We start from the raw sequence: 115,343 nt of genomic DNA, 5'->3' as shown, positions 1-115,343 counted from the left end.
ACTAGGTGTTTGGCTTAATACTTTTTTAAACACGCGTGTTAAATGACCTTGGTCGTTATATCCCACTTCTAAAGCCACTTCTTGAATTGATAAATTTGATGATGCTAATAACTCCTTCGCACCTTCTACGCGTAATTGTTGCCAATACTCAATAGGGCTTTGGTTCGTTGCCGCTCTAAAACGGCGGGTAAAAGTACGGTAGCTCAAGCTAAATTGGGCAGCGACTTCTTGCAGGTTTAACTCGGTGGCTAAATTTGTTTTTAGCCAAAACTGAATTTGCGCAATTAGCTCGTCGGGGTGACGGTCAACTGCACCTTCTAAGTAGCGTTGATCTTCGTAGGGTTTACGTATTTCGTGCGAAAAGTTTCGCTCTACATGTTGAGCGGCGGCTTTTCCATAGTACTGACTAATAATATGTACGATCACATCTGCAAGGGCATTAAGGCTTGCTACGGTGTACATGCGTTCTGACTGGGTTATAAAAAAGTCGGGTTTTAAACGCACTAACGGGTAGTCGTGGCTAAATTGATTGGCGTAGTGCCAATGGGTGGTAGCAGGGTGCCCATCAAGTAAGCCAGCCTCAGCTAGTAAGCAGTTGCCAGTGCCTACACCAATTATATGGCTGCCTGCGCTAAAGCTCTCGCTTAGCCAATCAACTACGTCTTGATTTGTACGCACTACAGGGCGCGGGTTTCGCCAAATTCCGGGCACTATTATTAAATCACTATAGGGCGCATTAGTTGTTATGCAATCAGGAATTATTGCGAGGCCAGCGCGAGTAGCTATAGATTCAGTACTTTTAGCCACTAAATTTATAGCAAGCGGTCTAAAACTTTGCTTATCAATATGGCCTTTAGCAAAGGCCTCGCCGGCTCTTAACATCTCAATAGGCAGCGTTAAACTAGTCACTAATAAATGCGGATATACCGCTATAGCAATGTTTAGTGGTGGATTAGTGTTTTTTTCAGTCATATAAATGCTCCGACCAGTGCCTTTTGGCCTTTTGTGCTGAATATTTGGCTATTAAAGCACAATGCATAGTGCATAATCCATTTAAACTGCCTCTTCTTCTAATAACACGTTTTTAAAGGTAAATTATGACTGCATTACCCGTTATAGTAGGCATGGGTGGCATTAACGCCGCTGGCCGTACTTCTTTTCATCAAGGTTATCGCCGTATCGTGTTAGATAGTTTAAATGCTCAAGATCGCAGTGAAACATTCTTAGGCCTCGCCACACTGATGAATCTAGTAAGCGTTGTAAACGGCCAATTACAAGATGCACAAGGTAATAATGTTGAGCAAAGCGACATAGAAGCACGCTTTGGTGAGCAAATTATTGCTGGTACGCTTATTCGTAAAATTGAAAAAGAACACTTTGATGCCGATGCCACACCGTGGCAGCAAAAAATGACGCTAAACGCATCAAGCGATAACGCAATTGTGTTTGAAACGCGCGCTCGCGACTTACCTACACCTGTTCCAGCTAGCTGGCAAGTTGAAGAACTTGAAGGCAAAAAAGTAAAAGTAACTATTGCAGCCGACTTAGATGTTAAGCATGACTCAACACGTGATAACCCGATTAAATCTGCAGGGCAATTTCCGACTGGGTTTGATCCGTCTGTTATGTATAACAGCCGCTATCAGCCTCGTGGTCTGCAAGCTACTATTTTTGCAGCTACCGATGCTATTAAATCAACAGGGCTTGATTGGCAGCATATTATGAATAGCGTAGAGCCAGATAAAATTGGTACCTATTCAGCATCGGTAATTGGCCAAATGGACGACAAAGGCCTAGGCGGTTTAGTAAAGGCGCGCCAACAAGGCGACCGTGTTAGTACTAAGCAGTTAGCACTGGGTTTAAATACAATGTCGACCGACTTTATTAACGCGTATGTTACGGGCAATGTAGGGACTACGTTTTCGACCTCGGGGGCCTGTGCTACGTTTTTATACAACTTACGTGCAGCGGTTAACGACATACAGGCAGGGCGTACACGCGTTGCGGTTGTCGCAAGTGTTGAGTGTGCTATTACACCAGAAGTGATTGAAGGCTTTGGTAACATGAGCGCACTTGCTAATGTAGAAGGTTTGCGCCGTTTAGATAACTTATCAAGTGATGAAGAACCAGATTATCGCAAAAGTAGCCGCCCATTTGGCGACAACTGCGGCTTTACATTAGGTGAAGGCGCACAAGTTGCTATTTTAATGGACGATGCTTTAGCCCTTGAACTAGGCGCCGACATTATGGGCTGCGTACCGGATGTATTTGTAAATGCAGATGGCATAAAAAAATCAATCACGTCACCTGGTCCTGGTAACTATATTACCATGGCTAAATCGGCTGCTTTAGCAACGAGCCTTTTAGGCAAAAAAGCCTTGCAAGAACGTAGCTTTATTTTAGCGCATGGCTCAAGTACACCGTTAAACCGCGTAACAGAGTCGTTGATATATCACAAAGTGGCACAAACGTTCGCTATTGATAATTGGAAAGTGACAGCGCCAAAAGCCTATGTTGGTCATACTATAGCTCCTGCAAGTGGCGATCAATTAGCGATAGCTTTAGGTGTATTTAGCCATAATATTATGCCGGGTATTACCACAATTGATAAAGTGGCTGATGATGTTTACACCGATCATCTTGATATTCGTAATAGCCATTACGAATGCGCCGATATGGATATTGCTTTTATAAATTCAAAAGGCTTTGGCGGTAACAATGCAACAGCTACCGTACTTTCACCAAAAGTAACAATGCAAATGCTCGCTAAGCGCCATGGCGATGAAGTTATGAGTAGTTACGCGCAGAAAAACGTGGCAATTAAAGCCGCGCAACAAACGTATCAAGCTCAAGCTGATTTAGGCCAATATGAGCTTATTTACCGCTTTGGCGACGGACTTATTGACGACAACGACATTGTAATAGACGAGCAAAGTATTCAGTTACCTGGCTTTGAAAAAGCAATTACGTTTAGCACAACAAATTCCTATCAAGATATGTTTTAAGCACACATACTTGTTAGCAAGGCGCTTTTTAAGCGCCTTTTTTAATGCCTCAAATATATTTATCTATTAAGTTTTTTCTAAGTGAAGCTCATTAAATGAACTAATTTTTTGTATTTACACTTGCTTTTATGTTGATCGTTTGTTTCTATTATATAAACACTATCTAGGATGGATAAAACTGATGAAAAAACTCATATTAGCGCTTTCTTTAACTTGTACTTTTACTCAACTCTCTGTTTTTGCAGATGACTTTGTTCCTGCAGAAGTGATTAATAAAAACTACGATCAGCTCACTAATACTTCTTCGCGCGCTTCGAGGTTAGAGGGGATTAATTTGAGCAGTTACGTGGTTGATAAAAGCGGGCAGGTTAGTGATATAGAAATTGTAGCTACGGTTGGGCAAAAAAAGTACCAAAGAGAAGTAATGGATTACGTGTCTAAGCTCAACTACAAAAGTGCAAAATTAAATGGTGAGACTATCCCTGTAGCAAAAACCATTACTGTAAGTTCGCAAAATTTGCATATTAATTTTTCAAACGATAAAGCGTCTCGCGGCTTTTTTAATGATTATGAGCAAGCTAGTAAATTAATCGACGAAAAGAAATACGATGAAGCTAAAAGCCGTATCGATGAATTAGAAAATGAACATACAAAAAATACGGTTGAGATTGTTTTGCTTGCATGGCTTAAAAGCCAGCACAGTTATTTTGTGCAAGATTGGAAGAGCTTTGATCAGCATATCTACGAAGCGTTTTTATTTAGAGATAATCTACCGGATCAAATTCAAAAACGTGTGATTAAAAACGCTTTACAGTGGTTTATATCAAAACAAGATTATGTACGTGCTTATGATGCAATAGATGCACTAGGCAATATTGAATCCATAACCTTTACAGAGCAAAACAAGGAACAGTTGTTAACTCAAGTGAACGATATTTATAAAAACTCGGGAGATATTAAGCAACAATTTAGTTTAGCTTCAGAACAAGCTGTAATGCCTATGATGTCGAAGTCTGAAGTTAAATTAGAATCAGAATTACCACTGAGCAAAGTGCAACTTAGATGCGAAAACAAAGTCGTTGACTATGACACTAATACAATTGATAAAATTGTTATTTCGAAAAATGATTTGCGTTGTGGATTATTAATAAAAAGCGCTCAAGCACAAACAATTACACTTAAGCAAAGCGGTGAAAGCTTTTTATAAAAATTGTAACTCCCCACATATAAATTATGGGGGAGTTATTGCATTAATAAGTTTTGGCTATTCAAATAATGCATTGGAATTTTGCTGCAATACTTATTAAAAAACCGTTACTTAAACTTTTTTACATACCTAAGCGTTATAAAATTAATAATGGCAAGTAAAATGGCTATTTCGTAACGGCTGTAGGCTACGGCTATACCAATTAAGCCCATATTCCAAATACTGGCTGCGGTTGCTGTGCCGGAGGTTGATTTGTTATTTTTCAAAATTGCGCCACCGCCAATAAAACCAATACCAGTAATGATGCCTTGCAACATTTTTGATTGAGCTTCTGCGCCATCTAAAACCGACATAGCAATTAATGCATACCCACACGATGCAACAGCAACAAGAGGAAAGGTACGAAGGCCTGCGCCATCATTACTACGCTCTCTGTCGTAAGCCATGGGTAGTGCAAGTAGGTATGCAATACCTAAGTGTATTAAGTTATCGATGATTTCATTCCACTGTAAATCAATTTCCATTATTGAGCCTGTGCTGGTTAACTTTGTTAATAATAAGCAAACAGCAAGCCATGGCATAAATGACTATTAATCAATGAGTTATTGTTAATGCCTGTATTTAACAAGAATTATTGAGGAAACTTTTACATGTTTTTATTACTATTTTACGCAATAGTTAATTTGATCTGAGTTTTAAAGCCCCGTATTCTTTTATCCAGACTAAAAGACACCTATATGAATCTCTTGCCTTTAAATAAAACATTAAGCACACCCACTAAGCTTGAAAAAACAGCCTTACTATTTTGCGTTGGGTTATCTGTTATTGCTTTTTTATTTCCTGAATTACTCACAGAGCACTTACAACCCGCTATTAATAAAATTTTAGGTTATTTAGGGTCGCCATTTTTTATATTGGTAAACTTGTTACTTTTTTCTGTGATAGCTATTGCTATAAGCCCATTAGGGCAACGAAAAATAGGAGGAACGCAAGCACTTGTTGAGTTTAGTACCTTTGGTTGGCTTTCTATGTTGTTTGCAGCAGGAATGGGCTCAGGACTTATATTTTGGGGAGTAGCAGAGCCTGCACTACACACAGTTAACTCGCCTTTAAAGCAAAGCTTGTATCCCAACCACCAAACAAGTGGTTTGGCACTTACACTAGTTAATTGGGGCGCGCATGCATGGGCGCTCTATGCAGTATTTGGCTTGGTATTAGGTGGGCTTACTCGCAATAGTGGTACAGCGGGCGATATTAGTGCTCCTGTGATCAGTGCAACTAAAGGCGTTATTAATCGGGCTTGGCAGTTACAGTTGAGCTTTAGCATTAAATTAATTGCCATACTTGCAATATTTTTTGGTGTCGTGGGCACAATTGCTAATTCAACTTTATTACTGCGTAAAGGGCTCGAGCTTGAGCTAGGGGTTGAGTCTGCTTTATTTTCGGGGTTTATTATTATTTTTTTAATTGCGCTGCTTTATACTATTTCTGCAAAGTTGGGGCTTAAAAAAGGAATTCAAACTCTTAGTAAATTTAATGTGTTTTTAGCATTTGCACTTATAGCATGGCTATTAATTTTTGTGCCTATACAGCCAATTATAGATATAGCAATAGGCGGTACATGGGATTACATTCAGCTCATAACCACAGGTACATGGCAGTTTGAAAGCGTACTTAATGACCCAGCATGGGCAACAGGTTGGACATACAATTACTATTTTTGGTGGTTAGCTTGGGGTCCGTTTGTTGGTGTGTTTTTGGCAAAAATTAGCCAAGGACGGCCGGTTTGGCAATACATATTAGGTGTCGTATTTGTACCAACCTTTGTGACTATTATATGGTTTAGTGTGTTTTCGGGCTCTGCAATTGCGTGGGATCAAACTCACAATGCAGGCATTTTAGAGGCTATTAAAGCCGATTATACGCAAGGGCTGTTTGTATTTTTCGAGCAATTAGGCTGGCAAGGCGGTCTATTAATTTGGTCAAGTTTATTGCTTCTACTCATTTTTGTAGCCACATCAGCAGACTCTGCTGTTTTGGTTATTCGCCAATTAAGTGGTGCAAGTAAAGCTCAAACATGGAGCTTGTATGCTTGGTCGTTTGCACTAGGTTTATGCGCTTTTGTTTTGTTAGTACAAAACAATGAACCATTAAACAGAAGCGTTGCTATTATTGGAGCGCTTCCTTTTTTAATTATATTTATATTGCAATTAATTGGTTTTATTAAAGAGTTCATACGTGAATTTAAGCACTAAGGCTTACATTTTTTTACAATGCTATTTTTAAATTGTATATAATTTAGGTAATTATATTGGTGGGGTTAATAATGCGTACTTTATTGATTATTCTATTTTCAAATGTATTAATTGGTTGCGCTGCTGCGGGTATAATTTTAGATGGGGCAGCGCGCTCTCAACCTGGCCCAGTAAATGCGGGGCCTGTTGTAAAAGATAAAGAGGGGCTTAGCTTTACTAAACTCGGTGTTGAAGCCGATATGGCTATAGTTGAATTTATTAAAGGTAAGGGCAATAACAATACGGTACAAGTATGCAGGCAAGTGAGTAAAGTATTGAAAGAGTGTGTAGAGTTAGAAAAGTCATCCCTACACACTAATGAGCCTATGCAGTTAAAAACTGATGATGAAATAATAAGTGTTGGTCAATAAAGCTGCTTATAAAAAAGTAGCTATGATCGTAGCCTGCTTGCATTTCAAGTGTAAGCGGGTAGCCTTTTTTATCAGCAATAGCGACTAAGTTTTCTGGCTTAAGTTGCTCTTGTAAAAAGCCATCAGCATCACCTTGACTCACTAACATAGGTAAGTAATGAGCTTGCTCTGCGTTTTTCATCAACTCGCAGCTATCATATTGTGCCCAAAGCGCCTTATCATTTCCTAAATAGCCAGAAAATGCTTTTACACCCCAAGGGCATTCAATTGGATTTACAATAGGGCTAAAAGCCGAGGCACTTACAAACGAAGTCGGGTTTTTAAGTGCAACCATTAATGCACCGTGCCCGCCCATAGAGTGACCACTAATTGCTTTTGTGCTTGTTATCGGAAAATGTTGTTCAATAAGTGCTGGTAACTCACTAACAACATAATCGTACATATTAAAATGAGTGTTGTAAGGAGCTTGCGTGGCATTTACGTAAAAGCCTGCGCCTTGTGCAAAGTCGTAGCTGTCTTCATTGGGGACGTTTTCGCCGCGCGGGCTAGTGTCAGGCGCTACAATAGCAATACCCAGCTCAGCTGCTTTTTTAAATGCGCCGGCTTTTTGCATAAAATTTTCGTCTGTACAGGTTAAACCTGATAGCCAATAAAGTACCGGTACTTTGTTTGTCTCACTTGCGCCAGGTGGTAAAAATACGGCAAAGCGCATAGTGCTATGTGTACTTTGCGAGCTGTGATTATATTGTTTATGCCAACCGCCAGACACTTTTACACTTGAGATATTTTCTAACATACTTAATCCTTAAAAGCCGTAAACTTAAAAGTATTACGGCTTATTAATAAGCTATTTTACGAATGCAGTTTATTAGTAATGAATGACTGTACGAATACTTTTGCCTTCGTGCATTAAGTCAAACGCTTCATTAATATCTTCAAGGCCCATTGTATGAGTAATAAAGTCGCTAAGAGCAAATTCACCCGCCATGTAACGCTCAACAATTTCAGGAAGTTGTGAACGGCCCTTAACACCACCAAATGCGCTACCACGCCATACACGGCCAGTTACCAGTTGAAACGGACGGGTTGATATTTCTTGGCCAGCACCCGCCACACCAATAATTACCGATTCTCCCCAACCTTTATGGCAACACTCAAGTGCTGAGCGCATAACGTCAACATTACCGATACATTCAAACGAGTAGTCAACGCCGCCGTCTGTCATTTCAACAATAACCTCTTGAATTGGCTTGTCGAAATCTTTTGGGTTAATTAAATCAGTTGCACCTAGTTTTGTAGCTAAATCGAATTTAGTGGTGTTTATATCAACACCAATAATACGACCAGCACCGGCCATTTTTGCGCCAATAATCGCAGACAAACCAATACCGCCTAAGCCGAATATAGCAACAGTGTCGCCAGGCTTTACTTTAGCAGTGTTGGTAACTGCGCCCATGCCTGTTGTTACACCACAGCCTAGTAAGCAAATCTCTTCTAGTGATGCTTCTTTATTTACTTTAGCGAGTGAGATTTCTGGCAATACAGTGTACTCAGAGAACGTTGATGTACCCATGTAGTGATAAATTGGTTGGCCGTCTTTAAAAAATCGTGTAGTGCCGTCTGGCATTAGGCCTTTACCTTGTGTTTCGCGCACGGCTGAACACAGGTTAGTTTTACCTGAAGTACACATTTTACATACGCCACATTCTGCAGTGTATAAAGGAATAACATGATCCCCAACTTCAACACTCGTTACGCCTTCGCCAACAGCATAGACAACACCAGCGCCTTCGTGACCTAAAATAGCAGGAAATATGCCTTCAGGATCTTGGCCTGATAATGTAAATGCATCGGTATGACACACACCTGTAGCGGTAATTTTTACCATGACTTCACCTTTTTTAGGCATCATCACATCAACTTCTTCAACACTAAGTGGTTGATTAGGACCCCAAGCAATGGCAGCTTTTGATTTAATAAATTCAGACATGTGTTTTATTTCCTTTAACTGGCTATTAAAAAATAATTGTAGACCCAATTTGCTTGGGTGATGTGCTTATTGTATTTGTTTCTCAAATAATGATAATCTCAATTTTATTAAAACACTTTTACAGTATGGTAATAATGGCGCGTTGGAATGGAATAGATGAGTTTATAGCTGTTGGGGAGGAGGGCAGCTTTACTGCGGCTGCAAAAACGCTTGGACTTTCGGTTGCGCATATTAGCCGCCATGTTACAGCGCTTGAGCAACGTTTAAATACCCAGCTTTTAACCCGTACTACTCGTAAAGTGGTTTTAACTAAAGAAGGCGAAGTGTATTTACATCAAATAAAGCACTTACAACATGCTATGGATGAGGCAACTCAAGGTCTTGCCACGCACCAAACTACACCAAAGGGTAAAATTAAGCTCACAGCCCCTGTTATGTATGGGGAAACGTTCATTATGCCTATAGTGCATAACTTTATGAAGGATCATCCCGAGGTCGAAGTTGTTGCCACATTAAGTAATGAGCAAGAAAATTTATTAGAGGGCGGATTTGATTTAGCCATAAGGTTAGGGCATTTAAAAGATTCGAGCTTAAAAGCGCGTAGGTTAAGTGCGCGGCGTTTTATTATGTGCGCGGCACCACAGTATTTAACGCGATTTGGTGAGCCGCATACTTTAGGCGAGCTAAACAGCCATGAATGTTTAATTGGGAATAGTAGCTACTGGCGCGTAAACGAAAATGGGCGCGATAAACACATTAAAATAGCGGGGCGGCTACAGTGTAATAGTGGTTGGGCGCTGGTGGATGGCGCAAAAAAGGGGCTCGGTATTGTACAGCTCCCAGACTACTACATTGAAAACGAAATTAACTCGGGGCAATTGGTGCCTATTTTAACACCCTATCAACCACAGCAAGAAGGGGTATGGGGCGTGTATCCGCCAAGGCAGTTTGTGGCTACTAATGTACGGGTATTGCTCGATTATTTAGTCAACGGGCTTAAAGCTTAACCGCGAGTTAATGGTTAAATACATATTGCTGTAAATATAGCCAAGTATCAGATTTTTAAATTATTTCTTACATTTTACACCATACCCAAAGGCACTTTTTTCGTGCTACTATTGCTCAATACTTTTACGATAAGTGTTAAAAATAATATGTTTCAACCGGTTAGCTTATTTATAGGGCTTAGATATAGTCGCTCCTCTAAAGGAAATGCGTTTATATCGTTTATTTCATTTTTTTCTATTGCCGGTATCGCTATTGGTTTAATGGCATTATTTACGGTAAGCAGTGTAATGAACGGGTTTGAAAATAGCCTAAAAACTAATATGCTTGGACTTATTCCGCATGTTGAAGTTAGCGCAGGTAAACACACTGCCACCCAAATGAACACCCTAAAAACCGACCTCGAACAATCTCCTTATGTTGATCATGTAAGCTTATATCGCCACGGTGAAGCTATTTTGCAAACGAATAAAGACTTGCACGGCGTTTTATTACAAGGCCTTTATAACGATAGTGGTTCTTTGTATAAAATTACCGATAAAATAGTGCAAGGCGATTGGAAAACTGTATTAAACAAAAATTACAACATTGCTATAAGTCGTTATTTGAGTCGTAAATTAGGCGTTAGCGTGGGTGATAAGCTTCGCGTTATTATGCCTAATGCTTCAACGTATACACCTCTTGGGCGAGTACCCAGCCAGCGTTTATTTAAAGTTGCCGCAATATATGAAACCGGATCTGAGATAGATATGGCACTTGCGTTTACGAGTGGCGCTTCACTACAGCGGGTGTTAAAGCTGGATAAAAACACTGCACCAAATTTAAGTGTTTCATTGCACGAACCTTTTGAACTAGATGAATTTATTGAAGCAAGCCAACGTATTTTACAAGATCATAATTATAGTGATTGGCGCAGCACCCAAGGTACTCTATTTGCAGCCGTTGCTATGGAAAAGCGCATTATGTCTATGTTGCTTGCCCTCATTGTATTGGTGGCTGTATTTAATATTGTATCGGCATTAACCATGATGGTAAGCGAAAAACAAGGTGAAGTAGCCATACTACAAACGTTAGGTTTAGCACCTTCGCAAGTGCAAAAAGTGTTTATGGTGCAAGGCTTATATAATGGCGTAATTGGTACCGCAATAGGCGCATTTTTAGGTGTAATATTTAGTTTATATATAAATGAGCTACTTGCATTAGTGGGCTTAAACTTATTGGCGGGTATAGAGCTTCCGGTAAAATTTGATATTTTGAGTTTAGTAATAATAGCGTTTGCCAGTATTGCTATGAGCTTTTTAGCTACCTTATATCCTGCGCGTAAAGCCGCAAAAGTAAAACCAGCAGAGGTATTACGTTATGAATGATTTAGTAATTAGTTGTGAAAATTTAAGTAAGGTTTATCAAGATGGCAGCAACCAAGTTGAAGTATTAAAAGGCGTTGATTTAGCGCTGCAGCAAGGCGAAATGCTCGCTATAGTGGGGAGTTCTGGCTCTGGTAAAAGTACGCTTTTACACATACTTGGCACATTAGATACCGCAAGCTCAGGTAGCGCTAAAATTAAAAACCAAGAAGTTGCAAAGCTTTCGCGAACAGAGCAAGCCGCATTTAGAAACAAAAATTTGGGCTTTATCTATCAATTTCATCACTTACTAATGGAGTTTAGCGCAGTCGAAAACGTGGCTATGCCATTACTAATTAAAGGCTTGAGTGCAAAAGAAGCCAAAGCTCAAGCGCTCGACATGCTCGAAAAAGTAGGCCTTGCACATCGCAGCTCGCATAAACCGTCTGCGCTTTCTGGTGGAGAGCGCCAACGCGTGGCTATTGCCCGTGCACTGGTTACAAAACCTGCGCTTGTGCTTGCTGATGAACCAACCGGTAATTTAGATAAACAAAATGCGATTAAAATTTACGATTTAATTAATGAGCTTAACCAAAGCTTAAACACCAGTTTTGTGGTAGTTACACACGATTTAGAACTTGCCGATAAGCTAGGCAAAATAGCTTATTTAGACGATGGAAAACTAGCTATTAAAGAGTCGCAGCATGTTGCTTAGTGCATTTTTAAGTAAACGTTTTAGAGCCTATTCAGGCCACAAAGATGAAAAAAACGGCTTTGTTAGTTTTATCGCTAAAGCGTCGACTATTGGTATTTTATTAGGTGTCGCGGTTTTAATTGTGGCGCTGTCGGTAATTAATGGTTTTGAGCAGCAACTAGTACATAGATTGCTAAGTGTTGTGCCACAGGTTGAATATGTAGCACCAAGTAGACCCATCGCGAATTGGTCGCAAAAAGTTGAGGATTTACAAACACAACCGCATGTATCAGGGGCTGCGCCATTTATTGCAGTGAATGGGATGGCGCAATATAAAAGCCAGCTAAAAGCGATAGAAATTCGAGGTGTTGAGCCATCGCTCGAGAGTAATGTATCGGCGGTAAATCAGTTTACCAGTGGTAAGTTAGTGAGCCAGTTAGGCCTTGACGATGTAATTTTAGGTAAGCAAATAGTAAAACAGTTAGATGCAAAAGTAGGCGACAACATTACGTTACTTATTCCGCAAATAGGCCAAAAAGGTCAGTCATTATTAGCGCCTAAACGCGTAACACTTAACCTTGCAGGTGTTATAGAAATGGGCGGCCCCATTGATAGTACAGCTGCGTTTATACATCTTAATAAAGCGCAGCAAACATTGGGTTACGATGAAACTCAAGTAACAGGGCTGCGGTTAAGTGTTGATGATGTGTTTTCGGCGCACCAAATAGCGCTAAAAGTGGGCCAAACTATTGACGACTACGTGTATGTTTCCAGTTGGTTTAGAACCCAAGGCAGCCTTTATCAAGATATTCAAATGGTACGTACCATTGTTTATATTGTGGTGTTTTTAATTATAGCGGTAGCCAGTTTTAATATTGTGTCCTCCTTGGTAATGGAAGTACGCGAAAAACAAGGCAATATCGCAATTTTAAAAACCATGGGCGCGAAAGACAGTACTATTTTAGCCACCTTTGTAATGCAAGGCTTAATGCAAGCATTTGTAGGCGTGGCACTAGGAACACTAATTGGTGTGGTATTAGCGCTTAATATAAGTGAACTTTTTACGTGGATAAGCCAATTATTTGGAGCTAATCCACTTGAGGGCGTTTATTTTATAGAGTTTTTACCAAGTAAATTAGTACTTGAAGACATTGGTATTACAGTGATTGTTACGTTTGTGCTTGCGATACTTGCCACTATTTATCCTGCATGGCAAGCAACGCGCGTAGATCCTGCCAAGGTGCTTGGTAACTAGGTATAAGAAGCTCAGATAAAAATTAATAGGGTGGTATTAGTAAACCTGTTAAACTAGGTGCTTATTTAAAATTAAGCAATAACTGCTTGGTTGCTATACCTCACTTTGGGATTTACTTTGACTAATAACGATATTTTACGCCGCATTCGCTACACTTTTAACTTAACTGATACTGCTATGGTCAATGTTTTTGCATCAGCAGAGCATACGGTCACCAAAGAGCAAGTAATTGCATGGTTAACTAAAGAAGGTGAAGAGGCTTTTACCCCAATAAGTGATACTGAGTTTGCTAGCTTTTTAAATGGGTTTATTAATACCCAACGTGGCAAACGCGAAGGTGAGCAACCAGAGCCTGAGAAAAAGCTAAACAACAATATTATCTTTATGAAGCTACGTATTGCTTTAAATATGAAAGCAGAAGATGTTATAGCAACACTTGCACTTGTTGATTTTGATCTAAGTAAACATGAGTTAAGCGCGTTTTCTCGAAAAGTAGATAACAAACATTACCGTGTTTGTAACGATCAAATATTACGCTTGTTTTTAACCGGCGTACAAAAGCAGCACCGTCCAGAAGAGTCTGCTGAGTAACTGGTTTTAGCTAATTAGCTTTTAGTTAATGGGTTTTTTGCGAGCGCAATGCAGTATAAAGCCCATTAATTGTTATATTTTTAAACAAACCCACACCTAACATTCCCTTTTGAAAATATAAAAACTCGCTTGGCACTGTTCTAATTTTAAATCTGCGAATTTAAATTCATCTTTAATAAATAAAAATCAAACTTCCAATCAAAAATAATTCACGTAGCTCGCGTTAAATATCTCAATTTTTCATGCTAAGGTAATAGTTAATTATATTAAATTAAGACCTTAATGCATGAATTATAAACTTGATCACGTTTACTTTAACATCTGATAAATACTTTTATTATTAACACGGAAGAATAATTATGAATTATATCCATAGCACAATCGCACAATTAAAAAATAGTAGTCCTGCACAATGCGAGTTTTATCAAGCCGTTGAAGAAGTACTTGAATCACTCGAACCTATCTTAGAAAACTCAGAAAAATACAAAAAAAATGCCATTATACAACGCTTAGTTGAGCCCGAACGCCAAATTATGTTTAGAGTTCCCTGGGTTGATGACGAAGGCAATATTCAGGTAAATAAAGGCTACAGAATTGAGTTCAACTCTGCACTTGGCCCCTATAAAGGTGGCTTACGTTTTCACCCAAGTGTAAATGCCAGCATAATTAAATTTTTAGGGTTTGAGCAAATATTTAAAAATGCTTTAACAGGTTTACCAATCGGTGGTGGTAAAGGCGGGGCAAACTTTGATCCAAAAGGGCGCTCAGATGCTGAAATAATGCGTTTTTGCCAATCATTTATGAGCGAGCTCTATCGCCATATTGGCCCTACAACCGACGTACCCGCTGGAGACATTGGGGTAGGGGCAAGAGAAATAGGTTACTTGTTTGGTCAATATAAGCGTTTGACTGGGCGCTATGAAGGTGTTCTAACAGGTAAAAGCTTATTGTGGGGTGGATCGCTTGTACGAAAAGAAGCCACGGGATACGGCGCTGTTTATTTTGCTGACTACATGCTGCAAGCGCGCGGCGATAGCCTACAAGGTAAGCGCTGCTTGGTCTCGGGCGCAGGTAATGTTGCTATTTATGCAATGGAAAAGCTTTATCAAATGGGGGCAACACCAGTAAGTTGCAGCGACTCTCGTGGCACTGTGTATCATGAATCGGGTATAGATTTAAATCTTATTAAATGTTTGAAAGAGCAATCGCGTGATTGCTTGAGCGCATATAAACAAACTCACCCCGATGCTATTTATATTCCTGTAAATGACTACCCTAAAGATGGGCACGCTGTTTGGCGCTTTAATGCTGCCGCTGCTTTTCCGTGCGCCACACAAAATGAATTAACACAGGCAGACGCTAACGCATTATTATCCTGCGGTTGTTTATTAGTAAGTGAAGGCGCAAACATGCCTTCAACAAAAGAGGCTATAGATTGCTTTATTGCTGCAAAAATTGCGTATGGACCAGGTAAAGCGGCCAATGCCGGCGGCGTTGCGACAAGCCAATTAGAAATGGCACAAAATGCGAGTATGCAAAGTTGGACCTTTGAAGAAGTTGACGAAAAGCTAAAACAAATTATGAAAAATATATTTGTTACCGCTAACGATACCGCTACAGAATTTGGTGAGCCTGGAAACCTTTTATTAGGCGCTAACATTGCAGGCTTTAGGCGCGTTGCAGATGCAATGATTGAGCAGGGCGTCGTTTAATATTAAAGCTGAAAAATAAGGCTTTAATATAATGTGATTTTAAAACTAGCCATAAAATTGAGTATATTATGGTTAGTTTTAAATATTAACGCTATTAGTGAACTATAACCCTATAAAGCTGGGCTATAACAGCGTAGGATCAAGTTACTTTCGAATGAAAATTAGGTTTGCACTTTAGGTGCATTAAGACAAAAAATTATGCAACTAACTGCAAAACCATCACTTCCTAATGCGTTACTTATTTCTATTAGTACACCACAATTTAAAGGTGACGAAGCAACAGAGTCGCTTGCAGAGCTTGCTCGTTTGGTAACTACGTTAGGCTTTAAAGTAGTAGGTACACAATCGCAAAAGCAAAGTTCTACCCAAAAAGTTAATGTACTGGGCTCAGGAAAACTAGCTGAAATAGCACACCTTACCGGCAATAAAGGGATGGTTGAAAACGAGCAAGAAGATGATTTACTTGATGAAGACCCTTTAACCGAAATATCCTCAGAAATTCCATCAGACGAACTTGATTTTGCATGTGCTGATGTAGTGGTATTTGACTGTGATTTAACGCCTTCTCAACTACGTAATGTTGAGAACCAGCTGGGTGTAGAAGTATTTGATCGCACCGGTATTATCATTGAAATATTTAGCCGTCATGCGCGTACTAAAACAGCAAAATTACAAGTTGAAATTGCTCGCCTTAATTATGTAGCGCCACGACTGCGTGAAACATCAACAGGTGATAAAGAACGCCAAATGGGTAAAGGTGCGGGTGAAACCACACTTGAGCTAAATCGCCGTAAGGTGCGCGATCAATTAGCTGAATTAAAGCGTGAGCTTGTTAGTGTTCAAGATGTAATGATGGACAGACGTACGCAGCGCTCTGAGCTATTCTCAGTGGCTTTAATTGGTTATACCAATGCGGGCAAGTCATCAATGATGCGCGCAATTACAGGTAGTGATGTAGAAGGCGAAAACAAACTCTTTGCAACGCTAGATACGACTGTTCGCGCGCTGTATCCGATTACGCAGCCACGTATATTGGTTTCAGATACGGTTGGTTTTATTAAAAAATTACCTCATGATTTGGTTGCTTCATTTCATTCAACGCTCGCTGAGGCACATGATGCATCGTTATTGTTGTATGTTGTAGATGCTTCAGATCCTTCTTTTCGTTCACAACTTGAAGTAGTACATAAAGTACTGGCAGAAGTTGGGGTGGAAGGCAGCAAAAAATTATTAGTACTGAATAAGTCAGACCAATTAAGTACTGAGCTGCAGCAGTCGCTAATGGATGAATTTCCTGATGCGATGATGACCTCTACGCGTAATCCAGATGATATTAGTAAATTGCACAAATACATTATTGGCATTGCTCAAGAGGACATGATTGAAGAAGAGATTGTTATACCGTACACAGCCAAAGGTATCGTGGGCGAAATCCGATCGAGTATGAGTGTTGTTAAAGAAGAATATGAATACAGCCACATTAAATTAACAGTGCGCTCGAGTGCGATTGATTTAGAACGTTTAAAAAAGAGAATGTTAGATTTATAATAAATTTAGTATACAAAAAGCACAGCCAATTGGCTGTGCTTTTTAATCGTTACTTGAGGTAGATTTATTATTCAGAGTTCAGATTTTTTGTAGAGAAAAATTAGGAGAAGGCTTTGTCGCTTAGCTCTTCTTGCATTTGCTCACGCATTTTAAATTTTTGCAGTTTACCTGTTACTGTCATTGGATAGTTTTCTACAAAACGGATATGTCGTGGCATTTTAAAGTAGGCTAGTTTGTCTTTTAAAAACTCACGAATTGCTTGCTCATCAAGTACAGCATCTTCTTTTGGTTGGATCCAAGCGCATACTTCTTCGCCATACCTTTCATCTGTTATACCAAATATGGCAGCATCTTGAATGCCCGGGTAGGTGTAAAGTACTTCTTCTATTTCTCGAGGGTAAATGTTTTCGCCGCCGCGAATAATCATATCTTTTATACGCCCAACAATCGTGACAAACCCTTCTGTATCCATGACACCTAAATCGCCAGAGTGTAGCCAACCACTTTCATCTATTGTGGCTTTTGTTTTAGCATCGTCATTCCAATAGCAGCGCATTATGCCTGCACCTTTACTACACACTTCGCCAGGTTGACCAATTTTTTGAATGTTACCCAGCTCGTCAATTATTTTAACCTCGGTATGGGCAAGTGCGCGGCCAACCGTTGTTACTTGCCGCTCTATTGAAGAGTCTGTTTCGGTAATATTGTTTATGGGGCTGCACTCCGTTTGCCCGTAAGCAATCAGTACTTGATGCATGTTCATTTGTGTTTGTACTTTGCGCATTACTTGCTCTGGGCATGTAGAGCCTGCCATTACACCCGTGCGTAAAGTACTTAAGTCATAATCGTTAAAATTACTTAGCTCAAGCTCACTAATAAACATAGTAGGTACACCGTGCAGCGCTGTACATCCTTCTTGTTGAACTACATCGAGTGTGGTTTTTGCATCAAACGAATCGCCTGGATAAATGGCTGCTGCACCTTTACTAACACACAATAAGCTACCCAATACCATTGCAAAGCAATGATATAACGGGATAGGGATGCATAACTTGTCATCGCTCGTAAAGTGCATAGATTCGGCGACGAATAGCGCATTATTTAAAATATTTTTATGAGTGAGCGTTGCGCCTTTTGGGTTGCCTGTTGTGCCTGATGTAAATTGTATATTGATGTCTTGCTCAGCATTTAAGTTTGCACCTATTGCTTTTAATTCAAGCTCATGTGCCGATGTTGGCAAGTTAATAACATCATTAAAAGAGTACATACCAGGAGATGCTTCATCGCCAATGCGGATTATATTTTTAAGAGTGGGCAGTGCTTTTAAATTAAGTGTGTCTTTATCGCAAGTTGCAAGTTCTGGAGCCAAACCATTGAGCATTTCTAAATAATCACTGCCTTTGAAGTTTGATGCTGTGATTAGAGTAGAGCATTCAACACTATTTAAAGCGTATTGTAATTCGTTAGGGCGATATGCAGGGTTAATACACACCATTATTGCGCCAATTTTGGCTGTTGCAAATTGGGTTAAGCACCATTCAATATTATTAGGAGACCAAATACCAACGCGCTCTCCTGGTTTTACACCAAGGGCCAGTAAGCCCATAGCAAGTTGATTAACTTCTTTTTGAAATTCTTTATACGTTAAGCGAATACCCTGGTGATGAACTACAACAGCTAACGCCTCTGGGTTTTTGTCGACAATAAAGTCAAAGTACTCCCCGATAGTCGAATTTGTTAAAGGTGTGCTTTGTATACCTTTAAAATAGCTTTGCGATAACGGTAAGTGATTTATTTGTTCTACTTCTTTTACCGCAATAGTGTGTGTGTGCATTGCTCTCTCCATGAAAATGTGTGTGAGTTATGTAAACTACAAAGTTAAAATAAACACATATTGTCGACAAAGAGAAGTGCAGTTAGACTAATGTATTATTAGATTAATAAAAGCTAATACTACTATTTAGACACAAAAAAACGCGTCTTACACTGTAAGTACGCGTTTTTAAACGAGTAATGAGTTTACATTTCGTCGCTGCGGTATGTTTTTTTCATTATGTAAACGTAAGCGTTTACAAATGCATTTTCTTGGTACTTTTTAAGACCTGTTTCTTCAAAATCAATAGGAATAGGATTACGCTTTACCTGTTCTTTAATTTCAGTTGTGGTAAATAAACGTACGTCTAAATTGTCGATTAATTGAATCGCAGTTTCCATTTTGAATCCCTTTGCGCTGCCAGCAAATTTACCTTTAGGCTGACGCTCACGGATTGCAACAGAATCAATTTGGTAATCTTGCATTAGTTTTGCAAAATCGAATTGAAATTTACGCATTACTTCAGTGTCGTTACCGTTACCTAAGGTAAAGCGTGTTTGGCGCACATCGCGAATATCAAATACGTCATTATCTTTACTTAAAATACAAAGTAGTACATCACTACCGGTAATTTCTACACCACATGTTCTCATGTCTATTCTCTAAAATAACTTAATTACGCAGTATTATACGCAACACACATTAAAATGCGAGTGTAGGTATAGTTGTAGGTGCGTAATTAGTGCGTTGATGCTTTTATATTTTAATGAAATGATTTTTTTTGCTCTAAAAGTTACATTTTGTGCTCAAAACGGGTGGATTTCACCCCTTAAAACTTGTAATTAAATGCGCAGCACGCGACAATATATCTTTGTAGTTGAATAGACTCTGCATCTACATTTATTAGTCAATGCTTATTCGTAAAAGCGTTGTCGAGTCATTCTCATTTAATTTATTAAAAATACACGTGATACATTGTAGGTGTCACCACTGTAGCAAGGATTTATAATGCCAGTTATTACTCTTCCAGACGGAAGTCAACGTAGTTTTGAAAACCCTGTAAGCACGCTTGATGTTGCAAACGATATTGGCCCTGGTTTAGCTAAAGCGACCATTGCGGGTCGTGTTAATGGCGACCGTGTTGATGCATGTGATTTAATTAGTGAAGACTCTCGTCTTGAGATCATTACCGCTAAAGACGATGACGGCCTTGAAATCATTCGTCACTCTTGTGCTCACTTAATTGGTCATGCAGTTAAGCAACTTTTCCCAGACGCAAAAATGGCAATTGGTCCTACCATTGATAACGGTTTTTACTACGATATCGATATGGAACATTCATTATCACAAGATGATCTTGAAGCAATTGAAAAGCGTATGTTGCAACTTGCAAAAACCAACTACGACGTAGTGAAAAAAACAGTAAGCTGGCAAGAAGCACGCGATACATTTGAAGCGCGTGGCGAAACATACAAAATAGAAATTCTGGACGAAAACATCGCTAAAGATGACCGCCCAGGATTATATCATCACGAAGAATATGTAGACATGTGTCGTGGACCTCACGTTCCTAACATGAAATTTTGCCAAAACTTCAAAATAATGAAAGTTGCGGGTGCATATTGGCGTGGTGATTCAGAAAACAAAATGCTACAACGCATTTACGGCACAGCGTGGGGCGATAAAAAGCAACTTAAAGCGTATTTAAAACGCCTTGAAGAAGCTGAAAAACGCGATCACCGCCGTATTGGTAAAGCGCTTGATTTATGGCATTGGCAAGAAGAAGCGCCAGGCATGGTATTTTGGCACAACGATGGTTGGAGCATTTACCGCGAGCTTGAAGAATTTGTACGTGAAAAGTTACGCGAATATGAGTACGAAGAAGTAAAAGGTCCAATGATGATGGACCGTTCACTTTGGGAAAAATCAGGTCACTGGGAAAAATATTCAGAAGCAATGTTTACCACTGAGTCTGAAAAGCGTGAATACGCGATTAAACCAATGAACTGCCCAGGACATGTGCAGATCTTTAACCAGGGTTTAAAATCGTACCGTGATTTACCACTTCGTATGGCTGAATTTGGTTGTTGTCATCGTAATGAGCCATCAGGTGCACTACACGGTTTAATGCGTGTACGTGGCTTTACACAAGATGATGCTCACATTTTCTGTACCGAAGAGCAGATAATGGACGAAGTTTCAGCGTGTATTAAGATGGTTTATGATACATATGAAACATTCGGATTTGAGAAGATTGTAGTTAAGCTATCTACTCGCCCAGAACAACGCATTGGTGAAGACCATATGTGGGATAAAGCAGAGCTTGCTTTAGCTGAAGCACTTAAGCTAAACGATATTGAATTTGATTATCTTCCGGGTGAAGGCGCGTTTTATGGTCCAAAGATTGAATTTACTTTATACGATTGTTTAGACAGAGCGTGGCAGTGTGGTACAGTGCAATTAGACTTTGCATTACCGGGTCGTTTAGGCGCTACTTATGTAGCAGAAAATAACGAACGTCGTACACCTGTAATGATACATCGTGCTATTTTAGGTTCTATTGAACGCTTTATTGGCATTTTAACTGAAGAGTACGCTGGTTTATTCCCGACGTGGCTTGCGCCAAAGCAAGTGGTAATTATGAATATTACCGATAAACAGGCTCCTTATGTTAAAGAAGTAGTACAAAAATTAAATAAACTTGGAATTAGAGCCGCTGCTGACTTGAGAAATGAGAAGATTGGCTTTAAAATCCGTGAGCATACACTGAAGCGTATTCCATACTTGCTTGTTGTTGGCGATAAAGAAGTTGAACAACAAGAAGTAGCAGTGCGTACTCGCACAGGTGAAGACCTAGGCAAATTTAATGTCGATGATTTTGTAGCTAAAATTAGCGAAGAAATTAAAAATCGACAGTAAAAATCGAGCGTGTAAGGCATTAACAAACAGCCAATTACACGCTTATATTATTGATATTCTTGGAGGAACGTACTATTAGAGGCGGCAAGAAAGGGCAACAAACAGCTCAAAAAAATCGTATTAACGAAGAAATTACAGCGCAAGAAGTTCGTTTAATTGACATTGAAGGCGAACAAGCTGGAATTCAGTCATTACAAGACGCGCAAACTATGGCCGATGCAGCGGGTGTTGATCTTGTTGAGATCAGTCCAAACGCTGAGCCGCCTGTTTGTAGAATCATGGATTACGGTAAGTTCATCTTTGAAAAAAGCAAAGAACTAAAAGAGCAGAAGAAGAAGCAAAAGCAAATCCAGATAAAAGAAATCAAATTCCGTCCTGGTACGGATGAAGGTGATTATCAGGTTAAGCTTCGCAACTTACGTAAGTTCTTAGAAGCTGGCGATAAAGCTAAGATTACTATCCGCTTCCGTGGTCGTGAAATGGCTCACCAAGAAATTGGTATAGAATTATTAAACCGTATCAAAGCCGATTTAGAAGAACTTGCAGTAGTCGAGTCTTTCCCAAATCGTGTTGAAGGTCGCCAAATGGTTATGATGATGGCGCCTGTTGCTAAAAAATAATTTTTAAGCGATAATACGCACCGAAATTAGCTCAGGTCTGCAAGTAATATGCGAATATTCACCTGAGTTAACCGGTATTAAAGTAAGATTGCGGCATTTATGCTGGGTCTTCACCGGAACATGGCAGTAAGTTAGGCCTAAAAGTGGAGCTATAGAAATATATCTCACGCCTGCTTACTAATTTAAAAGCAATACAATTTGGAGTTATTGCAATGGCTTATAAGCTAAAAAGTCACAGTGGCGCTGCTAAGCGTTTCAAAAAGACTGCTTCTGGCGGTTTCAAGCGTAAACAAGCGCATCTTCGTCATATTCTGACTAAGAAAACTTCTAAGCGTAAGTTACACCTACGTCCTAAGATGATGGTTCATAAAAATGACCATGGTCTAGTTTCACGTATGTTACCGTTCGCTTAATAGGGGTTTTTAGAAATGGCAAGAGTTAAACGCGGCGTTGTCGCACGTGCACGTCACAAAAAAGTTTTAAAACAAGCAAAAGGTTACTACGGAGCACGTTCACGTGTTTACCGCGTAGCTTTCCAGGCTGTTACTAAAGCGGGTCAATACGCTTACCGTGACCGTCGTGCGAAGAAACGTACTTTCCGTCAATTATGGATTGCACGTATCAATGCTGCTTCACGTCAAAATGGTCTGTCTTACAGCCGTTTTATCAATGGTCTTAAAAAGACATCTGTAGAAATCGATCGTAAGATCCTTGCAGATATCGCTGTTTATGATCAAGTTGCATTCGCAGCGCTTGTAGAAAAAGCAAAAGAAGGCCTAGCCGCTTAAGCTTTTTCATATAAGTATTAAAAAAGGAGCCTATGGCTCCTTTTTTTGTGCCTGTAATTTAATAACTTACACTTTTTTATAGCTGAGCTAAATCGGCTTTTTCAAATTAATACCCATCTGCTTATATTAGCTCTATTTATCGATAAAAAGATACGTTAGAGCAGGGCGAAATTCACTATTTAGTTGTTCTTGGCAATTGCTCCATCATTACTCACTCTCCTGGATCCATGCAGACGTATATCAGACATTTTTGGCGCTGTTAGCGTCAGATGTAATCCTTTAAATTGATTAAGTATTTTTACGAGTTGGTATAAATAGTAATGTAATGAATTACTGTACATTAATAACGTTATATAGCCTTAAAAGACAGGTGTGAATGAGTGACATGTAATTGGCTGCATTTTTTTGTTGAATCACCGCAGTTTCCTCATTATAAAAAATTTAGTTGATATAATTTATATAATTAAGGCGTTTGTTAGAGAATTTTATGTTTGCAAGTTTACTAGTTTTATCTGCAAGTGTGGCGTATGACGCACACTTACCTCCATTAATTAAGTGGCAGGGGAAAAGCGTAGAGCTTTTACAAAAACAAGGGCCGTTAACTACTGATTTTGAGTTGTCAGCAGGTGAAGCGTCGCCAGATTATGCAAATACAATGGCATTTGTAGATAGATTAGTTGCTGCAAACCCTACTCAGTTTCAATCTCAAACCATTGGCTATAGTAATAGCAAGCGTGCAATAAAAATGTTGATTGCCAGTGAACAAGGTTTTTTTGAAGCAAGGCAAATGGCTAATAGCACTAAGCCAACTATTTTTATTCAGGCAGGAATACATTCTGGTGAAATAGACGGTAAAGATGCCATGTTTATGTTACTCAGAGATATAGCGACGGGTAAGCGCCGTGACATTTTAAAAAAGGTAAATATATTATTTATTCCTATATTAAATGTAGATGGACACGAACGTAGTAGTGCATTCAATCGCATCAATCAACGGGGCCCTACAAAAATGGGCTTTAGAACAAATGCTAATAACCTTAATTTAAATCGCGATTTTACTAAATTAGATACCCCAGAAGTTAGAAGTGTTTTAAAGGTTATTAACGACTACAACCCAAATTTATACATTGATGTACACGTAACCGACGGCGCAGATTACCAATACGATGTGACTTATGGCTACAATCCGGTATTTTCAAGCGAGTCGCCTGCGGTATCTGATGCACTAAACCAGTTTTTTAAGCCTCTGATTGACGATACGCTAGCTAAGCAAGGGCACATGCCAGGGCCACTTGTTTTTGTTATGGACAAGCGCGACTTTAAAAAAGGATTAGCGGGATGGGTTGCTACGCCGCGCTTTTCAAATGGTTGGGGTGATTTAAAGTCATTACCGACTATTTTAGTTGAAAATCATTCATTGAAGCCTTACAAGCAACGTGTATTAGGAACTTACGTATTTTTAGATGGTGCTATTACTGCGCTATCAAAGCACAGTCATGAATTAGCTAATGCAGTAAAAAAAGAACAGGAATTTGTTCCTAAACAGTTAATAGTAAAGCGTGGCTATTCCAAGCAAGCTGATACGATTGCGCAGTTTAAAGGTATTGAGTATTCATCAAGTATGAATGCGCTCTCAGGCCAAAATGAAGTGAAGTATTTGGGTAAAGTACATACATATACCGACTTACCTATTTATTGGCAAAAAGATGTACAACATACAGTTGAAGTACCTAAAGCTTTTTTTATTCCGCCCGTATATCGCAATATTATTAAGAAACTAAAGTTACATGGTGTCTCTATTAATAAGCTTGAAGGGGCAAACACACAGCCTTTAAAAGTAGCAAAGGTGGCAGACTACACGTTTGATAAAGCGCCATTTGAAGGCCGTTTTAGAGTGTCAGCAAGTTTTGATTATGTCCCTGCAATAAATGTAGATTTAGATGGTTGGTATCAAGTCAATACTCAACAAAAAGCAGGTGAGCTTGCCGTGCATTTATTGCATCCTGAAGCACCAGATTCGTTTTTTGCATGGGGGGAATTTAATACTATTTTTCAGCGTACTGAGTACATGGAAAACTATGCACTAATTCCGTTTGCACGCCAAATGCTAAAAGACAATCCAAAGCTAGCGCTTAAGTTTGATGAAAAGCTTAAAGATAAATCGTTCGCAAGCGACGCTGATGCGAGATTAAACTGGTTATATGAGCAAAGTCCATTTTATGATCAAGCGTACTTAAAGTACCCAATATTGATGTCATTTGAAGAAGAAGTTGTTATACCGGATCAAAAAAGTAAAGAAATCTAATATGCAAATTATAACCATACCCGTCACTGCATTTGCACAAAATAGTCGTATTATTTGGTGTAGTGAAACTAAACAAGCCGTAGTCATAGACCCAGGTGGCGACCCTGATAAAATAGTAGCTGCCCTTAATGAGCATAAACTAGAATTAAGTGCTATTTGGTTAACGCACGGGCATTTAGATCATGTGGGTGGGGCTGATATTTTACGTAATCAATTTAACGTACAAATTATTGGCCCACAAAAAGATGAGTACTTCTGGTTTGAAAACTTACCTATGCAAGCACAAATGTTCGGGTTTAAACCCATTGAGCCTTTTTATCCGGATATTTGGCTAAACTATAACGACACCGTGAGCGTAGGTAAACTTAGCTTTTTAGTGAAGCATTGCCCAGGGCATACACCTGGTCATATTGTGTTTTATCAACAAGACAATGAATGTGTTATTGTAGGTGATGTTATTTTTAAAGGCTCAGTAGGGCGAACTGATTTCCCTAAGGGGAACAGCGAACAACTTATAGAGTCGATTAAGACGCATATTCTAACCTTACCTGATAATACTAAAATATTGGCAGGGCATGGGAGCGACACTACGGTTGGATTTGAAAAACAAACAAATCCTTTTGTGAGTGGTAAGTTTGGTTAAGTTACTTATTTGAAGTTTGGCAAACTGCATAAAAATTAAAAATAAGCAGACTGAGTTTTAAAATGGTTGTATAATTTAACCAGTTTATTTGATAAATAAGAAATAAAATGTCTCTAAATCACGTAGATCGCCAAATATTGGCACTTTTACAACAAGATGCTAGTTTATCAACCGCAGAAATTGCTGATAAAGTAGGCTTGTCTCAATCTCCATGCTGGCGTCGAATTGCCAAGCTAGAGCAAGATGGTTATATAAAAAGCAAAGTGGCTCTTTTAGATGAGAAAAAACTTGGCTTTGATATGCTTGTATATGCACATGTGCGTTTATCAAATCACGGTAAAAAGAACCTTGCTGAATTTGAAAAACTTATAATGAGTTATGATCAAGTAACAGAGTGTTACACCATGGCTGGAACAATGGACTTTATGCTACGCATAATTTCACAAGGCATAGAAGGTTATGAGCACTTTGTACGCGATAATTTACTAAGCTTAGAATATGTACAAGAAGTACATTCTAATGTAACAATGACATGTGTAAAACGTAGTACTTCCCTCCCTTTATAAAAGCACTTCTTTTAAAAGCTAAACCTCTTTTAGTTTAGTTTAACCACATAATGACAATTGTTAACTGAGCGCTAATTTGGTAGAATTTAGCGCTTTTTTTGATACCCATTACACCATTTGAGGAACTCAATGTTTAACTTACTCAGTAGGGCGCCTAGCTCTGCTAAAAACGATATTCTATCTGGATTAACTGTGGCGCTAGCCTTAGTTCCAGAAGCTGTTGCGTTTGCCTTTGTTGCAAATGTAGAACCTTTAGTTGGTCTATATGCCGCGTTTATCGTTGGTTTAATTACGGCTATATTTGGTGGCCGCCCTGGTATGATTTCAGGTGCAACCGGTGCACTAGCTGTTGTTATGGTAAGTTTAGTGCTTGATCATGGTGTTGAGTATTTATTTGCGACCGTATTGCTCATGGGCATACTGCAGATACTCGCGGGTGTATTTAAACTCGGTAAGTTTATCCGCATGGTTCCTCATCCGGTAATGCTTGGTTTTGTAAACGGCTTAGCTATTGTTATTTTTCTCGCTCAGTTAGGACAATTTAAAGTGCCTGATGGTATGGGCGGACAAGAATGGATGACGGGTAACCCGTTATATATTATGCTTGGTTTAGTGGCTTTAACGATGGCTATTATTCAGTTTTTACCTAAACTAACAACGGCTGTACCCTCTACATTAGTCGCTATTATTACAGTGACCGCTTTAGTTATTGGTTTGGACTTAGAAGCGCATACCGTAGTTGATTTCTTAAAAGGAATGACAGGCGACGAAGCTGCAACAATTGCAGGCGGTTTACCTCAATTTCATATTCCTATGGTACCGTTTACTTTCGAAACGCTACAAATTATTTTTCCTTATGCACTTATTTTAGCGGCTATTGGTTTAATTGAATCATTATTAACGCTTAGCTTAATTGACGAGATTACAGAAACTCGTGGTCATAGTAATAAAGAGTGTATAGGCCAAGGCGCTGCAAATATTACTTGTGGTATGTTTGGTGCGATGGGTGGTTGTGCAATGATTGGTCAATCAATGATCAACATTAACTCAGGTGGTCGTTCTCGCTTATCGGGTATAAGTGCTGCATTGATGTTGCTTGCGTTCATCATATTCGCTTCAAGCTTAATTGAGATGATCCCACTAGCTGCACTTGTTGGTGTTATGTTTATGGTTGTATTAGGTACGTTTGAATGGGCCAGCTTTAAAATGATGAAGCGTGTGCCTCTATCAGACGCGTTCGTAATAGTACTTGTATCGGGTGTGACGGTTATTACCGATTTAGCGATTGCAGTATGTGTAGGTGTTATTGTATCTGCATTAGTATTTGCTTGGCAGCATGCTAAGCACATATACACAACTAACTATATTGATGAAGAAGGCGCTAAAGTATATGAGTTACATGGCCCGCTTTTCTTTGGTTCAGTTAAAAACTTTGCAGAGTTATTTGATGTTAAAAATGACCCTAAAAATGTAATTGTTGAATTTAAGCATAGCCGCGTATCTGATCACAGTGCAATAGAAGCAATTGACACACTTGCTGATAAGTACACAAAAGCAGGTAAACAACTTCACTTACGTCACTTAAGTAAAGACTGTACGCAGTTGTTGCATAAAGCACGTGATTTGGTTGAAGTGAATGTGATTGAAGATCCAACATACAAAGTAGCATCAGACAAACTAGCTTAATTTACACAAAGCTATTTATATTTAAAAAGCGAAAGGTGAATCACCTTTCGCTTTTTTAGTGTATCTACTATTTGTTTGCGGTAAGACTATTAAAAAGCAAGGTAGGCTGTAGTGCTATGCAAACTCATAAATCTATATAATAAGACTATCTAATTTTATTAAAATTAGCCCTACATAGGTAAAAATAACAAAGAATAACAAGCGCCTATTTTATGGAATTAGTCTTTAACTATACGGAGTAAACATCTATTTTGAACTGGCAATCTTTAGTCGATAACAGACAACGCTTTTTTTGGCTTTTGCAAATTGCAGGCTGGATTGGTTATGCGTTAGTAAATTATATTGGCTCTAAAGTATTTGAAATGCGTGATATATACGTATTTGTTATTTTATTGAATGCTTACGCTGGTTGTTTGATGACAGTGCCGCTTAGGTATATTTACCGTAAAATTTGGAATGCCTCGCCTTGGGTATTAATGATTGTAGTATTTGGTGCCTCTTATATAACGGGCACTCTATGGGCTGTCGTTCAAAAATTTAATCTATGGGAGATATACCGCCATGGTTATAGACCAGAGGAGTGGTTTTATTACCTGCAGCAAGGCTTAGATTCTGTATATATTATTTTATGTTGGAGTGGTTTGTACTTTGGCGTTAAATATTATCAGTTATTACAAAGTGAGCGACAAAAAGCGTTAAAGGCCACAACTATGGCACACGAAGCGCAATTAAAAATGCTTAGGTATCAGCTTAATCCCCATTTTTTATTCAATACACTTAACGCTATTTCTACTTTAATTTTGGTTAAAGAAAACAAAGATGCTAACTTAATGGTAGCAAGGCTAAGTGACTTTCTACGTTATACATTAAATACCGATCCAATAAAGAAAGTACCGCTAGAGCAAGAGTTACATGCGCTCATGCTTTACTTAGAAATAGAACGTGTACGTTTTGATGAGCGATTAAAGGTAAATGTAGATATAAGCGAGCAAGCTAAAGAGGCTTTAGTACCGAGCTTAATTTTGCAACCTATTATAGAAAACGCGATTAAATATGCTATTGCCCATCTAACAGAAGGTGGAGTAATTGATATAAAAGCACAGGTATTTGCGAATGAGTTATTACTAGAAGTGGGCGACAACGGCCCAGGTACTGACATACTCGATGGCCAATTAGTTAACGCTCAAGGCGTAGGTGTCGCTAATACCAAAGATAGATTAAAAACGTTGTATGAAAATAATTATTCGTTTGTATTATCACATAATACGCCAAGTGGATTAAAAGTTAATCTGCGAGTACCTTTTGAGAAGGCTGTGAAAAATGACTAAAATAAAAACACTCATTGTTGATGATGAACCGTTAGCACGAAAAGGTTTAGCGGTAAGGCTCGAAGAATACTCTGATATTGAAGTAATTAAATTGTGTAGTTCAGGCGCTGATGCAATTGAAATGTGTCAAAGCGAGAAAATTGATTTGGTTTTTTTAGATATTCAAATGCCAGGTATGAATGGCTTTGAAGTAGCAAGAGCCCTTAGCGAAAGCTCAAAAGCATTACCAGCGATTGTATTTGTAACGGCCTTTGATCAGTTTGCTGTAAAAGCGTTTGAAATTCATGCTCTCGATTACATTTTAAAACCCGTTGATGATAACAGACTAAAACAGGCGGTAGAAAAAGTGCATACCTACTTAAAAACGCAGCAAGACAACGCCCATAAGAAAAAACTAGCGAGTTTTGTAGCCGGTATTACTGGTAACAATTGCGAAGAAATACTTAAAAAATTAGCCACTGGCGATATGCTAACAGACAGACGTTACCCAGAATCGCTTGCTGTAAAAGAGCAGGGTGAAATTATACGGGTACCTGTAGCGACTATCCAATGGGTTGATGCAGCAGGTGACTATATGTGTTTACACTGTGAAGACGGACAAACGCATATTCTACGTAAAACAATGAAAGAGCTTGAGCAAGAGCTCGACCCTCAGTTATTTGTGCGTGTGCACCGCAGCGCAATAGTAAATACAAAACAAATTAGTAAACTGGTTACACAAGTAAGTGGTGAGTATTTATTAGTACTTGAAAATGGCCAAGAATTAAAAGTGAGCCGTAGCTACCGAGATAAGGTTAAAGCGGCGTTAGCAAGTTAAGGCTAACGCTTTTATTACAGACACAAAAAATGCGAGCTAAGCTCGCATTTTTTATATTCGGCGTTTAATTACGCAACAGTTACAATTTTCATTGTGTTAGTTGCGCCCACAGTTTCCATTGAGTCACCGTGAGTAATAATTACTGTATCGCCAGACTGTAAAGACCCTTGAGAAACTAAAGTATCAAGCGCGGCTTTTACCATACCGTCTTTTTCAGTTTTTGTAGAATCAAAAAATACTGGGTAAACACCACGATAAAGTGCTGTTTGACCTAATGTACTCGCATGACGTGAAAGCGAGTAGATTGGTAAGCCTGAGCTGATACGCGACATTAATTTAGCCGTACTACCAGATTCAGTAAGTGTGATAATTGCTTTAACAGAATCTAAGTGATTAGCTGCATACATAGCAGAAAGCGCAATTGATTCAGCATTGTTAGAAAAGCGACTATCTAAACGGTGTTTAGAAACGTGCGTTTCTTTTTGCGATTCAGCACCTAAACAAACGCGTGCCATAGTCGCAACTGTTTCTTCAGGATAATCACCTGCAGCTGTTTCAGCTGAAAGCATTACAGCATCTGTTCCATCAAGAACAGCATTTGCAACATCCATAACTTCTGCACGTGTAGGCATAGGGTTATCGATCATCGATTCCATCATTTGCGTTGCGGTTACTACAGTACGGTTTAATGAACGAGCACGACGAATAATTAGTTTTTGCTTGCCCATAAGAGCAGCATCACCAATTTCAACACCTAAATCACCACGAGCAACCATTACAGCGTCAGACGCTAAAATGATGTCATCAACAGCTTCTTGGGTTTCAACGGCTTCAGCACGTTCAATTTTAGCAAGTAACTGTGCTTTTGAACCAGCAGCTTCAGCAAGTGAGCGTACGTAGCGCATATCGTCGCCACTACGTGGGAATGATACGGCAATGTAATCTACGTCAATTTCAGCGGCAGTTATTAAATCTTCTTTGTCTTTTTCAGTAAATGCTGGAGCAGTTAAGCCACCACCTAAACGGTTAATACCTTTATTGTTAGATAAAACACCGCCAACAGTGACTGTACAATGCACTAAATGCCCAGCTACTTCATCAACACTTAATTGAATAAGGCCGTCATTTAGAAGTAGTAAATCGTTAGGGCTTACATCGTTAGGTAATTCTTTATAATCAATACCTACAGAGTTTATGTCGCCTTCGCCTTTTTCCATTTTTGCATCAAGGGTAAATTTTGCACCCACAGCAAGCGTTACTTTACCTTCTTTAAAAGTAGAAACGCGGATTTTAGGGCCTTGAAGGTCAGCAAGGATAGCAATATGCTTGCCTAATCTTTTTGCAATATCGCGTACAGCTTGTGCACGGTCTTTATGATCTTGGGCAACACCATGTGAGAAGTTTAAACGTACTACATTAGCCCCAGCGATAATAATTTTTTCTAAGTTGTTATCTCTATCGGTAGCAGGTCCAAGGGTAGCGACTATTTTCGTGCGTCTTAGCATCAATTTCTCCTGTTTGCTTGGTGAAAGCATGTTGACGTTATTTTGTTGACTTAAAATATCTATATTAGAATAAAATATTTTAGTTATGTGCAAACTTCAAAGGTTTGCCACTATTTTATACAAAACTATTGTGTCATCATTATGACACCGGTGTCAGAATGCGTCAATGATCTTAATTTCAATTAGCTTTGCTTTTAGTCACCCCGAGACCATTGATGTTTGATATAATTACGTAGCTTATTTATCTGTAATAAAAAAGCATGTTGTATTGACTCATAATTAGTATTTTATGACTGTATGAGTATAATGCACGCGGTATTATTTAATTTATACACTGAATTTTCTAACCAAATAGTTGTTACCGAGGAGGACACTAGATGCAAGTTGCATTAGTAGGGTTAGGCGTTATGGGAAAAAATCTTGCCCTAAACTTGATTGAAAAAGGGATAACGCTAGTCGCTTATGACAAAAACCCACATGCGGGTGAAGAGTTACTAAGTTGTGCTAAATCTCAAGGCATGGCTGATAGGCTTCATATTGTCTCTGATTTAAGAGACATGGTAAGGCGTTTAGAGGCACCTCGTTCTATTTTATTACTTGTTCCTGCTGGTGAGTTAGTTGATACAGTTTGTAATGAACTTGTAGAGGCCGGCGTTAACTGTGACGATATGATTGTCGATTGCGGTAATAGTAATTATAAAGACGGTATAACGCGTAAACTTAAATACCAAAATAAATTTGAATTTGCCACTATGGGAATTTCTGGCGGTGCAGAAGGCGCTCGCCATGGTCCTGCAATGATGGCAAGTGGTTCTGAGGGTGGTTGGGAACGTATTGAGCCATGGTTTGAAAAAGTAGCTGCTAGCTATAATGGCGACTCGTGTTTTGCACGTGTTGGTCAATCAGCAAGTGGTCATTTTGTAAAAATGGTTCACAACGGTATTGAATACGCACTTATGCAACTTATTGCAGAAGTGTACCAATTACTTCGTTTAGGCACTAATCGTTCTCCAAAAGAAGTGGCTGAGATATTTAATGACTGGTCAGAAGGTCAATTAAATAGCTACTTACTGTCTATTTCTAGCCACATATTGTCACTTGAAAATCATAATAATGTACCGCTTGCGGACTTAATTGATAATAAAGTTGGCGCTAAAGGTACTGGTCTTTGGACTGCGCAAAATGCACTAGAACTTGGTATTGCAGTTCCTTCACTTGTTGCTGCTGTACAAGCTCGTCATTTAACTAATGCATGTAATACAACGGCTGCACAAGAGATGACGTATGCATCTAAATCAACTAACAATGTTGAAATTGATTTAGAAGAGCTAAAAGAAGCGTTCTTACTTGCAAGCTTACTAGCGTATCGCCAAGGTTTAGCGTTAATTAAAGGTGCATCACGTACTCATCAGTGGAAAGTTGATTTATCTAAAACGCTTCAAACGTGGCGTGCTGGTTGTATTATTCGTGCTGACTACCTTGATAGCGTTGCACAAGGTGTTGAATTTATTGATACCCTTGAGAAAGAGTCTAACTCTTTGCGCAAAATTACCGGCCAAGCAATAATGACTGGTTTAGCATTCCCTGTATTGGGTGCTACACAAACGTATTTAGCAACATTAACCACACCGAGTAATGGGCATTTAGTTCAAGCCCAGCGTGATTACTTTGGTGAGCACGGCGTTAAAACCCATAGCGGTGAAACATGCCATTTAACTGACCTAGTAGATATCGACGCTAAAGTTAGGTAATAAACAGTTGTTTAAAACGATAAAGGCACGCTATTTAGCGTGCCTTTTGTATTTTAGGCGCTGTGAGATTTAACGGCTTAATTCACCACGTAAATTGTCTTGCATTAAATGACGAATCGTCTCTACTTCTAGCTTTTGGCTAAATAAATAATGTAATTTAGTTAAACACGCTTCAAGGGTCATATCGTATCCACTAATAACACCAATATTTAACAGTGCATTACCCGTTGCATAGCCGCCCATATTTACATGGCCTTTTAAGCACTGGGTTAAATTAACAATAACGACGCCACGTTTACTTGCCTCTTCAAGTATTGATAAAAAGTTAGGATCTTGCGGTGCATTACCTACACCAAAACTAAGCAACACCAGGGCTTTAATATTGCCGTTAACTAAGCTTTTAACCACTTCTTGACTAATACCAGGGTATAAATAAAGCACACCAATGGGTTGAGGTGTAATAGGGGTAACTTGCAGCTCATTTTCAACATAAGGACTAAGTTGGCCTTTAATAAGTTGAATACTAATACCCGATAACGCTAAGGGGTCAAGATTAGGCGACGCAAATGCATTAAATCCATCGGCGTGGGCTTTAGTTGCTCTGTTACCTCTAAACAGTTGGTTATTAAAAAATAGACTTACTTCTGCAATTGGATAATTTGCCGCTAAATACATTGCATTCAGAAGGTTTACTTGACCATCTGAGCGTAATTGAGAAAGCGGAATTTGTGAGCCAGTTACAATTACAGGTTTAGTTAGATTTTCGAACATAAACGATAGTGCTGAGGCTGTATACGCCATTGTATCGGTGCCATGAAGCACAACAAAACCATCATAATCTTGGTATTTGTTTTTAATGTCATCAGCAATAAGTTGCCAATGCTCAGGAGACATATCTGAAGAATCTATAAGAGGGCAGTATTCGTGAATATCAAACAAAGGCATTTCATCACGGTTAAACTCTGCGTTGTTTACTACGGTTTCTGTTAAAAAACCTTCAGCAGGAATATAACCTCGACTCGATTTTTTCATACCTATAGTACCGCCAGTATAAGCGATATAAATGCGTTTACGTTTCATAAAAAAAGCCCAGTAAAAAAACTGGGCTTAGTATAACGTTAAGTAACTTTAAATACAGCTGATTAGGTAAAGCTATGCACTTTTATTGTGCAACGTTACACACTAAACAGCGTGCATATACACCTTGTGGATCGTTGTAATCTTTAAGGTTTTCAACTTCAGTACTTAATTGGTTAATAACGCTTTGCAAGTTAGCTTGCGTTGCTAACACAGATGTTTTTTGTGTTTGTAAACCAAGCATCGATTTAATAGACGCGTTACCAAAAATGTTTTGAATCATTTTTTCTTGCGAGCTTAAATCTTGTTTAATGGTTTTAACTTCATAGTGATTAAGTTTTGCAAGTGCTGCGGCTGCTTTTATAGCATCTTGTTTATCACCAAGTTTGTCTACTAAACCCAGTTCAAGTGCTTGAGATGCAATCCATACGCGGCCTTGGGCAATTTTATCAACTTGCTCAGGCGTCATATTACGGGCATCAGCGACAACATTTAAAAAGCGACCGTATGCTTCTTCAACGCTCATCTGAATTACTTGACCCATTTTTTCGTTTAGGGGACGAGTGATAGAAAAACCAGCCATTTCGGTTGTTGCAACGCCATCTGAATAAACACCAATTTTAGATAAGGTTTTTTCAAATGTCATAAACGTACCAAATACACCAATTGAACCTGTAATAGTACTCGGTGCTGCCCAGATTTCGTTTGCAGCAGAGGCAATCCAATAACCACCTGATGCAGCTACAGAGCTCATAGAGGCAATAACAGGCTTACCAGCAGCTTTAAGCGCTAATACTTCTGCACGAATAACTTCAGAGGCAAACATACTACCGCCACCTGAATCAATGCGCAGTACAACCGCTTTAACTTTGTCATCAAGGCGTGCTTTACGAAGTAGGGCTGCTGTAGAGTCGCCACCAATTTCGCCAGCTTTACGTTCACCATCCACAATTGTACCTTTAGCAACTACAACGGCGACTTTTTCGGTAATAGGGTTATCAAATTCAATCGGTGGTTTAACCAAGCTTAAGTATTCACGAAATGAAACTTGCTTAAATGTTTTGCCATCTTCTTGTGCGCCAACTAAATCAATTAATTGTTTGCGAACTTGTTGATTTGTTTTTAAAGAATCAACCCACTGGTGGTCAAGTGCATATTTACCTGCATCGCCATCTGCAGCTTTCATTTTTTCAAGATATACGTCCATTGTCTCGTCGAAATTTGACTCATCAAATGGGCGAACCGCAGCAACATCTTGTTTGTATTCGCTCCAAAGAGCGCCTAACCAAACACGGTTAGCTTCTTTGGCTGCTTCAGACATGTCGTTACGAATGAAAGGTTCTACTGCTGACTTAAATGTACCAACACGGAAAATATGCTGCGTTACTTCAAGCTTTTCAAGTGCATCTTTAAAGTAAAGCGGATACATGCCGTAACCTTCAATACCTACGCTACCGTATGGGTGCATAGCTATTTCATCAGCATGTGATGCAATATAGTATTGTGCTTGGGTATAGTAATAACCCGATGCAATCACTTTTTTGCCAGCTTGTTTAAATGCATCAATAGCATTGGTAATTTGCTTAAGTTTGTTTAAATGCGCTTTAGGCATTTCTTGTAAATCAAGCAGCATCACCGTAATGCGATCGTCTTTAGTCGCTTCGTTTATTACTTCAACAATATCGTCGAGTAATATTTCGCTTGGCGCTTCAGAACCAGAAGTTGCATCACTAATTGCAGCTTCGACCGGATCTATGTATGTTTTTTCTTCAACAATAGGGCCATTTAGGTTAAGCCTAAGCACAGAGCCATTTTCAACTATTATTTTATCGTCGTCACTTGAGAGTGACACTAAGAAAACAATTACCAGTAATAAAAACAGAATGTTGAGTATTAAACGACGAGAAAAGTTAATCCCAGCCCAAATACCTTTAAATACCTTTGCTATCAAAATAGCTCCTTAATTTGGTACAGTTAATACATTAGTTCCATCTTAGCCTAGAATAAAAATAAATTTAACTGCTAAATCGTAACGAAGTGTTTATGAGGTGCTATTAATACATGTTTTTATGGCTTTTTTTAATTAAATGAAGGCACATATTGCTTATTACTTGCCATTAAAGCAGAATTAGCTAATGTATACAGGTTAGACCAGTTAACGGGGCACAAGATGTTAGAACAACAATTACAACTAAAACACACACAATTACGTAACCGCTTAGTGATGGGCTCAATGCATACAGGCCTTGAAGAGGGATGGCATAACCGCAAACGCTTACGTGCATTTTATGAAGCACGTGCAAAAGGCGGTACCGCAATGTTAATTACGGGCGGATACAGCCCTAATTTACGTGGCAAATTAACACCTATTTCATCTTCATTTAATAGTTATTACGATGTATTTAAGCACCGCGCTTACACAGATGCTGTGCATAAACACGGCGGAAAAATTTGTTTGCAATTATTACACGCTGGACGTTATGCGTACCATCCATTCAATCAAGCACCAAGTGCAATAAAAGCACCTATTAATCCTTATAAACCTAAAGCGATGTCGCTTGGCTCGATTAAGAAAACAATTAAAGACTTTGCGCACTCTGCCTATATGGCTGAAAAAGCTGGCTACGATGGCGTTGAAGTTATGGGTTCTGAAGGGTATTTGATTAATGAGTTTATGGCGCCGCACACCAATAAACGTGAAGATGAATTTGGTGGCAGCCTAGAAAATAGAATGCGACTTGCGCTTGAAATAGTTAAAGCTGTAAGAGCAAAAGTATCTGAGCAATTCTTAATCATTTTTAGATTGTCGGTTATTGATTTAATCCCAAACGGTTCAACACCAGAGGAAGTTGTCATACAAGCTACCGAGCTTGAAAAAGCGGGTGTTGATATATTTAACACAGGTATTGGTTGGCACGAAGCGCGTGTACCGACTATTGCGAGTATGGTGCCGCCAGGTGCATTTAAAGAAGCATCAAAACGTTTAAAAGACGTGGTGAGCGTGCCAGTTATTGCTGTTAACCGAATTAATACTCCAGAAATTGCTAACGATATTTTAAATGCAGGCGAGGCTGATTTAATTTCGATGGCAAGGCCGCTACTTGCCGATCCAGAGTTTTTTAATAAATACGCAAATAATCAATCTAAGCAAATTAATATTTGTATAGGGTGTAACCAAGGTTGTCTAGATCACGTATTTAAAAATAAACGTGCTACGTGTTTAGTTAATCCACAAGCTGCATTTGAGCTAGATTACCCGTTAGAGCAAGCAACCAAAGCTAAAAACGTATTAGTAGTCGGTGCAGGTCCCGCTGGTTTATCGGCAAGTTGTTACTTGGCTCAAAAAGGGCATAACGTCACGTTAATTGATCAAAAACCGCAAATGGGTGGCCAATTTAATTTAGCTATGCAAATACCAGGTAAAGAAGACTTTAACCATACTCTTACTTACTTCACTAATGAGCTTGAGCGATTAAAAGTAACTGTAGAGCTTGGTAAAGCTTATGACGATTCAATGCTTAAAAACTATGATGACATTGTATTTGCAACTGGCGTTAGGCCGCGTGAAGCCTCTATTAAGTGTAGCGATGATAAGCGTGTATTTGCTTATGACGAAGTTATACGCGGTGAAGTAGAGCTAGGTAAATCAATTGCTATTTTAGGTGCCGGTGGTATAGGTTTTGATATGGTTGCGTTTTTAAGCGAACATAAATCGCAAACTATTAGCGAGTTTAAAACGCAATGGGGGATTGAGTGTCAAGCCCAACCTCATAAAGACGAACGTCAATTGTATATGTTAAAACGCAGTGCGGGTCGTTTTGGTAGCGAGCTTGGTAAAACAACGGGTTGGATACATCGCCAAGTTGCTAAGCAGCATGGCGTTAAGCAAATTGCTGATTGCCAATACCAAAGCTTTGATAAAAGCGGACTAACTATTAATGTTGCTGGTGAAACTCAAGTACTGCCAGTAGACACGGTTATTGCCTGTATTGGCCAGGTTTCTAATAACGAAGTGCTAGAAAATTACACAGATAACGCAAAGGTACATGTTATAGGCGGAGCTAAACTAGCTGCAGCTATTGATGCTAAACGCGCTATTTTTGAAGCACTTCAGGTCGCTAGAAGTATTTAACCTTTGTAAATAAATTGAAATAGTTTATCAATTCATGCGGTCTTTGCTGTTTATAGTCTATAACTTAATAAACAGTGAACACACAGGATACGCATGAATAAACTAACCAATCTTTATGATGCAATATTGGGTAAACTATCATTTTTAGATGGTTTACCTGCATTGCTATTTCGCTTGATTTTAGCCCCTGTTATGATCATTGCAGGTTATAACAAACTTGCTATAAGCGGTGAGACAGAAGGTTTCTTTGATAACTTTTTAGCATCTCCAGATGTAGTTCAATGGTTTGGTAATAATGAATGGGGTTTAGGATTACCGTTTCCTGACTTACTAGCTTTTTTAGCTGGCTGGAGTGAATTTTTAGGAGGTTGGTTTTTATTACTTGGCCTTTTAACTCGCTTGGTCAGTATCCCACTTATGTTCACAATGGTTGTCGCTGCAACCTCAGTGCATTGGCATAATGGTTGGTTTGCAATAGCACCAACTAATCCAGAAACAAGTGCTGCGCAAGTGCTCGATTGGTTATCAATTCCGGGCGCTAAAGAAAGCCTTGAAAACTCACTAGAAGTACAAGACCGAATAGGTAAAATTCGTGGCTTAGTTGAAGAACACGGTTTTCCTGATTATCTATACGAAAAGGGCAAGCCGTCTATTTTAAACAACGGTATAGAATTTTCGGCAATTTATTTTGCTATGCTTCTTAGCTTGTTTTTTATGGGCGGTGGGCGTTTTGTTAGTATAGATTACTGGTTAAGGCGAAATATTGTAAAAGAATAACGTATTTAATCTACTTTACTAACGGCCGCATAGCTTAACCCTTTGCGGCCGTTTTGCATTTTAATTTCTCGGTATTTATTTTTTAAGGGTTTAAATGTTACTCTAGCGTTTTGAATTTTGAGGAATCGTTATGAACGCTATCGAGCTTTTACTTACCCGCCAATCAGACTCTAAACTAACAGAGCCGGGCCCTACGCCTGAGCAGCTCGACATAATTAAGCAAGCAGCATTACGTGTTCCTGATCATGGCTGTATAGCACCGTGGCAGTTCATTGTTGCTCAAGGTGATGCACGCAATAAACTGGGTGAAATTTACCATCAAAGTGCAGTGGCAGAGCAACAAGAAGAAAAAGTAATTAACCGTGCTAAAGAGCTTCCCCTTCGTGCGCCTATGATTGTAATAGCAATTGCTAAATATCAAGAACACCCAAAAGTTCCTCGAATAGAACAAGTACAAAGCGCAGGCTGTAGTGTATTAGCGATGCAACAAGCTGCATTTGCCCAAGGGTTAGGCGGTGTTTGGCGCACAGGCTACTTTGCACAAAGTAGCGCGGTTAAAAAAGCGCTTAACTTACATGAGCAAGATGAAATAGTAGGGTATTTATATATAGGTACACCCGAAGTCGATTGTAAAAAGTCGCCTCGCCATAAGCCAGAAAACTATTTTAGTAATTTGTGAAATAGTATGAACTTTGCGCAACTTACATAGTCATAATTCATTAAGGTTACAAAGAGTATTATTTAAAAGTTAATGACTTGGCTGTAAGAAGCGCTTGGAAGCACTAAATTTACTAAATCTTCTTCAGTTTGTTTTTTAATCGGTTGTTTTTTGATACATTATGGAAAGTCTTAATTAAAATAACGATAAAGAAGACGAAAACTATGGGAAATTTATTTTTACGTGAAAAAGAGAATTGGCTAGCATGGTCAATTTGGGGAATCATTGGTGCTTTTGTAACACTGTATGTTGCAATGAGCACAAATGCATCACACTTTATAGCCGGTTCAGCGATGGGTATGCTTGTGTTGTTAACATGGTGGATGCACCAGTCCAAACGTTTCGACTTTGGGCGTGCATTTAAAGTATGCTGCTACGTTTTATCGCTTAGTGTGCTACCTGCTTTTATGTTTGTTGTAGTACCAAGTGATGATTTAAATCGATTCGATTTAATTTTTCAAGGCGTTACCTTTACCGCACTGAGTATATTGGCTTGTTTAATCTGCTCTTGGATTGCACGTAGACCTAAACAATATTATTAATGTGTTTAACTTTAGTCCATTAACTACACTTTTATTAAAGTGAAGAGCTTAACAAAAGAACAAAGTGGGTCTATTTTATCCAATATGTTAATATTTTATATTAATTTCTATTTAGCTCTTTACAAGTTATGTATTTAGCCATATTATTCGCGCCGTGCGGAGAGATGGCAGAGTGGTCGAATGCACCGGTCTTGAAAACCGGCATGGGTTTATAGCCCATCTAGGGTTCAAATCCCTATCTCTCCACCATTATTTAAAAAAAACCGCCTTATGGGCGGTTTTTTGCTTTGTGGAGTTTCTAAATGACTAAAGCAACAAACCTACCAACCTCGCAGAAATTAATAAAACATCTTTTATTATGGACGGTATTTGGTTACTGCTATCAAAGTGCTATTAGCTTATTAGTAAAAATGGCTATAGACGCTCAACCAGAGTATCCATTAATTACCGGTTTAATTTATGGTGTTGGTTTTAATGTTTTAGCTGCCCATCTTATTACCAAATACGATAAGCATTGGCCAGTTATTGGCTCTGTTTTTATTGGTTGTATAGGGCTGCTTGTAGTGCCATTTTTACTGTTTGGCGAATCAGGATTACTAACAATGCCTCTACTTGTTGGAATTTTATTCAGTTTGCCGCTTTGTAGTTATATTGTTGGCCTAATTAAGCTAAAACTCAGCAAAAACTAGCCCCAAACGCGGTTTATTTTGTGATAGCATAGTCGCGTCTTTTAACTAACAAAACGTGAAAAACACATTATGTCAGATAATTTTACTACAGATGCTGAAAAAGCAAGTTACGGTATTGGCTTACAAATGGGTGAGCAACTTAAGTCTAATCCTTTTGAAGGCTTAAACCTAAATTCAGTATTTGAAGGCATGAAAGATGCGTACGCTGGTAGCGCATTTCAAGTTGAGATCCCTGAGATCCAAGCTGCATTTGAAAAAATAAACGAAGAGATTCAAGCTCGTCGTGAAGAAGAGTCTAAAGTACTTTCTGCAGAAGGTATTTCATTCTTAGAAGAAAACGCAAAACGTCCTGAAATCACAGTAACTGAGTCTGGTCTTCAATACGAAGTACTAGCAACTGGCGAAGGCGAAAAGCCAACAGCTGAGTCTACAGTACGTGTTGATTACCACGGTACACTTATTAACGGTACTGTGTTTGATAGCTCATACGAGCGCGGTCAACCAGCTGAATTTCCAGTTGGTGGCGTGATCAAAGGCTGGACTGAAGCATTACAAATGATGCCTGTAGGTACTAAATGGCGTATCTACGTTCCTCATGAGCTTGCTTATGGTGAACGTGGCGCAGGTGCTGCAATCGCACCTTTCTCAACGCTTGTATTTGATGTTGAGCTACACGAAATCATTTCTTAAATTAAATAAATTTTAATTTGGGAATTTAAAAAGCCGTATTCAATTTGAATACGGCTTTTTTGTGTTTGTAATTTAAGAGTTTTATACCAATTAGCTTAATTAAGTGATCTATTTTTCGCTAAGAAAATTGTGTCGGTAACAAGGCAAAAATTTCGTTGTTTAGTTGTTACCACTAATTGCTCTTGCATTGCTCTACCTCCTGCATCCATGCAGTCGTATATCAGAAATTCTTAACGCAGTTAGCGTCAGGTTTAATCCTTCAAATCGATTAAGTATTACTTCGTGTTGATATTATATATTCTAAAAATAAAAAAACCGCATTAATAAAATGCGGTTTGTAAATATAAACTAAAAACTATTTTTAATTATTAAAAATAACCACGAACACCAAAGCGGAAGTTTCTGCCAGGTAGTGGGGCTTTATCTTTAATAAATGAGCTATGCACAAAGCCTAACTCATCAGTAATGTTATCCACGTTTATATAAAGCTGTGCATCTACACTGCCTAAACCTAATTGGTAATTAGCTTGTGCATCAAATAACGTATAGCCGTCCGTTTTTGTTTCAAATGCAGTTACATCGTTTTGATCAAAGTAATGAGTACCCGTCAGTGTTAGTTGTAAGTCACCTAAATCGTACTGTAACTCAGAGCCTAATTTATTGGCAGGGATACGCGGTAAGTTGCCTTCGTCGTCTTTTAGTTTTGCACGAGTTGAGTCACCAAATACTTTAACCATAGCGCTTGGGGTTACTTGGTAATGTGCGTCAAACTCAATTCCATAAAGCTCTGCGTCTTTACTTGTAAACTGATAAACCGCAACAGCATCGTCATGTGCACCAATAGCTGATTCTAAACCATCTTCTTCATCGTAAACTAACCCCGTATTTTCTTGGAAATAAAAGTTTTTAATATCGTTATAGAAAAAGTTAACGGTGTAGCCAAAATCACCGCTAAAACGTCTAAAGCTTAAATCTAGGTTTGTTGAGGTTTCTTGCTTGATATTCTCTGGCTCAAAATGCGCTTCATTATCTTCAATGTTGTAACCAAGACCTAGCTCATAAGTGCCAGTTGCAATGTGTAAACCGTTTGATAAAAGCTCTGCCGAAAGTGGTGCTCGTTCTGAGTGAGAAATACTTGTCGCAATACTATGACCCGGCTTGTACTGCCAAATGGCACCGGCAGAGGCGCTTAAATTGGTAAAGCTTTTATTGTATCCAATAGTTTCTTCGTCGCTATGATCTATTTCTACTTCATCGTGGCTATGTTCGTGTGCCGTGATTTGGCTTTCAATTTTGTAATCTTCTACACGTGCACCAAGCTCTATTGTCACGTCGCCAAATTCACGCTCTTCTAGTAAATATAATGCGTTAGTTGTAGTTACACTCGCGGGTGTAAATGCTTCTTCACCAATTGCATCGTAGTCAGAATCGCTGTAGTGATAGCCCATCATTCCGTGCCAATTAGCAAACTTATGCTCTACATTTAAACGTGCTTCAGTCGTTTTATTTTTAAAAGTAGTACCAATTTCGCCATCTTCAATTTCGCTGTGTGAATAATCTGTATAGCCAACACGTAGGTTGATGGTTTCAATCCAGTTATTATGAAGAGCGTAACTTACAAGCCCTTGCCAGCGGTCTTGCTCTAAATGTGCGTAAACTGGCTCTTCAGCAGCTTCATCTTCATGTTCTGCATGCTCTTCTTCAGTTTCACCTTCGTGATCGTGATGATGCTCATGCCCAGGAATACCGTAATCAGTCTCAATGTTACCGTAAGAAAAACCAATCGTTAAGTGATCGCCAACATAGCTGGTACCAAAGTTGAGTGTTTCGCTATCAATAAAAGTATTTTCTACCGAGCTTTCGGTTTCAACATCGCCATCATCGTCGGCAATAGTAAAGGTCGGTGTTTGGTAATCATCGCCGCTGCGCTTAGTACCATCAAAATGAAAGTTAAAGCCTTCATTACCTGTTTCAAGTTTTGCTGCTACGGTGTTTGAATTTGACACCGTATCGTGGCTGTATTCAGCAGCGCCTGTAAGCTCGTCGATATTGCTAGTAGGAATACGGTTATCAACCACGTTTACAACGCCACCAATTGCACCAGAGCCATAAAGTAGGGTACTTGGACCGCGCAACACTTCAATTTGCTCTGCCGCTAGGCTGTCGCTTGATGTCGCGTGGTCTGGGCCAATACGCGACGCATCGCTGGCATCTAATCCATTTTGTGTAATTTTAACGCGAGGGCCATCTAAACCACGAATAATTGGGCTTGATGATACAGGGCCAAAGTAACTTGCATTTACGCCTGGTAAACCTTTAAGAGTTTCGCCAAGTGTTGGTTTAGATTTATTTCTTAATTCATCACCTGAGAGCACGCTTACTGGCGATATCATTTCTAGGCTGTTCTTATGAAGTGCAGAGGCATAAACAACCACTGTTTCAACCGATGTTGGTTTAAGTGACACAGACAGATTATTTGAAGATTCGGTAACAGCAATACGAGAGTCTATGTAGTTGTCTTTACTAATATGTAATTGGCTGTTTGCATCTATATCGATAGCAAACTCGCCTAAATCATTACTTTTAACGCTTTGGTTTTTGCCATGCACATGGATAGAGGCATTTTTAATTGGTTGATTTTTATCATCCATTACTTTACCAGTAACGGTTGCAGCCAAAGCTGATTGAGAACATAAAACAGAAAAAATAGCAGAGGAGATTAATGTTAACTTTGTCATGGATATATTGGTTCGTGGTTATTATGTTGTGATATAATATAACACCGCAAAATTAACGAATCAACAATGTTATAGTATAACTTTGTATTTTGCGTTCAAACCACTAAAAGTGCCGATAAACTGTTTGCTCTACTATAGAAGTTAATCTGGCATTAACTCTACTTTACTGTAACAAATCTACTCGTAGTACCCTCAAAGAATATCTGCTAATGATTATGGAGAGTAGTGTTTAAAGTATTGAATTTTATGTTTTTTATCTATAATTTATATTTTTTAATAGCTCCCTCTATTATATAACGCTTCTAAAACCCACTATATTGTTAACAGTTAATTGTTTTATATCGTCGTGTGTGTAATTATCTTGTGTAGTTTTAACGCTTTTTAGCTATCAATTATTGCTCAAAAGTACACATTTAAACACGCACAATAGTAGGCCAACATGTTTCTCAATCCTTACAGTGTAAAATTAGCATCCTCGTTTTTTTGTTTATCGGTACTTGCAGGGTGTCACAATGCGAAAACTTCAGATCAAGATTCAACTAAAGGGGCCACTCCATTAAAAAAAGAGCATATAATTTTTGATTTTGAACAGGATAATTACAGCCAATATATAAATACAATTAATGGCTTTAGTACATTAATAAAGGAAGGTGGAAACCATAAACTAGCGGTTACATTAAAATCTAAATCTAATGTAGAAAGTGATTTTGAATTCATTAATCCAAAAGGATGGGATTGGCAAGCAACAGGAAACTTTGCCCTTGCACTTGATATACAAAACCCTGATGAGGTTTCTACTCACCTATACATAAAGACAATAGACAAGTCGGGACAATTTCAAACTCGAAGTGTTGTTGTGCCTGCTCAGTCGCAAAACACGTATTATATAGAATTAAAAGGCGTAAATTTGAATGTTAATTCAGGTATTCGCTCAAACCCACCAAGTTGGAAGAGCAGTTATACGCCAATAGTATATAGAGGCGGACAAAAAAATATCGATGTAAGTAGCATTGTTAAAGTATCATTTGGAGTAAAGGGATTACTTGAGGATAAACGTTTTTTAATAGATAACGTTCGCTTAATCAAACCAACTAATTTTGATACTCACTATCTTAAAGGGTTAGTTGATAAATTCGGGCAAAATGCAAAATTAGACTTTACCAACAAAGTATCTTCAACAGAGCAGCTACAAGTTATTTCTCAAAAAGAGCAAATTAACTTACAAAACTCACCAATGAAAGGACGTTCTAAATATAGTGGCTGGAAAAACGGCCCACAATTAAAGGCAACGGGATATTTTAGAACCGAAAAATACAAAGGGAAATGGAGTTTAGTCGACCCAGAAGGTTATCTGTTTTTTTCAACCGGCATTGATAACGTTCGTATGGCAAATACTTCAACCATAACCGGTTACGATTTTGATCAAAGCTATATCAAACAGCGTGAAGCTGGTGATTTAACACCAGAGGATTCTCTTGGGTTAAACCCAGCCCCAGAGTCAGCGTGGCCAACACGCTATAAAAGCTCAGCACTTAGAGCTGATATGTTTAATTGGTTACCCGAGCAAAATAACCCTTTAGCAGATAATTACGGCTATAGGCGCGAAGTTCACAGTGGTGCAATTAAAAGAGGTGAAACGTTTAGCTTTTATCGCGCTAATTTACAGCGAAAATATCAAACCAACAATAATAACAATTTAATGAAACAGTGGCAAAACACCACAGTGAAACGCATGCTTTCATGGGGTTTTACTTCATTTGGTAATTGGATAGAAGAAGATTATTACCATACTAATAAATTACCTTATTTTGCTAATGCGTGGATCATTGGTAATTTTAAAACGGTAAGCAGTGGCAACGACTACTGGAGCCCATTACCTGACCCATTTGATTCCTTATTTGTTGAGCGCGCTGATGTAACGCTTGCAAAAGTAGCCCAACAAGTTAAAAACAGCCCTTGGTGTGTTGGTGTATTTATTGATAACGAAAAAAGCTGGGGCATGATGAATTCTGACGCCGCACGTTATGGTATTGCTATTAATACACTTAAAAATAACGCCCAAAATAGCCCGACTAAAGCACAATTTGTTACCTTAATGAAAAATAAGTACAGCAAAATTAGCAAACTGAATGAAGCATGGAATATACGCCTTGCCTCATGGGATGAGTTTGCTGCAGGCGTCGCACTTACGCAGTTTAACGAGCAAACTAATGAAGATTTATCTACTATGTTATTTCATTACGCTAATCAGTATTTTGCCGTGGTAGACGCGGCTATTGCTAAACACCTTCCAAATCAGTTAAATATGGGGGCACGTTTTGCCGATTGGGGTATGACGCCTGAAATAAGAGCCGCCGCTGCCGCGCATGTAGATGTGATGAGCTATAACTATTACCGGGAGGGATTAAACGAAGATTTTTGGGCGTTTTTATCAGATATAAACATGCCAAGCATTATAGGTGAATTTCATAATGGTGCGCTTGATTCTGGTTTATTAAATCCAGGACTTATACATACTCAATCTCAGCAAGAGCGTGGTACTAAATATAAAAAATACATGAATAGTGTTATAGACAACCCATATTTTGTTGGTGCGCATTGGTTTCAATACATCGACTCTCCACTAACCGGACGAGCATACGATGGTGAAAACTACAATGTAGGCTTTGTAAATGTAGCTGATATTCCATACAAACCGCTTGTAGATGCAGCTAAAAGCATGAATAAATCATTGTATGAACGTAGGTATAACAATGCTAAAAATTAAATATATACTAAGCGCATTGTGTGTTTTATGTTTGGGTGTATCTGCTAAGCAAAGTAACACACTTTTATTCGAGCAAGGCCCCTACAAAATATTTAATGAGCAAGCGCTTGAAGTGCTTAACTTAAATAGCCATGTTAAAACCCTCGCCTCGGGTTATGCTTGGCTAGAGGGGCCTGTTTGGATCAACCAAGGAGGGTATTTATTATATTCTGATATACCTAATCATCAGGTATATAAATACACTCCAGGCAAAGGAGCAAGTTTGTATTTAGCACACAGCGGCTATTCAAACGGTTTAATTGTGAATAAGCAAAATGAGCTTGTGCTTTTACAATCGCGCTCACGTGTAATATCAAAAATGAAGGCATCATTGAGTGTGCCTAAATCAAAATACTTACACATAGTTAGTCATTTCAATACGCAAAAATTTAACAGCCCTAATGATGGTGCTTTTAATGACGACGGCACGCTTTATTTTAGCGATCCCCCCTATGGTTTGCCCAATCAATTAGATGACGAAAGTAAAGAGCTTAATTTTCAGGGAGTATACTCACTTAAAAATACAGGGGAGCTTACCTTGCTAGATCGTGATCTTATTTATCCTAATGGGGTCGCATTATCAGCTGATAATAAAACCTTATATGTAGCAGCATCCAATGCAAATAAACCCGCATGGTATCAGTATCATTTAAACGATAGTGGGGCAGTGATAAGTAAATCATTATTTTATGAATTACCATCAGTAACTAAGCACGACAAAGGTTTACCGGATGGTTTAAAGGTACATAAAAGTGGGGTTATTTTTGCAACTGGACCTAACGGGTTATGGCTGTTTAATAAAAATGCTGAGCTATTAGCTCAAATTGAAATGCCAAATATTAGTGCTAATTTAACGTTTAATCAATCACAAAATCGCGTTTATATAACAGCGCATACGCAACTACTTGCACTTGATTTAAAATAACTTCGCTTTTTCTATAGCTAATTTCAAACCTTTTTAAACACAGCGATAACGTGTGTAGTTTCATAAACTAAAACACGAATGCATTAATATTTAACTAAGTTAATTTCGTTTTATTTAACAAGATAGACTTTACAACGATCACTAGCTGTTGTAGATTGTTAACAATGAACAGTGTTATGTAAACTAATTCGGTGGCTTAATGAAAGTATCATCACAAACAATTAAAAGTGTAAAAGTCGAGTATTACCAAATTCCGTTAGCTGAAGTGCTAAGTGATGCGAAGCACGGTGATCACACTCACTTTGAAGTTATTACACTGCATATTATAACTCATGATGGTTATGAGGGGATGGGATATACCTACACTGGCGGTAAAGGTGGTCGTGCAATTTATTCACTTCTTAACGATGAAATTAAGCCTGGTCTAATTGGACAAAGTTCAATGTCTATCATGGCAATTTGGGACAAATTACAGTGGGAACTTCATTATGTTGGCCGTGGTGGTTTACTTAGTTTTGCCATATCTGCAGTCGATATAGCGCTGTGGGATATTAAATGTAAGCGTTTAAACGCGCCATTATGGCAAGTCGCGGGCGGTAGCTGTAATCAAACAAAATGTTATGCAGGTGGAATAGATTTAAACTTTAGCCAAGAAAAGCTGCTTAATAATATAGGTGGTTACCTGCAGCGTGGTTTTAATGCAGTAAAAATTAAAGTAGGTAAACCCAACTTTAAAGAAGACATAGAACGCGTAGCCGCAGTAAGAGATCTAATTGGCGAAGATAAAACGCTTATGGTAGATGCTAATTATTCAATGAGTGTCGAGCAAGCTATTCGTTTTGCCAAATCAATTGAAAAATACGACATTACTTGGTTTGAAGAACCTACCATACCTGATGATTACAAAGGCTTTGCTCGTATAGCGCAAGCTACTTCGATACCGCTTGCAATGGGTGAGAATTTACATACATTGCACGAATTTGGCTATGCGATTGACCAAGCTAAATTAGGTTTTTTACAACCAGATGCATCAAATATTGGTGGCATAACAGGGTGGTTACATGTAGCGAGTATGGCATATACCCATAATTTACCTATTTGTAGCCATGGCATGCATGAACTACATGTATCACTGTTGGCATCTCAGCCTCACGCTGGTTTTTTAGAAGTTCATTCATTCCCTATAGATGAATATACAACACGTCCTTTAAAGCTTGAAAATGGGCAAGCGTGCGCGCCAGATATAATTGGGACGGGTGTAGAATTTGACCCTCAACTAATGAGAACACATTTAATTAAACAGTCGTAACTAGAAAAATTAGTAATAAAAGAAAAGAGTTGTTGTGTGTCCACAAATTCAGTGTAGAAATTATTTATCAAGGAATGAATGATAATCTCTTTGTCATAAGTTTTAATTTATGAGTACTGGTTTTGTGGACGCTTTTATAAAGGTAAATAGTTATTGCCATTGCAAATATTGATTTTTTTACACAAACCCAAATTGCTTAGTCTGCTGTAAAACTGTTGGTTGCAATTCACACCGAAAATAGCTTCATTACCTAGATTTTAAATTAATTAGTTAGGGGCTCTCACAACTCCGTCAAAAGCCAGCTTTAATTGCTGGCTTTTTTATATTTAAAATAGCAATAAAGAGCATCAAATTACCATTTTTAAGCAAAATCCGTGTATTTGTATAATAAAGTTGCGATTAAAATGGTGTATCAAAAATAGATTAATAATAGAAATTAGGTTTCATTATGACGTCAAAAGTAACTGGTATTAGCGAGTTTCCCGATGCGTTTGCACAGCAACGAAAAGTAACAGGAATGGGTCAAATGGATGACCAAAACGATCCTGTAAATATGATCTTAGGCTTAAAAGATGTACGAAAAGCAGCGCATAATTGTGCTGTTTTTCAATCGGGTGCTAAACCTGGACGTATTGTAATTCCATCAGAAGTGGCAATACGTGAAACACGCCAAATTCCGTTTGAAGTAGACCCTCCTCAGCACGGTGGCTTTCGTGAATTATTAAACCCTTGGTTTAAACGCCCATTAGATGAATGTTACCAAGCGCGTTTACAAACCATTATTGATGAAACTATTGAAAACGCCTTTAAAGCAGAGTCGTTTGATGTGGTGTCACAATTTGCTTTACCACTTCAATCTAAAGCGTTAACGCTGTTACTTAATACCTCAATGGATAAAGCACAAACATGGATAGATTGGGGTACTCATGTATTTAGAAGTGAAGACAGTGACCTTGATGGCGATAAAGCCAATATTCTATACAACTACATTGATGAGCAAATAGAAAACGCCATTGCAATCCCGGGTGATGATTTATATTCAGTGCTTTTAAATTCACAGGCGAACGGTAAAAAGCTGAGTAAAGAAGAAGTAAAAGGTGTGATGATCCTCACCTTTGCAGGGGGGCGCGACACCGTTATAAACGCGATCACAAACTCTATTGCCTACTTTAGCGAAAACATCAGCGATTTAAAGCGTATTGATGATGAGCCTGAAATATTAAACAGGGCCGTAGAAGAACTAATTCGCTATTTTTCGCCGCTTACGCAAATGGGCCGTGTCGCTACGCAAGACACAAGTGTATGTGAGCACGCTATAAAAGCCGACACACGAGTTTCGTTATGTTGGGCGTCGGCTAATCGCGATGAAAAGGTATTCAAAAACCCTAACAATGTCGACTTCGATCGAAAAGTTAACCCGCATATTAGTTTTGGTTTTAGCCATCACAATTGTTTGGGCGCAACGCATGCCCGCCAAATTTTACGTCAACTAGTGTTATCGCTTGCTAATAAAGTTGCTCAAATAGAGGCAATAAAAGCAGATGAAAATATTGAAAAACTTGGTGAGTTTTCAAGAAAGGTTGGCTTTAACAGTCTGCACGTTAGCTTTAAATCAAAATAAAAACACCGTAGAAAATAGTTAAATAAATATAGTAACAAGTAAAAGTAGAGGATTAATACGATGGCGAAAGTAATATTTATAACCAAAACAAACGATGCAGTTGAAGTAGAAGGCGACAGTGGCTCGCTAATGGAACTGGCATCAGCAAATGGTGTTGCTGGTATTGATGGTGATTGTGGCGGTGTATGTTCGTGTGCAACGTGTCATATTTACTTAACACCGGATGACTTTAAAAAAGTAGGCACACCCGATGAGATAGAAAGCGACATGCTAGAGCTGGACGATAACGTAACGCAATACAGCCGTTTATGTTGCCAAATTGAGGTGTCTGAAAATATTGATGGCATGACCTTCAGAGTAGCCAATTAAAAGCGGGTACAGCATTATGCAAAACACACAATTAGAGCCAAACTCACTGCAGCAAAGCGTTGTTATTATTGGTGCAAGCCATGGCGGCGTTAACTTTGCATTTAACTTACGCCAGCAAGGTTGGCTGGGTAAAATTACATTACTCGATAGCGATCCTGAACTGCCATATCACAGGCCACCGCTGTCTAAAAAAACGCTGCAATCGTTAGAGGTAAAATCAATACCTTTAAAGGTGCAAAAATCCTACACAGATAGCCATATAGATTTATGTTTAGGTAAGCGTGTTATTGCAATTAATAAAGATAACAAAATAGTTACTCTTGAAAATAATAAGCATCTAGCATTTGATAAATTAGTAATCGCAACCGGTTGCTCAGCTTTTATTCCTCCAATTACAGGCCTTAGTGAAACTGTAGATGAATATGGCACCTCTCAATATTTCGCAATGCGAACACATAGTGATGCCGTAGCAATAAAAAAAGCGCTAAGTGCAAGCACTAACAAAGAAGTGGTGATTATTGGTGGAGGTTATATCGGCCTTGAATCGGCGTCATCCTTTATTGCACTTGGCGCTAAAGTAACGGTTATCGAAAAACAAGAAAAAATACTATCGCGAGTCACATCATCTGCTATGTCTGACTTTTTAACTGATTTACACAAAGCGAAGGGGGTAGACCTGCAAACAGCAAAAGATATTGTACAAATTAAGCACACAAACAATAAACATTATGTGCAATGTAGTGATGGCAGTGAGTATCCCGCCGATTTTATTTTAATTGGCGTAGGTGTAAGGCTAAATACACAACTTGCAACAGATGCTGAGCTGGTGGTTGATCAAGGCATAAAAGTAAATGACGTATGCCAAACATCACACCCTGATATCTACTCAATTGGTGATTGCACTATTCATTTTAATAAAATTTATAATCGTTGGATCAGACTTGAGTCGGTACAAAACGCAGTTGACCAAGCTAAAGTTGCTGCGCAGTTTTTAGCTAAAAATAATACGTCAGCTCCTGCACTCCCTTGGTTTTGGTCAGATCAATACGAATATAAATTACAAATAGTAGGTTTATCACAAGGCTATAACGAGATTATTAAGCGCCAAGAAGCTCCCGGTCAATTTTCACTTTGGTACTTTAATAACGACACACTGCTTTGTGTGGAAGCTGTTAATTATGCAAAGGCCTATGTACTTGGCACACAGGCTATTAAGCAAGGTTTAAAGGTAAACAAACAGGTATTGAACAATTTGACTATAGCACTTGCAAAGCCTCAGTTATTTCAGGCGTAACTGCTGTCGATACTGATGCGGAGTCACTTTAAAGTGATGTTTAAACTGCTTAATAAAATACGACGGGCTAGAAAAGCTTAAATCGTAAGATATATCAGTCACCGAAACATCACTTTGCCCGAGTAACCGTGCGGCATTATATAACTTGTGCTGAATCAGGTAGTCGGAATAAGGCACTCTAAAGTGCTTTTTAAATACCCTTGAAAAATACGAAGGTGATAAATGGCAAAGGGCTGCGGCTTGCTCAAGTGACAGGTTAAGGCCGTTATTTGTTTTAAGCTCATTAATTACCGGAGCAAGCTTTTTAAAACTTGCTGAGCTACTTAATGACGTTTGCTGCTTAGATAAACTGCTTTTACCATATTCGCACACCATAGTGATTAAGCTATCAAACAGTTGAGCACAGGTTTTACTTTTAGGATTTTCGTTAAATTCGCTAAGCATCCAAGCGAGCAACTTATGAATCCTTTTTTGTATTTCAATGCTAAAGCTTAAATGCAAACCAGTTTTTAGTAATTCTATAAATTCTTGTAAGGCCTGATTATTAAGGCGTTCAGGCATAAATTGCACAATATACCAAGATTTAGGGCGCGGATTTAAAGCAAAGTCGTGGGTTTCCATAGCGGGTGTAAAAACGGCCTCAAAATCAGAAAGAATCGATTCACCTTGATGATAAAAATAAGTGCCGTCAATTTGTTCAAAAAATATAAATTCATGCACCTGATGAAAGTGCATAAAACATGAATAGCTATCGTGCTGAAGATAACTTACATGATGAATTTCGAAATCGTAACCGTCTTTTATACAAAACGGTTCACAGTAAATTGTCGGTTGCTTCATAACATAATACTTATATTTAGAGACTTAGGAGTCTACATGTACAAGGCAAAAGCTGCAATTGCAGATGGAAAAGGCGGTTTTTTCTTCGATACCGTTAATGTCGGAAAACCAAGTGCTGGCGAAGTAAAAATTAAAATAAAAGCCTCAGGTATTTGTCATACAGATTGGGATTCAATTAAAACGTGGAATAAAAAATTTATCATTGGTCATGAAGGCGCAGGAACCGTTGTTGAGTTGGGCGAAGGTATAACGGAATTTACTATCGGGGATAAAGTAATACTAAATTGGGCAATTCCGTGTGGTGAGTGTTTCCAGTGCCAAGAGGGTAATTTACACATTTGTGAAGTAAATAGCCCCGTAACTGGCAATGGTTTATGCGGACACGCAGGTAAACAAGCGTGTGAGCATAATGGCAATAGCTTAGAGCGCTCATTTCATTTAGGTACGATGAGCGAATACACCGTCGTTAAGGCTGCTGCAGTTATAAAAATACACAGTGACATTCCTTTTCCAAGTGCAAGTATTGTTGGTTGCGGCGTAATGACCGGTTATGGATCAGTGGTTAATGCAGCTAAAGTAAAAGCAGGTTCTTCAGTGGCCGTATTAGGCTGTGGAGGCGTAGGACTAAATGCAATACAAGGGGCTGCAATTTCAGGCGCCGCTAAAATAATAGCAATTGATTTGTCACCGGAGCGATTAACACAAGCTAAAGCATTTGGTGCTACACATACCGTACTTGCTAAAAAGTATGACCCTGATTTAGTTCACATGATAAACGAAGTTAAAGCGCTAACAAATAGTCGCGGAGCCGATTATGCCTTTGAGTGTACAGCAGTGCCGGCACTTGGTTCAGCGCCATTAGCATTAATACGCAGCGCGGGCGTTGCGGTGCAAGTGAGTGGCATTGAGCAAAAAATAGATTTTGATTGCGAACTATTTGAGTGGGATAAAATTTATATAAATCCGCTCTACGGGCAATGTAATCCTAAGCGCGACTTTGCTCAAATACTAGACCTTTATGACGCAAAAAAGCTCAAGCTCGATGAGCTAGTCACAAAAACTTACTCGTTAGATGAGTTACAAACAGGCTTTGACGACATGCTAGCAGGGCGTATCGCTAAAGGTGTCGTCGTGTTTGATGATTAAAGGAGTATAAAATGGCAATTCATCGTTTAGAAATATCAAATAGCAGCTACACCGCTGATAACTTTGTAACGCTAACCGCGTATAGCAGCCACTTAAAAGGGCGAGGTGATATAAGCATTTACCAAGAAGCAACCAGTAATAAAAATGTACCTATAATTGTATTACTGCATGGTGTGTATGGTAGCCACTGGGTGTGGAGCCAGCTAGGGGGCGTACATAAAGTGTATCAGCAGCTTCGTAGCAGTGGCCTTAACGAGTTTGTATTAGTGATGCCATCAGATGGCGCGCCCGCCGAGGGCAGCGGGTATTTGCCACTTAAAAATGCAGATTATGAAGCATGGATAGTTGATGATGTGATTAGCGCTGTTATTCAAACTCAACCAACGTGCTCGAGCTCATCAAATATTTATATTACGGGCCTTTCAATGGGAGGGTATGGAGCATTATGTTTAGGTGCAAAGCATCCAACTATTTTTAGCGGTATATCAGCGCATTCATCAATTACTGAGCTTGACGACTTTAATCACTTTGTTGATGAACACACTCTAAAGCCACTAAAAAAAACCACTGATAAGTACAAAGGCGACGTGTTTAAAACATTGAGCGCGAATAAAAAGACATTACCGCCACTGCGATTTGATTGCGGAAAAGACGATGTACTTTTTAGTGCTAATACTGCGCTTGCAAAAAAGCTAGTTGATGAAAATGTTCCTCATACGTTCGATATTTTTGCAGGCACCCATTGCTGGGAGTATTGGCACGAACATGTAGCTAAAACTATGATCTTTTTTGCTCAATTAGAAAGCAAAACTCACACACAATTAAAATAAGGAGATAACCCATGAAAGTCATTAGCTCACTTTTAATTGCATTTGCATGTACTGCATCATGCAATTTAGTCGCACAGCCAGAAGTATCCGTAAATTTAAACGTAAAGCGAAGTATTGACGGCCTATCAACCTTTGATAGAAGCAAATATATTGTTATGCACTCGATGCTAACAACAACCGATTGGAAGGGGGAAGAAGATAAGCTCGACTACTTACTTAACGACCTTGATGTGTACTTTGGTCGTGATAACGGTTCTATGCCGTATTACGCGACTCAAGTTGAGCAGAACCCAAATAATCTAGGGTACGCAAGCCCTGAGAGTATCGCTGCTTATGGCAAAACTGCTCGCGAAGATTATTATGGTAAAACGTTGTCGAAGCTTCATAAATACGACAATAGAGCCCACGTAATGATAGGCGGGCAAATTAATCAGTTTTGGATTGGTAATCATAAAGGCAAAGGCGAATGGAGCTTTGCTAATACCGATGCCGTGGGTCAATATATGGGAAATTTTGTAAATGAATTTTATCGAAATGACAACCAAGGACCGAACAAAGGCCCAGCACGCCCACAATACCTTGAAATACTTAATGAGCCACTTTACGAACTTGTTGATGTACATCACGGTAAGCCTATCGATACATTTATTTTTCATAACGAAGTAGCCCAAGGCATACGAAAAGTTAATACAAGTATTAAGATTGGTGGGTTCACCACTGCTTTTCCATGGTTTGACGATAACAATTTTAATCGTTGGGATGAGCGAATGAAGCTATTTTTAGATACCAGCGGTGAATACATGGATTATTTTTCGATTCACCTTTACGATTTTGGCTACTTAAACCGCGATAAAGGCGTTGCTAACTTTAAAGGAGCCCGTATAGAAGCCACTATGGATATGATGGAGCAATACGAAAAGCTTAAACTAGGTAAGGTAAAACCTTTCATGATTTCGGAATACGGCGGGCGTGACCATAAAACAGAAGCAACGCCATGGACTGCAATAAATGACTGGCAAACTATGAAATCGTTTAGCCCTATGATGATGCAATTTATGGCTAAACCTAATCTCATACTTAAAGCCATTCCATTTAGTTTAGCAAAAGCAGAGTGGAGTGGTAATGAGGGACGCGATTATGCTTGGCGCTTGCTACGCCACAATGACGAAAAAACAGGTGAAACAGGCGATGAATATGTATTCACCGACATTATTAAATTTTATCAATTGTGGTCAGATGTAAATGGCACACGTGTTAATACTGAATCAAACGAAGCCGACTTACTAGTAGATAGTTATGTAAACAATAACAAAGCATATGTAATTATCAGTAATTTAGAAACAAGTGCTAATAGCGCCTTGCTAAATTTAACAGAGCTACCAAGCAATCCGATTAATAACATTAAAATTAAGCACTTGCACTTTGCTAATGGTGAGCCAACACTTACAACAACATCACAAAATATTGGTGTAAAAAATGAGTTACCAAAAAGCATTAACATAGGCGCAGAAGCCACAGTAATTATTGAATATACGTTCAGCGACAATATAAAAATTACTACTGAGTCTGACGAGCATAAATACTATGCAACAACCTACAAACAGGCAATTAAAGCCAATACAGCGCTTAAATTTAACATTAACGATGTAAAAATAAGTAAATATGGTAAAGGTATATTGCGTTTAAGTTTTGGTAGAGAGCATGATTTAGCTCAACAACCTATCGTTAAAGTAAATGACACTTTAGTTACTGTACCAACCGATTATGCCGGTGATGAGCAAGTATTTCGCCCACAAGTATTTAGTATGCTAGAAATCGAAGTACCAAACGAGCTGTTAAAAACCAATAATACAATATTAGTTACATATCCTGATGATGGCGGATTTGTTAGCAGCGTGACGCTCCAAGCGTTTGAGTACAGTGATGATATTTAATTTAAAAAACTAACTATTTGTTATGTTATAAAAAGCAAGGTCACTAATTATTAGTGGCCTTAGTTGTCACAGAAGTCTTATTAAATTTTAAAAATAGATGGCATAATTTGTATGCATTAGTGATTGATCTTTATGTGTATTATATTTACTTGTGCTATTGGCCGAAAAGAAAACAGATGCCTTAATGGTCGGCGGAAGCTTATGTTATGTCTATCCCGCACTACTTGTTTATGGGGTACCAATATCAATTTTATTAAAAAAATTTAATGTTTTTAATTTACCTATGGTTCTTTTAGCGAGTGCAAGCCAATTTATTGTAATTATTTCAATAGGTTGGATTGAGCCTATAGGACCCTTTTTTTTAATTTGCTTTGGCTCTATTGTAGTTGCTATAGGTTGTTGGTATACAGATTTACTCTTTTTTAAAAATAAAAACTAACCAATAACCTGTTGCAGTTTAAAAGAGAATTATCGACTATCAATCATAAGTATATCGAGTTTATGTTGAGCTCTGGTTTGATTCTTTATGTCGATAGCTTCAATCATCTCGCATTCGTCTCTGATCATTTCAGGAATGAGGCTAGGGTAGTGGCGACAGTCCTCTGGGCGGTCGAGGTAAATACTGCAGGTATACATATTTTTAGCGAGAGGATCTTTTTTAGGCGCAATTTCTAAAAATGGGCACACTTGAAGTCTTAAGCCTGTTTTTGGGTCAAACCAAATTTCGTTGTTTTTAACGTATTCATAAATTTCGGGGTTAAAGAGCTCCCATAAATCTATTTCCTCTTTCGTTGCGCTTAAATCGCCGCCGCCATATTTAATACAGCATTTACCACACTGGTTGCATTCTTTCATAATTTGCTAATTTGGTTGGCTGTTAACGAGTTTAAGTTAGTTATTAGTGTAGCACCAAATTTATTATTAACGCTCTACTGAATTTACCCATCCTTTAATTTTTGGGTGTGTAAACAATATTTAGATACAATAACTTAAGTTAAAACCCTTTGTTACATTTTATATAGTACAGGCTTTATTTAATGGTTTACTCTAAAGGTAGCGAAAAATATTACAAACCCCGCTTGAGCAACTGTGTGATTGTTAAATGTTGCTGAGCGCAGATACCTAAGCAGGGCGTTATTATGAAGGAGGCTGTCACTAAGTTAAAAACAGAATTTAATGCAAAGCTATTATATTGGAACAATCTTAAAAGTAGCAAAGCTAAAGCGGCAATCATCCTATTATTTTTAGTTGTCATTGCACTTAAAGTCTTTACGACCATTTTTACGTTGGATTGGGTTGCAAGTTTATTCAGCGTGTAAGTTTACCAAGAGTAATTGCGATAAAGTTTAATCTCAGAGTGTTTAACGCCTACGCGATGTTCATTATTAATGTATTATTACGCTATACACCAAATTAAATAAATCAGTTGTTTAAATACGTTTTATAATGACTGTAATGATACATTTTAGCTAAATTGAGTGAGTAAATGAGTTTAGCTGCATTAAAGGATAACCAGTGATGATGAATACAAAAGTATATAAAGCGGTACATGATCTAGCAGAAGATTTAATGGCGGCGGCTAACAAAAATAACCGTGAAAAGTTTGAGTCGTTATTTGCTCAATTAAAAGCTATTTGTATTGAAAACGAAAACACCTCAAAAGATCACCCTGTACAATGGGAAACTTTAGCTGATTTTACCGAAGAGTTAGAAGAGGCAATTACTACTTACGAAAAAGCATTAGAAAAGTCGATTGCGATTAATAACAAAGATCACATGTCGTCGGTTTCTTTTTCAATGGCTACATTACAGCTTGAGCTTGGCCAAAAAGATGAAGCTATTAAAAACCTTCAAAATGCTAAAGTCAGCGCCAATAAAATTGAAGACAAAGAGCTTAAAGCTGAAATACACGACCTACTAGAGTCGCTTATTGAAGAAGAAGGTTAAATACATAAAAGTATAACTTATCCATATTAAATGTGATTTTTGTGGATTTAGCTTGAGCTTAATAAAGCGCTGATGGTTTATACCCTCAGCGTTTTTTTATGTTCGCTATAAATACTAAACCAAAAGAAAAGGCTTACTATTGAGCTAGCTTATTCATAAAATCGATAATGTACTTTGCAATTTCTACTGGTTTTTCTTCAACGCTAAAGTGCCCTGAATCGAGTAAATGCAGTTCAGCGTTCGGTACATCTTTTAAGTATGCTTTAGCGCCTTCGGCTATAAACGCAGGGTCGTTTTTACCCCATACAATTAACGTTGGTGGTTGGTACTTGCGTAAATAAGCTTGCCACTTTGGATAGTCGAGAAGGTTGTTGTAGTAATCTTGTAGCAATTGCACTTGAATTACTCTATCGGCTTTGGTTTGTAAAAAGTGAAAATCGTGCGTCCAGCTATCTGGGCTCATTACTTCTGGGTTACTTTGTACGTCTCGTAAATACTGCTTATTAATAATGGCTTGTTCAGACGTGAACGAATAAATTTTATCTTGCTGAGCTTTCGAACTATCTTCATTCGCGGCTTTAAAAAATGCTTGCCTCAGTAGGGTTAGCCCCTCTAAATACGCATTACCATTTTGTACAATAAGTGCATCAAGTTTATTAGGATTATTTAACAACATTCTAAAGCCTACGGGCGCTCCAAAGTCTTGTATATATAGGCTGTAGCGCTTTACTTTAAGCGTTGTGAGTAACCCTTCAACGTATTGAGCTAGTAATTCAAAAGTATATTTTTGAGTTTCTGGGTTTGGGCGTTCGCTGTATCCTGAGCCTAAATAATCGGGGGCAATTACATGATAACGCCCTGATAAAAGCGGAATTAGCTCACGATAACTATGTGAAGAGGACGGATATCCATGTAAAAGTACAATGGTTTGCTTATGTTGCGTGCCAGCTTCTCGGTAAAATATTTTTTTACCGTTTACGTTTGCATATTTGTAAGCGGTTTTTGACGGCCATACAGCATCAACGGCATGCACTTTTGCGCTAATCAAGTACAAGATAACTAATGAAAAGACGAGAAGTGAAAGTAAGTGAGCTAGTTTTATTATGATTAGTTTTTGTAAATTATAGGGCATAAGTAAACTCGTTAATGTGTTTGATAATACTGCTTTATTAACTAATTAGACCTGCCTTTTTGATAATTACATTCATTGAAGCCTACAAATCCCTTAAATACTTAATGGTAAAATATAATAGCTGTTAACTCTACAACCTCTAAAATAACTATTCTGATCTGTAGTTAAAAATATATTTCAAAAAATATACTTTCTGCATACTGACAAATTAAATACATTTTATAACAGATAGTTATGGTTTTTTTTGTCGCAAGTATTACAAGTTGATATTATTTTTAACTGTAAATGGTGTGTTCAGGCTGTTCATTTAAGCTTTAAATAAACGTGCCGGATATTGATACTAAAGTGTGGAATTTAAATAAAGAGTTAATTTTATGTTGTAAATAGTTAATTGTTAACATTATATTGGTTGTGTACTCAATGCCTTTACACAAAGGATTAATTTTCACACCAAGATAGGTAACAAAAATGAAAAAAAGCTCATTATATTGTGCGGTTTCGTCCGCGCTACTACTTTCAAGCGTTTTTAATGCACACGCTGGCACAGTTATTAAACAAACGTCGTCGCAAATGTGTTTTAGAACCGCAGGCAATGCAGTAAATGGTACTCAAGTAATATTAAATAATAATTGTAGTGGCGACGCAGCTAGGTTTAGTTGGACATCTGGTGGGAGTATAAAACACGATAAGTCAGGTTTATGCATTCATCCTGGCGGGTTAGTAAATCCGGCGGATGGACAGCAACTTGTATTGTGGTCGGGTTGCGATTTTGATAATCGAGTTAAATTTACTAAAACATCCGCAAACGCCATTAAGCATGTATCGGGAGGTAAATGTGTTCAACCAACTAACATATCAAATGGTAGTAACTTAGTTGTTAGATCGCAGTGTGGTGCAAATCAAAATAAGTTTGTTGTTGAGCAACAAGCAAGCAGCGGTGCAAGCGTTAGTAACGATAAAGTTAAGGTACAATTTAATATTGATACAAAACATGCCGTAGGACAGTTTGATAGCTTCGACCGTCGTAAATTTATTACGTTACATTCATCAAATACCGAAAGTGACTGGTTTGGAAATAATGCTCAAAGCTTAAATGCGCCTAATGCAGATCCTGATTTAATGACGCATTTTTTAGAAGATTACGATGTGTACTTTGGCCGTGATACGGGTAACATGAAATATCAACTAACACAATTACCAGAAGATTCAGCAAAACCAGGTTATGCAAGCGCGGCAACCGCAACAACAAATGGTGGCGGAGTTAAATGGAATTACACCAATATTACAACAGCTCAAGCTAAAACAATGCGAAAGCATGAAGGGCGTAACAGTGATTTAATTGTCGCTGCACAGCAACACCCTTATTACCCTGATGGTACTAAAATTGGGAATCAAAATTGGTCTTTCTCGCAAACAGATACAGCAGGTGAACCACTAGGTACAGCCCTGGGCGACTACATGGCGCAGTTTTTACAAAAGTACTTTAAAGCAGGCACATCAGACAGCCTTGGTCAAAAGCGCCCAACATATGTTGAGGTAATGAACGAGCCACTATTTGAACTGCACGACTTTCCGCATAACGGCTATGATAAAGAGAGCCTCTATGACATTTTTAGATTGCATAACTCAGTTGCTGATGTAATTAATGCTAACCTTTCACTGAATGATGTAAAAGTAGGGGGGTTTACGGTGGCGTTTCCTGATTATGAAAAAGGGTCACAATTTTTCGATAACTGGAAGCAACGCGACAAGGCATTTTTAGATATTGCAGGAAATAAAATGGACTTTATTTCGATGCACTTATATGACTTTCCAAATTTCCCAGGTGGTCCTGGTGGTCAGCATCAAATACAGTACAGAAAAGGCAGCAATATGGAAGCGACCCTTGATATGGTTGAGCAATATATGGCTTATAAGTGGGGTAGTATTAAACCGTTAGTTATTTCCGAATATGGCTCTCAATTACAAGGCTCATTTGGTACTAAATGGACTCCGCAACGTGACTGGTTATGTCTAAAGGCAATGAGCTCTATGCTTATGAGCTTTATGGAAAGGCCAAACCGTATTGATAAAGCCATTCCGTTTATTCCATTAAAAGCAGAATGGGGCCGTATTAGCGACACTATTCCCTACTACTGGCGTTTACTGCGTCAAGCTAAAGAAGGTGAAGGCGAAACCGGCGAGCAATGGGTTTACACAGAAATGGTTAAGTTTTACCAGTTATGGTCTGACATAAAAGGGACGCGAATTGACAGCTGGGCAAGCGATATGGATATTCAAGCTGACGCGTATGTTGATGGCAAAGATGTTTATTTGATATTAAACAGCCTTGAATTTTCACCGACTGATATCGATTTAAGTGTTTTAGGTAAGGGTTCTAACGCCGTAACGAGTGTAAATATTAAGCACTTATATCCTAATGCTCAAGGAAAACCAATATTGGATAACAGCAACAGAACAACACTCCCAAGCTCTGTTGTATTGGGCTCTGAATCAACCATGATAATTAAAGTGAGTCACCAAAATAATGTTGCTATTAACAATATCAATCAAGAGTCTAAGCATTACGCAAGTGCAGTAGTTAAAAATATTGCAGCCAACGCGACCCAGTTCTTTACTATTAACAATGTAGATAAAGGGGCTAATGGCGAGGCTACATTGCGCTTAGGTGTTGGCCGCCCTCATGGAAAGTCGTTAACGCCAGTTGTGACTGTTAATGGTAATAGAGTCGCTATTCCTACTGATTTTAGAGGATATGATCAAAAAAATGGTGGCCTTGGACGTGAGCGTTTCTTTGGTGTTATTGAAATTCCAGTGCCATATAATAACATTAATAAAACTAACAATATTGAAGTTACATTCCCTGACAGCGGTGGTGCAGTTAGTTCACTAACATTACAAAACTTTAAAATGAGTAAACGTATTACTCGCTAAAAACGTGTAATAAAGGTTTAGTAATAAACAAACTGCGGGTTTATCTATATGATAGCTTCGCAGTTTTTTATTTGTATCGCTACAACTGCCTAACACAATACAAATAAACTAATACTAAATATGCGAGGAGTGGCTTTAGGTGTATTTTTGCTGTTAAGCCTGTGAGTTTTATGCTTTATAATGAGTACAAGGTACTCATTATTAAAAATAAACACTATTCTCAGAGCGTTAAACTTAGCATGGTTGTTTTATTAATTTAATTGGGTATGTTTTAGAGGAGTTCCACTGGCCTACATATAAGTTGTCGTCTTGATCTACGCAAATACAATGCACGTGATTAAAAATGTCCCCGTTACTTTGCATCGGCTGTAGTTCACCATTTTTGTACTGGGGTTGCGGTGCTCCTAAATTAGCTATGAGCGTGTTATTTTTATCAAATATACTAATAAAGCCAGAGTCGTCAGCATTTTTATTGTCAATATGCGACCAGCAAACAGGTGCATAAAATAGTTCGCCTTTGAACACGGGACCGCCAATATATGCCCCATTAGCGCTAATTCTATCAAGGTACTTACCATCAAACGAAAATACTTTTAAACATTGCTCAAAACGAGAGCTTACTATTAATGTGGGATTTGATGGATCGCGTAAGTCTACTTCAATACCGTGGGTGTTGTGTAAATTGTAATTTTCGTCATCATTATGGTGACCGCCCCAATGGTTTATATAGCGGCCTTGTTTATCATAATGCAGTAAAAAGTCGCTGCCATAACCATCGGTTACATATAAGTCCCCATTGGGGGCAATGGCAATATCAGTAGGGCGAAAAGGTTGCTCGGGTTTATAAGCACCGCACGTTTGTGGATGGCCAATACTGTAAATCAGTTTGCCATCTAAGGTCATTTTGGAAATAAAGCCAGCCTGTGGAATGACATTGTTAGTAGGGCTATCCCATTGCTCTGTGCTGTGACCATCCCAGTGGCGATTAACAATCCAGCCACTATCTACAACGTATAAAAATTCTTGCTCGCCTTCTTTTACAATTTTTATAGCGTGTCCACCAGGAAAAGAGCTTCCAAAAGCGTCAAGTAATTCACCGTTTTGGCTATACACTAAAATATTATTAGTCGTGTTATCGGTGATCATAAATATTCTCCCTTGTGAGTCCATCACCATCGCATGACAATTTTCTATAGGGTATTTATTGGGGTTTAACTTCCCCCAGTGGGCGTCTATTTTGTATTTAAATTGACCTTGGCCAATTATTTTCCCGTGCGGGTCTTCGTCATTTTTAGGAGTAGCGTGAGGTATAAGGTGTTTTTGCTCTGAGGTTAACATACAGAATTTTCCATATAAAAAAACCAGCTTATGCATTGGGCTATAATGCATAAGCTGGTTTAGGCTAGAAGGTTACTTTAAGTGCGTTCTTTTGCTTTAAAATTTAAAATAGCATCATCGTTAACGCGATTTAAAGGATAATAAACAGCTTCGTTTTCTTTAAATGGTTGGTTGCTAATCGCATTGTAAGCACTGATCATTGACCAACGAGGTTCTGCAGCACGGTTTTGATTTGATTTATGCAGTAAATTACAGTGGAAAAACAGTACATCACCTGGTTCAAGTTCTACATTGATAAGTTCATGGTACTTCATTGCTTCTTCTACAAACTCTAAACAGGCGCCTTTTTGGTCACCCGTTTTACTGTGATCCAATCGTCCCAAATGATGTGAGCCTTTAAGTACTTGCAAGCAACCATTTTCTTGCGTCGCTTTATTAATGGCGACCATACAGCTAATTGATTTTGGATAAAGCATGTAGTTATCACGATGCCAGTAGCCAAAATCTTGGTGCCATTCCCAGGCACCACCTACAAATGGTTCTTTCATCATAATTTTAGTGCTGGTGTGGTACACCTCTTCGCCAATAAGTGTTTCGCATACTTCAATTAAGCGACGACCGCGAGAAAACATACTGTATAAATCGTCGCCTGTTTTTTGCCATAAACAGACTTTACTTACAGCGCCGTCGGCGTCTTTTTTGTCCCATGCTCGCTCATAGAGTGTATCGTCATTAAAAGCAGTTTGTTGTAATAGCTCAATTTCATCAGCGCTGTAGTAATTTTTGACAATAATATAACCATCACGATGAAAATCAGCTATTTGTTGTGGTGTTAAATAAGTGTGTGACATAAATATATTTCCATTTTCTCTTACAGTTGTATATTGTTAACAATGATTGCTCGGTTAAGCATTTAGGTCAAGCGTAATTTATATAAAAATATAGAATTCATATATGAATGAATTTTGTTTTATTAAGTCATTGATTTTAAATTATTATTGAAAATTTCAAGCTAAAAAAAAGTTTTAAATTTATATATAAACAAACGTATTGTTTATCAATTTTAAAAGGCATAAATAAGTACAAATGAACGATAAATCAAAAACTAAATATGCAGTTCCTGCTTTAGATAAGGGGTTGGATATATTAGAATTTTTAGCAAAAAATAAAAGGCCTTGTACACAAAGTGAGATAGCGGCTGGTATTTTAAAAACACCTAACGAAGTCTATAGAGTACTTATTGGGCTTGAAAAACGCGGTTATCTAATTCGCTCTGAAACCTCTGGTCGATATCATTTGTCATTAAAGTTGTATAATTTATCGCGAAGTATTTCACCAATGGATAATGTACTAAAATCGGCCTTGCCACATATGGAAGATCTAGCTGTAAATATTGAACAATCATGTCATCTAAGTATGCTTTATCAAAGCCAAGCTATGGTGGTAGTGCAAGCGCGTAGCAAAAGCCCTATGCATTTGAGTATTGCAGAGGGGGCTTTATTTCCACTTAGTAGCTCAAGCGCTGGTAAACTGCTTTTAGCCAACAGTAATGACGAAGTGCGGCAAATGCTTATCGAACACGATGAAATTTACAGTGCTAGTAAAGACGCCTATAAAGCATTATTAAATGAGCTAAACACAATCAAAGTGCAAGGGCACATAATGCAAAGCAATCCACTTATCGCCGGAGTACACGATTTTAGTGTCTTAATTGGCAGGCCTAATGCAAATTTAATAGCTGCATTGACCATTTCTTCTTTTGACTCAACCCTAAACACTCACGCTAATAAACACAGTGTAATTAGCGAGCTTAAAAATACCGCCCAAAAAATAACCTCATTATTAGAGCGCTAATACCAACTAGCGCTTTTGTAGGGAGCAACCCGCTCAACAGTCATGCATAAGTCTCAGTACTTTACTGCTTGCTTACAATGTCGAATACAAAACCAACGCTAACTGTAAAATAAATGGTCAATTTGTTTGACTTAATTAGCTAAACTAATTTATTGTAAAGTTAATTGTTAACAATATTATGATGACAATAAGCATCCCGTAAATAATCCGTCAACGATTACACGTAATAAACACAATATTTAGGTGCAAAAATGATTAACACACAATTTAAATTAAATGCGATTTGCGCAGCAATGCTGATAACGTCTCCTGTAAGTTATGCCGCACAGGAAAACGAGACAACTGTACAAAGTGATGTTGAAGTTATCCAAGTAACAGGTATCAGAAGCGCATTAAGTAAATCTGCTTCAATAAAGCAAGACTCATCAGGCGTAGTTGATGCTATATCAGCAGAGGACATTGGTAAGTTACCTGATACTAACTTAGCTGAATCGCTGCAACGTATAAGTGGTGTATCAATCGACCGTGCAAACAATGAAGGCAACCAAGTTAGTGTCCGTGGTTTTGGTCCAGGTTTTAACCTTGTCACCTTAAATGGTCGTCAAATGCCTAACTCCTCTGTATTGCAAGAGGCGGGTGTTTCACGCAGCTTTAACTTTAGAGAAATAGCGGCTGAAAGTGTGTCGGGCGTAGCCGTTTATAAAACGGGCAAAGCGAATGTGGCCTCAGGCGGTATTGGCGCAACGATTAATATAAATACAGCAAAACCATTTGATTTTGACGGTTTTAAAGCATTTGCAAATGCAAAGGCAATTAAAGACACCAGTTCAGAGAAATCAAACGTAACACCAGAAATTTCGGGAATGGTTAGCCAAACATTCGCTGATGATACGTTTGGTGTTTTACTTGCCCTGTCGCATTCAGAGCGAGAAAGTGGCCGAGAGCGCGTAGGCACATCGCAAGGTTGGGTGCGTAACCGAGCAAATGCTGCAGGTGTTGATAGCAGTGCAATTGATACAACAGCTAATCCAACTGGTACTTATTGGGTACCTTGGACGCCAGAAATGGAGCGCTTTGAAACTAAGCGAGAACGCCAAAATGCGCAGTTGGTTTTACAGTACGCTCCTAGTGACAACTTAACGGCTACCCTTGATTACACTTTATCGCGCTTTGAAGAAATTAGTAACACAAATAAAATGGCATTTTGGTTCGATAACCCAACAGGCACCGCCGATGAAAATGGCACTTTAGTCGATATTAAAAATGCAAATGATGAGTTAAATTTTTGGGCGTGGGAACTCTACGAGGAAAAAGAAAACGATTCATTAGGCTTAAATTTATCGTGGCAAGCAAGCGATTCATTGAAACTTACGTTTGACGCTCATAACTCTACATCGCACTCAAACCCAGATGGTGATACAGCTGAAACAATCGCGAATTTAAAGAATGTCCCAGGTTCGGTTAAATCCATCAGTGCTAACTTCTCTGGTGATATTCCGAGTATTGGGGTTGATGATTCAACATTGGCGGGTGGGGCTTACAACCCAGCTAATATTGTGTCAGATTTATATCAGCGCCGTGGCTATGAAATGAAAAATACCATTAAGCAGTATCATGCAAGTGGACAATGGGAGAATTTGAAGAGTGGGGCACTCAGCGCTATTAATTTTGGTGTAATGTATACCGATTATCAAATTGATACTTATCTTTCTGAGCAATTTTCATTTGTGGATATTCCCCTAGACAACCTAGGGCTAACCTTTGATGAACAAGGTGACTTTGCTGATGAGTTTTCAGGTTCGGATCAGCTATTTCCATTTATTCCACGTTACAGTGCCAACGATTTTGTAGATATTGTCAGAGATGAAGGATTATTTATTGAGCCAAATATTTCTACAAATGGAGTTGAGGAGCAAACGCTCGCGATATATGTATCATTTGATCTTAAAACCGAATTTAACGATATTCCAATTGATATGAATGTCGGTGTGCGCTACGAAGACACCGATGTAACAGGTTATTCAGTCAAGCCTGGGGTTGTTGCTTTTAACTATCGTCATGCTGAAGAGCTTCGCCCTGTATTTGCTGCAACAGCAACACCGCAGGAGCTTGAAGGTGGTTATACACGTATATTACCAAACTTTGATATAAGCGCCGACTTAGATGACGGCTTTAAAACTCGTTTTTCATATAGTCGTACTTTAGCCCGTGCAGGTATTGGTGGTATGTTCCCATCAACTACCATTAACGCCCGTCCTGAAGGACCGTTTAATGCATCGCAAGGTAACCCTAACTTATTGCCAATTACGTCAGATAACTTTGATTTTTCAGTTGAGTGGTATGGAGACGACGGAAGCTATGCATCGGTTGGTTACTTTAAAAAGTTTGTTGAAAACTTCATTGGTGCAGGCGTAGTGCAAGGTACGCTAAATGATGTAAATGGCGAGCCGTTGCGCGATCCAAGTGTTAACCCTCGCCCTGGTTGTCCTGATAGTTCAGATACACCTAACCCAGCATGTTTAAGCCAAGCGTCAGACCCGATTGTTACATTTGATATAGCAACGCCAGATAATCTTCAAAATCGTGAAGTAGATGGTTGGGAATTAAATGCGCAGTACATGGTGCCTGATACAGGCTTTGGCGTCGTTGCTAATTATACGATAGTTAATAGCGATGAATCGTTTAAACCGTATGATTTTGACCAAACAATTGCACTAGCAGGACTAAGCGACTCAGGTAATTTGGTCGGCTTTTACGAAAACGATGATTACCAAGTACGTTTAGCCTATAACTGGCGCGATGATTTCTTACTGTCTTTGGGAACTGAGCCTACATTTACAGAGGCGTACGGTCAGCTAGATTTTAGTTTTAATTACACCATTAACGACACCTTGGGTGTTAGCTTTGATGCACTTAATTTAACTAATGAAACAACACGCCGCCATGGTCGTTTTGCAGAGCAATTAGTATCTGCTGAGCAATATGGTCCGCGCTTTAGCATTGGCTTAAGTGCTAAATGGTAAGTTAGTTTTTGACAAATAATACAAAACGACAGCTCAGCGCTGTCGTTTTGCCTTTTAACTAACGAGGTTGCTATGAACGATGATATTAAATCAATAGTAATAGTTGGCGGTGGAACTGCAGGATGGCTAAGTGCAGGAATAATTGCGGCGTATTTGCAAAAACATCACAGCAAAAAAATAAATATAACGCTGTTAGAGTCCTCAGATATTCCTACAGTTGGCGTTGGCGAAGGAACTTGGCCTACAATGCGCAGAACCCTTAAAGACATGGGTATTCGTGAAACTGAATTTATTAAAAAATGTAATGTATCGTTTAAGCAAGGTGCTAAATTTGCTAAGTGGGTAACCGGAGAAAATGATGATTACTATTATCACCCGCTTGAGCTACCTACGGGTATGTTTGAAAATAATTTAGCCACCAGCTGGCTTAATATTAATAACGCACAACCTCCTTTTGCCCAGTATGTAAGTGCGCAGCAATCAATATGCGAAAGTGGATTAGCTCCCAAACAAATCACCACACCCGAATTTAGTGCAATAGCAAATTATGCTTATCACTTGGATGCAGGCTTATTCGCGACATTCTTAAAAAACCACTGCATTGATAATCTTAATGTTAAACACATTGTAGGCACTGTCGTCGGTGTAAACAATTGCACAAATGGCGATATTAAAAGCGTTAGACTTAATAATAAAATAGAGATAGCTGGGGATCTATTTATTGATTGCAGTGGCTTTAAATCGTTATTACTAGGTGAGAACTTAGGGGTGGGGTTTAAATCTTGTAAAGATGTATTATTTGCTGATAGTGCGCTAGCCATACACATGCCATACAAAGATGACGAACCAATATGCTCGCATACTTTATCTACAGCACAAACATCGGGCTGGATTTGGGATATAGGATTACAAACACGCCGTGGAATAGGGCATGTGTACTCTAGTAAACACATTAGTGATGAAGATGCTAAGCAGCAATTATTTGATTACTTAAATATTAATAAAGATCAGCAAAGCAAATACAAAGTTAAAAAGCTTAGTTTCGAACCAGGACATCGTGAAAAATTTTGGCATAAAAACTGTGTCGCAGTAGGCCTCTCAGCTGGTTTTTTGGAGCCACTGGAAGCCTCTGCTTTATTACTGGTAGAAATATCAGCCAATTTTGTTGCGCAGCAATTTCCGGCCAATAGGCATGTAATGAATATAACCGCGCAGCGTTTTAACCGCACATTTAGTTACCGATGGGAGCGAATAATCGACTTTTTAAAGTTACATTATATGTTGAGTAAACGAACCGACAGCCCATTTTGGCAAGCGCACTGTCATCAAAATACTATTCCACAAAGCTTAAAAGATAATTTATCACTTTGGGAATTTCATACACCAAGCGATAACCACTTTGATCATTCACAAGAAGTGTTTCCAGCAGCAAGCTATCAATATGTGATGTATGGCATGGGGTTTACAGGCTCAAGCGAACTGTATGGCAACTCAGAAAGTTATTTTAAAAAGGCCATTGCGCTTGTTAATAACAACCAGCAATACACCCAAAAATTACTTAATAAATTACCTACCAATAAAGCATTATTAGCGCAAATTAATCAATTTGGTATGCAGCAAATATAGTTAAAACATAAGAGCGACACACTATGACAAACTCAGTATTACTCGATAAAAATACACATAAGTACACTCGCATTAAAACTGAACGCGGTACACAATACGGCGAAGCAGTAAACTACATTCCGGTTGTTGCCGATGAGCTTGCTCAACTTGCATTAGACTACCCAGTCTATTTTATGAAGAACAATCAAACTGGCCAGTTTGAACTATATGCTTTAACTGGCTTTGATGAGGGGCAAAACTTATTTTTACAAAATGATATATGGCATGCCACTTACGTACCTTTACACTTACAGCGACAACCATTTAAGTTAGGAATAGGAAATAAACTTACTAACAAGACCGAGCAAACAGATCTCGCTGTTACAATTAACGAACAACACCCAAGAGTAAATAATAGTGAGGGAACACGGTTATTTAACGAAACAGGGGAGCCAACCACATATCTAAATAATGTGAGTGAGCAATTGATAAAGCTTATGCATGGCGGCGAACGTACAACCGCTTTTATCAATACTTTACTAAAACACGATTTAATTGAAGCAGTGCAGCTAAACATCACTAAATCAAATGGCAAAACACAAGGCTACAATGGCTTGTATTCTATTGCCGCAGATACACTACAACAACTACCGACAGAAACACTAAACGTTTTGCACTCAATGGGTTACATACAAGCTTGCCATCTAATCTTATGTTCAAGCGGGCATATTCAAAAATTAGTAAAATGGTTACACGATTTAAAATAAGTTTTATATTAATTAGTGTTACTTACCCCCACTGGTTTTACGTGTGCATTAGTTTATGCTGATACCGATGAAATAATAAATGAACTACAACTGGACACTATTATAAGTTCACTTCTTAGGTTTTGGAGTTCGATTATTCGCCTTGGTTTTGGTATCATTTAACTTATCGGCTTGTATCGCAATGGGAAAGGTCAAGCCAATAAACATTGATGATTAAGAGAATGGACGTGCTCGAACAAATAGAACAATGGATTGATGCAACAAATATTAAATATAAAACCCAAAGAATTAGCTGTGAGAAATTTGCTAGTGAGTTTGCAGGGTTTTATCCTGTCGAATTTTTAAAAAATGCCTTTTACGTTAGTGTCGATGAAATACCCAAACCTAACTTTCCTTTTTTGCGTGAAATGGGATTAGACGATTTTATTGACATGGATGCCGCAGGTACTACATACAAAAACATTTATTACATGCTTCCTTACGTAGCTGATAATTTAGCTGTGCATTTTCATGAACTTGTTCACGTAGCCCAATGGAGTGAACTTGGCGCCGAGGCTTTTATGTTGCGTTACATAACCGAAATTCAGCAGGTTGGTTATGATGCTGCGCCACTTGAAGTCATGGCGTATGGTCTTGATAAGCACTTTACAAATAATGGCAAGAAAATAAACGTGCCTGAACTCGTGGTTCAAGCGTTGTAGTTAATTAACATTTTCAAAGGATTGCATATGACACGCTTTACTGTTTTTTTACTGAGCTTACTTAGTGTAAATGCCTATGCGGCATCGTTTGATGACGATATTGTGGCTGCGTTACTTGAAAGAACAACACATAACGTTACCTACGATGGGTCTTATCGCTCTATTACTTATCCGGGTGGCGATGTGCCCGCTAATGTAGGGGTGTGTACCGATGTAGTTATTCGATCATATCGACTTTTAGGTATTGATTTGCAAAAGCTTGTGCATGAGGACATGTTAAAAAGCTTTGAGCTATATCCCTCTAAGCGTATTTGGGGTTTGACCAAACCGGATAAAAATATAGACCACCGCCGTGTGCCAAACTTACAGGCTTACTTTAAAAATCATGGCCAAGTGCTCGCTAAATCAAGTAACGTGAACGACTATAAAACGGGTGACATTGTAACGTGGATGCTGCCAGGTAATTTGCCGCACATTGGGATGGTTGTGAATGAGTTAGCAAAAGACACAGGGAATCCATTAGTTGTTCATAATATTGGTCGAGGACCTGAAAAAAGCGACATGCTTTTCGATTTTAAAATTACGGGGCATTACCGTTTCGTCCCACAAGAATATAAATAACCAGATTATAAGTATGAGTTCTCTCATTTATTGATATTGCAGTATAAAGAAAAAGGATTTTGAACGTGAATACAAAAACCGATTCAAAAGAGGCTAACCCAAAAGAGGTTAATCTTAAACAAAGTAAACTCGCTCCCAAAATAGCTAGTTTATTTATGAGTATTGCTTTTTCAGCGATAGGAACGGGTTTATTTAGTTTGGTTGCAAGCTTACTTGGCAACGTGAATGTAACCGAAAAAACAGTTGGCAGTGTGTGGGTTTTACTGACCACATTTTTTGTTATTTTAAATGTATTTGGTGTCATTATTTGGCATAAACCGAAATGGTTAATTACTGCTATAAATAATGTGCTTAGGTTTGCTAAAGGGCGCAAAACAGCATTTTTTAGCGCCGTGCTAATGCTGATATTAATTATAGCAGGCTATTGTTTTTTTCTTTCCTTACCACAGCCAATTAGTTACAAAGCAACTCACTCTACACCTGCTGTAACCACTTTATCTGATGTTTTAAACCCTGAACCGCTTTATATTGATTTTACTCCCGTTTTAGATGGTGTAGAGAACACGGATGCAGTGTCTTACTCTGTCGCAAAGCTTGCGCTTGTTGGCAAAGTGATTCCCACAGGTATAAAAGTCACGCCTGAGCTAATTGGACAGTGGTCTTGGAATAGTGAAAGCCAGCTTAAATTTATCCCAAAACAAGATTGGTCAGCAGGGCAAGAATATAAGGTACGTTTTGATTCATCTATTTTTAAAAGTGATATACATCTAAGTGATAATGAGCATGTATTTAAAACTCCCAACTTTGAACTAACACTAAGCTCGCTCGCTTTTTATCAAGATCCTAACGTTAAAAAAAGTCACAAGGTGGTTGCAACATTAAAAGCGACTCACCCAACAGATATAAACACCATAAAAAATAATTTAAAGCTGACTCAATCACTTGAGCAAGATGGCAAGAACGAACTCGCACAATATAAATTTGATGTTACTTACGACAAGCATCAACGAGAGATTTACATTACTTCAGAGCAAATACGTATTCAAGATACCGAAAGCTATCTGTATTTTGTTATTAATAACGGTGTAAAGCCGGTTATGGGTCCTTCTCAAACAACAGAAGAGATTAAAGACGCCGTGTTGATCCCAAGTGTAAATAGCTTTTTTAGAGTAAATACGGCCAATGTGTTGATGGTAAATAATACGCAAGGGGAACCCGAACAAACACTTGTTTTAGACTTCACAGATGATATTTCATCGCAAGATGTGGTTAGTAAAATGGTTGCTTACGTGTTACCGACTAAAGATTCAAAAGGTAACTATAATTACTTCAGTAGCCCACGAGAAGTTACTGATACAGTGCTTAAGCAATCTCAAAAAGTTAAGTTAAATGCGATTCCTACCGCGCAAGATACAACTAAGTTACACAGTTTTACGTTTGATGCACCACAAAACCAGCAAGTTTATATCGCGATTGATAAGGGATTAAAGTCGACGGATGAGTTTACGATGGTGAATAAATACGACACTATTTTAGATACGCCGGCTTATCCGACACAAGTAAATATTATGTCTAAAGGGTCTATATTATCAAAAAATGGCGATCATAAATTGTCATTTTTGACCCGCGGTGTAAACGCACTTCACGTTAAAGTAGGTAGGGTAGAAGCCAATCAAATTAACCACCTTATAAGTCAAACCAGTGGTGATATTTCTAATCCAGAATTTAATAATTATTACTTTACAGAACAAAACATAAGTTCAATTTTTACCAGACAAGTTAATTTAAAATCGGAGCACCCTAAAAAAGCGGTCTATTCATCTATTGATTTGAGTAGTAAGTATAATGAGTCAGTTGGTTTAGGCTTATTTTTTATAAATGCTCAAGCGTTAAATACAGAAGATAATTACGTATATGGACCCCAAGAAAAACGACTTATCCTTATTACTGATTTAGGTATTTTGGTAAAAAATAATGCAGATGGATCTCGCGATATATTTGTCCAATCTATTGAAACAGGAAAACCGGTAGCAAAAGCGAAGGTGTCGTTATTGGGTAAAAACGGATTAGTTATTTTAAATGCTAAAACAGATTCTGAGGGGCACGCATTTTTCGACAACACAACGTGGTTTACTGATGATCAAACTCCCGTTGCTTTTGTAGTCGAAACTAAAAGTGACATGTCTTTTATTCCTTATAATCGCTATGCTCGAATGGTTAACTACTCTCGGTTTGATACCGGAGGTGTAAGTTCTGGGCTCAGTGGTAGTAATAAAATAGATGCGTTTGTTTTTTCTGACCGTGGAATTTATCGACCAGGCGATAGTGTTAAACTTGCCACGATTGTGAAGCAACAAAACTTTGCAAAACTGGGCGATATACCGCTTGAACTTATAATTACCGATCCTAAAGGGACAACTGTTTATAATAAACGAGTGAGCTTAGATAAGTATGGATTGCTTGATTTTGACTTTAAAACACAAAATAGCGCCAATACCGGAACGTATTATGTATCGGTCCAACTTATTAAAAATAATAATAGCCGCGACCAATTAGGCAGTACTCAGTTTAAAGTTGAAGAGTTTGTACCCGATAGATTGAAAATTAGTAGTCAATTTTCTCAATCATCTGCAAAGGGGTGGGTAAACAGCTCAAAATTTAAAGCATTGGTGAGCCTTCAAAACTTATTTGGTACACCTGCTCAAAATAGACGTGTTACTGCTGATTTACGTTTATCTCCAGCTGGTTTTTACTTTAATGAATACAAAGATTATGTGTTTTCTGATCCCCACAGTGAAGGAAAAAATATTAGACACAGTATTGAATCATTAACCGAAACCAAAACTGATGAACAAGGCAAGGCAGAATTTGATATTGACTTAACTCGCTATGAGGCAGGTACTTATCAGTTAAATTTTGCAGTACAAGGGTATGAAGAAGGCGGTGGTAAAAGTGTTCGTGCAAGCAGCTCGGTGCTTGTTTCACCCGTTGAGCAGTTAGTTGGTTATAAAGCCGATGGCGATTTAAGCTACATATCAAAAGAGTCAAAACGTGTTGTAAAATTTATTAATATTAATTCAGAAACTGAGCAAGTAGCTCGTGATGATTTATCGCTAAATTTAATAGAACAACAATATGTATCTACGTTGGTGCAACAAAATAACGGCACTTATAAGTACCAATCGGTTAGAAAAAACAAACAGGTATCAAGCAATCCGTTTTACATTAAACAAGATGGCGCAAACTACGAGTTACCCACTGCTGAACCAGGTGATTACTTAATAGAACTGGTTGATGGCAAAGGGAATACCGTCAGTAGGGTATCGTTTACGATAACCGGCACGGGTAACTTAGCGGGTAAGCTTGAAAAAAATGCTGAACTGCAAGTTCAATTAAATAAATCGGATTACAAACCTGGCGAAACTATTGAAATAAGTATTGTAGCGCCTTATGTTGGCTCGGGTTTAATTACAATTGAAACCAACAAAGTACACGCTTTTAAATGGTTTGAGAGTAAAACAACAAGTAGCATACAAACAATAGCGTTACCTCAAGGGATAGAAGGCAATGCGTATGTTAATGTTTCATTTGTTCGAAGCCTTGAATCGAAAGAAATATTTACAAGCCCACTAAGCTACGCAGTTAAACCATTTGCGATTGATCGTAGTAAACGCGCAATAGATTTTGACGTAAACATACCTGATAAAGTAAAACCAGGTGACGATTTAGTCATTTCATATAGTGCCAAATCACCTTCACGTGTTCTGTTATTTGCTGTAGATGAAGGTATTTTACAAGTGGCGAATTATCGGACGCCAAAGCCGTTAAATCACTTCTTACAAAAACGTGCTTTAGAAGTCAGTACTATGCAAATTGTTGATCTTATTTTACCTGAATTTAAACTAGTGCAAGAGCTTGCAGCTGCGGGTGGTGGTTATGCAGAATCAATGGCAATGAACCGCAAGAGCAAGCAACTTAACCCGTTTTCTCGTAAGGTACAAAAACCAGTCGCATTTTGGTCTGGTATTTTATCGGCTGATGCTAAAACGAAAAAACATACGTTTACTATCCCAGATACTTTTGCAGGTCAGGTACGTGTAATTGCTATTGCCGTAAATGACGAGGGTGTCGGTGTTAAAGAAAGTACAACATTTGTGAAAGGGCCCTTTGTATTAACTCCTAATGTATTAACGACAGCAGCACCAAGCGATGAGTTTGATATTGTACTTGGTATTGCTAATGGTGTTGAGGATTCAGGTAAACAACTGCCAATTACGGTAGAAGCGCTTACTTCAAGCAACATTGAAATAATAAGCGATAAAAAATTAACGCTAAATATTGATGAAAAATCAGAAGACACATTAACGTTTAGAGTGAAAGTGCTTGATAAGCTTGGCGCTGCATCAATTACATTTACTGCGTTATCGGGTGACAATGTTAGCCAACGCACGGCAACGTTAAGTGTGCGCCCTGCGGTTGCATTTGTTAGTAGCTTTGAAAGTGGCTTTAATGAATCAGGTAAAAAAGAAATAGCGGTTTCGAGACAGCTATATCCTAACTTATCACAAAATAATATTACCGCTTCACAAAGCCCGTTAGCGCTTGTTGATGGTCTTATTAGTTATTTAGATAACTTTCCTCATATGTGTACCGAGCAAGTAGTGAGTAGTGTGTTTCCGGTGCTGAGTTATTTAGAACACCCAAGTTATATGGGCGATGTATCTTATAAACATGAGCGTATAAACAACTTAATAGATACCCTTCGTCAACGTCAGTTACCTGATGGCAGATTTATGTTATGGCCGGGTAATTCTAGTGCATCTATTTATTCTTCTCTTTATGTTATGCATTTTTTATTAGATGCAAAAGAAGCGGGCGTAGCAATACCTTATGATATGTGGAGCAGTGGTTTTGAAGGTGTGCGCAGTATAGCGAGCGGATCTTTAGAGACGAATGACAGAAACCGCGCTTATGCCATTTATTTGTTAACACGACAAGGTGAGGTAACAACTAATTACTTATCTGATTTAGAAAAAAGTGTAAATGCGAGTAATAGCAAAGTATGGCAACAAGATATAACGTCCGCGTTTATGGGCGCAACTTATCAGCTATTACGTGCAAGCGACAAAGCGCAAGCACTGATCCATAGCTATAAAATTGGGCAAGATACCCAGCACGATAATTGGGGCGCTTACGACTCACGTTTAGCTCACGACGGACAGTATATTTATTTGTTATCAAAACATTTTCCTGCTCGCTTAAAGCAGTTAACTAAAGATGATTTGTTTAATGTCGTTGACCCTATTTTTAAAGGAGACTACAACACGTTGTCGTCTGCTTGGTCTGTACTTGCTATGACGGCATACTCAAAAGTTGCGTTATCACAAGCCCAGCCTGAAGATGTAAAAATAATGGCAACAACGACAATGGCAGAAAAAGAGGCATTAGACGTAACCTATACACCTTATCCTAAAGCCTCGTTTTTAAATGACGTTAAAACGCTTGATGTATTAGCGCCACCTCGCTCATTTTACATGATGAGCCAAGCTGGTTTTGATACAAACGTGCCACAAAAGTCATTAAGTAATGGTTTAGAAGTTGTCAGAGAATACCAAGACGATAAAGGTAATGTGATAACCACCGCTGTTCAAGGTCAAGAACTAAACGTTGTATTACGAGTGCGTAGTACAACGGGTAAAAATATTTCGGATGTTGCTGTTATTGATTTACTACCTGGTGGGTTTGAAGTACTTAGAGACAGCGTTCGCAATAGTTATAATCGCTGGACCTCTGATTATAAAGATATACGAGAGGATCGCGTTATATTGTATGGCAGCTTTGGCGATAGCATGACTGAGCTTACTTTTAAGGTTAAGGCTACTGCATCTGGCAGCTTTGTAGTGCCATCGGCTTATGCTGAATCTATGTATGATTTAAGTATTAAAGCGCACTCAAAATCGGGTCGTTTTGATGTTACCGCCGCTAAATAAAAAGCTTAGTTTTATAATAAAAACGGCTTTTTTTACAACAGCACTGCTTGCAGTGCTGTTGTATTTATTTACTCCAAAGCCGGATATTACCCAGCCCAATGCTTACTCAACGGCTTTTTACGATAGCAGTGATAAATTACTTCGTTTAAATTTAGCCGCAGACGATAGATATAGATTATGGACGCCAATAGATAAAATCCCTTTGAGCGTTCAACAAGCTACTTTATTGTATGAAGACCAAGACTTTTATGAGCATATTGGTATCGATTTTATTGCTTTAATAAATGCGTTTTATACTAGCTATATTAAAAGAAGTCACCGAGTCGGTGCGTCAACAATAACAATGCAAGTAGCCCGGTTGCACTTTGGGATGAACACGCATGTTATTTTTGGAAAAGTAGAACAAATACTTCGAGCGTTACAAATTGAGAGACACTACAGTAAAAACCAAATACTCGAGGCGTATTTTAACTTAGCGCCTTATGGATCAAATATTGAAGGTGTTGGTGCAGCCAGTTTAATTTATTTTAAGAAACCAGCTATTGATCTTAATTTACCTGAGTCATTATTACTTAGCTTAATCCCGCAAAACCCAACCAAACGAAATCCCATTAAAAAATCGGCTAAACTGGTATTGCTAGAAACAAGAAAAAAACTGTTTACTCGTTGGCTTGAAAAGTACCCAGACGATAAACACTGGCTAGCAGCTATGCAATTACCGATAAAGGTATATGCCTATTCAGACTTGCCTTTTGAAGCTCCACATTTTATTAATAATTTACAAAGCGAGTACCCGCACCTAAAGCCTGGAGAATATAAAACGTCGATAGACCTTAATTTACAAAACTTACTTCAGCGCCATGCAAGAAATTACATTAATCGCAGGCATAGAGACGGGCTTAGTAATACGTCTGCTATTTTACTAAATTATAAAACTATGGAAGTAGTTGCTGAATTAGGCTCTGTGGATTTTTTTAATAATGACATTAGCGGTCAAGTAAATGGTGTAAGAGCTAAGCGTTCACCAGGTTCAACCCTTAAACCATTTATTTATGCGCTTGCTATAGAGGAAGGGTTAATTCATCCATTAACGCTTGTAAAAGATGCCCCCAAACGCTTTGGAGGATATACACCAGAGAATTACGATCAGCAGTTTTTAGGGCCTGTATCGGCTACTGAATCGCTAGTGCTGAGCCGTAATGTGCCTGCTGTTAATTTGATGTATCGCTTACAAAAAGTTGGGCTATACGATTTACTCGTTGCAGCCGATGTTAAAAAGCTTCAGCCCGAAGAGTTTTATGGTTTAGCGCTTGCGCTGGGCGGCAGTGAAGTAACGATGCTAGAGCTCGTTAAGTTATACGCCATGTTAGCTAATTTAGGGGTGTATAAGGATGAAGTTATATTAAAAAAAGACGCCACTGTTATTAACCAAAACAACCCAAATAATCAAAACAATCATATTAAGCAACTCATCAGCCCAGAGGCAGCCTACCTGACTTTACAAATGCTAAGTAAAAATAGTGCAGTTGATGAAATTTCATTTCAAAAAGAAAGAAGACAATCATATCCTGTATATTGGAAAACAGGTACTTCATTTGCTTTTCGCGATGCATGGTCAGTAGGTATTGTTGGTCCGTATGTTTTAGCTACATGGGTTGGTAATTTCTCAGGAGAAGGGCACCCATCTTTTATTGGGCGACAAGCAGCCGCGCCTTTATTTTTTGAAATAATACGTTCATTAGATAGTTACGGCTTAATCAAAGGCAATATAAAACCAGGTGGTTTAAATATTACAGAAGTAGATATTTGTTCAACAACAGGTGATTTACCTAATGTGCATTGCCCTAAAACAGAAAAAGGGCTTTTTATTCCAGGTAAGTCGCCAATTAAAGTGTCCGATGTACATCGTGAAATTTATATTGATAAAGTATCGGGATTACGTGCTTGTCAGTATGTTGAATCTACAACTACAAAGGCAGTTTATGAATTTTGGCCATCTGACTTAGTCAGATTATTTAAACAAGCAGGCATTGTTAAACGCCAGCCTCCACCTTATTTAGATTCATGCTTAATTAATGACACGAGTACACGAGGCTCAGCACCGAGTATTACATCCCCGAGTAATTTAATTAGCTACACGATAAGAGCCAGTAAATTGAAGCAAGAAGGCCTGCCTTTTAGCGCAATCACAGATACAGATTCACGTATTTTATATTGGTTTGTAGATAACAGCTTTGTTGGTAAAGTAGAGCGAGATACGCCTTTTTTCTGGCACCCGCAAGTAGGCGAATTTGACGTAAGAGTGGTTGATAATTTAGGGCGTAGCGCATCAGTTTCAATGCGTGTAAAGCTCGTTCAGTGATATTGAGTGTTCATGCATTTAATGTAATAAATAAAGGGTAGTTTTTTATAACTGAAATTTATATAAACTAGGGCGATTTACTCTTTCTTACCTACATGGATGATGGTAAGGGGCGTGAGCTGGATGCGGAGGTTTTGCTCGGTAGCCCACTAGACTACAAATCTCGGGCCGCGATTAAATCGGCTCCTAGATTGAACAAATTTCAATCCACAAAGATCAACATGCCCTTATGACTTCATAGCCGCTAGTTTATATAACGGAGTATCAAAATGACTTCGAAAGTAGTTACTTGATATTATGTTTTACAGCCTTAACTGCTGCGGCGCTATCTTGAGCTTTAAGTGCTTCTAAAATAGCGCGATGCTCATTAACACACTCAGAGCTTGAGGTAATACGTTTGTAGTTTAAACGCATACGCATGACATACGGATACCAAATATTTACCAGCTCTTCGCCCCCAGCTTGGTATATTAAATACTGATGAAACGAAATATCGATTTTAGTTACTTCGGTATAATCTTCGCGATCGAGTGCGTCTTCTAGAGATGCTAAGATACCTTCAAGTTCAGCAATGTTTTGCTCAGTTAAACTACCGTTTAACTCTGTGATTGCGTACTCTTCTATGCTGCGACGAAGTTTAATCATTAAACGTTGTAGCTTAGGCTCTAGTACGCTGTTGACTGATGCGCCACAATTGTTTCGCGAAATCAACAGACCTTCTTTTGTTAATTGCAAAATCACATCTCGAATTGGGCCTCTGGAGAGACCAAAGCGCTCTGCCAGCTCTTTTTCATTTAACTTAGTTTGTGGTGGCATTTCACCAGAGATTATATCTGAACGTAATTGTTCAGCGATTTGATCTTTTACAGACAAAATTTTTGTTGCTCTGTTACCAGCCATATTTATTCCTAGATTTAATTTACTTTATGTGACCTTAGCTACGGTTAATAAATAGTCGTTATTCGAGTTAAGATCATGTACTTATCTCAGTGTATATAAAAAAAAAGGAATGGTCTATTGTTAACACATTACAACAGACCAATAAATATACAATTAAATGATGAATGTGCAATTATTTTTTAAATCGTCGCTCATACATAGACTCATTCATCGCTTTAGCGGCTTCAATCATTTCAATGTAGGGTCTGTCAGTGACACTTATAAAGCCTACATTATAATTTTCGCCATCGTAAGCTCTGCCTGTAATCGGAGAATCTATATACTGAAACCAATGAGCACCTATAAAGTAGGGGTTGTCGATCACTGAGTTCATATAATCGGTATACATATTTGCTCTGTCTTGTTGATTAGCCGCATGTATTAACCCAGGATGAAATAATCCTGAATCAGATGAACCAACATGAAACTCACCAATTATAGCGGGTTTATCAAATTGTGATAAAAACGCCCACTTGTCATCTCTTAGACCTTCTTTATATGCGTTAAAACTTATTACATCAACATATTTAGCTGAGGCTTTAACAACTTCTATAGGCATGCCCCAATCAGGAAAACGCGCACCTAAATACATATGATTTGGTAGGTATTTATCCATAGCGGCATTTACCACACTAAAGTACTTATCAGCATAGGCGGTGAGTAATATAGAAAAATCGACCAGCTGCTCTTCATTTTTTATATCAACCGTTACACCTTTGTCAAACTCAACCCATGAGGCTAAGTTTAAGTGCCATACCTTATTAAGTTTAGCGACATCAGTATATTTTTCTTTCATTAAGCGAGAAAATTCAGCTTTAGTAGGCACTGTTTTAGCATCACGGCCTAATGTGTTTATTACAATACCATAATGGCTTTTAACGGAATCAGGGCGGCCAAAGCTTTTTTCGTTATCAATAAATACGCCTACTGCCCAAGGCGAATTTTTAACTTCTTTTGCAACAACACTAACGGTTTCGTTAGCACGCACTGTAAATTCAGGGTCGAATACATCCGGCATGGCTCCCCAAAAATCGTTTCCGCTTGATACGGTTTTAAAATCACCTATAATCCAACCATTGGCAAAGTAGGGCACTTTTTGATTATCGTAGTAGCTCGGATCTGTCCAGTTGCCTAATGAACTAAAGCCCCATGTAATCATTCTATTGAGGGTAACTTCTCGCCATTTTTGCATGTAATCTGCATTATTTTGACCATATTTACGTTCTAAATTAGCTGCGTAAAAGCTATATGTTTCGCCGTGTTCTAACGGACCCGAATGCGCACTTTTACGATAGCCAAAATGTTTACCGAGTGGATCGGTATAATCAGGTAGCCATTCAAATAAATTTTTACGCACTTGTGACGCTACAAAGCGGCTTTTAAGCGCTTCTTTATTTACTTGGTTTAACCCTTTTGAATCCTCAGGTGTTACACCTGCATTAGCTGATTTAGCCAACAACGCTTGATCAAAATCGTAACCCGTTAGTGTTGTTGAGTTTGCAAGACGAATAATATCAATTCCAGTTGCAAGGTATAAATAGCCATCAGGGTCGACTAATGACCATTTATCATTATATTTAGCGGTTCTAAAATAACCAGTAGCTTCTAATTTTGGACCTTCTGCCCAGCCACCAAAGCGTGAGCGATTAGTAGGGCGTTTAGAAAGTAACTGTGCTGCTTCTTGTTTTTTGTCGCTCAATAGCTCGGCTTCTGAATGTACCTTCCCTGAAAATTCTTGTTTTGCATTTTGGCCAAATTCATCAACAATCTTGGTTAAAAAAGCAGTATTAAATTGAGGGTTTTTACGAAGTGAAATAGATTTTATTGCCAGCTCTTTGTCATGCAATGTACTTTGCACGCTAATTGCTATTTTAGCGATGCCTTTTAAGTTAAGATTTTTTTTACCCCACATAGAAATAAACTGTACCTCATCAGACTCCCACGTATCTGGGTTAGAGCGAAGTCCTGAGGTAAAGTTAAGTTCTACATTTTCTTTGCCATCGGGCGTTGCAAGGTCGTGGCCGTCAAGTTTTGCGTAATACGTGTTGTATCCACCTACTGGCACATTAACGCTACGCGTATAGTTAGCACCGTCAATATCGGAGATATCTAAATAAATTTGTACAGAGTGTGTTCCTGGGTTTGCCAATTCAAAGGCGAGATTAAAATCACTAAATTCACTCCAATCCCAAGGTTTTTCCGGTGAAAAAACAATACTGGCGTACGAATTTTTCTTAGATTGAAATGTCACATCTAATACAGAGTTTTCTGCCTTTACAGTGGCTGCATTACTTTTGTATTGAACTGGGGTTAGCTTTGTGTGTGCAGCATCAGCAAATAAATACATTAATGTATCTGCTGAATTAACCTCTATAGGCTCATTGGTTGGTTTTTCAACCTTGATTTCTTGTTGGTTACAGGCACTTAGCGCAAGCAAGAGCGATGTGAGTAGTATGTTCTTTTTATATTTCATTGCTGTTCAACCTTTAATTACAATTTAACATACCATACAACAAAAAAACAAAATTGAATATTGTTGACAATGTGCAATTTGTGTTTTTGTGTGTCATTTATAATAAACTTTTGATTTTGTTTAACTAATTTTTAATGTTAATTGTAAAAGAATTTAAGTTAAAGCATGATTTCTTAAAATAGATGTTGCAAGTGCGTTAATTTTGAAATAGTCTCGAAGTTATTACCCATGGTTAATTGTTAACAATGTTGGGTTTTGACACTAGCACTCGCTTTATTCTCTATATAAAGCAACACACAATGATAACAACAAAGTTGGATAGAAGTATGAATGGTAGTAAACGTAATGTGTTTTTCTTTGCATTTATTGTCGCCTTTGGCGGCTTTATATTTGGATTAGACGCTGCTCTTATTTCAGGTACGGTTCGTTTTGTATCGGCAGAATTCAATTTATCAGACATTCAAATAGGCACTGTAGTGAGTGCGCCTGGTTTTGGTGTGCTATTTGCTTTAGTCATTACCGGTTACATATGCAATATGTTTGGCCGAAAAAATACTTTAATAGGCATTGCGTTTATATACATACTGTCGGCAATTGCATCGGTTTTCGCGCCAAGTTACGAGCTATTAGTTGCTGCTCGTTTTATAGGTGGATTAGCATTCACGTCTTTATCGGTCGCTGCTATGTATATAGGCGAAGTTGCACCGTCTAAGTACCGTGGTAAATTAGTGTCTATGATTCAAATAAATATTGTTGTTGGATTATCCGCAGCGTATTTTGCTAACTACTTACTTGTTGATTTAGCTCACAGTAATTTTGAGTGGGTAACACAGTGGAATGTACAAGATAATTTATGGCGCTGGATGCTAGGCGTTGAGATTATTCCTGCTATTTTATGGTTTTTATTATTATTTACTATTCCTCAAAGCCCGCGTTGGTTAGTTATGAAAGGCAACGAAACACGCGCTATAACTATCTTGCATCGTTTAAATAAAAATACTGAATTGGCCCAAGAGCAACTTAAGAGTATTAAAGAGAGCTTGGTTGATTACAGCGAAACAGGTGGGTATTTTTCTTCATTTAAACAACTACTCGAAAGTCGTGTTCGCGCCGCTGTCATTATTGCTTTTACTATTGCTATTGTGCAGCAAGTGACGGGGATTAACGCCATAATGTTTTATGCTCCAACGGTGTTTGAACAACTGGGAGTCGGCACTGATGCGGCTTTTTTTAACGCTGTTTTAATTGGTTTAGTCAGTATTGTATTTACTGTGGTAGCTATTGCTTTGATAGATAAGTTAGGGCGCAGACCCCTTGTTATTTGGGGATTAGCAGCTGCAACAATTAGTTTGTTTATGTGTTATTTAGGCTTTAGCCAGGCAGAGTATAGTTTGTCGGCTGAAGATATAGCCTCGTTTTCAGCGTTAAACTCTATTACAGGACTGGAGCACATAATTGGTACTGTGTATCACAGTGATATTGAATTTAAGCAAGCACTAGCGAGCGTACTTACTGCTTCGCAACAGCAATTATTTGAAAGCGATTTAATTTCACGCGCAGCAACTATAAACGCGCCACTTATATCATTTGGTATAGCGGGCTTTATTGCAGCCTTTCACTTTTCGATTGGGCCAATTATGTGGGTGATATTTTCTGAAATATTCCCGACTCGTATTCGAGGTGTGGCCATTCCTACCTTTGCATTTATTGCCAGTGTAATTAGCTATTTTGTTCAGCAGTTTTTCCCATGGCAGCTAAGTAATTTAGGCGCTGCAAACATCTTTTTACTTTATACCGTATCGGGTGTAGCCGGCTTTGCATTGTTATTTAAGTTTATGCCAGAGACTAAAAATAAATCGATAGAAGAAATTGAAGTCTACCTAGAAGGCCTACACACTAAAAAAGTACAGGAGGGTGTGTGAGTACTTTACTTGCTATTGGCGAATGTATGGTTGAGCTAGTACCAACAGGTATTAGCGAATGCAAGCAGTCATTTGCGGGCGATACTTACAATGCTCTTGTGTATGCAAAGCGTTTTGCTAACACACTAAATTGCGCGCTATTTACAGCTGTAGGTAGCGACGTACTGAGTGCCAATATGCTCAAATGTTGGCAAAAAGAAGGTATTAGCACGCAAAACGTGATTACAACAGCAGGCTATAACGTGGGTATTTACGCTATTTCAACGGATGCTGATGGTGAGCGAAGCTTTGATTATTGGCGTAATCAATCAGCAGCGAAGCATATGATGAGTTTATATACTCAAAAGCCATTTAATTTAGGTTTGAAAGAATCAGACTGGGTGTTTTTCAGTGGCATTAGTTTAGGTATTTTAGATGATGAATCTAAACAAGGTTTACTCACATTATTAGCTGATCTTAAAAAACAAGGCTGCACAATTGCGTTCGACCCTAATTATCGCGCGCGTATGTGGCAATCAAAAAGCCACGCTATTGAATGGCTAGAGCGTGCTTATGCGCTTAGTAATGTAGTTTTACCAGGTCTTGATGATCACCGTGTGTTATTCGGTCATTCAAGCAGTGCAGAGATTGTTAAGTACTGTACACAATTTGATATCGACGAAATTGTTATTAAAGCTGGTAGTGCCGGGATGCAGGTTTATTGCAAAGATGATCTTAAAGCGTCATGTCCGTTTACACCCGCTGCAAAGCAAGTTGATAGTACAGCGGCAGGTGACTCATTTGCGGGAACCTACTTAGCCGCCAGAATGTGCGCTCAAACCCCTCAAAATGCATTAGAAATGGCTGACAGTGTTGCCTCACAAGTTGTGCAGCATCAAGGCGCGATTTTACCTCTTGACGTATACCAGTCGCTAAATATAAGCCTAGGTAAGTAAGGAATTAACATGTCTGATAAAAAATTAAGTTTAGCAAGTAAGCGTGCAATAGAGCGTGGCTACGATAAATATGGCCCGCAGTGGCTGACAGAATTTGATGTGGAACCGTTGCTGGGTGATTTTGCCTATGAAGAAGGGGTTATACGTCGCGATCCTTCATCTGTTTTATACATTGATGGTGTTTATCATTGTTGGTACACCAAAGGTGAGGGGGAAACAGTTGGTTTTAATGCACAAAACTCAAGTGCAAAAGTGTTTCCTTGGGATTTAACGCAAGTTTGGCATGCAACGTCAAAAGACAGCATAACGTGGCAAGAACAAGGGGTCGCTGTGAGTCGAGGTGACGCTGGTAACTATGACGATCGCGCTATTTTTACCCCTGAAGTATTTGCGCATCAAGGTAAGTATTACTTGGTGTATCAAACGGTACAAACACCGTACACCAATCGCCAATATGAGCATATTGCTATAGCGCATTGCGATACCCCTTTTGGTCCTTGGATTAAATCACCTGAACCTATTGTTAGCCCAAGTAAAGATGGTCAATGGCTTGGTGATGAAGATAATCGCTTTGCAGTAACAGCTAAAGGTAGTTTTGATAGCCATAAAGTACACGATCCGTGTTTGGTGTTTTTTAATAACAAATTTTACTTGTATTACAAAGGTGAGACCCAAGGTGAGGGAATGAACTTTGGTGGTCGTGAAATTAAACACGGTGTTGCTATTGCTGATGATGTATTAGGGCCTTATGTTAAATCGCCTTACAACCCTATTTCTAATAGCGGTCATGAGGTCGTTGTTTGGAATTACAAAGGTGGTATTGCTAGTTTGCTAACAACCGATGGCCCTGAAAAAAATACTATTCAATTTGCTCAGGACGGTATTAATTTTGAAATTATGGCGCATATAAAAGGCGGTCCAGAAGCAATTGGCTTATATAGACCTGCACAAGGGTTTGATCAAAACACAGCGCCAGGCATTAGTTGGGGCTTGTGCCATAAATACGATGCCAGTTGGAACTGGAACTATATTTGTCGTTTTACTCCTCGTAAGCAAGTGCTCGACGCCGGTACCTTTCAAAACAGTAACTAGGGAAAGTAAACAATGAGTGAGCAACAAAATCAATTTGACCCGACAGAGCATCCACATCGGCGTTTAAACCCATTATTAAATGAATATGTGTTGGTGTCGCCACACAGGGCTAAACGCCCATGGCAAGGTCAAGAAGAAAGTGTAGATATTGAGGTTAAACCAGAATACGACGAAAGCTGCTTTTTATGTAAAGGCAATACGCGTATTAACGGCGAAGTAAATCCAGATTACAAAAACACCTTTGTGTTTACTAATGACTTTGCCGCCTTGCGTGAAGGTGTGCCTGATGTGGAGCAAACCGATCCCCTATTTAGCATGCATACAGAGCGTGGCACTGCGCGTGTTATTTGTTTTTCGCCTAATCATGCAAAAACACTACCAGAGCTCAGTGTTTCGCAAATTACAAATGTAGTAAGCACATGGCAAGAGCAATGCCAAGAGTTATCAAAAACTTACAACTGGGTTCAGGTGTTTGAAAATAAAGGCGCTGTAATGGGATGCTCTAACCCGCATCCACATGGTCAAATTTGGGCACAAAATAAATTACCGAGTTTGGTTGCACGTAAACATACAAACCTTAGTAACTATTATAAACAGTATGGCAGTAGTTTATTGCTCGATTACGCAAAACGTGAGATGGAATTAAATGAACGCGTAGTATGTGTAAACGATGATTGGCTTGTGGTTGTTCCTTATTGGGCTGCATGGCCATTTGAAACACTGCTATTACCTCGGTTTGCGATTACTCAAATGATAGAGCTGACAGACGCTCAACAAAGTACTCTAGCTGAAATTATTAAAAATGTAACAACTCGTTACGACAACTTATTTCAGTGCTCGTTTCCTTACTCTATGGGCTGGCATGGCGCGCCTTATGATGGTCAAAGCCACTTATTTTGGCAATTACATGCGCAGTTTTTACCGCCATTACTACGATCAGCCAGTGTTAAAAAATTTATGGTTGGTTACGAGATGATGGCCGAAGCACAGCGCGATATAACGCCAGAGCAAGCTGCCACTATTTTGAAGAAACAATCACTAACGCATTATAAAGAGAACACTAAATGAATGTTGAACAAAGCGCACGGTTAGCTTTTTCAAACCACTTTGGACGCGATGCCGACTTTGTTGTCAAAGCCCCAGGGCGTGTTAATTTAATTGGTGAGCACACCGATTACAATGACGGTTTTGTACTGCCTTGTGCCATTGAATACGCTACTTACATTGCAGTGTCCCCTCGAACTGACGATGTAGTAAATGTACTTGCACTTGATTGCGATAACCAAACCGACAACTTTTTAGTAAATAAACCGCTTAATAGCCACAGTACGCAAACGTGGAGTAATTATGTTCGCGGCGTAGTTGATGAACTGCAAAAACGAAATCATAAACTCAGTGGCTGCGATATATGCATCACAGGTAATGTCCCGCAAGGAGCTGGTCTGAGTTCATCGGCTGCACTTGAGGTAGGTATTGCTTATGCATTTAATCACTTATGCGAACTGTTTATTGAGCGAAAAGACATAGCCAAAATTGCACAAGCAGCCGAAAACAATTTTGTGGGCTGCAACTGTGGAATTATGGATCAGCTTATATCGGCGTGTGGTCAGCAAGGACAAGCATTGGGTATAGATTGCCGCTCACTTGATTTAATTGAAGTGAGTATTGACCCAAAGATGACTATTTTAATGGTTAACTCAAACGTTAAACGAGGCTTGCTTGATAGTGAATATAATTTACGCCGAGAACAATGTTATGCAGGAGCAGAAGCCTTGTCTAAACCGAGCTTGCGGGAAGTAAGTATTGGTGAGTACGAAAGTAAAAAGCATACCCTTGACCCAAGTGTAGCTAAACGTGTTGAGCATATAGTGTATGAAAATGTGCGCACATTAGAAGCTATGCAAGCTTTTACTAATAACGATATCGCCAAACTAAGCACACTAATGGCACAAAGCCATGCTTCTATGCGGGATTTGTTCGAAATAACCACCTCCCAAATCGACACTCTTGTTAATATTATCGCAAAAGTAATTAACGAACACGGCGGCGTAAGAATGACGGGCGGTGGCTTTGGTGGTTGTGTAGTGGCGTTTGTTCCTAATTTTTTGGTAGAGAATGTAATTAGTGCTATTGAAACGCAGTACGAGCAACAAACAGGATTAAAAGAAACGATTTACACAAGCGTACCTTCAGCTGGTGTATCACTTATAAGAGCATAAGGACAATCTAATGAAAAAAGTACTGGTAACAGGAGGCGCGGGATATGTTGGCAGCCACACTGTTTTAAGCTTATTAAAAGATGGTTTTGACGTAGTAGTAATAGACGATTTAAGTAACTCGAGTCGTGAATCGCTAACTCGCGTAGAAGCGTTATCAAAGCGAAAAGTTGAATTTATTCACGCCAGTTTACTTGATAACGATAAGTTGTCTGCCACGTTTAGCGAGCATACATTTGATTCGGTTATTCACTTTGCAGGTTTAAAAGCGGTAGGCGAATCCATAGAAAAACCACTTGAGTATTATTATACCAACTTGGTGTCGACCTTAAATTTATGCCAATGCATGCTTAAATATAATGTTAATAAACTCGTGTTTAGCTCATCAGCTACAGTTTATGGACAAGGCGCCTCGGTGCCTTATACCGAAAGTTTACCTCTAGGGCGTGCAGCAAGCCCGTATGGGCAAACAAAGGTAATGATTGAGCAAATACTACAAGAAATAGTAGCCTCAAATACCGGTTTGCAAGTAGCAAGCTTACGCTACTTTAATCCTATTGGCGCAGATATTAGCGGCCAAATAGGAGAAGACCCATTAGGTATTCCTAACAATTTAATGCCCTTTATTGCTCAAGTTGCTGTAGGTAAACGTGACAAATTAGCCATTTATGGAGGCGATTACCCTACTGAAGACGGCACATGCGAGCGTGACTATATACACGTTAGTGATTTAGCCAATGGTCATATTAAAGCCCTTAAATGGCTTGGCGAGCAACACCACAGCTTATATGAAGCATTTAACTTAGGCACTGGTACTCCTTATTCTGTGCTTGGCATAGTAAAAGCATTTATTGAGTATACCGGAGTTGATATTAACTTTGACATTGTAAAGCGCCGCGATGGCGACTTAGCTGCTTTTTGGGCTGATTCATCTAAAGCTCAGGGTGTTTTAGGCTGGCAATGTAAGTATACCCTTGCAGACATGATGAAAGACACGTGGCGCTGGCAAAGTAATAACCCTAATGGCTACCTGAATGCATAACCCCCTTATGTAAAAACACTGTCTACACAAGGCGTCTTATTAACACACAATAATAAAGGTGACTAAAATGAAACGCAGAGGTTTTTTAAAACTCAGCGCCGGCCTACTAAGTTCAAGTATGTTAGGTGGTTGCAGCGGTTTATTTGCATCATACCGAGGTGACTTAACCTCAACTGCACCATTAGATAATACAAATTTAAGCAAGCAAGTGTGGCTCGGTAAGCATTTTTGGGGGAACAGACTCCAAGACTGGCAACGCATAGGTAATGAGCTTTTATGTACTCGAGAAGAAAAAGATTTTGAAGCGCGTACCGTATCGTTACTCACCAGGCAGCTTAATAGCTCTTTACAAAGTGGGCGTATAAAAGCCACCGTACGTAATTTAACGCCGAACGAAAAAGGCTTTTGTGGATTTTTATTAGGGATTGGTAAAGGTGAACTAACAGCTAAAGGTGCTGCTTTAGCGCAGCGAGCTGGTGGCGAAAATGGCGGAATAATTGCGGCCTTTGACAGTTTAGGTAAATTATCATTTAGACAGTTTGATGATGAAAGCAAAGCCCTTAATTTTACTATTATTAATCGTACTCCATTTAATATACAACAATATAAAAGCGGCGATAAAATAACACTCGATTGCCATTTAGACCCAATAGATGCAAACCATTTTGATATTCGTCTTGTGGCAAGTAACACAAATACTGCCCAGGAGTTAGGATTTGCAGTACTTCACAAAGTCCCCGCAGATCAACTGCAAGGAGGTATTTCGTTATTAAGCTCCTCAGAGCCTTTTGTAGCAGGCGCTCGTTGGGGGTTTAGTGATATTGAAACCGGTGGAGGTAAAATAACTCTAAATAATGCCAACACCTTAGGCCCCGTTATGGGGTGTATGTATAGCGTTAATCAGCAGGTACTCAAGTTATCTTGTCAGTTAATGCCTATTAATATTAAAAAGTTCTCACGCGTGGAGCTGCAATATCAGTTTGAAAACCAATCGGATTGGCAATATGCAAGTACAGCAAAAATTGAAGATGGTTTTGTAGCAAGGTTTAGATTAAGTAATTGGGATTATTTAAAACAAGCTCAATACAGAATTGTTAACCCACAAAAGCCTGATGACACTTTATATTCTGGAACTATTGCTAAGGACCCACAAAGTAGTAAAGAATTTACGATTGCATTGTACTCTTGTATTATTCCTACTTCTAAAAGCTTAGACAACACACATTACACACGCCTTATTAGTAGCGAGCGCGATTTAGGACGTTACACCAAAGACAATATTTTATTTCCTCACACTGAACTTGTAGAAAATGCTAATTACCACAACCCTGATATGTATGTCTTTTGTGGCGATCAGTACTACGAAACATACCCGACTCGCTATGGTCGCCACACCAAAGATGCCAAACTAGATACCTTATATAAATGGTACTTATGGTACTGGGCGTTTGCCGATAGTATAAAAGATAAGCCTACACTTGTTTTAGTTGATGACCATGATGTGCTGCAAGGTAACTTGTGGGGCGATGGTGGCGATCACTCCGATATGCTAAAAGAGGAAGACGGCGGTTATAAGTGGGACAAAGACCTTGTTAGAATGATCTACCGTATGCAAAATGGGCATAATCCGGACCCTTATGATCCCACACCGATAAAATATGATATTCCGGTTAGTTATGCTGCATTTGAATATGGTGGTATTAGTTTTGCGATGGTTGAGGATCGTAAATTTAAAACGCCACCTGACTACAAAGCGAATAAGCTTGCCACAACGGGTGAGTTATTAGGTAAACGCCAAGAAGCCTTTTTAAAAGACTGGCAAACTATGCACCCGGGTAAACCTAAAATATGTATTACAGCTTCCATGTGGGGGTCGCCTCAAACCGATGAAAATGGCAAAGCATTAATAGATTACGATGCAAATGGCTACCCGGCTGATGGGCGTACACGCGCAGTAAAACTAGTAAGTGACGCTAACGCATTAGTAATTGCGGGAGATCAACACCTCGGATTGCTTGCCTATCAAGGAATCAATACTTTTGATGATGGCAGCTTGTTTTTTGCAGGCCCAGCTAGCGCAGCATTTTGGCAGCGATGGTTTGAACCCCACGCACCTTTACCAAATCAGCGAAACAACGACAAAAACACCGGTGATTTTACCGACACGTTTGGCAATAAAATGCGAGTTCTAGCGGCAGCTAACCCTAAAGTTACGCATAAACTTTTTGCTAAACAAAATACAACGTGGGGTAAGTTTTTAGCTGACAGAAACTTAAAAAGTGAAGGTTATGGGATTATTAAAATAAACCATGCAAAAAAATATTATCAATTAGAGTGCTGGGAGTGGAATACAGATCCATCAACAGAAAAGCAGTTTACTGGTTGGCCGTATATAAAAGAATTTTGATTAGGCTAGAACTATTGACGATAAACTCTGTGTAAATATTTACTTTAAAACTGTTACTTAAGAGCAATTTAATGCTTAGGCATTAAGTTGCTTTTTTATAATCAAATAAATATTGTTAACAAAATACAGTTGACAATTGTTTGGTTATTATATTATTGTTTACAAAAGATTAACCTGACAACATAATAATACCTTAGAAAGGGAACACACATGACAATCATCAACAAAGCGTTCAAGTTGAGCGCGATTACAGCTGCAGTACTTGCAACACAATTGGTTTACGCCAAGCAAGACGAAAGCACACAAGAAAAACCGAAAGTAGAAGCCGATATTGAAATAATTGAAGTCAGCGGGTTAGCCGCCAGTCTTAAAAAATCTATTAATGATAAGCGTTTTGCTGAAAACGTTGTTGACTCCATAAACGCTGAAGACATTGGTAAGTCCACTGATCAAAACATCGCTGATGCGCTTTCGCGTGTAACTGGTGTATCAGTACAATCCGTTGATGGTGAAGGTGCACGAATATCTGTGCGTGGTGCTAACTCACAACAAAACAATATTAGCATGAATGGTGTGCAATTAGGTTCTACAGGTTTTAGCCAAGGCGTAGACTTATCGCAGTATTCATCCGATATTTTATCTAAAATTGAAGTGGTAAAAACACCGAGTGCAGATCATGAAGAGGGTTCGCTAGGCGCAAATATCAATCTTTCGACTACAAAGCCGCTTGATTTAAATTATGAAATTTCCACTATGACTTTAGAAGGCAGGTACAACGATTTATCTGATAAAGAAAATTATAAAATATCGGGTACGATGTCGAAAAAGCTTTTTGACGATACCTTTGGCGTGGTTTTTACTGCAGTTAAAGAGACTAACGAATACCGAAAAGACCAATACTCTGCTACAGAGTGGACAGCAGTTCAGTCGCCTTTAGCAACAGATACAAATGGCAACGTTGTTGAAAATGCGGTAGGTATTACACCTCGTTTAGTTAATTATCAGCTTTTTGATAGTCAAAATGACCGCACCAGTATTAACTTAGGTTTGCAGTGGCGAGCAAGTGAAAACACAGAGTTTAACTTTAACGCAAACCTTGCAAAACAAGACGTTAATAACTCAATGCATGGTATTAATACGCGCTCAATGGAAACTAAAAACTTAGTTGAAGGTGAAGACCCAGGCCTTTCTGGCGTGACAGCTAAATTTACTGATCCTGAAGCTAGCTGGCGTACAATCGATTTAAAAACGAATACATTTACTAAGTTTATCAACCGCTTTGGTAACGGTGGTTTAGTGCAGTCAGAAGGTGAATTTGAAAATAAAAACCAAGTTTACTCACTTGATATGAATCACGGTTTTAGTGACTCATTTTCGATGGAAGCTGGCGTTGGGTACTCTAAAACGCAGCAAATACCAGAAAACTCAGTGTACGTTGCACTGCAAAATTTTGCCAATATTAGTGCATGGAGCTTAGTAAATGTGCCACCAGAGGATATGGAGCCTGTTGGTTATGACTGTACAGCAGGCGGTCCGTGTAAATTAGTTACAGGCACCGGCTTAATTGATTACGGCGAAAACGACACTTTTGGTGACCCAACAAATCTATGGGATAACTACAGCACCACGGGATTTAATCCGGATGAGCTAAAAGCGCAGCATTTATCGTACATGGGCAGAACCCTCAACGAAGTCGAAGATGAACAAAAGTCGCTCTTTGTCGATTTTGATTACGTGCTTGACACAAGCTATGTACGCTCAATTGAATTTGGTGCAAAATGGTCAAAACGTACAAAATATGTAGATGCTCAGCAAGGAGCCTTTAATAGTGTAGGCGAGGGGGTTGTAGTTATAAACCCTGCAACAGGCCAACCTGCAGTACTTGGTAGCGGTTTAAGAGATATTTCTGGTGATTTAATAACCAACGGTGAAGGGTTTCCTGTTGACGATTTTATGGCTGATTTAGGTTATGGCCGCGACAATGTAACCGATGGGTGGAATCGATTTTCGGCTTTTAAAGCATTTGAAGTAGCTTTAGGGAGTCCAGAAGTTGCTTTTGCCACAGACGATTCAAACACTCGCAATACAGAGCTAGATAACTTAGCATTTTACACCAAGCTAAATTTTGAATTAGCAGATGGACGTGTTACAGGTGATGTGGGTGTGCGTTATGTAAAAACGACTGTAGAAGTGCAAGGTGCATCGGGTGTACAGTTTGCATTTGACCCTTCAAATAATGCTCGTTTAATGGATCCATTTAAATTAGCAGAGTTGCGTGATACTAGCTTACCACTGTGTGCTGCAACGCAATTTTATGGTGCAGATTACAACGAAGAAATACGCTGGTCGAGAACCGATGGTCTAGGCTACGACACGAAAGGCACTATTGATAAATCAGACGATGTGGCTATTCCTGCTCAAGGCGCGTGTCATGATCCTAACGCTGTACGTGGTAATCCAAATGAATCTGAGTGGTGGTTATGGCGCCATTCTGATGTATCAACCGAAAAAAACTGGATATATGGCGAGCGTAAATTTGATGCAAATGGAAACTTATTACCAACAGAAGACAGAAGCTTACGCTCGTTTGCAGTAACTGGTGAGCACGACTACGATTTGTTTTTACCCAGTATCAATATTAACTACTTGCAAAGTGAAGACACCATTATTCGTTTTGCAGCATCTAAAACAATGGCTCGTCCACAAATAGATTCACTACGTCCTGGTTTTAAAGTAAGAGAAACACAATGGGGCGGTGAAAACCGTAACAACTCAATTACGCTTACCAATCCTAAACTCGATCCACTTGAATCAATAAACCTTGATTTATCATATGAATGGTATTTCAACGATTCGGGATTATTAGCAGCATCATTATTTTATAAAGACATGACAAACTTTGAAGAGTCTGAAACGATTGTTACCTACATGGATGACCTACGTGGAGTGGGACTCGAAGAGGGCGAATCTTATAACCCAGACGATTTAGTACTTATTGCAGGCCAAGATAGCTTAGAAAAATGTATGCCTAAGCGTTTTCAAGGTGGCCAGGATTATCAAAAAGAGTGGATGTATTCGGGCGACTTAGAGCAAATGTGTGCCAAATTTAACACCACCCGAATTAAAAATGGTAAAGGGGCAAGTATTAAAGGGTTAGAGCTTCAATATATGCAGACCTACGATAACTTACCTGGTATTTGGTCGGGCCTCGGCTTGCAGGCTAACTATACATTTCAAGACAGTAAGTACGATCAAGAAGTATCATCTATTGATGACAGCGTAAAACTACCTTCATTAGCGGTAGCGTATACACCAGAGCACAGCTACAACGTAACAGGTTTTTGGGAAAAAGACGGACACCAAATTCGTTTAGCGTATCAAGGCACTACAGATCAACTTGTACAACGCTCATGGGAAAACGGATCGCTGTGGGAAGAAGGACGTAAAACACTCGATTTTTCTGCAAGTTATAAAGTAAATAACTACATGACTGTATCGTTACAGGTAGCTAACGTAACTGATGAAGGCGTAAGACAATACTTTACCAGTCGTTTCTTAAATGCTGGTGGCCAAACGTTTTCTGAAGGCAGCCCGCTTGAAGGCGATGCAACTAAATCACGTACTGTTTACGCATATAAAACAGGCCGGACATTGAGACTTAATACCCGTATTAATTTCTAAATTTTTAATCTAATAAAAAGCCCGCAGCATTTCTGCGGGCTTTTTTATTTTTTTAATAAAAATTGTGTCATTTTGATTTCTCAAGACAATACCTAGCATGAAATAAAACTTATAACTCGTTAGATAAAACAACAATAAAGGGTAAAACATGTTTAAAGTATTTTCTAAATGTACGCTGGCAACAATAGTTGTCACATCGTTTTTTGCTGGTGCTGATCAACCACGCGAACTTGACTCCTCAACATGGCAATTACAGTGGAATGATGAGTTTAATTATGCGAATGCTGAATTAGATAAAAACTGGGTCTCTCAAAATGGGCCGACAGAAAACCCATGGGTATTAAGTAGTCGCTGGCGCGATAATGCACAAGTTAAAGACGGAATACTGCACTTATTAGCGAAGAAAGAACCTCGAGGTGGCCAAGACTGGACGACAGGTAATATTTGGTCAAAACGCTCATTTCATTATGGCTACTTTGAAGCTCGCTTTAAATATGCCGGTGCCTATGGCACGAATAACTCATTTTGGTTTTGGCCAAAACAAGGGGTTAAAGATGGCTTAAAGGCATGCGAGATTGATATTAATGAAGGCCATTTCCCTAATATAATTAATACCAACGTACATAACTGGACCGATACTTATACACTACCAAATGGCCGTGTTACTCACAGTGATAACCAGTTACACCACACTTTAATCGGCAAGCCTGATCACACTGTTGAGTTTAACAAGCCAGTTAAAACTAAAAAAATACGATTAACATCGACTAATCCTACGTCTCTTCATATTTCTGAATTTAGAGTCTTTGCGCCTAGCGCTCAATACCCTGATGCATTTGACGAAGAAAAAATAAAGAATATAGGTAATTTAGCGCAAGCTGACGATGTTTCTATAAAAACGAATGGGTTATTTAATAAGTTAATATCAGAAGAGTCTTTTGCTATTGATGGTAATCCGCAAACACGCTGGGTGTCAGAAAAACATGGTGAAAAGTTTTTAGAACTCAGTTGGGATAAGTCGCATGAAATTGGCGCTATTCAATTTATTAATGGTTGGCTGCAAGAGCATGGTGTTGATAAAGGTGCTTATCGCAATTTAATTTCCGATTACAACATCGAGTATCACGATGGAAAGAATTGGCAAAAAATCACCTCATATAATGCCGCTGACGTTGCTGATTTTTCAAAAGAGTTTCATACCTATGGACTTGAATGGGATAAAGATTACTTTAATTTTTATTTTGACGGTGAACTCTATTACACAATGAGAAATGATGTCTGCTTTAGTGAAACAACGATGTTATTTAGTTTAGCTATTTTAAAAGCGGCGATTGCAGGTCCTGTAAGTGATGATATTGATGGTACCAGCATGGCGATAGATTGGGTTAGGTACTACACCCGAAAAGAAAATAGCGAGGACTAAGGCTATGCATATTATTGATATAAGTGTAGTCGTTATATTTTCTTTATTGATCATTGGGTGTGGCTTAAGTTTTTCTGCTGCTGGAAAGAATATGAAAAGCTTTTTCTCTGCGGGAGGTGCGCTACCTTGGTGGATGAGTGGGTTGTCACTGTTTATGAGTTTCTTCTCGGCAGGTACGTTTGTTGTATGGGGAGCTATTGCATATAAGCATGGCTGGGTGGCGATTACTATTCAATGGACTATGTGTTTAGCAGGGGTGTTGATTGCTTTATTTATTGCGCCTAAATGGCAGAAAACCGGTGTATTAACCGCAGCCGAATTTATTAAGCAGCGCCTTGGCTTAAATGTACAAAGAACTTATACCTATATTTTTCTCTTAATTGCGAGCTTTTCGACTGGTGCTTTTTTATATCCAGTGGCAAAAATAGTTGAAGTCGCTACGGGTTTATCTCTTGAATATACCGTCATCATTTTAGGACTATTGATCTTAGCCTATACCGCTGTTGGCGGTTTATGGGCGGTGATAATTACCGACATTTTGCAATTTGTGGTGCTCACTGCAGCGGTATTAATTGTGGTACCGCTATCATTTGAGGCGATTGGCGGCATTGAGAACTTTATCGACAAAGCACCTGATGATTTTTTTAACTTAGTAAATGATGAGTATTCATGGGAGTTTATCTTTGCCTTTGGACTCTATAACTTATTTTTTATTGCTGGTAACTGGTCTTATATTCAACGCTTCACCAGTGTGAAAACACCAAAGGATGCAAAAAAGGTTGGGGGACTATTTGCGATTCTTTATCTTATTTGCCCAGTAGTTTGGATGTTAGCCCCGATGATTTACCGAACGATGAACCCCAATCTAGTTGGGTTTGAAAGTGAAGGGGCTTATTTGCAAATGTGCAAAGAAGTATTGCCAGTAGGGATGCTTGGATTAATGCTAGCAGGAATGGTATTTGCGACATCAAGCTCAATTAACACGTCTTTAAACATCGCCGCAGGTGTTATCAGTAATGACATATATAAAAATATAAAACCAGATGCTTCCCAAGCTACGCTAGTCAAGGTCGGTCGAATTGCAACTGGCGTACTCGGTCTAATTACGATTATTGTTGCGTTACTAATTCCCTTACTTGGTGGTGTAGTTGAAGTGGTAATGACCATGGCTGCGCTCACTGGTGGACCGTTGTTTTTGCCACCCATTTGGTTGCTTTTTTCTCGTTATCAAACTGGGAAAACGATTTTAATAACCACTATTTTTAGTTTACTGGTGAATGCTTTTTTTAAGTTTGTGAGTCCTTGGTTATTTGATTTTAGCTTAGATAGAGCGCAGGAGATGATGATGGGGGTGTTATTTCCTGTATTGATGCTGACGGTATTTGAGTTGTACTTAAGAGCACAAAGAAAAACACCTGCGTGTTATGAAAACTACTTAGTCGAATTAAGCCAAATTAAACCGACGGCCGAATTAATAACTCCAGAAAAAAGCGCGGATAACAATCATGGTATTCGAGTTTTAGGGTTTGGTATTCTCTCTACTGGCGCGATTATGCTTTCGTTGGCCGCAATTGCAACCACCGGAAAAATCGAAATAACAGTAATAAGCAGTGGCATTTTTATATTAGGGGGTGTTTTAGTTTTTAAGTTTAGAAGTAAGGCAGTAAAGGTACGTATCAATGAGCAATAGCAATAACAAATTAAAGCAGCAAAGTTACCCATGGGATATTCCAGCTAAAAAACCAGCACGAGAATTGAGTGCAGCAATGTCGAGATTGTATGACAATTATTTAACCCCTCGTCCGGAAGACAATCCTTTATTTACTAGTTTTAAGTACACTGAGCTCACTGGGTTTAGCTATCATAATAATGATGGGACTATTTCAAGACGCGACCCATCTAAAATTATAAAAGTTGATGGTCTTTATTATGTTTGGTACACAAAACGGTGCACTCAATTCCCACCAAAAGGGGCGCAGCGCTGTAATGAGTTGACTCCCTCCACTGATTGGGATTTATCCGAAATTGGCTATGCCATCAGTATTAATGGATTTGACTGGGTTGAACAAGGTATCGCCGTCACTAGGCCCAAGCACCCGCAGTTAGGTTGGCGCTCGGTTAGTACACCAGATATCTTGATTTATGAAAATAAATATTATATTTATTATCAAGCCTTTAATGAAGCTAGCGGTAAGAAAGGTGATCATTGTCCGGTAACACTATCAGTTGCCGATACGCCAGATGGACCGTGGTTGCCACATGGCGAGGTTATTATTGAAAATGGTGAGCCGGGAAGTTGGGATCAATTCTCGATTCATGACCCTTATTTATTAATTTATAACGGAAAAATACATTTATACTATAAAGCCGCCTACGGAGATAGACCCGATTACTTAGTGGGTAATGGCTTGGCAACCGCGAATAATCCTTTTGGGCCTTTTGAAAAACACCCTCTGAACCCTATTTTAAACTCAGGCCACGAAACTACTTATTTTCCATTTAAATCAGGAATAGCTGCTTTTACTATCAGAAATGGCAATGAAAGTAACACCATTCAATATTCACCTGATGGGGTGAACTTTTCGATTGCCGCAGTGACCTCCCTCATGCCAATTGCAGCAGGTCCTTATGTTGCCAATGCATTTGACTGTGCAAGCAAAGCAAACGGGATTGAGTGGGGCTTGTGCCACTTTTCAGACAAACAAGCGCGCAATAAACACAGTTTTTTAGCCAGATTTGATTGTAGTTTAATGGTAAATGAGCTTGAAAAAGAATTAAAAGTCACGGATGTACCTCACCAGCCTAGTGTTTATTTTGCGCAGTCATTAAGCCCAGAATTAAAAAATAAACGCTCATATCAAAAACAAGAAAAAGAGATCAAGAGTTATGATTAAGCAAAACTTTAATGAAGCTGCACGCGAAAATAAGAAACAACAATTAAATACTCAGTTTGTGGTTGCCGGTGGTGGCTTAGCAGGTACATGTGCAGCAATCAGTGCGGCGCGAGCGGGTAGCAAGGTTGTGTTAATTCAAGATCGTCCCGTACTCGGTGGTAATGCGTCAAGCGAAGTAAGATTATGGGCGTTGGGGGCAACATCGCATATGGGCAACAATAATCGCTGGTCACGCGAGGGTGGGGTTATTGATGAAATCATGCTGGACAATCTTAAGTTAAACAGACACGGTAACCCATTAATTTTCGATACCATTTTGCTCGACAAAGTAATTGCCGAAAAAAATATTACCTTGTTGTTAAATACCTCTGTGGTTGATGTAAATAAACAGCACAGCACTAAGATTGCCAGTGTAGAGGCATTTTGCAGTCAAAATTCTACTCATTACATTATTAGTGCGCCGTTATTTTGTGATGCGACCGGTGATGGCCTTGTTGCGTTTAATGCTGGAGCGGGGTTCAGAATTGGTGCTGAATCAAAAGCAGAGTTTGGTGAGCTGTTAGCATCTGATGAAGAGAACATGGAGTTACTTGGCCATACATTATTTTTCTACAGTAAAAAAATGGATCAGCCTATTAGTTACAAAGCCCCTGATTTTGCTTACTCGTATGAACAAATAGAGACGATACCTCGCTGTAAAGATATTGCCGGAAGTGACTCTGGCTGTAAGTTTTGGTGGATAGAATTTGGCGGAATACGCGATACTATTTATGAAACGGAGGATATTAAATGGGAGCTTTGGAAACTCGTTTACGGAATTTGGGACTATATAAAAAATAGCGGCAGGTTTGATGATGTCGAAAATCTAACTTTAGAATGGGTAGGCACAATTCCTGGCAAACGCGAAAGCAGGCGATTTGAAGGGGAATATATGATAAAACAGCAAGATATTATTGAGCAAACCCAGTTCAATGATGCTGTATCTTTTGGTGGATGGGCGATTGATATTCACCCCGCTGAAGGCATATACAGCGAACGACCTCCTTGCTCTCAATATCATTCAAAAGGGGTTTACCAAATACCGTACCGCTGCTTTGTTAGCCGTGATATAGAAAATTTATATTATGCAGGACGAATAATCAGCGCAACACATATGGCGTTTGGTTCAACACGAGTTATGATCACCTGCGCACACGGCGGACAAGCGGTGGGGGCAGCTGCTGCTATGTGTAATAAACTCAATATCACACCCAAAGAGCTATTACAGCCAGAACACATGGCACAGTTACAGCAAAACCTGAACCTAAATGGCCAAAGTATCCCTGGGATCCGTTTAGATAAGCACAATAATTTAGCAGCCCAAGCCTCTATTACTGCATCGAGTGAATTAGTGTTCAATGGTTTTCAACCTAGCGGCAGTAGAATGCAATTAGATTCATCGTGTGCACAGTTGGTTGCTTTTGCAAAAGGCCAAGGACCAACAATTAGCATAACGGTTTTTGCTCATAAAGAGACAGAGCTAACGTGCCAATTACGCACTAGTATCAAGCATGAAAACTATACGCCAGATGTTATAAATAAAACTATCAGTTTGTCTGTCACGGCGGGCGAAAGTACGCTCGAGTTTGATTTTAGTGATTGCAGCTTAGAGATGCAGTACGGGTTCATTTGTTTTTTACAAAACAGTGATATAGAGCTTGCTACCACAGAGCAGCTTATTACGGGCACTATGGTTGTGTTCAATAAAGTTCACAAAGCGGTATCAAATAAAGGCAAACAAACAGTACCTGAAAATAGTGGTCTTGAAGAGTTTGAATTTTGGACACCAGCGCGGCGGCCAAACGGTCAAAATTTGGCAATCGGTATATCTCCTGCCATTCATAATCACCAAGCGACGCAGGTAATTAACGGCTTTGTGAGGCCTTGGCTACAAACGAATGCATGGGTTGCTGATTTAGCAGAACCATCGCCAACCCTAAGGTTAGTATGGCCAGAAAAAGTAACGATGAGGCAAATAGTTCTTTATTTTGATAGTGACTTTGACCATGCGTTAGAAACCGTATTAATGGAGCATAACGAAGACCAGGTACCTTATTGTGTGCAAACCTATACAATTAAAACAGATTCTGGTGAGGTAATTGCACACGTTACGGGTAATTATCAAAGTATTAATAAAATCGATTTAGTAGAGCCTATAACAACGCAACAATTGATACTAGAATTCGCTCATCCATCTAAAAATGTGCCTGCAGCACTGTTTGAAATTCAAATTAAGTAAAGGGAATTGAATAAATGAGTTTATGGCTAACAGGATTACATATACGACTTGAAAAGTGCGCTCAGCTGTTTGTTTTTATATCCTTTATTTTTTGCCTTGGTGGTTGTCAAAGTATCAGCGATGAACAATCTCGACTTAATTATTTTTTAGTCGGCAGCTACACAAATGAGCCTGATCAGGGCGTTTATTTAGTTTCTTATAACGAAAGTGATGATCTATTAATTAACGAACGCGTCGTTGTATCGGCAACCGATCCAAGCTATCTAAATTGGCAACCGACAATAAATAAATTGTATAGCATTGGTAGAGGGCTTGATAAAAAATCTGTTATTAACGTGTATGACTGGAAAAGTAACGCGTTTACAAAGCTTAAAACGTACCCGATTGAAGGAAAAGGGCTATGTCATATTAATATTTCGGATGATCGCCAGCAGTTAGCTGTTGTAAATTACACGACAGGTAATAGTGAACTGTTTAATATTAATAAGGCAGGATTATTAGTATCACGGGGTCAATTTACTAATACAGGAAGTAGTATTACGCCCAGACAACGAAGTGCTCATTTACATTTTTCGGGGTGGGATAAGCAAAGTGGCTATCTGTATTTGACGGATTTAGGTACAGACGAGATTATTGTTTTTGATAGCTTAAAAAGTGATTTTACGCCAGTACACCGCATTGAATTAACGCCGGGGGATGGGCCTCGCCATCTTGCTTTTCATCCGGCTAAAAAATTAGTGTTTAGCTTAAATGAATTGAGTAACAGTATTAGTATCTTCAAAATATTACAAAATGGTGCGTTATTACACGTTTCAAAAACAAATATAATGCCCGCAAAAGTTGACGAGCAACAAAACCTTGCATCGGCAATTCGTATTTCTGAGGATGGTCGCCATGTTTATGTGGCTGTGCGCGGTGAGAATGCAATTTATGGTTATCAATTAATGGCAGAAACCCGACTACAATTAATTAATAAAGTCTCAAGTGGCGGTTTACATCCTCGTGATTTTAATTTTTCAAAATCACAAAAACAGTTATTAGTGGCTAATCAATATAGTAATAATGTTGTGATTATTAAGCGTGATTTAGCATCTGGGAAGTTATTTACGACTCAAAGTCAATTGCAAATTGACGCACCATCTTACGTCAGTTATTTCAATTAGGACTCTGATTTGAAAGAAAATATAATATCGTTAGATGGTAAAAGTGATGGTTCTATAATTGACGATATATTACAAGGCAATGTTGCTGCATATTCTCTGTTAGTTGAGCGTTATCAGTCTGCTGTGAGGGCCTTTTTAGTTATTCGACTAAATACCCCTCACGAAGCAGAAGATTTAGCACAAGAGACCTTTATTATTGCTTTTAAAAAAATCGCTGAGTTTAACAGTGAAAGTTCCTTTTTAGCTTGGTTGAGGGGGATTGCTGCTTATTTATTAAAAAACCATCAACGTAAACACCGAGCTGTGGCATTAGGCAGCGCTGATGAGTTAGAGCACTTAATAAATCAACACATTGATGAAAATATCCATGAAGGGGTCGAGCTTGATATGTTTGATAATTTAACTATTTGCCTTGAAAAATTAAGCGAGAAAATGCGCAATTTATTAACTGAACATTACACATTAGGCGTTTCATTGGCTGAGCTATGTCGAAAATATGAAGATAAACATTCTACTATGACTATGCGCTTATTTAGAATTCGTCAATCATTGAAAACATGTATTGATAAAAGAATACAGCAGCAACGATGAGCATGACTGAACAAATGACGAAGCACCAACAACAGCTATTAGCCGCGTATTTGGCTGGCGAAGATGTTGCCGACGAATTGCTTGAAGCCTGTCAGCATGATGTTAATTTACTTGCACAAGTGAGTAAATATGTGACGAGTGAACGTTTATTAAAAGCACATCATCAATCGGATACGCGACCAGACAATTTTACCCGCAGTGTAATGGCAAAACTAAGCGAGCAACAAAAAACGATTCGGCCGAAAAGTACAATGAGCTGGTTTTCAAGCCCGTATGCGCTTGCTGCAAGTATTATGCTTTTTGTCAGCGTTATATTTTTGGCAGAGCACTTGGACTACACAAATAAGTTTGCTGAAGTCACAAAAATGACTGCTTCGCATAACGCTAATTTTTCTGTTGGCAGTCAATTAGGTCAAGGAGATATTATTCTTGAGCATGGTTACAGTGAAATTTTACTCGAAAATGGCGTGGTACTCGTTTTAGAAGCGCCGGTTAAAGTGAATTTGCAATCCAGAGATAAAGTAACGCTTCATCATGGTAAGTTAGTGGCCCGAGTACCACAAAATGCAATTGGCTTTAGAGTTGATACCCCAAGTTCAGAGATAATAGATTTAGGCACAGAATTTGGCGTCGAAGTGTCTAATAGCGGTGAATCTCAAGTACATGTGCTCGATGGTGAAATAAAAGCGCGTGGCAATAAAACGCAGTCTTATCAACATGTGAAAAAAGATCAGGCATTAGCGTTTGATTTAAATCATCAAATTACCAGCTTTGTTAGCGTACCTTCTGATTTTATGCGTGTATTACCTGGAGACTCAATAGAAGAGCCTCACTTATTACATTGGTCATTTGATGATAAGCAGCAACATAATTATCTCTCCAGCGGCCGTGGTATTGATGGTCAGCAGTATGTAGCCAAAGATAAATCACCCATTGATGAACAGTTAACAGAGGTAGCGGGTGTATATGATAAGGCAATTAGCTTTAATGGTGAAAATAATTGGTTAGAAACACAGTACCCAGGTGTTGGCAGTGATAACCCCAGAACGGTCGCCTTTTGGCTCAAAGTGCCTAGTGATTTTTTACCGGAAAATGCATACGGCATTGTGAGCTGGGGATTACAGCAAGATTATTCAGCGTGGCAAATTTCCCCTAATCCAGAGTCAATTGACGGGCCTTTAGGTAGGATCAGAATAGGGACCTATAATGCTCAAATTGTGGGTAATACCGATCTGCGAGATGATGAGTGGCACCATATTGCAGTGGTTTTATACGGTGGACTAAAGAGTAATTTAGCGACACATGTTTTGCTATATGTTGATGGTAAGCTTGAAAAAACGCAGAAAAAGTCAATCGCTAAAGTCGCAACAAATTTACAGCACCCAGCCTCTCGGCCACTGACGATAGGAAAAAATATTGGTTACATAGAAGGCGCAACACATGAGAAGCAAATGTTCTTTAAAGGCGGACTCGATGAGCTTTATGTAGTAGAAGCGGCGTTGAATCAACAGCAAATAATTCAACTAATGACTCATAACCAGTTAAATGAATAAAAATATGTGTCAGAGTGCGTTTTCATAACATTACCTATTACTCGTTAAAGTATAAGGTAATAAAATGAATAAAATAATTAGATGCTTATCTATCTTTGTATACTCAACGTTAGTTTTAAGCGGTGAAGGTGTTGCAAGGGAATTTGACTTGCAACACGATAACAAGACTATTTTAATTGACGATTTTGAGCACGCTAGTAACAGTTATAAACTAACAAATAAAAATATAAAAACGACACAAGTAATTAAAAATAAAAATAAAGCATTAGAGCTTTCGTTTTCCACTAAGCATAAATTCTCTGGGATCACACTCAAACCGAATAAGTTATGGGATCTGAGTGTTTTGGGCAATAGCGCTTTATTTTTCGATGTTTCAAACGTAAGCGACTTTCCAGTGATGCTCAGTGTGAATATCACAGGTAAAGATAAACAAGTCCAAAGACGTACAATTGGGCTAACAACTAACGAGCACGCTACATTATATTTTGAGCTCAACTCCCAGACTTTAAATGTTGATACAGGACTCAGAGACACTCCTGGTAGCTTTAAAACAGCCGCACGAAAAATGATCTTGAGAGGCGCTAAACTCAATGTAGATTTTAGCCAAGTTGAAAGTATCGCTATCTATACAGAAACTCAAATAAATCCAACGGCTGTAACCGTCGATAATTTACGATTCGAAACGATACCCGATGCAAAACCAGATTTTTTAACAAACATCGTCGATAAATTTGGTCAATCTACACAGGTCAACTACCCGTTAAAGGTCAGCTCTGAACAACAACTAAGAGCAATCGCAAATAAAGAGTTAAATGATTTGTCGAAAGTAACCCCGCGGGCGGATAGAAGTAAGTTTGGCGGTTGGAAGCAAGGGCCTAAGTTAAAGGCAACAGGTTTTTTTCGTACGGAAAAAGTAAATGGCAAATGGGCGTTAGTTGACCCCGAAGGTTATTTGTTTTTTTCCTCAGGTATTGCCAACGCGCGAATGGCTAACACAACAACATTTACAGGTGTAGATTATCGCGATGATGCGGTCAGAGCGCGTGACCCTGATGATGTAACGCCAGAAGATTCAAAGGGTTTAAATAGTAATTTAGCTAAATATCAAAAATCAGCCTACATCGCTTATCCAGACCGAAGAGCCATGTTTAATTGGCTACCACAGTATAATGATAAGTTGGCAAATCACTATAGTTACAAGCGCTCATCTCATCTTGGACCAATCCAACATGGGGAAGTTTTTAGCTTTTACCAAGCAAATTTAGAACGTCGTTATGCTCAGCAATACCCAGATTCTTATATTGATAAATGGCGCGAAGTAACCTTAAAAAGAATGCAAGATTGGGGCTTTACTTCATTTGGGAATTGGACCGATGCTAGTTTTTATAATAATCAACAAGTTCCCTATTTTGCGAATGGGTGGATCATCGGCGACTTTAAAAGGTTGAGTTCTGGTTTTGATTATTGGGGAGCCATGCCTGACCCTTTCGATCCTGAATTTGTTAAAAGAGCGAACATAACCACTCAAGTTATTGCCCAAGAAGTACAAAATAACCCTTGGTGTATTGGGGTGTTTATTGATAACGAAATGAGCTGGGGAGGAGAGGGCTCAACAACCTTACGTTATGGCATTGTACTTGATGCACTATCTAAAACGACTGCGAATAGCCCGACCAAATCAGTGTTCAGTGATATGTTAAAACAAAAGTATAAAACCATTAGCCAGCTAAATAAGGCATGGAATAGAAATATTAAGTCATGGGAAGTATTTAATAATACTGGCGTTAACTATAAAAAAGACAGTAATTTTAATAACGCTATGATTGCCGATTTGTCGTGGTTGTTAACTCGTTTCTCCGATGAATATTTTAAGGTTGTAAATCATTCTTTAAAATCAGTATTGCCTGACCATTTATATATGGGCGCGAGGTTTACTTCTTGGGGGACATCGCCAGAAGCTCGCTGGTCTGCTAAGAAGTATGCCGATGTGATCAGTTATAATTATTATCGTGAAGGACTAGACCCGATGACATGGGATATGTTGAAAGAACTAGATATGCCTACGATTATTGGGGAATTTCACATTGGTTCAGGTGATACTGGTCAACCGAATCCAGGCATTATCCATGCTGCTAATCAACGCGATCGTGCTGATATGTACAAAACCTATATGAAAACGGTTATTGATAATCCGTATTTAATTGGTGCTCACTGGTTCCAATATATTGATTCGCCAATTACCGGTCGGGCGTATGATGGCGAAAATTATAATGTTGGATTTGTAACAACAACAGACATTCCCTACCCAGAGTTAGTTGAAGCGGCTAAACAAGTTCATAAATCTTTGTATCAGCAGCGTTATGGTGATGTGGAAATTAAATAAACTCATTTAACTGCCCTCATCGATGACTTTAATTGGCATTGTTGTTGGTATTCTTTTGATGATAACTCGGTGTGTTTTTTAAATACCGTTGAAAAGTACGCTGAGTTATTAAATCCTACCGCATAGGCTTCAAGGTAATCACGATGAATATCATCGCTACTCAGCGAGAGTTTGATAACTTTTGTTTTCGTGATGGCGCGCGTGGTTATTTTTCATATGGTAAAGCAGAACAACAGGCTTACCCTTCTCAAAAGATGGAGCGAGACTTTAAACACTATGCTGAACACGAAGGGTACTTAGTGGATACACTTGCGACTCAAGCCAGTCATTTTACTGATTAATCAGTCGCCAAATAAATAACCTTTCTTTGCTGTATTATCGCTTTCAGCGGTTCATAGGCCGAGTAAGCAACGGATGCTGCTTAAGCTCAGTTTGCACATTTTATAGGCGAGGGGGAGTATTAGCTGCGACGAATTTTGCTATGGATCGCCCGATTGTTGTCGTATTAGATAAGCTTAACGCACTTAAAGTTAGTGATAAAACTCTAGGACATATCTTGGTTGATACATTACCTGCTGAACAAGCGAAATTAGCAAAGCTTTGGAATGAGTGGAATAAACACAATACGAATAATGTATTGCAGCAACCATGGGAATACAAAGTACAGATAGATAAGTTTTTTTGAGCAGTTAAATAAGCAGAATATTGAATTGGTAAAACAAGCCCCCTGTCGTTATTCGCTTAATTAAGGGGGCCATGAGAGTCGCGTCTATAGATCAGTTATTTAAGTTACCAATACTTATTAATTGATCTGCAGGTTGTTTATTTAAAAGCTCAGAGCTGCCATCTCGCCATGTAACGATAACTGATGAGATTGAATCTGCTTGTGCTAATCCAAAATGTACAATATTAAGTAAGCTTTGCGAGTGAGTAGCACTTTGTGAGCCAATAACTTGATATTGGTTCGCAGTTGCTGTTTTAATTTGTACTTTTGCACCATACGGATCAACTCCACTTTTTGAGTATCCAACTCTAATAAGGGTGAAGTGGGCGTGACTTAACTCAGTGGTATTTTTATATAAATGCCATTGGCCGTTATCTTCATCTCCGCTTAGTAGGTCGAGTTTTCCATCTAGGTTAAAGTCAAATGCGGCTCCCATATCGCCGTGTGAGTCTAAGCCACGTTCGGTATCAGCGTTGTGAGTGATTGTTGCTTTAAATTTGTAATCACCTTGGTTAATGAGTAAAACATCAGCAACTCGCTCTTTTAGTTCGCCAAAGCGATAGACCATAAAGTCTATTTTTGTGTCGTTATTAAAATCGCCGGGTACAACTCCCCAGTTATTACTGTTTGTTAATGCTGATAATTTAGATGAAATATCAACCAGCTTACCATTATCGTTACGTAGTAATACATCAGGAAGGGCGAGATTTTGTGGTTGCCAATCGCTTTGATAGTTTTTTACATTTTTGAATGATGCGCGTACATCCCATGCAAGGTTGTCGGTAAGTACCCATTCCACTCGCCATTTATTATTCCCTAAATACCCAATGTACCAGCCGGTTTTATCAAGCTTAGTTGGAAACCCTTGCGCTTTTTTCTGGCTAATGGTGGTGTTTTTACTAGGTGTATTTATTAGTTCTTTTTTCTCACCTATGTATACATCCATTTGGCTTAATAGCTTGGCACGCGGGAAGTGATAAAAGTCACTTAGTATAAGACTTCCTGAGTTTGTGTTGTCGGTAATGAGTGTTATGCCATCGTGGCTTTTATTACCTTCATCACGCAGGTCTAGCCGTTTGCTGCCTTTATTAAACGATAGACTGTTATTAGCGATAGCGTAGCTTAGCTTTCCGCGAGCAAGGTAGTAGTCCATATCGCCGTCGTTATCTATATCAGCTTGTGCAACTGCGAGCGTGCCTTTGTAGGCTTCACTATTTGCACCTAATAGATCTTTAGTAACATTGGCAAAGGTAAAGTCGTTATTACCTTGATAAATAGTTAAATCGTTGTATCCATCAAAAGCAAAAATATCGAGTATGTCATCGTTATTGTAATCGGTTAATAATACACGCTCGGCTTTTATATTTTCAAAAGTAGCTGATGGGTGATAAGTAAACTTTCCATTACCGAGATTTTCAAAAATGATATTGCGTGGTGAGTTTTCGTGAATTAATTTTTCGGCGTTTACTTGTATAAAATCAAGATCACCATCGGCATCTACATCAACCCAGCGCACAGAGCGCCCGCGAGCCCCCATTTTAGATAAGCCAGCTTCAACAGTTTTATCTTCAAATTTACCATTATTGTTCTTAAGTAGTCGCTGGGGTTGAGGTGTGGTGCCATTTCCACCGCCTAGTGCAATAAGTACATCGAGATCGCCATCGTTGTCGTAATCACCGGCCGACATACCGTGTAGATCTGCTCGTGGAAAAATATCGTTTTGTAGTGTGTATGTGCCATCTCCATTTGCCATAAATAAACGAATAGGGGTGGTGTCGTGATTTGTTAGCAGCAGATCATAATGACCATCACTGTTTATATCGGCAATGGTAGGGCCGCCATACTTCCAGTTTTTTTGTGTTATTAAGCCTGCTTGTTCAGAGACATCAGAAAATACAACGTTATTACTTGTTTGGCTACTGGGCGTTTGTGTGTTTTGGCTGCATCCCGCTAAGCTTATAGCGCTAATTATCAGTAAGCTAAGAATTGATTTTTTGTTTTTAATCACTATAGTCCCTCTTTATATTGTGTTAATTGTTGACAATATAGGTTGAAAGTAAAACATACAAGTAAATTTTATTACTCAAGCCTTAATGTTTTTAACAGGCCCGCTTTACTGCTCTGAAGTTATATTAAATATTAAGAGTGGCTTTACAAACAACATACCTAGGTGTAAATTGTTAACAATAAACCATATTAAGGTGTGATAGTTCACTTTGATATTCCTCGTATCGGCATTGTTTTAATGATGCATTACTTGGTTACTATTTAATTAAACATTCTTGAAGGTATAAAAATATGCAAGCTGCACAATATATAGGTAACAAGTCATTTAACATTGTTGAAGGCACATCTATTAAACCTAAAGCGGGTGAGATTAGATTGAGTGTTGGATACGTTGGGATTTGCGGTACTGATATGCACATATACCATGGTGTGATGGATCAACGAGTATCTATTCCGCAAACAATTGGCCATGAAATATCAGGTGTTGTTGCAGAAATAGGTGAAGGCGTTGAAGGCTTTGCTGTAGGGGAAAACGTGGTAGTACGCCCATTAGATTGGTGTGGCAATTGTCCTACGTGTAATGCGGGGCATACGCATATTTGTCAAAATTTAAAGTTTATGGGAATAGATACGCCAGGTGCTTTTCAGTCAAGCTGGACAGTTAAAGCGCGTACTTTGCATAAATTACCAGCAGGCGTTGATTTAAAACAAGGCGCATTAATAGAGCCTTTATCGGTTGCGTGCCATGATGTACGACGCTCGCGCTTACAAGCGGGTGAGAAAGTGGTTGTACTTGGTGGCGGGCCAATTGGGCAATTAGTTGCTGCGGTTGCTAAAAGTGTTGGTGCAGAAGTACTCGTGTCTGAGCCTAACAAAAGCCGCCGTGCTTTTGCCGATGAGCTAGGTGTTAAATCGGTTAATCCCATTGAAGAAGATTTAGCTGCCTATGTAGATAGTTGGACACAAACAAAAGGTGCAGATGTTGTATTTGAAGTATCAGGCGTAAAACCCGCAATAGAGGCTATGACCGAAATAGCAGGGCGTCGGGGTCGTATAGTAATGGTGGCTATTCACAGTGTTAAACCTGAAATCGATTTATTTCAATTCTTTTGGAAAGAGTTGGAGTTATTAGGTGCACGTGTATACGAAGCGG

85 protein-coding genes and 1 tRNA gene (2 of these 86 cut by a window edge) are annotated in these 115,343 nt (G+C 38.8%); 68 read left to right on the top strand and 18 right to left on the bottom strand.

The window, feature by feature from the left end; all coding sequences use genetic code 11:
* A protein-coding gene (locus tag QL995_RS12720; RefSeq protein WP_290294310.1) for a helix-turn-helix domain-containing protein crosses the window boundary here: on the bottom strand, positions 1-972 show its 5' portion. It extends 39 nt beyond the left edge of the window; the window shows 972 of its 1,011 coding nt (coding positions 1-972); it begins with the start codon at positions 970-972; its stop codon lies off the left edge, out of view.
* A 125-nt stretch (positions 973-1,097) separates the two neighbouring features.
* Here QL995_RS12720 and QL995_RS12715 point away from each other — a divergent pair, with 125 nt between their 5' ends.
* The gene (locus tag QL995_RS12715) at positions 1,098-3,005 is read left to right on the top strand and encodes a beta-ketoacyl synthase (protein WP_290294309.1); all 1,908 of its coding nucleotides are present in this window, start codon (positions 1,098-1,100) and stop codon (positions 3,003-3,005) included.
* A gap of 181 nt (positions 3,006-3,186) precedes the next feature.
* On the top strand, positions 3,187-4,212 hold the full coding sequence (locus QL995_RS12710) for an energy transducer TonB (protein WP_024607092.1): 1,026 nt from the start codon (positions 3,187-3,189) through the stop codon (positions 4,210-4,212).
* A gap of 107 nt (positions 4,213-4,319) precedes the next feature.
* Here QL995_RS12710 and QL995_RS12705 read toward each other — a convergent pair whose 3' ends face one another.
* Entirely contained in the window at positions 4,320-4,736 is a 417-nt protein-coding gene (locus QL995_RS12705) for an MgtC/SapB family protein (protein WP_024590122.1), read from the bottom strand.
* Positions 4,737-4,949: 213 nt separating this feature from the next.
* On the opposite strand from QL995_RS12705, the gene QL995_RS12700 reads away from it, so the two are divergent.
* Together QL995_RS12700 and QL995_RS12695 are read left to right on the top strand one after the other, a co-directional pair.
* The gene (locus QL995_RS12700; RefSeq protein ID WP_290294308.1) at positions 4,950-6,467 is read left to right on the top strand and encodes a BCCT family transporter; all 1,518 of its coding nucleotides are present in this window, start codon (positions 4,950-4,952) and stop codon (positions 6,465-6,467) included.
* Positions 6,468-6,538: 71 nt separating this feature from the next.
* A complete protein-coding gene (locus tag QL995_RS12695; RefSeq protein WP_290294307.1) occupies positions 6,539-6,877 on the top strand; it encodes a hypothetical protein in 339 nt (112 codons plus the stop codon).
* Here the strand turns inward: QL995_RS12695 and fghA are convergent.
* Together fghA and QL995_RS12685 are read right to left on the bottom strand one after the other, a co-directional pair.
* Positions 6,831-7,673: an S-formylglutathione hydrolase gene (gene fghA / locus QL995_RS12690; protein ID WP_165726904.1), complete on the bottom strand. Its 843-nt coding sequence runs from the start codon at positions 7,671-7,673 to the stop codon at positions 6,831-6,833. The two genes, QL995_RS12695 and fghA, sit on opposite strands and share 47 nt — an antisense overlap.
* 72 nt (positions 7,674-7,745) lie before the next feature.
* Entirely contained in the window at positions 7,746-8,867 is a 1,122-nt protein-coding gene (locus tag QL995_RS12685) for an S-(hydroxymethyl)glutathione dehydrogenase/class III alcohol dehydrogenase (RefSeq protein WP_007375333.1), read from the bottom strand.
* A 134-nt stretch (positions 8,868-9,001) separates the two neighbouring features.
* On the opposite strand from QL995_RS12685, the gene QL995_RS12680 reads away from it, so the two are divergent.
* The 7 genes from QL995_RS12680 to hflX all read left to right on the top strand — a co-directional run bounded on the left by QL995_RS12680 (position 9,002) and on the right by hflX (position 17,015).
* Entirely contained in the window at positions 9,002-9,874 is an 873-nt protein-coding gene (locus QL995_RS12680) for a LysR family transcriptional regulator (RefSeq protein WP_197192344.1), read from the top strand.
* A gap of 147 nt (positions 9,875-10,021) precedes the next feature.
* Positions 10,022-11,239 (top strand): lipoprotein-releasing ABC transporter permease subunit, encoded by a 1,218-nt coding sequence (locus tag QL995_RS12675; protein ID WP_290294306.1) that lies wholly within the window; start codon positions 10,022-10,024, stop codon positions 11,237-11,239.
* Entirely contained in the window at positions 11,232-11,930 is a 699-nt protein-coding gene (gene lolD / locus QL995_RS12670) for a lipoprotein-releasing ABC transporter ATP-binding protein LolD (protein WP_182195546.1), read from the top strand. The genes QL995_RS12675 and lolD overlap by 8 nt, the downstream gene beginning before the upstream one ends.
* Entirely contained in the window at positions 11,920-13,164 is a 1,245-nt protein-coding gene (locus QL995_RS12665) for a lipoprotein-releasing ABC transporter permease subunit (protein ID WP_290294305.1), read from the top strand. Before lolD ends, QL995_RS12665 begins: the two co-directional genes overlap by 11 nt.
* Before the next feature lie 117 nt (positions 13,165-13,281).
* Positions 13,282-13,755 (top strand): DUF1456 family protein, encoded by a 474-nt coding sequence (locus QL995_RS12660; protein WP_002960721.1) that lies wholly within the window; start codon positions 13,282-13,284, stop codon positions 13,753-13,755.
* Positions 13,756-14,114: 359 nt separating this feature from the next.
* Complete coding sequence (gdhA, locus tag QL995_RS12655) at positions 14,115-15,467, top strand: NADP-specific glutamate dehydrogenase (RefSeq protein ID WP_290294304.1); 1,353 nt, start codon at positions 14,115-14,117, stop codon at positions 15,465-15,467.
* Between the two features lie 198 nt (positions 15,468-15,665).
* Positions 15,666-17,015, top strand: coding sequence for a GTPase HflX (hflX, locus tag QL995_RS12650; protein WP_290294302.1), 1,350 nt, complete (start codon positions 15,666-15,668; stop codon positions 17,013-17,015).
* A 100-nt stretch (positions 17,016-17,115) separates the two neighbouring features.
* Here hflX and QL995_RS12645 read toward each other — a convergent pair whose 3' ends face one another.
* Together QL995_RS12645 and QL995_RS12640 are read right to left on the bottom strand one after the other, a co-directional pair.
* Entirely contained in the window at positions 17,116-18,849 is a 1,734-nt protein-coding gene (locus tag QL995_RS12645; RefSeq protein ID WP_290294301.1) for an AMP-binding protein, read from the bottom strand.
* A gap of 185 nt (positions 18,850-19,034) precedes the next feature.
* A complete protein-coding gene (locus QL995_RS12640) occupies positions 19,035-19,481 on the bottom strand; it encodes a DUF3010 family protein (protein WP_007582681.1) in 447 nt (148 codons plus the stop codon).
* A 355-nt stretch (positions 19,482-19,836) separates the two neighbouring features.
* Here QL995_RS12640 and thrS point away from each other — a divergent pair, with 355 nt between their 5' ends.
* From thrS to QL995_RS12590, 10 genes are all read left to right on the top strand, one after another.
* Positions 19,837-21,747 (top strand): threonine--tRNA ligase, encoded by a 1,911-nt coding sequence (thrS, locus tag QL995_RS12635; protein ID WP_007582683.1) that lies wholly within the window; start codon positions 19,837-19,839, stop codon positions 21,745-21,747.
* Positions 21,748-21,806: 59 nt separating this feature from the next.
* Positions 21,807-22,367: a translation initiation factor IF-3 gene (infC, locus tag QL995_RS12630; protein ID WP_002960714.1), complete on the top strand. Its 561-nt coding sequence runs from the start codon at positions 21,807-21,809 to the stop codon at positions 22,365-22,367.
* A gap of 212 nt (positions 22,368-22,579) precedes the next feature.
* A complete protein-coding gene (gene rpmI / locus QL995_RS12625) occupies positions 22,580-22,780 on the top strand; it encodes a 50S ribosomal protein L35 (RefSeq protein WP_002960713.1) in 201 nt (66 codons plus the stop codon).
* Positions 22,781-22,795: 15 nt separating this feature from the next.
* The gene (rplT, locus tag QL995_RS12620) at positions 22,796-23,155 is read left to right on the top strand and encodes a 50S ribosomal protein L20 (RefSeq protein WP_002960711.1); all 360 of its coding nucleotides are present in this window, start codon (positions 22,796-22,798) and stop codon (positions 23,153-23,155) included.
* Between the two features lie 487 nt (positions 23,156-23,642).
* A complete protein-coding gene (locus QL995_RS12615; RefSeq protein WP_290294300.1) occupies positions 23,643-25,460 on the top strand; it encodes a M14 family metallopeptidase in 1,818 nt (605 codons plus the stop codon).
* A gap of 1 nt (position 25,461) precedes the next feature.
* Entirely contained in the window at positions 25,462-26,103 is a 642-nt protein-coding gene (locus QL995_RS12610) for an MBL fold metallo-hydrolase (protein WP_290294299.1), read from the top strand.
* A gap of 107 nt (positions 26,104-26,210) precedes the next feature.
* Complete coding sequence (locus QL995_RS12605; protein ID WP_007375323.1) at positions 26,211-26,669, top strand: Lrp/AsnC family transcriptional regulator; 459 nt, start codon at positions 26,211-26,213, stop codon at positions 26,667-26,669.
* Positions 26,670-26,798: 129 nt separating this feature from the next.
* Positions 26,799-28,355: a SulP family inorganic anion transporter gene (locus QL995_RS12600; protein ID WP_010554472.1), complete on the top strand. Its 1,557-nt coding sequence runs from the start codon at positions 26,799-26,801 to the stop codon at positions 28,353-28,355.
* A gap of 251 nt (positions 28,356-28,606) precedes the next feature.
* The gene (locus QL995_RS12595) at positions 28,607-29,683 is read left to right on the top strand and encodes a histidine kinase (RefSeq protein WP_165725850.1); all 1,077 of its coding nucleotides are present in this window, start codon (positions 28,607-28,609) and stop codon (positions 29,681-29,683) included.
* On the top strand, positions 29,676-30,500 hold the full coding sequence (locus QL995_RS12590) for a LytTR family DNA-binding domain-containing protein (protein WP_007582688.1): 825 nt from the start codon (positions 29,676-29,678) through the stop codon (positions 30,498-30,500). The genes QL995_RS12595 and QL995_RS12590 overlap by 8 nt, the downstream gene beginning before the upstream one ends.
* Positions 30,501-30,568: 68 nt before the next feature.
* Here the strand turns inward: QL995_RS12590 and pyk are convergent, their stop codons facing one another.
* Positions 30,569-32,005 (bottom strand): pyruvate kinase, encoded by a 1,437-nt coding sequence (gene pyk / locus QL995_RS12585; RefSeq protein WP_007582689.1) that lies wholly within the window; start codon positions 32,003-32,005, stop codon positions 30,569-30,571.
* 377 nt (positions 32,006-32,382) lie between these two features.
* On the opposite strand from pyk, the gene gndA reads away from it, so the two are divergent.
* Entirely contained in the window at positions 32,383-33,756 is a 1,374-nt protein-coding gene (gene gndA, locus QL995_RS12580; protein WP_010554474.1) for an NADP-dependent phosphogluconate dehydrogenase, read from the top strand.
* Positions 33,757-33,825: 69 nt separating this feature from the next.
* Here gndA and ansA read toward each other — a convergent pair whose 3' ends face one another.
* Together ansA and sppA are read right to left on the bottom strand one after the other, a co-directional pair.
* Complete coding sequence (ansA, locus tag QL995_RS12575) at positions 33,826-34,836, bottom strand: asparaginase (RefSeq protein ID WP_169043579.1); 1,011 nt, start codon at positions 34,834-34,836, stop codon at positions 33,826-33,828.
* An 82-nt stretch (positions 34,837-34,918) separates the two neighbouring features.
* Positions 34,919-36,784 (bottom strand): signal peptide peptidase SppA, encoded by a 1,866-nt coding sequence (gene sppA / locus QL995_RS12570; protein ID WP_024590136.1) that lies wholly within the window; start codon positions 36,782-36,784, stop codon positions 34,919-34,921.
* Positions 36,785-37,003: 219 nt separating this feature from the next.
* Here sppA and QL995_RS12565 point away from each other — a divergent pair, with 219 nt between their 5' ends.
* The 7 genes from QL995_RS12565 (at position 37,004) to QL995_RS12535 (ending at position 42,381) form a co-directional block, all read left to right on the top strand.
* Entirely contained in the window at positions 37,004-38,965 is a 1,962-nt protein-coding gene (locus QL995_RS12565; RefSeq protein WP_290294298.1) for an NADPH-dependent 2,4-dienoyl-CoA reductase, read from the top strand.
* A gap of 93 nt (positions 38,966-39,058) precedes the next feature.
* Positions 39,059-39,742, top strand: a complete 684-nt coding sequence (locus QL995_RS12560) for a DoxX family protein (protein ID WP_007582701.1) — start codon at positions 39,059-39,061, stop codon at positions 39,740-39,742.
* A gap of 130 nt (positions 39,743-39,872) precedes the next feature.
* On the top strand, positions 39,873-40,421 hold the full coding sequence (locus QL995_RS12555) for an NAD(P)H nitroreductase (protein ID WP_007582703.1): 549 nt from the start codon (positions 39,873-39,875) through the stop codon (positions 40,419-40,421).
* Positions 40,422-40,624: 203 nt separating this feature from the next.
* Positions 40,625-41,002, top strand: a complete 378-nt coding sequence (locus QL995_RS12550) for a hypothetical protein (RefSeq protein WP_007582705.1) — start codon at positions 40,625-40,627, stop codon at positions 41,000-41,002.
* Positions 41,003-41,160: 158 nt separating this feature from the next.
* A tRNA-Ser gene (locus tag QL995_RS12545) sits at positions 41,161-41,251 on the top strand.
* A gap of 53 nt (positions 41,252-41,304) precedes the next feature.
* On the top strand, positions 41,305-41,691 hold the full coding sequence (locus QL995_RS12540; RefSeq protein ID WP_024590139.1) for a hypothetical protein: 387 nt from the start codon (positions 41,305-41,307) through the stop codon (positions 41,689-41,691).
* A 69-nt stretch (positions 41,692-41,760) separates the two neighbouring features.
* A complete protein-coding gene (locus QL995_RS12535; RefSeq protein ID WP_007586200.1) occupies positions 41,761-42,381 on the top strand; it encodes an FKBP-type peptidyl-prolyl cis-trans isomerase in 621 nt (206 codons plus the stop codon).
* 368 nt (positions 42,382-42,749) lie between these two features.
* Here the strand turns inward: QL995_RS12535 and QL995_RS12530 are convergent, their stop codons facing one another.
* Positions 42,750-45,119: a TonB-dependent receptor gene (locus QL995_RS12530; protein ID WP_290294296.1), complete on the bottom strand. Its 2,370-nt coding sequence runs from the start codon at positions 45,117-45,119 to the stop codon at positions 42,750-42,752.
* A gap of 439 nt (positions 45,120-45,558) precedes the next feature.
* Between QL995_RS12530 and QL995_RS12525 the strand changes: the two genes are divergently transcribed.
* The 6 genes from QL995_RS12525 (at position 45,559) to QL995_RS12500 (ending at position 53,443) form a co-directional block, all read left to right on the top strand.
* A complete protein-coding gene (locus QL995_RS12525; RefSeq protein WP_282114193.1) occupies positions 45,559-47,886 on the top strand; it encodes an agarase in 2,328 nt (775 codons plus the stop codon).
* On the top strand, positions 47,873-48,850 hold the full coding sequence (locus QL995_RS12520; protein ID WP_165725842.1) for an SMP-30/gluconolactonase/LRE family protein: 978 nt from the start codon (positions 47,873-47,875) through the stop codon (positions 48,848-48,850). The genes QL995_RS12525 and QL995_RS12520 overlap by 14 nt, the downstream gene beginning before the upstream one ends.
* Before the next feature lie 199 nt (positions 48,851-49,049).
* On the top strand, positions 49,050-50,159 hold the full coding sequence (locus QL995_RS12515; RefSeq protein WP_010554481.1) for a mandelate racemase/muconate lactonizing enzyme family protein: 1,110 nt from the start codon (positions 49,050-49,052) through the stop codon (positions 50,157-50,159).
* A gap of 448 nt (positions 50,160-50,607) precedes the next feature.
* Positions 50,608-51,780 (top strand): cytochrome P450, encoded by a 1,173-nt coding sequence (locus QL995_RS12510; protein ID WP_197151416.1) that lies wholly within the window; start codon positions 50,608-50,610, stop codon positions 51,778-51,780.
* A 60-nt stretch (positions 51,781-51,840) separates the two neighbouring features.
* Positions 51,841-52,149 carry a 2Fe-2S iron-sulfur cluster-binding protein gene (locus tag QL995_RS12505; RefSeq protein WP_007586189.1) on the top strand — a complete coding sequence of 103 codons (309 nt, stop codon included), beginning with the start codon at positions 51,841-51,843 and terminating at the stop codon, positions 52,147-52,149.
* 16 nt (positions 52,150-52,165) lie between these two features.
* Positions 52,166-53,443, top strand: coding sequence for an FAD-dependent oxidoreductase (locus QL995_RS12500; RefSeq protein ID WP_290294295.1), 1,278 nt, complete (start codon positions 52,166-52,168; stop codon positions 53,441-53,443).
* Here QL995_RS12500 and QL995_RS12495 read toward each other — a convergent pair.
* Entirely contained in the window at positions 53,429-54,283 is an 855-nt protein-coding gene (locus QL995_RS12495; RefSeq protein WP_231611814.1) for an AraC family transcriptional regulator, read from the bottom strand. The two genes, QL995_RS12500 and QL995_RS12495, sit on opposite strands and share 15 nt — an antisense overlap.
* Positions 54,284-54,319: 36 nt before the next feature.
* On the opposite strand from QL995_RS12495, the gene QL995_RS12490 reads away from it, so the two are divergent.
* From QL995_RS12490 to QL995_RS12475, 4 genes are all read left to right on the top strand, one after another.
* Positions 54,320-55,429 carry a Zn-dependent alcohol dehydrogenase gene (locus tag QL995_RS12490; protein WP_007586186.1) on the top strand — a complete coding sequence of 370 codons (1,110 nt, stop codon included), beginning with the start codon at positions 54,320-54,322 and terminating at the stop codon, positions 55,427-55,429.
* A gap of 11 nt (positions 55,430-55,440) precedes the next feature.
* Complete coding sequence (locus QL995_RS12485; RefSeq protein WP_290294293.1) at positions 55,441-56,259, top strand: alpha/beta hydrolase-fold protein; 819 nt, start codon at positions 55,441-55,443, stop codon at positions 56,257-56,259.
* An 11-nt stretch (positions 56,260-56,270) separates the two neighbouring features.
* Complete coding sequence (locus tag QL995_RS12480; protein WP_290294292.1) at positions 56,271-58,193, top strand: beta-agarase; 1,923 nt, start codon at positions 56,271-56,273, stop codon at positions 58,191-58,193.
* Between the two features lie 157 nt (positions 58,194-58,350).
* Entirely contained in the window at positions 58,351-58,632 is a 282-nt protein-coding gene (locus QL995_RS12475) for a hypothetical protein (RefSeq protein WP_290294291.1), read from the top strand.
* A 29-nt stretch (positions 58,633-58,661) separates the two neighbouring features.
* Here QL995_RS12475 and QL995_RS12470 read toward each other — a convergent pair whose 3' ends face one another.
* A complete protein-coding gene (locus QL995_RS12470) occupies positions 58,662-59,048 on the bottom strand; it encodes a YkgJ family cysteine cluster protein (RefSeq protein ID WP_282114199.1) in 387 nt (128 codons plus the stop codon).
* Between the two features lie 663 nt (positions 59,049-59,711).
* Between QL995_RS12470 and QL995_RS12465 the strand changes: the two genes are divergently transcribed.
* Positions 59,712-60,140 (top strand): hypothetical protein, encoded by a 429-nt coding sequence (locus tag QL995_RS12465; protein WP_007586178.1) that lies wholly within the window; start codon positions 59,712-59,714, stop codon positions 60,138-60,140.
* Between the two features lie 136 nt (positions 60,141-60,276).
* On the opposite strand, the gene QL995_RS12460 is transcribed toward QL995_RS12465, so the two are convergent.
* Positions 60,277-61,272: an alpha/beta hydrolase gene (locus QL995_RS12460; protein WP_290294290.1), complete on the bottom strand. Its 996-nt coding sequence runs from the start codon at positions 61,270-61,272 to the stop codon at positions 60,277-60,279.
* Positions 61,273-61,740: 468 nt separating this feature from the next.
* Here QL995_RS12460 and QL995_RS12455 point away from each other — a divergent pair, with 468 nt between their 5' ends.
* Positions 61,741-64,206, top strand: a complete 2,466-nt coding sequence (locus QL995_RS12455; RefSeq protein ID WP_290294289.1) for a ricin-type beta-trefoil lectin domain protein — start codon at positions 61,741-61,743, stop codon at positions 64,204-64,206.
* Between the two features lie 234 nt (positions 64,207-64,440).
* On the opposite strand, the gene QL995_RS12450 is transcribed toward QL995_RS12455, so the two are convergent.
* Together QL995_RS12450 and QL995_RS12445 are read right to left on the bottom strand one after the other, a co-directional pair.
* A complete protein-coding gene (locus QL995_RS12450) occupies positions 64,441-65,544 on the bottom strand; it encodes a hypothetical protein (RefSeq protein WP_007586172.1) in 1,104 nt (367 codons plus the stop codon).
* Positions 65,545-65,621: 77 nt separating this feature from the next.
* Positions 65,622-66,395 (bottom strand): phytanoyl-CoA dioxygenase family protein, encoded by a 774-nt coding sequence (locus QL995_RS12445; RefSeq protein ID WP_007378079.1) that lies wholly within the window; start codon positions 66,393-66,395, stop codon positions 65,622-65,624.
* Positions 66,396-66,630: 235 nt separating this feature from the next.
* Between QL995_RS12445 and QL995_RS12440 the strand changes: the two genes are divergently transcribed.
* The 8 genes from QL995_RS12440 to pbpC all read left to right on the top strand — a co-directional run bounded on the left by QL995_RS12440 (position 66,631) and on the right by pbpC (position 82,467).
* Entirely contained in the window at positions 66,631-67,398 is a 768-nt protein-coding gene (locus QL995_RS12440) for an IclR family transcriptional regulator (RefSeq protein ID WP_007586168.1), read from the top strand.
* A gap of 251 nt (positions 67,399-67,649) precedes the next feature.
* Positions 67,650-70,421 carry a TonB-dependent receptor gene (locus tag QL995_RS12435; RefSeq protein ID WP_290294288.1) on the top strand — a complete coding sequence of 924 codons (2,772 nt, stop codon included), beginning with the start codon at positions 67,650-67,652 and terminating at the stop codon, positions 70,419-70,421.
* A 72-nt stretch (positions 70,422-70,493) separates the two neighbouring features.
* Positions 70,494-72,047 carry a tryptophan halogenase family protein gene (locus tag QL995_RS12430; protein WP_290294287.1) on the top strand — a complete coding sequence of 518 codons (1,554 nt, stop codon included), beginning with the start codon at positions 70,494-70,496 and terminating at the stop codon, positions 72,045-72,047.
* A 23-nt stretch (positions 72,048-72,070) separates the two neighbouring features.
* Positions 72,071-72,793 (top strand): SapC family protein, encoded by a 723-nt coding sequence (locus QL995_RS12425; protein ID WP_007586163.1) that lies wholly within the window; start codon positions 72,071-72,073, stop codon positions 72,791-72,793.
* A 221-nt stretch (positions 72,794-73,014) separates the two neighbouring features.
* Positions 73,015-73,494 carry a hypothetical protein gene (locus tag QL995_RS12420; protein WP_290294343.1) on the top strand — a complete coding sequence of 160 codons (480 nt, stop codon included), beginning with the start codon at positions 73,015-73,017 and terminating at the stop codon, positions 73,492-73,494.
* A 27-nt stretch (positions 73,495-73,521) separates the two neighbouring features.
* Entirely contained in the window at positions 73,522-74,115 is a 594-nt protein-coding gene (locus tag QL995_RS12415; protein ID WP_290294286.1) for a DUF1287 domain-containing protein, read from the top strand.
* Between the two features lie 65 nt (positions 74,116-74,180).
* Entirely contained in the window at positions 74,181-80,105 is a 5,925-nt protein-coding gene (locus tag QL995_RS12410; protein ID WP_290294285.1) for an alpha-2-macroglobulin, read from the top strand.
* Positions 80,086-82,467 carry a penicillin-binding protein 1C gene (gene pbpC, locus QL995_RS12405; RefSeq protein WP_290294284.1) on the top strand — a complete coding sequence of 794 codons (2,382 nt, stop codon included), beginning with the start codon at positions 80,086-80,088 and terminating at the stop codon, positions 82,465-82,467. The genes QL995_RS12410 and pbpC overlap by 20 nt, the downstream gene beginning before the upstream one ends.
* 285 nt (positions 82,468-82,752) lie before the next feature.
* Here the strand turns inward: pbpC and QL995_RS12400 are convergent, their stop codons facing one another.
* The gene (locus QL995_RS12400) at positions 82,753-83,367 is read right to left on the bottom strand and encodes a GntR family transcriptional regulator (RefSeq protein ID WP_290294283.1); all 615 of its coding nucleotides are present in this window, start codon (positions 83,365-83,367) and stop codon (positions 82,753-82,755) included.
* A 172-nt stretch (positions 83,368-83,539) separates the two neighbouring features.
* Positions 83,540-85,879, bottom strand: a complete 2,340-nt coding sequence (locus QL995_RS12395) for an agarase (RefSeq protein ID WP_290294282.1) — start codon at positions 85,877-85,879, stop codon at positions 83,540-83,542.
* A gap of 326 nt (positions 85,880-86,205) precedes the next feature.
* Between QL995_RS12395 and QL995_RS12390 the strand changes: the two genes are divergently transcribed.
* The 18 genes from QL995_RS12390 (at position 86,206) to QL995_RS12305 (ending at position 112,144) form a co-directional block, all read left to right on the top strand.
* Positions 86,206-87,801: an MFS transporter gene (locus QL995_RS12390; RefSeq protein WP_007583098.1), complete on the top strand. Its 1,596-nt coding sequence runs from the start codon at positions 86,206-86,208 to the stop codon at positions 87,799-87,801.
* The gene (locus QL995_RS12385) at positions 87,798-88,736 is read left to right on the top strand and encodes a sugar kinase (protein WP_290294281.1); all 939 of its coding nucleotides are present in this window, start codon (positions 87,798-87,800) and stop codon (positions 88,734-88,736) included. The genes QL995_RS12390 and QL995_RS12385 overlap by 4 nt, the downstream gene beginning before the upstream one ends.
* Before the next feature lie 9 nt (positions 88,737-88,745).
* On the top strand, positions 88,746-89,828 hold the full coding sequence (locus QL995_RS12380; RefSeq protein ID WP_290294280.1) for a family 43 glycosylhydrolase: 1,083 nt from the start codon (positions 88,746-88,748) through the stop codon (positions 89,826-89,828).
* A 12-nt stretch (positions 89,829-89,840) separates the two neighbouring features.
* Positions 89,841-90,896: a UDP-glucose--hexose-1-phosphate uridylyltransferase gene (locus tag QL995_RS12375; RefSeq protein ID WP_010554502.1), complete on the top strand. Its 1,056-nt coding sequence runs from the start codon at positions 89,841-89,843 to the stop codon at positions 90,894-90,896.
* Complete coding sequence (gene galK / locus QL995_RS12370) at positions 90,893-92,047, top strand: galactokinase (protein WP_007582997.1); 1,155 nt, start codon at positions 90,893-90,895, stop codon at positions 92,045-92,047. Before QL995_RS12375 ends, galK begins: the two co-directional genes overlap by 4 nt.
* 10 nt (positions 92,048-92,057) lie before the next feature.
* The gene (gene galE, locus QL995_RS12365; protein ID WP_290294278.1) at positions 92,058-93,086 is read left to right on the top strand and encodes a UDP-glucose 4-epimerase GalE; all 1,029 of its coding nucleotides are present in this window, start codon (positions 92,058-92,060) and stop codon (positions 93,084-93,086) included.
* A 67-nt stretch (positions 93,087-93,153) separates the two neighbouring features.
* Positions 93,154-95,493 carry an alkaline phosphatase D family protein gene (locus QL995_RS12360; RefSeq protein ID WP_290294277.1) on the top strand — a complete coding sequence of 780 codons (2,340 nt, stop codon included), beginning with the start codon at positions 93,154-93,156 and terminating at the stop codon, positions 95,491-95,493.
* A 210-nt stretch (positions 95,494-95,703) separates the two neighbouring features.
* Positions 95,704-99,174, top strand: coding sequence for a TonB-dependent receptor (locus tag QL995_RS12355; RefSeq protein WP_197151462.1), 3,471 nt, complete (start codon positions 95,704-95,706; stop codon positions 99,172-99,174).
* 148 nt (positions 99,175-99,322) lie between these two features.
* Complete coding sequence (locus QL995_RS12350) at positions 99,323-100,597, top strand: family 16 glycosylhydrolase (protein ID WP_290294276.1); 1,275 nt, start codon at positions 99,323-99,325, stop codon at positions 100,595-100,597.
* A 4-nt stretch (positions 100,598-100,601) separates the two neighbouring features.
* Positions 100,602-102,287, top strand: coding sequence for a sodium:solute symporter family protein (locus tag QL995_RS12345; protein WP_197151467.1), 1,686 nt, complete (start codon positions 100,602-100,604; stop codon positions 102,285-102,287).
* A complete protein-coding gene (locus tag QL995_RS12340) occupies positions 102,277-103,491 on the top strand; it encodes a glycoside hydrolase (protein ID WP_290294273.1) in 1,215 nt (404 codons plus the stop codon). The genes QL995_RS12345 and QL995_RS12340 overlap by 11 nt, the downstream gene beginning before the upstream one ends.
* Positions 103,484-105,769, top strand: coding sequence for an FAD-dependent oxidoreductase (locus QL995_RS12335; RefSeq protein ID WP_290294272.1), 2,286 nt, complete (start codon positions 103,484-103,486; stop codon positions 105,767-105,769). The genes QL995_RS12340 and QL995_RS12335 overlap by 8 nt, the downstream gene beginning before the upstream one ends.
* Positions 105,770-105,783: 14 nt before the next feature.
* Positions 105,784-106,932 carry a lactonase family protein gene (locus QL995_RS12330; RefSeq protein WP_290294271.1) on the top strand — a complete coding sequence of 383 codons (1,149 nt, stop codon included), beginning with the start codon at positions 105,784-105,786 and terminating at the stop codon, positions 106,930-106,932.
* Between the two features lie 9 nt (positions 106,933-106,941).
* Positions 106,942-107,523, top strand: coding sequence for a sigma-70 family RNA polymerase sigma factor (locus QL995_RS12325; protein WP_290294270.1), 582 nt, complete (start codon positions 106,942-106,944; stop codon positions 107,521-107,523).
* Positions 107,520-109,076, top strand: coding sequence for a LamG-like jellyroll fold domain-containing protein (locus QL995_RS12320; RefSeq protein WP_033012678.1), 1,557 nt, complete (start codon positions 107,520-107,522; stop codon positions 109,074-109,076). The genes QL995_RS12325 and QL995_RS12320 overlap by 4 nt, the downstream gene beginning before the upstream one ends.
* A 64-nt stretch (positions 109,077-109,140) precedes the next feature.
* Positions 109,141-111,459 (top strand): beta-galactosidase, encoded by a 2,319-nt coding sequence (locus QL995_RS12315; RefSeq protein WP_282114219.1) that lies wholly within the window; start codon positions 109,141-109,143, stop codon positions 111,457-111,459.
* A 143-nt stretch (positions 111,460-111,602) separates the two neighbouring features.
* Entirely contained in the window at positions 111,603-111,800 is a 198-nt protein-coding gene (locus QL995_RS12310) for a hypothetical protein (RefSeq protein ID WP_007583024.1), read from the top strand.
* 140 nt (positions 111,801-111,940) lie between these two features.
* Entirely contained in the window at positions 111,941-112,144 is a 204-nt protein-coding gene (locus QL995_RS12305) for a hypothetical protein (RefSeq protein WP_165725814.1), read from the top strand.
* 91 nt (positions 112,145-112,235) lie between these two features.
* On the opposite strand, the gene QL995_RS12300 is transcribed toward QL995_RS12305, so the two are convergent.
* The gene (locus tag QL995_RS12300) at positions 112,236-114,191 is read right to left on the bottom strand and encodes a CRTAC1 family protein (RefSeq protein ID WP_282114221.1); all 1,956 of its coding nucleotides are present in this window, start codon (positions 114,189-114,191) and stop codon (positions 112,236-112,238) included.
* A gap of 290 nt (positions 114,192-114,481) precedes the next feature.
* Here QL995_RS12300 and QL995_RS12295 point away from each other — a divergent pair, with 290 nt between their 5' ends.
* Positions 114,482-115,343, top strand: partial view of an alcohol dehydrogenase catalytic domain-containing protein gene (locus QL995_RS12295; RefSeq protein WP_290294269.1) — the 5' portion only. Its footprint extends 161 nt past the window's final position; the window shows 862 of its 1,023 coding nt (coding positions 1-862); the start codon lies at positions 114,482-114,484; the stop codon falls past the right edge of the window.

Source organism: Pseudoalteromonas sp. APC 3358 (assembly GCF_030408075.1).
GTDB lineage: Bacteria > Pseudomonadota > Gammaproteobacteria > Enterobacterales > Alteromonadaceae > Pseudoalteromonas > Pseudoalteromonas arctica.
The sequence above is the reverse complement of the archived record's forward strand: the minus strand, read 5'-3'. Positions and strand labels throughout refer to the sequence as shown.

What these genes read in the sequence shown, in the direction of transcription:
- QL995_RS12480 (WP_290294292.1), top strand. Translation starts at nt 56,271, where the DNA reads ATGAAAGTCATTAGCTCACTTTTAATTGCATTTGCATGTACTGCATCA.
- QL995_RS12380 (WP_290294280.1), top strand. Translation starts at nt 88,746, where the DNA reads ATGTCTGATAAAAAATTAAGTTTAGCAAGTAAGCGTGCAATAGAGCGT.
- QL995_RS12540 (WP_024590139.1), top strand. Translation starts at nt 41,305, where the DNA reads ATGACTAAAGCAACAAACCTACCAACCTCGCAGAAATTAATAAAACAT.
- QL995_RS12340 (WP_290294273.1), top strand. Translation starts at nt 102,277, where the DNA reads ATGAGCAATAGCAATAACAAATTAAAGCAGCAAAGTTACCCATGGGAT.
- QL995_RS12640 (WP_007582681.1), bottom strand. Translation starts at nt 19,481, where the DNA reads ATGAGAACATGTGGTGTAGAAATTACCGGTAGTGATGTACTACTTTGT.
- QL995_RS12350 (WP_290294276.1), top strand. Translation starts at nt 99,323, where the DNA reads ATGTTTAAAGTATTTTCTAAATGTACGCTGGCAACAATAGTTGTCACA.
- QL995_RS12355 (WP_197151462.1), top strand. Translation starts at nt 95,704, where the DNA reads ATGACAATCATCAACAAAGCGTTCAAGTTGAGCGCGATTACAGCTGCA.
- QL995_RS12705 (WP_024590122.1), bottom strand. Translation starts at nt 4,736, where the DNA reads ATGGAAATTGATTTACAGTGGAATGAAATCATCGATAACTTAATACAC.
- QL995_RS12305 (WP_165725814.1), top strand. Translation starts at nt 111,941, where the DNA reads ATGGATCGCCCGATTGTTGTCGTATTAGATAAGCTTAACGCACTTAAA.
- QL995_RS12485 (WP_290294293.1), top strand. Translation starts at nt 55,441, where the DNA reads ATGGCAATTCATCGTTTAGAAATATCAAATAGCAGCTACACCGCTGAT.
- QL995_RS12590 (WP_007582688.1), top strand. Translation starts at nt 29,676, where the DNA reads ATGACTAAAATAAAAACACTCATTGTTGATGATGAACCGTTAGCACGA.
- gndA (WP_010554474.1), top strand. Translation starts at nt 32,383, where the DNA reads ATGCAAGTTGCATTAGTAGGGTTAGGCGTTATGGGAAAAAATCTTGCC.
- QL995_RS12610 (WP_290294299.1), top strand. Translation starts at nt 25,462, where the DNA reads ATGCAAATTATAACCATACCCGTCACTGCATTTGCACAAAATAGTCGT.
- QL995_RS12700 (WP_290294308.1), top strand. Translation starts at nt 4,950, where the DNA reads ATGAATCTCTTGCCTTTAAATAAAACATTAAGCACACCCACTAAGCTT.
- QL995_RS12495 (WP_231611814.1), bottom strand. Translation starts at nt 54,283, where the DNA reads ATGAAGCAACCGACAATTTACTGTGAACCGTTTTGTATAAAAGACGGT.
- QL995_RS12335 (WP_290294272.1), top strand. Translation starts at nt 103,484, where the DNA reads ATGATTAAGCAAAACTTTAATGAAGCTGCACGCGAAAATAAGAAACAA.
- hflX (WP_290294302.1), top strand. Translation starts at nt 15,666, where the DNA reads ATGCAACTAACTGCAAAACCATCACTTCCTAATGCGTTACTTATTTCT.
- QL995_RS12565 (WP_290294298.1), top strand. Translation starts at nt 37,004, where the DNA reads ATGTTAGAACAACAATTACAACTAAAACACACACAATTACGTAACCGC.
- QL995_RS12425 (WP_007586163.1), top strand. Translation starts at nt 72,071, where the DNA reads ATGACAAACTCAGTATTACTCGATAAAAATACACATAAGTACACTCGC.
- QL995_RS12455 (WP_290294289.1), top strand. Translation starts at nt 61,741, where the DNA reads ATGAAAAAAAGCTCATTATATTGTGCGGTTTCGTCCGCGCTACTACTT.
- QL995_RS12395 (WP_290294282.1), bottom strand. Translation starts at nt 85,879, where the DNA reads ATGAAATATAAAAAGAACATACTACTCACATCGCTCTTGCTTGCGCTA.
- QL995_RS12445 (WP_007378079.1), bottom strand. Translation starts at nt 66,395, where the DNA reads ATGTCACACACTTATTTAACACCACAACAAATAGCTGATTTTCATCGT.
- QL995_RS12345 (WP_197151467.1), top strand. Translation starts at nt 100,602, where the DNA reads ATGCATATTATTGATATAAGTGTAGTCGTTATATTTTCTTTATTGATC.
- QL995_RS12515 (WP_010554481.1), top strand. Translation starts at nt 49,050, where the DNA reads ATGAAAGTATCATCACAAACAATTAAAAGTGTAAAAGTCGAGTATTAC.
- QL995_RS12465 (WP_007586178.1), top strand. Translation starts at nt 59,712, where the DNA reads ATGATGAATACAAAAGTATATAAAGCGGTACATGATCTAGCAGAAGAT.
- galK (WP_007582997.1), top strand. Translation starts at nt 90,893, where the DNA reads ATGAATGTTGAACAAAGCGCACGGTTAGCTTTTTCAAACCACTTTGGA.
- fghA (WP_165726904.1), bottom strand. Translation starts at nt 7,673, where the DNA reads ATGTTAGAAAATATCTCAAGTGTAAAAGTGTCTGGCGGTTGGCATAAA.
- QL995_RS12420 (WP_290294343.1), top strand. Translation starts at nt 73,015, where the DNA reads ATGGACGTGCTCGAACAAATAGAACAATGGATTGATGCAACAAATATT.
- QL995_RS12430 (WP_290294287.1), top strand. Translation starts at nt 70,494, where the DNA reads ATGAACGATGATATTAAATCAATAGTAATAGTTGGCGGTGGAACTGCA.
- QL995_RS12675 (WP_290294306.1), top strand. Translation starts at nt 10,022, where the DNA reads ATGTTTCAACCGGTTAGCTTATTTATAGGGCTTAGATATAGTCGCTCC.
- rpmI (WP_002960713.1), top strand. Translation starts at nt 22,580, where the DNA reads ATGGCTTATAAGCTAAAAAGTCACAGTGGCGCTGCTAAGCGTTTCAAA.
- QL995_RS12470 (WP_282114199.1), bottom strand. Translation starts at nt 59,048, where the DNA reads ATGAAAGAATGCAACCAGTGTGGTAAATGCTGTATTAAATATGGCGGC.
- QL995_RS12525 (WP_282114193.1), top strand. Translation starts at nt 45,559, where the DNA reads ATGTTTCTCAATCCTTACAGTGTAAAATTAGCATCCTCGTTTTTTTGT.
- gdhA (WP_290294304.1), top strand. Translation starts at nt 14,115, where the DNA reads ATGAATTATATCCATAGCACAATCGCACAATTAAAAAATAGTAGTCCT.
- QL995_RS12315 (WP_282114219.1), top strand. Translation starts at nt 109,141, where the DNA reads ATGAATAAAATAATTAGATGCTTATCTATCTTTGTATACTCAACGTTA.
- QL995_RS12440 (WP_007586168.1), top strand. Translation starts at nt 66,631, where the DNA reads ATGAACGATAAATCAAAAACTAAATATGCAGTTCCTGCTTTAGATAAG.
- QL995_RS12645 (WP_290294301.1), bottom strand. Translation starts at nt 18,849, where the DNA reads ATGCACACACACACTATTGCGGTAAAAGAAGTAGAACAAATAAATCAC.
- QL995_RS12310 (WP_007583024.1), top strand. Translation starts at nt 111,603, where the DNA reads ATGAATATCATCGCTACTCAGCGAGAGTTTGATAACTTTTGTTTTCGT.
- lolD (WP_182195546.1), top strand. Translation starts at nt 11,232, where the DNA reads ATGAATGATTTAGTAATTAGTTGTGAAAATTTAAGTAAGGTTTATCAA.
- pbpC (WP_290294284.1), top strand. Translation starts at nt 80,086, where the DNA reads ATGTTACCGCCGCTAAATAAAAAGCTTAGTTTTATAATAAAAACGGCT.
- QL995_RS12390 (WP_007583098.1), top strand. Translation starts at nt 86,206, where the DNA reads ATGAATGGTAGTAAACGTAATGTGTTTTTCTTTGCATTTATTGTCGCC.
- QL995_RS12600 (WP_010554472.1), top strand. Translation starts at nt 26,799, where the DNA reads ATGTTTAACTTACTCAGTAGGGCGCCTAGCTCTGCTAAAAACGATATT.
- QL995_RS12535 (WP_007586200.1), top strand. Translation starts at nt 41,761, where the DNA reads ATGTCAGATAATTTTACTACAGATGCTGAAAAAGCAAGTTACGGTATT.
- QL995_RS12615 (WP_290294300.1), top strand. Translation starts at nt 23,643, where the DNA reads ATGTTTGCAAGTTTACTAGTTTTATCTGCAAGTGTGGCGTATGACGCA.
- QL995_RS12415 (WP_290294286.1), top strand. Translation starts at nt 73,522, where the DNA reads ATGACACGCTTTACTGTTTTTTTACTGAGCTTACTTAGTGTAAATGCC.
- ansA (WP_169043579.1), bottom strand. Translation starts at nt 34,836, where the DNA reads ATGAAACGTAAACGCATTTATATCGCTTATACTGGCGGTACTATAGGT.
- QL995_RS12490 (WP_007586186.1), top strand. Translation starts at nt 54,320, where the DNA reads ATGTACAAGGCAAAAGCTGCAATTGCAGATGGAAAAGGCGGTTTTTTC.
- rplT (WP_002960711.1), top strand. Translation starts at nt 22,796, where the DNA reads ATGGCAAGAGTTAAACGCGGCGTTGTCGCACGTGCACGTCACAAAAAA.
- QL995_RS12710 (WP_024607092.1), top strand. Translation starts at nt 3,187, where the DNA reads ATGAAAAAACTCATATTAGCGCTTTCTTTAACTTGTACTTTTACTCAA.
- QL995_RS12435 (WP_290294288.1), top strand. Translation starts at nt 67,650, where the DNA reads ATGATTAACACACAATTTAAATTAAATGCGATTTGCGCAGCAATGCTG.
- QL995_RS12375 (WP_010554502.1), top strand. Translation starts at nt 89,841, where the DNA reads ATGAGTGAGCAACAAAATCAATTTGACCCGACAGAGCATCCACATCGG.
- QL995_RS12550 (WP_007582705.1), top strand. Translation starts at nt 40,625, where the DNA reads ATGGGAAATTTATTTTTACGTGAAAAAGAGAATTGGCTAGCATGGTCA.
- QL995_RS12560 (WP_007582701.1), top strand. Translation starts at nt 39,059, where the DNA reads ATGAATAAACTAACCAATCTTTATGATGCAATATTGGGTAAACTATCA.
- QL995_RS12715 (WP_290294309.1), top strand. Translation starts at nt 1,098, where the DNA reads ATGACTGCATTACCCGTTATAGTAGGCATGGGTGGCATTAACGCCGCT.
- QL995_RS12500 (WP_290294295.1), top strand. Translation starts at nt 52,166, where the DNA reads ATGCAAAACACACAATTAGAGCCAAACTCACTGCAGCAAAGCGTTGTT.
- galE (WP_290294278.1), top strand. Translation starts at nt 92,058, where the DNA reads ATGAAAAAAGTACTGGTAACAGGAGGCGCGGGATATGTTGGCAGCCAC.
- QL995_RS12530 (WP_290294296.1), bottom strand. Translation starts at nt 45,119, where the DNA reads ATGACAAAGTTAACATTAATCTCCTCTGCTATTTTTTCTGTTTTATGT.
- QL995_RS12685 (WP_007375333.1), bottom strand. Translation starts at nt 8,867, where the DNA reads ATGTCTGAATTTATTAAATCAAAAGCTGCCATTGCTTGGGGTCCTAAT.
- QL995_RS12330 (WP_290294271.1), top strand. Translation starts at nt 105,784, where the DNA reads ATGAGTTTATGGCTAACAGGATTACATATACGACTTGAAAAGTGCGCT.
- QL995_RS12510 (WP_197151416.1), top strand. Translation starts at nt 50,608, where the DNA reads ATGACGTCAAAAGTAACTGGTATTAGCGAGTTTCCCGATGCGTTTGCA.
- QL995_RS12320 (WP_033012678.1), top strand. Translation starts at nt 107,520, where the DNA reads ATGAGCATGACTGAACAAATGACGAAGCACCAACAACAGCTATTAGCC.
- QL995_RS12450 (WP_007586172.1), bottom strand. Translation starts at nt 65,544, where the DNA reads ATGTTAACCTCAGAGCAAAAACACCTTATACCTCACGCTACTCCTAAA.
- QL995_RS12605 (WP_007375323.1), top strand. Translation starts at nt 26,211, where the DNA reads ATGTCTCTAAATCACGTAGATCGCCAAATATTGGCACTTTTACAACAA.
- QL995_RS12460 (WP_290294290.1), bottom strand. Translation starts at nt 61,272, where the DNA reads ATGCCCTATAATTTACAAAAACTAATCATAATAAAACTAGCTCACTTA.
- thrS (WP_007582683.1), top strand. Translation starts at nt 19,837, where the DNA reads ATGCCAGTTATTACTCTTCCAGACGGAAGTCAACGTAGTTTTGAAAAC.
- pyk (WP_007582689.1), bottom strand. Translation starts at nt 32,005, where the DNA reads ATGCTAAGACGCACGAAAATAGTCGCTACCCTTGGACCTGCTACCGAT.
- QL995_RS12665 (WP_290294305.1), top strand. Translation starts at nt 11,920, where the DNA reads ATGTTGCTTAGTGCATTTTTAAGTAAACGTTTTAGAGCCTATTCAGGC.
- QL995_RS12555 (WP_007582703.1), top strand. Translation starts at nt 39,873, where the DNA reads ATGAACGCTATCGAGCTTTTACTTACCCGCCAATCAGACTCTAAACTA.
- QL995_RS12695 (WP_290294307.1), top strand. Translation starts at nt 6,539, where the DNA reads ATGCGTACTTTATTGATTATTCTATTTTCAAATGTATTAATTGGTTGC.
- QL995_RS12400 (WP_290294283.1), bottom strand. Translation starts at nt 83,367, where the DNA reads ATGGCTGGTAACAGAGCAACAAAAATTTTGTCTGTAAAAGATCAAATC.
- QL995_RS12505 (WP_007586189.1), top strand. Translation starts at nt 51,841, where the DNA reads ATGGCGAAAGTAATATTTATAACCAAAACAAACGATGCAGTTGAAGTA.
- QL995_RS12520 (WP_165725842.1), top strand. Translation starts at nt 47,873, where the DNA reads ATGCTAAAAATTAAATATATACTAAGCGCATTGTGTGTTTTATGTTTG.
- QL995_RS12680 (WP_197192344.1), top strand. Translation starts at nt 9,002, where the DNA reads ATGGCGCGTTGGAATGGAATAGATGAGTTTATAGCTGTTGGGGAGGAG.
- QL995_RS12360 (WP_290294277.1), top strand. Translation starts at nt 93,154, where the DNA reads ATGAAACGCAGAGGTTTTTTAAAACTCAGCGCCGGCCTACTAAGTTCA.